Origin of the sequence: Antrihabitans stalactiti, assembly GCF_012932915.1 — a bacterium.
GTDB classification, from domain to species: Bacteria; Actinomycetota; Actinomycetes; order Mycobacteriales; family Mycobacteriaceae; genus Antrihabitans; species Antrihabitans stalactiti.
Genome location: NZ_VCQU01000005.1, coordinates 345,092 through 458,824, shown reverse-complemented (window position 1 = coordinate 458,824; position 113,733 = coordinate 345,092). Strand labels below are relative to the sequence as shown.

Below are 113,733 nucleotides of genomic sequence, written 5' to 3'. Positions count from 1 at the left end.
GCTCGTCGTCGTCCAGGCGCCGGTTTTCCGCGCTATCGCGATCGGCGTCTCGATCGCCGTCGCGTGCACCCTCGTGGTCGCGCTGACCCTGTTACCCGCGTTGCTTGCCGCGCTCGGTCCGGCGATCGACAAAGGCGCGTTGCCGAAGCGTTTCCAACCAGCGGAAACACGACCCACCAGCGTCGACGATGGCAGGTGGGCGCGCTGGGCCCGGACCGTCATGAAACGTCCGATCGCTTTCGGCGGCGCCGCCGCAGTGCTCCTCGTGCTTGCTGCACTGCCGCTCACCGGCATTCGCTACGGCATCGACCAGGGCATTCCGGCGCTGGCTGACACCCCGGTCGGGCATGGACTCGCTGTGATCGATCGTGAGTTCGTGCCCGGTCTGCTGTCGCCGATCGAGATATTTGTCAGCGGCCCCGGAGGTACCGCACTCGACGCCAACGCCTCCGCCGAAGCCGAACGATTCCGCGTGGAGCTGTCGCACAACGAGTTGGTGACGGCGGCAATTCCGCAACGCAACGACGGCCGAATATTGATCACGGCAGTCGCGAAGGTCTCCTACGACTCCACGGAGGCGACCGGACTCGTCGACGACATTCGACGGCAGGCCGGGGCAATCGCGGCACTCGGCGGACCGAACATCCAAGTCGGCGGCGCCACAGCAGAATTCGTCGACCTCTCGCACGAAATCACGGCGAAGTTCCCGATCGTTCTGGTGCTGGTTCTGTCCATCTCGTTGCTGTTTCTCATCGTGGTGTTTCGGAGTCTGCTGCTGCCGGTGAAAGCGATCGCGATGAACCTGCTTGCAACGGGAGCTGCGCTCGGTATCACGGTCGCGATCTTTCAGTGGGGCTACGGCGAGTCACTGCTGAACTTCCAGAGCGCCGGATTTCTGCAGGTCTTCCTACCGATCATGGTCTTCGCGGTACTGTTCGGTTTGTCCATGGACTACGAGGTTTTCCTCATCCGCAGGATGAAGGAAAGCTGGGATACGAGTCGCGACAACGAGGACGCCGTGGCAGATGGAATTGCACGAACCGCACGGCCGATCACGGCGGCCGCAGCGATCATGGTGGTGGTATTCGGGAGCTTTGCGACCGCGGACGTGCTGGAACTCAAAGAAATGGGCGTCGCATTGGCCGTCGCTATCGCCATCGACGCGGTCGTGATTCGGTTGATCATGGTGCCCGCGCTGATGCGGTTGTTCGGCCGATGGAACTGGTGGTTTCCGAGAACGGTGGAGTGATGCATTTCGAGCGGGCCCGCACCCGGATGCTCGAATCTCGGTTCGGCATGGCGTCGATCGCATTCGGCAGTGCGATCGCGGGTCTCGTCGTGGTTCTCGTCGAACTGACCCTGACCGGCGTATTCAGCAGGCTCGGCGACGCGGCGGTCACGATCATCATCATCACCACCGTGTACGCAATTCTGGCGTCGATCGTCGGAACCTCCACGATCATGGCGATGCACCGACGCACCCTCGGCTGGGTGTGCGAAGGCAGGCTGCCATACGAATCCGAAGCCAAGAAGGTCCTGCGCTTCCCGCTCGACTCGGCATTGCTCGGAGGCTCGCTGTGGCTGCCCGGTATCGTGCTCGAGGCCATGCTGTTTGCGGTTTTCCTGCCAGGGCGCGACAACGCAATCGCAGTCATCCTCGTCGCGCTCGGCGGCCTGTCGTCGGCAGGGTTCACGTACCTGGTGGTCGACAGCGTGATCCGGCCTGCGATCCCGATGGTCGCGAAAGTCGTCCGCCCGGTCGGCCATCCAAGCTCCTCGGTCCTCGTCCGCGTCGGCATCACCTGGGCGTTGGCGAGCGGACTCCCGATCGCCAGCGTTCTCCTCGTACTCGCCGACACCGGTTCTGGGCAGCACGAACGAATCCGCAGCGCCGTGTACTTCGCGATCTTCGGCTTGATCAGCGGTTATGCCGCTACCGCGTTCCTTGCGAAAAGTGTCGCCGAACCACTCGACACACTCCGACGGTCACTGCAGAAGATCGAACACGGCGACCTCGACGTCGTCGTCCCTGTGCGGACAACCAGCGAAATCGGTTTGGTCGAGGCAGCACTCAACGACATGGCCTCCGGTTTGCGGGAACGTGATCGACTGCGCGACGTGTTCGGCCAGCATGTCGGCACCCATGTGGCGCAACGCGCGATCGACCGCGGGATGGACCTGACCGGCGATATGCGCGAAGTCTCCGCGTTGTTCGTCGACGTCGTCGGCTCGACAGCGCTCGCCCACCAATTGGAGCCCCGCGAGTTCGTCGACAAGCTCAACCGCTTGCTCAGCATCGTGGTCGACGCAACGACCGTGAACGGCGGGCTCGTGAACAAATTCGAGGGCGACGCGGCGTTGTGCATCTTCGGCGCGCCGATCGAACTCGACGACGACGCGACCTGTGCACTGCGCGCGGCTCGACGGATACGCGACGAAGTACTCGCCGCCGAAGAACTCGACATCGGTCTCGGCGTCGCCCGCGGCATGGTGTTCGCCGGCGATGTCGGATCGAAAACGCGGCTGGAATACACCGTCATCGGCGACCCGGTGAACGAGGCAGCCCGACTGACCGAGGCCGCAAAGGCGGTCCGGCAGCGAATTCTCGTCAGTCAACCGGTGATCGAGGCCGCGCGATCGGACGAGCGCGACCTGTGGGTCCCACATGGCATTCTGCGGCTGCGCGGCCGGGAGGACGAGACCAAGAGCTGGACCGACAACCGCGGCTATCGCAACAGCAGAGAGCGCAGTTCGGCGGACGTAGACACCGGCATATCGCACACGGAACCTCGACAGACGTAGGCCGACGCAGAGCCGTCGACGAGCGGTCGGTCTGCGAGCAACGGCACCGAATCAGGCGCACCCGCAATCACCACGGTTCCGCCGGGCGCGGCACGACGAGCGGTGTCGAGAAGCTCGGTCCGGCCGTTCGACGTGGCAATCGCGACCTGCAACGGTCCGCGCAGATAGGCCTCCGCCACGGTGAGCCACTGGCCAGCCGACCGCGACGCACGGGCCAGGATCACGGCAGCCTTTTGCAGCGTCGCCGCGGCCGCCTCGCCGTATGCAGACGCCTTGTCCGGCGCGCTCGACGCTGCCGCGGTCAGCAGCGCCTCGGCCAGGCTGGACGCACCCGCAGGGGTGGCGCCGTCGATCGGATCGCGGGGCCGGGCGACCAGTACCTCGGCGTCGTCGGCGGTGTCGAACCAGCTGCCTGGTTCGTCAGGGACCGCGAAATGCGCCATGGCGCGATCGAGAATGTGCTGCGCTTCGGTGAGCCAGTCGAGTTGGCCGGTGGCTTGGTGCAAGGCGAGCAGTCCGGTCGCCAACCAGGCGTAATCCTCGAGGACGCCCGCTGCCTCGCCGACCACACCACCGAGTGATGCGCGGCGGACGCGTCCATCGACGACATGTGAATCAAGCAGGTAGCGAGCACACTTCGCGGCGGCGTCGATCCAGTCGGCGCGACCCGAACCCGCCCCGCCTTCGGCGAGTGCGGTGATCGCCATGCCGTTCCACGCCGTGACGACTTTGTCGTCGTGACCGGGTTGCGGCCGCGTCGCACGTACTGCTCGCATGGCCGCGGTGACCCGGTCGAATCGCTCCGGATCGGTGGGGTCCTTCGGTAGCTGCAGAACTGAGTTGCCATGTTCGAACGTGCCCGACTCGGTCACAGCGAACAGGTCCGTAGCCCACCGACCGTCGTCCGCACCCAGCGTCTCGACCAGCTGTGCAGGCGTCCAGACATACGTCGAACCCTCGACACCCTCGGTGTCGGCATCGAGCGCCGAGGCGAAACACCCCTCGTCGGTCGCGAGGTCGGTGAGGAGGAACCCCGCGGTCTCGGCCGCCACCCGAGTGGCCAAAGGCGAATCGGTCCGGCGGGCAAGGTGGGCGTAGGCACGAAGGAGCAGCGCGTTGTCGTAAAGCATCTTCTCGAAGTGCGGCACCACCCAGAACGCGTCGACCGAGTAGCGCGCGAAACCGCCAGCGAGCTGGTCGTAGATCCCACCACGAGCCATCGCCGCAGCCGTTCGGTCCACGGCGTCGAGGACACGTGAATTTTGGGTGCGTTCGTAGCTACGCAACAAGCCTTCGAGCAACGCCGACGGCGGGAATTTCGGTGCGCGACCAAATCCGCCGTGCTCGCGGTCCTCGTCACGCAACACCGCCGAGACCGCATGGTCCAGGAGCGCGGCACTGATCTCCAGCGATCCGGCCGGCAATCCGCCGTTGTTCTTGCGCAGCGCGTCGACGATGCCGGTTGCTACTTCGAACACTTCGGCTCGACGGTCGCGCCACGTCTCGGCAATCGCATTCAGCAACTGAGTGAACGACGGCATGCCATGCGCAGGCGTCTTCGGGTAATAGGTGCCGCAGTAGAACGGTTCCGCATCTGGGGTGAGGAAACAGGTCATCGGCCAGCCGCCTTGACCGGTCATGGCGACGGTCGCGTTCATGTAGACCGCATCGATGTCCGGTCGTTCCTCGCGGTCCACCTTGATGCAGACGAAGTACTCGTTCATCACCGCCGCAGTCGCGGGGTCTTCGAACGATTCGTGCGCCATCACGTGGCACCAATGGCAGGCGGAGTAGCCGATGGACAGCAGGATCGGGACGTCACGACGCTGGGCATCGGCGAGTGCTTCGGCACCCCACTGCCACCAGTGGACCGGGTTCTCAGCGTGTTGACGCAGGTACGGCGATGTCGCACTGCCCAATTGGTTCACACAGCCAGCCTCCCACACCTCGAGGCAAACAAGGTGGCCCGGCAGATGGTCTGCACATGATCCCGATGTCGGTCGTTGCGTTCAGCGGGTGGGACTGGCGGCGCGCGAGCGGTTCAGTGTCAGACCGCCGAGAACGAGGCCGATCAGCCCCAACACGACTGCTACGTATGCACCCACTATCCCGTTACCAGTGCCGGGACCACCGTCGGCCATGGCCGCGAACAGTCCACCGAGAGCCACGCTGATCAGCCCCGAGCCCAGCGCCACAATCGCCCCTCGCCGTGCATTGCCAGTGCCGATACGCCCGGCGCGGGCGAGGGTCAGGCTGCCGACTACTACGCCGATCAGTCCCACAAGCGCGGTAATGGTGGGCCCGACTCGCCCGGAGGTAATCCCACTGACTGCGGTCTGCTCGGCCGCGGCTGTGGCCGGCGCCGCCAGCGCGATAGCACCGAGCACAGCGGCTGCTACGACAGCGGGCAGATTACGGACGGACATGAGATGCTCCTTCGTCGAACGATTTCGAGTCCGTTGATCATGTCCCCAACCACCAACGCTGATCATCTTGCGAGCGTGGACAATTCGCTATGCCTCCAATGCCGTAGCCGACTGCTGCGGACGCTGTATAAGCCGCGGAAGTACTACGTCGGCAGTAGTCGATTGATCATCTGTAAGCAGGAGTTGCCCACCTAGTTTTCGAGCTAGGGTGCACGCATGAGTTGCCGTCTGCCAGTACGGCTCCGTATCGGAGACTCGGTGGTCGCCGGCGGAGTGGCGGTCATCCTGCTGGTCGCGGGACTGTCAGGGCAGCACTCCCCCACGAATCTCGACGTGCTGGGCTATTCGCTGTTGGTAGTCGGCGGGCTCGCGCTGGCTGCGGCCCGTTGGGCTCCGGTCACCGTGCTGGCCATGACCGGGCTGTGCGTATTGGGTTACCAGGCAATCGGTTTCGAGGTGCCCGCGGTCGCGTATCTCGTCGCGGTGTATGCAACGGTACGAGCGGGACACCGCCTCATCGCCGCAGCGGGTTCGGTGATCATGCTGGCAACCCTTCCGTTTGCGATGTTGGCTGCGCACGCCACCTGGTCCCTGGGTGAGGCGTTCACGCAGGCCCGGGGTGCCCTCCAATTGGCCTGGCTGATCGCGGCCGGCGCTGCCGGTGAAGCAGTGCGGCAAGCCGAGCGGCGGGCAGACGAAGCCGAGCGCACGCGCGACGAGACTGCGCGACGCCGCGCCGACGAGGAGCGACTACACATCGCGCGGGAGCTGCACGATTCTCTCACCCACCAAATTTCGGTCATCAAAGTGCAATCCGAGGCCGCAGTCCACGTGGCCCAGAAACGCGGCGAAGCCGTGCCGGAATCACTCCTGGCAATCCGGGAGGCCGGACGCGAGGCGGCCCGGGAACTCCGGGCGACACTGGAAGCGCTGCGCGATGACGGGGTCGCCACTCGACAAGGGCTCAGCCAAGTCCCGGAATTGGTGGAGCGCGCTCGGGCCACGGGTTTGAACACGACGTTGACGGTCGAAGGGCAACGCCAGGACCTCCCTGCCGCAGTGGATCGAACTGTCTACCGGATCGTGCAGGAGTCGCTGACCAATATTGCCCGGCACGCCGCCGCCGAGAGGGCAACGGTCCGTATCGACTACCGTCCAGACACCTTGGTCGTACGGGTCGACGACGACGGCAAAGCCAGGCCGGAAACTATGCCGGAGCATGGCGTCGGGCTGCTCGGGATGCGCGAACGAGTCACCGCCCTCGGTGGTCGCCTGCACGCCGCTCCACGCACCGAGGGCGGGTTCTCCGTCCTAGCCGAACTCCCCATGGATTTGCCATGATCCGGGTCCTGCTCGTCGACGACCAACCGCTGATTCGCAGCGGTTTCCGCGCTCTCCTCGACCTCGAGGACGATATGGAGGTCGTGGGTGAGGCTGCCGATGGGACCGAGGGCGTCGCGCTGGCCAGGCAGCACCTCCCCGATATAGCGCTCATCGACATTCAGATGCCGGTTGTCGACGGCATCGAGGCGACGCGGCGTATTGCGGCAGACCCGACCCTTGCCGGTGTGCACGTCGTCATTCTGACCAACTACGGCTTGGACGAATACGTCTTCGATGCGCTTCGCGCCGGCGCTGCCGGATTCCTTGTCAAAGACATTCGGCCGGAGGACTTCTTACATGCCATTCGCGTCGCCGCCCGCGGCGACGCGCTACTAGCACCCGCGATCACGCGCCGACTGATCAACCGGTACGTCTCGCAGCCCTTCAACCGCAGCACAGATACGAGGCTGAAAGAGCTGACCACGCGCGAAAGGGAGGCAGTGATCCTGGTCGCCGCGGGACTGTCGAACGCGGAGATCGCAGATCACATGGTCATCAGCCCGCTGACCGCGAAAACTCACGTAAACCGGGCCATGACCAAGCTCCATGCCCGTGATCGTGCCCAACTCGTCGTTCTCGCCTATGAAGCAGGCCTGGTCGCTCCGCGCAACTCTTGACGTCGCCACCGAGGGTAGCGAGTACTGCCGAGCCGATTCATCTATGCAGTCTGCTCGACCACGACACCGCGCCAGAAGGCGACCCTGTTCTCGATGTTGGCCGCGGCACTCTTCGGCTGTGGGTAATACCAAGCAGCATCCCGGTTTTGAGCACCATCGACGCTCACCGACAGGTAGGACGCCGTCCCTTTCCAAGGGCAGACAGTGTGTTTGCTGCTGTCGCTGAAGTACTCGGGTTTCAGGGATTCCCTCGGGAAATAGTGGTTGCCTTCGACCATCACGGTGTCGTCCGTCTCGGCGAGCACGACGCCGTTCCACGTTGCGCGAATCGTCATGATCTCGAAAGTACGCCGCTCATGCTCAGGACGTGGTGGTGGCAGCGCCCGGGTCGGTGCCGTCGTCGGCGGCTTGGTCGGGCTCGGGGCGCTGCGGGTCGAATGTGGCGGGCAGGCGCCTGATCCGCTTGTTCATCGATCTGATCAGGAGCACAAGTCCCACGAGCAGCAGCAACACGATGACAAGACCGATCGGCGACGCCTTGCCGAACTCCGGACCCTGGGGGTTGCTCGGCGCGGCAAGAACGGCGTAGGCCAGCAGCGACGTCACGATGAGCCCTCGTTGTCAGGTTTGATTCCCGTGAAGAGGTCGTCTTCGGGAATCGAGGTCCGTACCCGCGTCTTCGCGAGTTCGTACTCCTCGGTCGGCCAGATCCGCTGCTGCAACTCGAGCGGAATCGCGAAGAAGAGGCCGTTCGGATCGATCTGGGTCGCGTGTGCACGCAATGCGTCGTCGCGATTCGAGAAGTACTTGCCGCACTGGATTTGCGTCGTCACGCGGCACATCAGGTCGCCGTGTTCAGGACGCCATCGGTCGTACCACTCCTGGAGCGGGAACGGCGCACCACGCTGGTCGTACTCCTCTTTGAACAGTTCCAACCGGCGACGCAGGAAGCCGTGCGTGTAGTAGATCTTGCTCACCGTCCACGGTTCCCCTGCGTCGGGAAACTTGTCCGCCTGACCGGCTGCCTCGTAGGCTGCCATCGAAACCTGGTGGCAGCGAATGTGATCGGGGTGCGGATAGCCGCCGTTCTCGTCGTAGGTGATCATCACGTGCGGGCGAAATTCGCGAACGACCTTCACCAGCGCTTCGGTCGATTCCTCCAACGGGACGAGCGCGAACGACCCCTCCGGCAGCGGTGGCAACGGGTCGCCTTCCGGCAGACCGGAATCGACGAACCCGAGCCAGCGTTGCTGTACTCCAAGAATGCGGGCAGCCTCCGCCATTTCCTCGCGCCGGACCTCGTCCATCCGCTCGGCAATACCGGGAACGTCCATCGCCGGGTTCAGGATGTCGCCGCGTTCGCCGCCGGTGAGCGTCACAACAAGGACGTCGTTGCCTTCGTCGGCGTAGCGAGCCATGGTGGCGGCACCCTTGCTGGATTCGTCATCCGGGTGGGCATGCACTGCCATGAGCCGAAATCCGCTCACGTGTCGGTTCACCTCTCGCATCGGACTGTTCGACAAGCCGCAGCGGCGGTCCGTCGGTCACTCCCCTATAGTTCCACCCGATGGTTCCGACCTCTGCCATACCCCCTAGACCAGCGGACCGCTACGGACCTCCCCCACGTCACTCACGGTGGATTCCGATAGCGCTCGGCGTTGTTGTCGTCCTCATCGGCATCGGCATCGCCTATCTCGGATTCCTCCGATTCGGTCCGCAGGAACTGGCGAGCGAGGAGATTTCCTACGATGCCGTCAACTCGTCGACTCTGTCGATGAAGTTCACGGTGACTCGCAAGGATCCGTCCCGCGCCGTTGTCTGCATCATCCGCGCGCGGTCGCAGGACGGCACCGAGACCGGTAGGCGCGAGGTGTACGTCGGCCCGTCCGAGAATGGGACGGTCGAGGTGAATTCGACGGTCCGCACGTCGCAGCCTCCGGCAGCCGGCGACGTGTACGGGTGTAGCTTCGATCCGCCCGCATATTTGAAGGCAGACTGAGAGCAAACGGATCGTGATCGGTCCGCGACGGTTGTCTGAACAGCACCTCCATCATGCGTGCTAAAATATGTGGATACACGGTTCCGGGGTTCGGGGCCGTGTTTGCTGCATTGGTGGCCGGGCGATAGCCGTGGTTCGAGGGCCCAGCGGGTCGAAGAAGCATTCCAAGATTCGGTTGGCCGCCAAGCGTTGTCACGGTCACGCGGCAATACGACGTGGCAATACAAGGGATCCCGCCACGCGGGGGGACCAACTCAGAGGGAGTGACTTCGAGATGACCGAGACCACGGTGACCTGGCTGACTCAGGAATCACACGACAGGCTCAAGACAGAACTCGACCAGCTCATAGCCAACCGTCCGATCATCGCTGCCGAAATCAACGAACGGCGCGAAGAGGGCGACCTCAAAGAGAACGGCGGCTACCACGCGGCGCGCGAAGAGCAGGGCCAGCAGGAAGCCCGCATCCGCCAGCTGCAGGAACTGCTGAACAACGCGAAGGTCGGCGAAGCACCTACCCAGTCCGGCGTCGCGTTGCCTGGTTCTGTCGTGAAGGTCTACTACGACGGCGACGAGTCCGACACCGAAACCTTCCTGATCGCGACGCGCGAAGAGGGCCTCCGCGAGTCGAAGCTCGAGGTCTACTCCCCCAACTCACCGCTCGGTGGCGCACTCATCGACGCGAAGGTCGGCGACACCCGGCAGTACAACCTCCCCAACGGTGGCGTCATGAAGGTGACCCTCGTCAGCGCGGAGCCGTACCACAGCTGATCCACCTGCGATAGCCGCCGACACCGAGGGGTGTCGGCGGCTTTTTGCGCGCTACTCCTCGACCTTGACGGCGAAACCGGCGCGGACCAGCGCACCAAGGACCGCTTCCCGATGCGATGGACCGCGCGTCTCCATGGTCAGCGCCACTTCGACTTCGTCGAGGGCGAGGCGGCCTGCAGTCCGGGCGTGGACGACGTCGACGACGCTGGCGCCGTTGTCACTGACCACGTTGAGGAGTTTGCTGAGCCCACCCGGTCGGTCGGGGATCGTCAGCCGGACCGCGAGGAACCGGCCGGCAGCGCGGAGCCCGTGGGCGATGACGTGGGTCAGGACCAGTGGGTCGATGTTGCCGCCGGATAGGACCGCACACACTCGACCCTGCAGCGCGAGGTCGGCTGGGGAACGCGTCAGCAACGCCGCGACGGCAGCGGCACCAGCGGGTTCGACGATCAACTTCGCCCGTTCCATGCAGAGCAGCAGCGCGCGCGACAACGCGTCCTCGCTGACCGTCAACATGGCATCGACGAACTGCGACACGTGCTCGAACGGAACCGCGCCGGGCAGCCCGACCGCAATGCCGTCGGCCATCGTCGACATCGTCTTCACCCGGACCGGCTTGCCCGCCTCCAGCGACCCCGGCCATGCGGCGGCGTCGGCGGCCTGCACCCCGATGACCCGAACGTGGGGTGCCTGCAGCCGTACCGTCGCCGCGATGCCGGCAATCAAGCCACCACCACCGGTCGGTACGACGATCGTCCCCACATCCGGGACTTGCTCGAGAATCTCCAAGGCAACGGTGGCCTGGCCCGCGACGATGTCGAGGTGATCGAAGGGGTGAATCAGGATCGCGCCGGTGTCCGCAGCGAACGTGTGCGCTGCCACGAGGGCGTCGTCGATCGTTTCCCCGATGAGGTGGACGTTCGCGCCGTAAGCCTTGGTGGCGGCCAATTTCGGCAGTGGTGCGTTCACCGGCATGAAGACCGTCGAGACAATTCCCAATTGCCCGGCCGACCAGGCAACGCCTTGTGCATGGTTGCCTGCGCTCGCCGCGACGACCCCCTTGGCACGGTCGGCCTCTGGCAGGTTGGCGATCTGGTTATATGCGCCGCGAGGCTTGAACGACCCTGTGTGCTGCAGGTTTTCGCACTTCAGCCAGACGTCGTGACCGGTGTGCTCCGACAGCACGCGCGACGCCAATGCAGGTGTCCGTCGGATGACAGGCGCGAGCAGCCGAGCGGCTGCGTCGATATCGGCGCGCGTCAGCATGTCGCTGCTAGCTCAGGGCGTTTTCGACGTCGCCGAGCAGATCCTCGGGGTCTTCGATCCCGACCGAGAGACGCACGAGATTCGCGGGCACCTCGAGCTCCGACCCTTCGGTCGACGCATGCGTCATGGCAGCCGGATGCTCGATCAACGATTCGACACCACCGAGCGACTCGGCCAGGGTGAAAACCTCTGTGCGCGAGCAGAATTGCCGAGCGCCTTCGGCGCCGCCCTGAACGAGGACCGAGATCATCCCACCGAAGCGGCGCATCTGCCTCGCCGCGACCGCATGACCGGGGTGGCTCTCCAGCCCCGGATAGATGACTTGCTCGATCTTGGGATGTCCGACAAGAAGCTCGACGAGCTTCTCGGCGTTGTCGCTGTGCCGGTCCATCCGCAAGGCAAGGGTTTTGATGCCGCGCAGCGTGAGGTAGGCGTCGAACGGCCCCGGCACAGCCCCCGCGCCGTTCTGCAGAAATGCGAAGGCCGTATCGAGTTCGTCGTCGCTGGTAACCAGGGCGCCACCGACGACGTCGGAATGGCCACCGACGTACTTCGTGGTCGAGTGCAGGACGATATCCGCACCGAGCGTCAACGGTTGCTGCAGGTAGGGCGAGGCGAAAGTGTTGTCCACGACCAGCTTTGCGCCGGCCTTGTGCGAGACCTCGGCGAGCGCCTCGATATCACCGATATTCAGCAACGGGTTGGTCGGCGTCTCGACCCAGACCAGTTTGGTGTTGGGTCGAATCGCAGCACGGACCGCATCGACATCGGAGACCGGCGCAACGCTGTATTCGATTCCCCACTGCGTGAAGACCTTGTCGATCAACCGGAACGTGCCGCCGTACGCATCGTTGGGGATGACCAAGTGGTCACCTGGGCGCAATGCCGAGCGGAGCAGGCAGTCCGTCGCCGCCATCCCCGACGCGAACGCCCTGGCGTAGCTACCTGATTCGAGCGCCGCGAGGTTCGCCTCCAGCGCGGCCCGCGTCGGGTTTCCGGTGCGGGCGTATTCGAATCCGCCGCGAAGTCCGCCCACGCCGTCTTGCGCGAACGTCGAACTCGCGTAGATCGGCACGTTCACTGCACCGGTCAATGGGTCTGGATCGAACCCGGCATGGACCGCACGCGTCGTGAAGCCCTGCCAAGCCGTCCCGTCAAGCTTGCTTCGCTGCTCACTCATAGCGTCGACACTAGTTGGCGCCGCGCGGGTCGCGATCATCGCGGGCGTGGCGAACTTTTCCCGTTCCGTGACCTCGATCCAGACGATAGGGTTACCCGCCATGGCGACGACTTCGAATCCGCTTTCTGCGCCCTTCACCAGGCGAGACATCTTCCGAATCGCCGGCGTCGGCGCACTGGCTGCCACGCTCGGATCCGCGTGCGCGAGCGAGGAAAGCAATGCGCCGGTATCGACCGGCACAGCCCCGGAAGAGAAGTTCACCGAGCCGACGACCAAGTTGTCCGGCGACCTGAAGATTCTGCTCTGGAAGCACTTCGTTCCGAGCCACGACGACTGGTTCGACGGGTTCGCCGCCGCGTGGGGCGCGAAGGTGGGCGTCAACGTCATCATCGACCACATCGACCAGAAGGAGATACCGGCGCGGATCGCCGCTGAAATCCAGGCCAACAGCGGTCACGACCTGATCGAATACATCGCTCCGCTCGCGTCGTACGAGCCGTCGGTAATCGACATGAAAGACGTCACCGACGAAGCTACGAAGCGGTTCGGTCCGCAGCTGGAACTGTGCCGCAAGTCGAGCCTCAACCCCTTCACCAACAAGTTCTATGCGTATTCGCCTGGCTGGGTGCCCGACCCGGGGAACTATCGCAAGTCGTTGTGGGAGCCGGTCGGCTTCCCGAACGGACCGTCGACCTGGGACGAATTGCTCAGTGGTGCAACCGAGATCAAGAAGAGCCGCAACATTCCGCTCGGCCTTGGTATGTCGCAAGAGGTCGACTCGAACATGGTGCTCCGCTCGCTGATGTGGTCGTTCGGCGCATCCGAGCAGAACGCCGAGGGCAAGATCTCGATCAATTCGCCGGAGACGGTCGCCGCTCTCGACTACATGAAGAAGCTGTACGAGAACACGATGACGCCGGAGGTCTTCGGCTGGGACGCCGCCAGCAACAATCAGGGCTTGGTCGCAGGCCAGCTGTCCTACATCGTCAATTCGATTTCCGCATGGCGCACCGCGCAGGAGAAGAATCCCGAGATCGCCGACGACGTCTACTTCACGAAGGCGTTGCAGGGACCGAAGGCGGCACTCGCGGCACAGCACGTTCTCTACAACTGGATCGTGCCCAAGTTCTCCACCAAGGCGGACGCGGCAAAGGAGTTTTTGCTGCATTGCACGGAGAATTATGCGGCGGCGACGTACGCGTCCAAGCTGTACGACCTCACCGGCTACCCCAGTCGCGTTCCGGACCAGAACACGTGGCTGAGCGACGACCCGTTCGGGGCGAAGCCTGCGGACAAGCTGAAGGTTCTCGTCGATGCCGAGCCTTGGAGTGTCAACATCGGCTACCCCGGCGGCGCCAGCGCCGCGACTGGAGAAGTGTTCGGCACCTTCGTCATTCCGAACATGTTCGCCAAGGTCGCCAAGGGTGAACTGAGCGCAAAGGACGCGATCGCCGATGCCGAGCAGCAGATGGTTCGGATCTATGACAAGTGGCGCGCCAACGGACTGATCTCCTGACGGGGCGAGCGAAGCGACGGGGTATATAGGCAGTGGGAGCGGTAGAAGTCAGAAACCTGGTCAAGAAGTTCGACGGCAGCGACGGCAATGCGATCGACGGGATCGATCTGACGGCGAAGGACGGCGAATACCTGGTCCTGCTCGGTCCGTCGGGGTGCGGCAAAACGACGTTGTTGCGCAGCATCGCGGGTCTGGAAGAGCCCACGAGCGGCGAGATCCTGATCGACGGTGAGGTCGTCAACGGTTTACCGCCGCGAGCCCGGCAGATCGCGATGGTCTTCCAGAGCTACGCGTTGTACCCGCATAAATCGGTGCTCGGCAACATCGTCTTCCCGCTGAAAGCCGGGCGGATGTCGAAAGCCGAGCGCGAAACCAAGGCACGGGAAGCCGCCGCGATGTTCGAGATCGAGCACTTGCTCGACCGGAAGCCACGCCAGCTCTCGGGTGGCGAGCGGCAACGAGTTGCGTTGGCGCGCGCGCTGGTTCGCGAGCCGCACGTGTTCCTGCTCGACGAGCCGCTGTCGAACCTCGATGCCAAACTACGCACGAGCGCACGTGACGAACTGAAACATTTTCAACAGCGCATCGGGACGACGACGATTTACGTGACCCACGATCAGGTCGAAGCGATGGGTCTCGGCGACCGCATCGCCGTCCTCGCAGCAGGCAAGGTTCGCCAAATCGGCACACCCGCCGAGATCTACGACCACCCGACCGACACGTTCGTGGCGACGTTCATCGGTTCACCGCCGATGAACTTGGTGCCCCGCGACGGGCACCTCGTCGGCTTCCGACCTGAGCATCTGCTTCCGGTCGAGGTCGTCACCAGCGAGGATCGCGCGCGGATGGCGCTGGCGGTGGACCGCATCGAGTACCTTTCCGGTGACCGGCACATTCACGGCACGGTCGCGGGCGTCGGCGAGCCGACCAAGGTCATCGCGCGGCTACCGTCCACCGTCGAAACTCCGATTGCGGCAGGCGAGACGCACGACTTCGCGGTGCACCGTCGGCAGCTTCGATTCTTCGACGCAGAGTCGGGAAACAAGACCGAACCGATTGCGCTCGGCGCATGAGCAACCGCCGCAAGTTCGCCGACCGCGAAGGTGCGCTGGCGTGGTCGTTCATGTTGCCGAGCGTCGTCTACATCGTCGCGCTGGTCGGTTTCCCGTTCTGCCTCGCCGTGGGGTTTGCACTCTCCGACGTCACGTCCGGTGACCCCTCGTTCGACTTCGTGGGTCTGCAGAATTTCCGGCGAGCGTTCGCCGACCACGTCTTCTGGAAATCGCTCCAGAACACACTCGTGATCACTGTCGCTGTCGTCGTATTGGTCGTCATCCTCGGCAAGGTGCTCGCCAACATCCTGCTCGCCGACTTCCGCGGCAAATGGGTTGTCCGGTTTCTCATTCTGCTGCCATGGACGACGCCGGTCGCGTTGTCGTCGATCGATTGGCGGCTGATCCTCGACAACGTCTATTCGCCGATCAACTGGACGCTCAAGGAACTGGGCATCATCAAGGAGAACCTGTACTGGGTTGCCGATCCGCACCTTGCGATGGTGTCGGTGATCGGTGTGCAGGTCTGGCGGCTGGTCCCGCTCGGCGCGGTGATCACCCTCGCCGGGTTGATCGCCATTCCCAAGGACGTCGACGAAGCAGCGCGGGTCGACGGCGCCGGGTATTGGCGCCGAATGTTCGAGATCACGATCCCGTTGACCCTTCCTGTCCTCGGCGTTGCCGCACTGTTCGCGGCGATCTTCACGTTCACAGACATGGCGGTCGTGCGGATCGTCACCCGCGGCGATCCGAACAACGGCACCCAGGTGCTGGCGAGTTGGGCATATAACCGGGGCATCGAGGGCGGCGACATCGGACAAGGCGCGGCGATCGCGTTGTTCCTGTTTCCGCTCCTGCTGGCCGCTGCCGTGGGGATTCTGCGTGCGGTCCGTCGAATCGAGGTCCGATGACAGCCGCTCGTGACGCGGCCGTCTTGCGCCGCAAGTACGCACGTCGATATGTGGCCGGTCGAGTCGGTGTCTACGTCGCAGCGATAACCGCCGCGTTGCTGTGTGCCGGACCGTTCCTTTGGGCGGCGCTGAACTCGCTCAAACTCGACACCGACCTCATCAAACCCACCAACAATCCGTTCTGGTTCAACAAGCCGCCGACGCTCGATCACATCGCTTTCCTGTTCACCGACACCGGGTTTCCGACGTTCGTGTGGAACACCTTGTGGGTCGGACTCTTGGTCGTGGCCATCACGTTGGCGCTCGGCCTCCCTGCCGCATATGCCCTGGCCAGGCTCAACCGGCCCTGGGCAGGCTGGATGGGAATCGGCATCTTCCTCGTGTATCTGGTGCCGCCGAGTTTGCTGTTCCTCTCGCTGTCACGTGTGGTCGTTGCGTTGGGGTTGCAGGATTCGACGTGGTCGTTGGTGGTCATCTATCCGACGATCACGATCCCCGTCTCGATCTGGCTCTTGATGGGCTTCTTCAAAGGCGTGCCGCAGGACATCGAAGAACAAGCGATGGTCGATGGCTACAGCCGGCTCTCGGCCATCGTTCGGGCGGTCCTGCCGCTGGTGTTTCCTGGCATCGTCGCGGTCGTCGTCTTCGCGTTCACGTTGACTGCCAGCGAATTCATCTACGCCTTGGCGTTCATCGCGCCGACCGACCAGCAGACCGTGAGCACCGGAGTGCCTGCCGACTTGGTCCTCGGCGACGTGTTCTCGTGGCAGGAATTGCTCGGCGCCACGGTTCTCGTCGCGGTACCGATCGCCTTCGTGTTCAACCTCTTCCTCGACCGATTCGTCAGCGGCTTCACCGCGGGCGCGGTGAAGGGGTAGCTAGGAGCTCGCATCGGACGTGCGTCAGTTGCTACCACTTTCGGAAGGTATTCGGGCAAGATCATCGAATGCTTGCATTGGTCCGGGAGTGGTGGACTTCGCGAGCGGACTATCGGTGGGTGCTCGATTACTTCGAGCCTCGATCGATGGAGCAATCCATTCGCTGGCTGGTAACTCTCTGCGCGTTCGCTCTGGGCACCGTCGCGGTCGTCATGCTGTTCACACCTGCGGGTCCGCACGGGGTGATCGGCAAGACGATCGTCGGCGGGTCCGCGGTGACAGGCGGGGTTTTTGCGGCACGATGGGCGATCTACGGCTGGCCGTCGCGGCGGATGTCGATTCTGTTCGTGGCCTGCGCCGACGTCGGAATCACGACGGTGAGTTGGCAATACAGCGACCGATTCGTCGGGATGTACGGACTGAACTCGCTGGTCCTGATCTCGCTGTATGTCGTTTTCTTCCACGGTCCTCGGATGCTCGCGGCGCACTCCGTGTGGGTGCTCGCGTCGGCGACGCTCTTCGCGATCGCTGTCGGCACTGGACCTGACGGTGATCCCGCGTTGGCCATCGCGCAGACCATCGCATCGCTCGTGATCATCGTCGCCGCACCGCCCGCGTTGCAGATCGGCTTCTGGATGGTTCGGTCCGACGCCGACAATTCGCTGGTCGATTCGCTGACGGGCTTGCTCAACAGGCGAGGTCTGTACCTGCACGCAGGTGACCTGATTTTCCCCGAGGGGTCCGGCGGCGTCGATGTCGTCGTGATGGTGTTGGATCTGGACCGATTCAAAAACGTCAACGACGAGCACGGGCACGCGGTCGGCGACGAGGTCCTGATCCGATCGGCACGGCGAATCAAGTCCGTCATCCGTGGGGGCGCCGTACTCTCGCGTTTCGGTGGCGAGGAATTCGTCCTCGTCGACGTGTTGCCGCGAGCAAACGCGGAGGCGGTGGCCGAACGGATTCGCGCAGCACTCGCCGCACCCGTCGAGACCGCTCCAGTCACCGTCAGTATCGGAGTTTCCTGCATATCGGGCTCCGAGTTCGTCGCAAGCAGGCATCGACTACCCGCTCTCCTGGATGCGATGGTCGCGGCCGCGGACCGTGCGATGTATCAGGCGAAGCGCCTCGGTCGAGACTGCGTCGTCGCCGACCTATCGGGTGTCGACCTACCGTCCGACGACGGCCAGGTCCACCAGGTCGCGCTGTCACAGCTGCCGCAGGGTCACGGGTTTCGGCGCGATCGTCGCAGCGGTTTCGAACGACGCAGCGGCATCGAGCGCCGCACCGCGGCGGACCGACGCACACGATAGATTTCTTCTCATACGAGAGGGGATCGGCAAAATGACTTTCATCTACGTCGCGTTGGTTGTCGCGGCGCTCTATCTGGTCGTCTGCTATTCGATCGCGTTCAGCCGCAAGGGAAAGGTCGGCAAAACCACGATCGGCAACAGACGCATCGTCTTGCACTCCCCTATCCAGCCCGGCCAGACCGTCGCCGCGCTGACGCAGCAACCCCTGACGGGTTATCAGGTCCACGACGTAGGCCCGTTCGGGGCCGTCTTTGCGACGACGCCCTCGTTCTTCTCCTGGGGTTTCTTGTTTCCGGTCGACGTCACTTCGGTTCCGAACGGCAGTCGCATCGACGTCGGGATCCGTTCGCGGCTATTCCAGTACGGTCCGCTGGTTGGGCGAGCGCACAACAATTTCGTGGCGACCGTTGCAGCCCGGACGGGTGCTCAGATCACCCCGACCTAGGCTCGACACCGACTTGTATATTTCGGTGGTCTGTATCGGGCAGAAGTTGATCGAGGGGATTTGTTATGGGCACCATCGCAGTTCACGAGTTCATCTCACTGGACGGGGTGTTCGAAAACCCGTCCTGGACAGCCGAATACGGCTTCGACCCGAAGATGGGCGAAGCCATCGGCGCGTTCACGAGCACGTCCAAGGCGATCTTGCTCGGCCGTAAGACGTTCGAGATGTTCGCGCCCGCGTGGTCGACACGCACGCCAGAGGAGGATCCGGGCGCACCGTTCTTCAACGAGACCCAGAAGTACGTCGTCGGCTCGCAGGAACCGAATGTCGAGTGGGCCAACTCCACGCGACTCGGTGCGTACGACGCCGATGCGATCCGCAAGCTCAAGGACGAGACGGACGGCGGCATCTACATCAGTGGCAGCGGGACTCTCGTTCGCGCCTTGCTGCAGGAGGGTCTCGTCGACGACCTGCACCTGTTCGTCTACCCCGTCGCACTCGGCGAAGGTGCACGGCTGTTCGGAAGCGACGGTGTGAAGCTCGCTCTCAAGGACAGCGAGGTCTACGCCAACGGCGTGGCGCACCTGAACTACGGTCCCGCCTGACCCTCGTGAGTCTTTTAGGAGTCTCTGGACTCCTAAAAGACTCACGACCCTGGGTGGGTGTCAGCCGATCGCGCGCAGATCGGCTGCGGCGCCGACCGGCATGACCCGCTCGATGAATTCACCGATGTTGGCGACCGCGTGCGCGGCTTCGGGCATGATGCCTGCGCCTGCTTGGAAGACGTGCGCCTGGCCGTCCCAGGTCTGCAATTCCACCGGGACGCCCGCTTCCATCAACCGCTGTGCCATCAACATGGCATCGGGATACAACATCTCGGTGGTACTCGCCTGGATCAGCGTCGGCGGCAATGCGTGCAAGTCGCAATCGACCGGCGACGCGCTGCCGGTGCGACGCTTCGACCCGGACCGCGTCTCGATGGCCTGATACATCCCGTACAGAGCGGGGGCGGTGTGGCGAGGGAATATCGAGCACGTCTCGGAACTCGGCGCCCCGAGCTTGTCGGCCATCTCGAGATCGGTCAACGGTGAGAGCGCCACCAGGGCGGCGGGCGCCGGGAGTCCTTCTTCGATCGCGACAATCGCGGTCATGAACGTGAGATAGCCGCCAGCCGAATCGCCCGCAATGACGATGTCCTCCGGCGCGTGGCCTTCACTGAGCAGATGCCGGTACGCGTCGACGCAATCCTCGACCGACGTGCTGACAGCGTGTTTCGGCATCTGCCGATAATCGACGGCGAGCACCGACGAACGCGTGATATCGGCGATCCTCGAAATCAGCTGCCGATGGAGATGACGGCCACCGACGAGGAAGGCGCCGCCGTGCAGGTAGAGCATCGTCCGGACGGGCGCCTCTCCTGGAGGCGTGACGATCTCGGCGTTGCAGTTGCGGAGTCGAATCGAGCGCACAGTCGTGCCGCGGACTCGTGTGAGGGGGCGACCCAAGTAGTCGACGACGGCGTAGGGCCACGGCAGGTCGGGTGCCTTCGACCACACGGAGATCACCGGCTTCACCGTGCTTCGGAGTACGCGATCCACGATCTTGGACACCGGACTGCCACCACCGAAGTGGGTGGTCACGGGTTCGACCGACGCGCTGTTGCGCGTCGGACCAGCTGCATATCCGCGTCGTTGCGGCATGATGGCCCTTTCAGGATCCCGAACGAGCGTCCTGGACGCTTGTCCGATGTTGTCGCATCACGGTAGGGCACTCTCGCCCATTTCTCAACTATTGACGATTGGTCAACAGAGGCCTTGTCGTATCTTGCATATATGACAACGCAAACCGTCGATGAGTTGTTCGCAATCGACTCGCTTCTGTTACCGGAAGAGCGCGAGATCGCGCAGACGGTACGCAAGTTCGCCGCCGAACGCCTCCGTCCGCACGTCGCGGACTGGTTCGAATCGGGCACCTTCCCTGTCCGCGACCTGGCGCCGGAATTCGGCAAACTCGGCCTGTTCGGCATGCATTTGCACGGCTACGGCTGCGCAGGCACGTCGGCAACGGCGTACGGTATCGCCTGCTTGGAGATCGAGGCCGCCGATTCGGGCGCACGCAGCATGATCTCGGTCCAGGGATCACTCGCTATGAGCGCGATCTACAAGTACGGCACAGAGGAGCAGAAGCAGCGCTACCTGCCCGGCATGGCGGCAGGCGAGACGCTCGGCTGTTTCGGCCTGACCGAACCCGACTTCGGCTCCAACCCCGGCGGCATGCGTACTCGCGCTCGCCAGGATGGTTCGGACTGGGTACTCAACGGCTCGAAGATGTGGATCACCAACGGGACCGTCGCCGACATCGCGATCGTGTGGGCTCAGACCGACGACCGAATTCGGGGCTTCATCGTCCCCACCGATTCCCCGGGCTTCACCTCGCGCGAGATGCACAAGAAGCTCTCGTTGCGTGCGTCGATCACCGCCGAGCTGAGTTTCGACGACGTCCGACTCCCAGCAGAGGCTTTGCTGCCCGACGCCCGCGGTCTCGCCGGACCGCTCGGCTGCCTGTCAGAGGCCCGTTTCGGCATCATCTTCGGTTCGATGGGCGCCGCTCGTGACTGTCTCGAATCGGCCATCGAGTACTCCCAGACTCGCGACGTCTTCGAAAAGAAGCTTGCCGCATACCAGCTGACCCAAGCCAAGATCGCGGACATGGCGGTCGAATTGGGCAAGGGTCAGCTGCTTGCCCTGCACCTGGGTCGCCTGAAAGACAACGGAACCTTGCGTCCGGAACAGGTCAGCGTCGGCAAATTGAACAACACTCGCGAAGCAATCAAGATCGCTCGAGAATGCCGAACGATCTTGGGTGCGAACGGAATCACCCTCGAGTACCCGGTGCTCCGGCACGCGAACAACCTCGAATCGGTGCTCACATACGAAGGCACGGCCGAGGTCCATCAGCTGGTGATCGGTCAGGCGTTGACGGGGTCGAGCGCCTTCCGCTGAGGTCAGCCTTCCCCCGCCATGCGGTATTCGCCGGCTTCGAGGCGACCGACGAGGTCGTCGGTCCAAGCGGCGATCGCGGAAAACGACCCACTCCACAGCGTGAGCAGGTCGCGCGAGTGGGGAGCCTCGTAAGCGTCGGGGTACGTCGCCTTCATGTCGGTCAAACTGTCACGCGCTTCGACGCTGCGGCGACGCTGTTCCTGCAGCAACGTGATGACCTGCTGGCGAGGCAGCGTTTGCATGAACGCAATCCCTGCGCCGAGTTCCTCCATGTCGATGCTGACGAGCGCTGCTTCGAGCAATTCGACGAATTCGGACTCCCCCGCCTCGGTGACTTCGTACAGCGTTCGCCCCGGGCCCGTGGTGCTCGCTTCCGTGCCTGCTTCGCGCAACCTTCCTTCCTTGGTGAGCTGCTTCAGAGCGTGATAGACCGAACCCGGCTTCACGTTCGTCCATGTCTCGATGCGCCACGACGCCAGCTCGCGGTGCACGGCGTAACCATGCACCGGCTGATGCTGTCGGATCACTCCCAGGACGAGCAGCCGCACTGCTGACATGGAAGGAGTGTGTGTCACTCCCCCGTCGGTAGTCAAGTTTGACTTCCGGCAAAACTGGGAGCTAGCCTGTCTAATCAAACTTGATTACCAGGAGTCGATGTGAACGAAACTGCGATCCCCATGCTCCCCTGCGCAGACCTCGACGAAACTCTCGCCTTCTACAAAACCCTGGGGTTCGAGGTGACCTACGAGCAGACGAAGCCGTACCTCTACGGCGCCGTCCGGCGCGGGTCGTTCGACCTGCATTTCTATTCGCCGCCAAAGGATGTCGACGCCCGCGCACTGGCAAGCAGATGCCTGATCATGGTCGACGACGTCGCGACCTACCACCGTGAATTCACCGCGGCTTTGCGCAGTCACTACGGCAAGATTCCCGCCAAAGGAACACCCCGCATCACCCGATTTCGGGAAGGGCAAAGCAGGTTCACGATCGTCGATCCAACCGGAACGTCGGTGCTCTACGTCCAACGGGACGAGCCGACCGACCTCGAGTACGGCGGCTCGAAGGAGCTGACGGGGCTGGCCAAGGTCGTCGACAATGCCCGAATCCTGCGCGACTTCAAGAACGACGACAAAGCGGCGTCGAGAGTGTTGAAAGTCGGTCTCGCGCGGTTCGGCCCCGACGCTCCGGCGGTCGACAGGGTCCGTGCCCTAGCCGCGCTCGCCGAAATCGCCAGTGCCAAGAACGAACCCGAACGCTCTCGCGAGTACCTCACCGAACTGCAAAAAATCGAACTCTCGGACGAGGACCGTACGCTCGTCGCGAAAGACATCCAGTCGGTGGAAAACGTGCAGAAGTGGCAGTGACTGTTACGCGCCGCCGCTGAGGAAACCCAGCAGATCGTGCCGGGTGATCACGCCGACCGGCTTGCCGTCGTCGACAACCATCAAGGCGTCGGTCTCACCCAGCGATTTCGTCGCGACGCTCACCGGCTCGCCCGCGCCGATCAGCGGGAACGGGGCACTCATGTGCTTCGACACCGGATCGGCAAGTGCCGCACGACCTTCGAACACCGCCGAGAGCAGGTCGCGTTCGGAGACGCTGCCTGCCACCTCGCCCATCATGACGGGTGGTTCGGCACCGACCACCGGCATCTGCGATACGCCGTACTCGCGAAGGATCTCGATCGCGTCGCGCAAGGTCTCCGACGGGTGCGTGTGCACGAGGGCCGGCAGTTCGCCCGACTTGCCGCGCAACACGTCGCCGACCGTCGGCACGTCGGTCTTGCCGTCGAGTCGCGTGCGGAGGAAGCCGTAGGACGACATCCACTTGTCGTTGAAGATCTTCGACAAATAGCCGCGGCCACCGTCGGGCAGCAGCACGACGACCAGCGAATCCGGTCCTTCCCGTTCGGCAACTTCGATCGCCGCGACGACCGCCATGCCGCACGACCCGCCGACCAAGAGTCCTTCCTCGCGAGCCAGCCGCCTCGTCATGTCGAACGAATCGGCGTCGGATACGGCGATGATCTCGTCGGGAATGCTGGCGTCGTACGCCGATGGCCAGAAATCTTCGCCGACACCTTCGACGAGATACGGCCGACCTGTGCCGCCCGAGTACACCGAGCCTTCGGGGTCCACCCCGACGACTTTGACCTTGCCGCCGGATACCTCTTTCAGATACCGCCCTGCGCCAGTGATGGTGCCGCCGGTGCCGACTCCGGCGACGAAGTGCGTGACCTTACCGTCGGTGTCTCGCCAGATCTCCGGACCTGTCGTCTCGTAATGACTCTCCGGACCACCTGGGTTGGAGTACTGGTCCGGCTTCCAGGCGCCCTCGATCTCACGGACCAAGCGGTCGGAGACGTTGTAGTAGCTGTCCGGGTGCTCCGGTGCCACGGCGGTCGGGCAGACGACGACTTCGGCGCCGTAGGCCTTGAGGACGTTGCGCTTGTCCTCACCCACCTTGTCCGGGCACACGAAAACGCATTTGTAGCCGCGCTTCTGCGCGACGAGGGCAAGACCGATTCCCGTATTGCCGGACGTCGGCTCGACGATCGTTCCGCCCGGCTTCAACGCGCCCGACTTCTCGGCGGCGTCGACCATCTTCACCGCGATTCGATCTTTCGAGCTCCCGCCCGGATTCATGTACTCGATTTTCGCGGCTACGAGGCCTGCGTTGCTTCCGACTACCGAGGACAACTTGACCAGGGGTGTGTTGCCGATGAGATCGGTGATGTGATCTGCGATGCGCATGCCCCCATGTTCCCAGAGTGCGCGGGACCTCCGGGCGGAGGCGGTCGAAAGCGGTTAGATTTGTGTTGCCTGACCGATTTCGAAAGGTGCATCAGCAATGTCTGTCACGGGATGGCGAACCGCGGTAGCCACCGGAGCTGCAACCGTGGTTGCCGGCTCGAGCGCGGGGACGGTGTCGTGGGCCGCGTACAAACACTTGATGTCGCAGGCGAGCGCCGCGCGCGGAGTGATCGGCCGCAACACCGCGAAACCGCCTGAAGCGGACGGCATTTACGTCGCGGGCAGCGGCAAACCCGAACCATGGCGCATGGGCGCTCAGTACGACATCTACCTGATGATCTTCGGCGATTCGACGGCTGCGGGGCTCGGCTGCGTCGTCGCCGACGAAGTTCCTGGAGTGCGGATTGCGCGTGGTCTTGCCGAAGAAACTGGAAAACGAATCCGCCTGAGCACCAAGGCCATCTCGGGCGCGACGTCGAAAGGGCTGAAGGGCCAGGTCGACGCGATGTTCGTCGCGGGACGACCGCCGGATGCTGCGGTGATCTTCGTCGGCGCAAACGACGTCACCAAGAAGCACTCGATCGGACGCTCCGCCGAGCGCCTCGGCGACGCGGTGCGACGGCTGCGTCAAAGCGGTGCCGTCGTTGTGGTCGGCACGTGCCCGGACCTTGGAATCGTCACCGCCATCCCCCAGCCGCTCCGCACGGTGGTGCGGGAATGGGGCCTGCTACTTGCGCGTGCCCAATCCGCGGAGACAACAGCAGCAGGCGGGCATCCGGTCGCCATGGCCGACCTGCTCTCACCCGAGTTCCTCGCAGCACCGGACAGGATGTTCTCCTCGGACGGTTTCCACCCCTCCGCCGCCGGCTACGAACTGGCCGCGAAGCTCGTTCTGCCCGTCCTCGCGAGTGCACTCGGCGAGTGGCGCGGCGGCCCGCTTCCGACACTTCCCACCCTGTCCGAAGCCGCCGAAAGTCGGCGCCTGATCAGCCGTGCGACGGAGTCGGCGAACCGGTTCCTGCGGCGCCACGAGGGCAACGTAGATTCGGTTTCGAGACTTGCGCCCGCGAATTCAAGCGTCGGGCCCACACACAAATAGGAGCTCACATGCCTGAGGCCGTAATCGTCTCCATCGCACGCTCACCGATCGGCCGCGCAGGAAAGGGCTCACTCGTGGGCATGCGCGCCGACGACCTGACCGCGCAGATGGTGAAGGCCGCACTTGCCAAGGTGCCCGCGCTCGACCCCACCGAAATCGACGACTTGATTCTGGGCTGCGGTCTCCCCGGCGGCGAGCAGGGCTACAACCTCGGCCGCGTCGTCGCCGTCCAGCTCGGCTACGACCACCTCCCAGGAACCACGATCACCCGCTACTGTTCGTCGTCGCTGCAGACCACCCGCATGGCGATGCACGCAATCAGGGCAGGCGAGGGCGATGTCTTCATTTCCGCCGGCGTCGAGACCGTGTCGAGCTTCGGCAAGGGAAGCAGCGACGGCCTGCCCAACACCAAGAACCCGCTGTTCGCCGACGCCGAAGCCCGCACCGCGACAGCCGCACTCGGCGGCGTGACGTGGCACGATCCGCGCGAGGACGACCTGATCCCCGACGCCTACATCGCGATGGGCCAGACGGCCGAGAACGTCGTCCAGCTGACCGGCATCAGCCGTGAAGACCAGGATCACTGGGGTGTGCGGTCACAGAACAAGGCCGAGGAAGCCATCAACGCAGGCTTCTTCGAGCGTGAGATCACTCCGGTCACCCTGGCCGACGGAACTGTCGTGTCCAAGGACGACGGTCCGCGCGCGGGCACGACCTACGAAAAGGTTTCCCAGCTGAAGCCGGTCTTCCGTCCAGACGGAACCATCACCGCTGGCAACGCCTGCCCGCTGAACGACGGCGCAGCTGCAATCGTCATCATGAGCGACACGAAGGCAAAGGAACTCGGCCTCACTCCGCTGGCCCGCGTGGTGTCGACCGCGGTCACCGGCCTGTCCCCCGAGATCATGGGCCTGGGTCCCATCGAGGCGTCCAAGAAGGCGCTGGCGTTGGCGGGCAAGACGATCGGTGACATCGACTTGTTCGAGATCAACGAAGCCTTCGCGGTCCAGGTGCTCGGTTCGGCTCGCGAACTGAAGATCGACGAGGACAAGCTGAACGTCTCCGGCGGCGCCATCGCCCTCGGCCACCCGTTCGGCATGACCGGCGCTCGCATCACCGCCACGCTGCTCAACAACCTGCAGACCTACGACAAGACCTTCGGCCTCGAAACCATGTGCGTCGGTGGCGGCCAGGGCATGGCGATGGTTCTGGAGCGCCTCAGCTAAAAGTTCGTCGTCGAGGGGGCGGTTTTGCGCGTCGCGTCTCGGGCGGATTCAGGCGATGTTTGCAAATCCGCCCGCTCGGCGGTCTCAGAGAGGTAAGCAAAACGGCCCCGCTTTCGCGGGGCCGTTCTGTGTGTCAGGGACTGCTAGTCGCTGTTGAAGTAGCTCAGCAGGCGAAGGATCTCGACGTAGAGCCAGACCAAGGTGATGGTGAGGCCGAATGCCACGCCCCAGGCAGCCTTTTCGGGAGCGCCCTGGCGAATCATCTGGTCGGCAGCGTCGAAGTCCAGCAAGAAGCTGAATGCCGCGAGGCCGATGCAGACGAGGGAGAAGATGATTCCGATCGGTCCAGCCTCGCGGAGGCCGAAGCCACCGTCGGTGAAGAAGCTTGCGATCAAGTTACCGAGCATGAGCACGAAGACACCGATGATGCCGCCGATGATCATCCGAGTGAAGCGCGGCGTGACGCGGATGGCGCCCGTCTTGTAGACGATCAGCATGCCGCCGAAGACGCCGAACGTGCCCAGGACCGCTTGACCGATCATTCCCGGACCGCCGACGCTGACGTACTCGCTGAAGACGAGCGATACCGCGCCGAGGAAGAAACCTTCCGCGACGGCGTACGAGAGCACGAGAGCGGGGTTGTCCATCTTCCGGCCGAACGTGCCGATCAGCACGAGAACGAAGCCGATGAGACCGCCGCCGACCATGAACGGCACCGCGAGGCCCGAGTTGCCGTTGACGAGGAGGTACGAGACGAGCGCCGAGGTTGCGAGGACGGCGAGCGTGATGCCGGTCTTCGTGACGACGTCGTCGATGGTCATCGACCGCGAAGTCTGCGGACGCGCCCACTGATCCTGCGGAGCGTATTGCTGACCCTGGCCGAACTGCTGGGTGAATTGCCCGGCACCTGCCGCCGCAGAGCCGAAGTTGGCATATCCACCGCCCTGCTGTTGCGGCAGGTTGCGGAACACCGGGTTGCTGGAGGTGCGCACCTTACTCATCCCTTCTCGTAGCTCGATAGCAGCGATTCTTACTGATTGAACGATGCAACGCCCAGGCGAGTTCCCGTTGGGGGAAACGAACGGACAATTCGGACTCTACCGGTCGCGGCGGGACCTTGTGACGGTGAATTTCGGATTGCGACCGATGATGTCGGTTTGTCCGACAGATTGTTCCAACACTCCTCGATAGTTGAGGTGCGAGTTGAACACCGTCCACAGCTCTCCGCCGGGTCGCAACACACGGCCTGCGGCACGGAACATCCCCAACGCCGGACCGGTGTGCACCGCAGCGCCGACATGGAACGGCGGATTGCAGACGATGAGATCGACACTTCCGTCTGCCAGCGACGACATCGCATCGTCACGGACCGCGGTGACCCGGTCGGCCACGCCATTTCGTTCCGCGGTCGCCAAGGTCGAGGCAACCGCGGCAGCCGACGCGTCGACACCGACCACCCGCAGTGTCGGCCGTTGCCGTGCCAGTTGAACGGCGAGAACGCCTGTGCCGCAACCGAGATCGACCGCAGTTTCGGCGTAGCGCTTCATCTTCGGCAGGAAGTCGAGCAGAAAGCGCGTTCCCAGGTCGAGCTTGGTACCGGCGAAAACCGCTCCGTGCGCGACGATCTCCATGTCGATGTCGGCCTCGCGCGCGCTCACCGGAAACTCCGGCTCGCCGACTGGTCGCGGGGTCGCGGCGACGACAACGCGTGACTTCTGTCGACCACGGCTGGGCTGGACCACCTCGAACGACCGACCCAGGACCTCGTTCATCGCCGGCGTCAGATGCTTGTCACGACCGCCTGCGAATACCTTGACCTCGGGCGAGGCGAAGCGCGCGATCGCGTCGGCGGTTTCGGCGAGCTCGGCGAGACTGCGTGGCAACCGCATCAGCACGACGGTCGCGCCCGAGAGCAGGTCCTCGTTCAGGCCGCAATGCCGGAAAGCCCCGGTCAGCTCTGCATCGGCCGCGTTGGCGACGAGCGCTTGCTCACCGGTAACGAAGTCCTGGTGAACCCGAATTCCGGTGGACCCGAACCGCGCAGCAGCGCCCAGAGTGAGCGCACCGTAGCTGTCGCCGATCACCGCCAACGCGCCCGGAGCGGCTGCATCGACATCGTCGGCGGCGAGGTCGAGAATGAGGCGATCTGCCGCATCGACGGCGAACAGGTTCGCTGCTTCCACGTCGGGGCGACGCCGTAGTTGGCCGAACAGATCCTCGACATTTATCACTGCATCAGTGTGCGCTACCTCGGCAAAGCCTGTGACCACCGCGCGTGGCCTGGCCGCCGACCGTGCCCTGTGCCAGACTGGCCACAACCGTAGTCAACGACGACTACAGATATCACAACGAGGTGATAGCGCATGCGCAATAGGGCTATGGCTGATCGAGGCAAGGAGTTCGCACTCCCCCCAGGAGTCGGCGGACATGCTGATCCCAAGTTCGGATCCGTCGCGACGGCGTTTGCTCGCCACTTTGCCCGCGGTCGCGGCGGCGGCGCATTAGCGGTCTATCTCGACGGCGAGCAGGTCGTCGACATCTGGGCGGGAACCTCGGACCGAGCCGGAAAAACATTGTGGGACAGCAATACTGCCGCGATGCCGTACTCCGCGTCCAAGGGCATCGCGTCGACGGTCATCCACCGCCTGGCAGATCGTGGACTCATCGACTACGACGCCCCCGTCGCTGAGTACTGGCGCGAATTCGGTGCGAACGGTAAATCGCGAATCACGGTCCGCCAATTGATGAGCCACAGCGCCGGACTGTCGGAACTCAGTTCGCTCGCAGCCAATGCCGACGAACTGCTCGACCATCGCCTCATGGAGCAACGGCTCGCGGCGGCGAAACCGAGTGTGTTGCTGGGTCGGCCCGCCTACCACTCCCTCACCTACGGCTGGCTGATGTCCGGCCTGGCTCGGTCCGTCACCGACAAAGGGATGGCAGAACTCTTCCGCACCGAGATCGCACACCCGCTCGGAGTCGAGGGCATCTACCTCGGTACCCCGCCGGCTGGCGCACCGACCGTCGCATCCAGCTTCGCGGGATCGATGGGAGCTATGAACAGCCGGGCCGGTCGCAGATTCGCGCCGCGTACGGTCACCATCCCCGGACCGCTCGGCGCGTTCATGCGGACCGTCTTCGTCCCCGGCTTCGAGAGCCTGCTCGACGTCGACTCTCCGCGGATCCTCGACACGGAGATGCCTGCTGCAAACGCCATGGTGACCGCGAGCGCGCTCGGCGCGATCTACAGCGCGATCGCCTGCGACGGCCAGTCCCCCAACGGACGCTTCCTGTCCGCCGAACGCGTCCGGCAACTCGCGCACGTACAGACCCGGCAATTGGACCGGACCTTGTATCTCCCGTTTGCGTGGCGGCTCGGCTACCACTCGATCCCGGTACCTGGTGCGCAGCGCGGGTTCGGCCACGTCGGACTCGCCGGGTCGATGGGTTGGGCTGATCGAAACAGCCGTCTCGCAATCGGCTTCGTCCACAACCGGCTACCCGATCTCAGGTACCTGGCATCCGATCAGACGATCGGATTCCGGTTGGCGCCCTATGCGGTTCGCGCTGCTCGGGCGGCTAGGTCGCCCGGTACGGTCGTACCGTTCAGGCCACAGCGATCGGCCTAACGCGGGCGCAGCTTGGCCGCGCGTAGGGACAGGTAGCGCTGCTCGGGAATGCTCGCCGTCATTCGTGCTGCGCGTAAATACGACTCGCGCGCGGGCACGGGTTCGCCTGCGAGCTCGAGCAGGTGCGCGCGCACGGCTTCGAGCCGGTGGTTGTGTGCCATTCGGTCGTCGTCGTCGAGCGTGCCGAGCACCGCGAGACCCGCACGCGGACCATTGACCATCGCCACCGCGACCGCACGGTTCAGCGTGACCACCGGACTAGGCCATCGGCTGTCGATCACGTCGTACAACGCGAGAATCTGCGCCCAGTCCGTGTCTTTCGCGGTCCGGGCTTCGTCGTGCACGGCGGCAATCGCGGCCTGCATCTGATACGGACCGACCGGCCCTTTGCCCAGCGTCGCCGTGATGATTGCAACCCCCTCATCGATCTGATCCGAATTCCACAGCCCGCGATCTTGTTCGTCGAGCGGAACGAGAAATCCATCGGAATCACTGCGCGCCGCACGACGGGCGTCGGTGAGCAGCATCAGCGCAAGCAAACCCGCGACTTCGCCTTCGTCGGGCATCGCAGCCGCGGCAATCCGGACCAGTCGGATGGCCTCGGACGTGAGGTCGGTTCGGTGCGCAACCTCGCCCGAGCTGGTCGTGTAGCCCTCGTTGAACACCAGGTACAACACATGCAGGACGACCCGCAACCGCTCCGCTCGCTCAGCGTCCGGCGGCATGGCGAACTGCGCACCTGCCGTTTTGATCGTCTTCTTCGCCCGGCTGATCCGTTGCGCCATCGTCGCTTCCGGAACCAGGAACGCCTTCGCGATCTCACCGGTCGTCAGGCCACCGACCGCGCGCAGCGTCAAGGCCAACTGCGACGGCACCGACAGCGCGGGATGGCTACACAGGAACAGCAGCATGAGCGTGTCGTCCTCCTGCTGCGGCTGCGATTGCGTTGCCAGTTCCAGGTTTCCGGCTGTCTCTTCTCGCCGCCGTCTCGCGCTTTCACTGCGCCATTCGTCGACGAGACGGCGATTGGCTACCGCAATCAACCACGATTTCGGGCTGTCCGGGATGCCGTCGTCGACCCATTGCTGCGACGCCGCCAACAGTGCTTCTTGGACGGCGTCTTCACATGCGTCGAATTGTCCATGCCTGCGGATGAGCGTGCCGAGGACCTGCGGCGCGAGTTCGCGCAGCAGGTCGTCGATCGATCTGTCCGGGCTCAAATGACCGGTGGCTCTTCGCCGATCTGGCGGACTTCCAAAGGCTCCTTGGTGAAATCGACGATCCGCTTGCCGATTTCGAGCGCACGAGCTTCGTTTTCCACGTCGACGAGCCAGAATCCGATGAGCGACTCTTTCGCCTCGGCAAACGGTCCGTCGGTGGCGACGGCGATGCCGTCGGAGATGCGCACTGTCTTTGCCTGCGTCGAATCGACGAGCCCCTCGGCACCGGCAAGTTCGCCCGACGCGGCGAGATCCTCGTTGAGCGTCCGCATGAATGCGACCATGTCTCTGATCCACTCGGGCGACTTCTGCTCCATCATCGTGGCGGCATCGCCGAACATCATGATCATGTATTTCATCTGGTCACTCCCTCGATCGGCACCCTGATTGGGCGCGCTCACCATTGGGTCGGAGCGCGCGGGCGGTTCTCGACATCCCACCAGTCACCGTATGCGATCTAGCCGAACCGGAATGAGGATGAGCCGATTTCGGTTCCGCCGCAGCGACGTTCGAGTACCCGAACCACTCGGGCCACCTGCACCCCAATTCGGTTGGGACGGAGTGGTTTCGATAAGGCTGGCAAATGTGCACAGCGCGATTGGCCGCCGACTTCCGATCCATCCGGCGAACTTCCCGACCGACACTGCCATCTCGAGCCCATTGCCAGGTTCCTGCCAGCCCCGGGCCAGCGACAACGCGTTCGATAGAAATCGGTGCCACACGGTGCCGTGCTTGGAGAAACGGAAGGACCAAGATGAACGCGAAGTTGGGCGTCAAGGGGGCAGGCCGGCTCGCCGCCAAGGTTGCCATCACGGGAGCAATGGTCGCGATCCCCATGGCGGTACTCGCCGGACCTGCGCTGGCCGACACCACACCTGGTGTCACGAACGTGGATCGGGATCATCATGATCGCGACCACCACGACAACAATTGGCAGCAGCCGCAGTGGCAACAACCGCAATGGCAACAGCCGCAGTGGCAGCAACCGCAATGGCAGCCGCCGGTACAGCAGCCTCAGGGCTTCAGCCTTCCGGGCCTCCTGTCCAGCCTCGGACTCAGTCCCTTGGGCTTCGGCAGCGCCTAAGCGCCGAAAAACCCCGACTGTGCGCGAGTTTCACCCCTGCCAGGGCGAAACTCGCGCACAGTTTGCGATCTTGAGACCCAGATTCTCTAGCGGTCGGCGTAACTCGGTGCGATGCTGGACAAGTCGGACACCGGAAGGACGAATATGAATACGAAGCTAGGTCTCAAGGCCGCTGGGCAGCTCGTCGCCAAGGTTGCTATCACGGGAGCAATCGTCGCGATTCCCATAGCGACATTCGCCGGTCCCGCATTGGCTGACACCCCCGGGGTCGCCAATGTAGATCGCCCGTACTACCCCAACAACGAGCCGTGGCAGCCGTGGAACCCGTTCGATCCTTATCGTCCGTGGCAGCCGTGGAACCCGTTCAATCCGTTCAACCAACCGCAGCAACCGTGGCAACCTCCGTACCAGCCATACCAGCCATACCAGCCCTACCAGCCGTTGCAGCCGCTTGTGCCGCTCAACCCGCTCCAGAGCCTGCTTTCCGCACTCGGTAGCTAGCTGTGCCTGTGCGCGCGTCTCACCCCTAGCGGGGTAAAACTCGCGCACAGTTCAGGTCCGCGCTACGAGCTCGAATCGGCCGGCCATCGTGCGTAGATGGACGGCGAAGCCGGGGGCGTCGATGATGTCGAAGTCGACGTCCAGCAGACCGATGTACAGCGTCAGCATGTGCGGTGTGTCGGATCCGACCTCTAGCTTCTGCGCGGATCTCGGCTGAGGCGGCATCGGACCTGTCGCGGCCCGCTCGGTGTCCCACCCGACGAGTACCAACGCCGCCCCCAACTCACCTGTCGGTGCGGCTCGCCGACGTACGGACCTTCTTTCGTAAGCTCAGGGCATGACGGAGGTCGTCGCGCAGCGCGCGCTCGGTCGCGCGCTGCTCGAGCGCCAGCACCTATTGCGCCCCACAACAGCGTCGGCGTTCGACGTCATCGATCACCTCGTCGGCATGCAAGCCCAGGCACCGCTCGCCGCGTACGTCGGATTATGGACTCGGATAATCGATTTCGACCCCGAAGAACTGAGTCGCCTGACGGACGAACGGCGTGTCGCCCGGGCATTGATGATGCGCTGCACCGTTCATCTGATGACCGCCGCAGATTGCCTCGCCGTCCGACCACTCCTGGACGGACTGGCTCGACGCGAGTTGCAGGGCCACTTCAAGCGGCAACTCGACGGCATCGATGTCGACACGGTGGCACAGGCCGGCGCGGAACTCATTGCTGCGCAGCCAGGTACGCGAGTCGAGATCCGTGATGTGTTGACGCGGCGATGGCCAACGGCAGATGCGGACGCGCTCGCGTACGCCGTCAGCTACCTCGTACCGACCGTTCAGATCACGCCCCGTGGGATCTGGGGAACGAACGGTCCGGCGGCGATGACGACGATGGAGTCGTGGTTGGGCCGCCCGCCCGAGGCGAGACCCGTCGATTCGATCGTGCTGCGCTACCTCGCCGCATACGGACCCGCATCCGTGCTCGATGCACAGACCTGGTCCGGGCTGACGCGGTTGCGGGAAGTGCTCGAGCGGCTGCGACCAGGCTTGCGCGTGTTCCGAAGCGAGGACGGCGCAGAGCTGTTCGACATCCCCGACGGACCGCTGCCGGACCCCCAAACGCCTGCGCCCGTTCGGTTTCTACCGGAGTACGACAACGTCTTCCTGTCTCATGCCGATCGGACCCGCGTCAACCCGGACCGGCGGCGCATACCACTGCCACCCGGCAACGGGGCGTCGATGGGGACCGTGCTCATCGACGGTTGCTACCACGCGAATTGGCGGCTTCGACGCGAAGACGGCGCGGCGATCGTCCGGGTGGACCCGCTGCGCCCGTTCACCTCGAGCGAGCGCGACGAGGTCGACGAGGAGGGCCTGCGCCTGCTCGGCTTCATTGCCGCAGACGCCGAGGCCGCCAAGGTCGAGATCGCATGACTTGGTAACGTCGGCCCGCCGCACCTGAGAGGATCGCCAGATGACTGAAGGAAAGCGCCTCGCCGCGGAGAAGGCGATCGAATACGTCGAGGACGGGATGATCGTCGGCGTCGGAACCGGCTCGACCGTCGCGTACTTCATCGACGCCCTGGCCAGGATCAAAGACCGTATCGCGGGCACCGTGTCGAGTTCGGTGAAGAGCACAGAGCATCTGCAGTCGTACGGAATCGACGTCCTCGACCTCAACGAGACCGGCCCGCTCTCGATCTACATCGACGGCGCAGACGAATGCGACCCGAACAAATTCCTCATCAAAGGCGGCGGTGCCGCGCTGACTCGCGAAAAGATCCTCGCGGAGGCGAGCGAAAAGTTCGTCTGCATCATCGATCCCAGCAAGCGCGTCCCCGTGCTCGGCAAGTTCCCGTTGCCGATCGAAGTGATCCCCATGGCGCAAAGCCTTGTTGCACGGGCGATTACGAAAATCGGCGGCGACCCTCGACTACGCGAAGGCGTGGTCACCGACAACGGCAATGCGATCCTCGACGTGCACGGCTTGCAGATCACCGACCCCCTCGCCTTGGAGCAATCGCTCAATCAAATCCCTGGCATCGTGACAGTCGGCTTGTTCGCCCGTCGCCCTGCTGACATTGTGATCGAAGGGACCGAACCGCCGAAGGTGTGGTGAGCTCGCGGTGATCGCTATGGGAGAGACCCCCACGGTACTGACTCCAGACGGTCGTGACCTCGGGTACACCGAGGTCGGCAATCCTGACGGACCGCTCGTTCTGCACAATCACGGCGGACCGAGCAGTCGTCTCGAGGCACGGCTTTTCGCACGCTTCGCTGCGAAATACAAGTTGCGGTTCGTCGGCGTCGACCGACCAGGAATTGGTCGATCGAGTCCCCAGAAGGAACGCACATTCGCCGGCTGGGCCGACGACCTCACGATCGTCGCCGATGCGTTGGGATACCGCGAATTCGGTGTGACGGGATGGTCGGAAGGCGGCCCGTGGGCGTTGGCAGCAGCGGCATACATCGACCCCCGCCGATTGCGTCACGTCAGTAGTATTGCCGGCGCAAGCTACGGAACGTTCGGGGATAACTCTGCAGCGCAGTACCTTTCGAAGATCGATGCAATGGGCGGAACCCTGGCACTCCGCTTCACTCCCGGCTTCCGCCTCATGTACAAGTCACTCGGCCTCACCGCAAAACACTATCGCAAGACCTATTTCAGCCAGTTGGACAAAGCCGTCAACAGCTATGACCAGGAGATCGCGCGTCGGCCGGATGTCGAATCCGACTTCTACGAGGCGACCGTCGAATGCTTCGCGCAAGGATCCGACGGCTTGGTTCGCGACGCCATCCCGCTGTACCGGCGGTGGGCATTCGATGTGACGACCATCGAACGGAAAGTCCATCTGTGGCAAGGCTTGGACGACCTACTGGTGCCCGATCCGATCAACAAAGCCGTGGCGGATCGGATGCCCGGAGCTGTGTGGCATCCAGTCGACGGCGCTGGCCACTTCGTAGCGATCGGTGCCGGCGACGACATCTTCGCCATCGCCGCCGACGAACTGGGCGCGTAGTCAGCGGTAATTCGATTGCCCGCTCACACGGTCGCTGCTAGCGTTCGTGCCGATCGTGCACCATCGACAGGAGGTGAGACCCATGTACGCAGTATCCACAGTGGGCGCTCCCCTGCAGTCCACGATCGCGCGGCTGAGGTAGTCGCCATTGGGAGCGCCTGGCAACGCTATTCGCGAAAGGCGACTCCCATGAACACAACATCTTCTTCAACTCGAGCCTTGGTCCTCGGCGGCGGCGGATCGACCGGCAACGCCTGGCTCATCGGCGTCATCACGGGTCTCTTCGCAGCCGGACTGGACGTGACCACAGCAGACCTGACTATTGGAACGTCAGCTGGCTCGACGGCCGCCGCCCAGATTGCCGCCGCCAGCCCGACCGAACTGTTCGCCGTCACCGTTGCCGCTGTCCCGCAGCGGCAGCGACCGGCTCCGACCAGGCCGGTCGTGAACCACATGGAGCGGATCGGCAAGATCATCGCCGCTGCTGCGGATGCGGCCGACGTGCGCCGCAGATTGGGCGCGTCGGCGCTCGACCTCGACGCGGCTTCGGACGGATCCTGGCACACGCAGTGGCGTACCACCGTCGCCGCTCGGTTGCCCAGCCAGGAGTGGCCGCAACGAAAAGTCCTCATCACGGCAATCGATGCCTACACCGGCGAATCGGTTGTCTTCGACCGCCACAGTGGCGTCGACTTGGCGGATGCCGTTGCTGCCAGCTGTTCCAGCGGCCTTCCCTACCGGATCGGCGACGGTCGTTATCTCGACGGTGGCTTCAGGTCCAACGCCGAGAATGCCGATCTGGCGGCGGGATACGAACGCGTGCTCGTGCTGTCACCGTTCGGCGGACGGTCACTCTGGCCGCAGGAGTGGGGAACGCATCTGGCGACACAGGTCGACGAACTCCGCGCGGGCGGCAGCAAAGTCGAAACGATCTTCCCGGACAGCAAGTCCGAGCACATGTTCGGCACCAATGCCATGGATCTCTCGCTACGCCCGCCCGCTGCTCGTGCCGGGTACGACCAAGGCAGTGGCCTCGCCGAGCGCCTCAGCGAATTCTGGCGTTGACGTTCTCGACATCACGAAGCGCCGGTTTCGTGGCGCGGTAGAACGCGAGCCGTCCGATGAAACGTCGTTGCACCGATTCGACTTCGGTGCACTCGAAGCCAAGTGCGCGCAACTGGTTTGGAATGCCGTCTGGTTCGATGTTCGCGTGCGGAGCGTGCTTCGACCATTTCGGAAGGTGGGCATGCGGCCCGGCAGCGCCGACGACGTCGACGATGTGCAGAGTCCCGCCGGGACGAAGAACACGGAGTACTTCGGCAGCGGCAGCGGCCTTGATGTCGGGGGCGAGGTGATGCCACATCATCGACGACAGCACCCGATCGAACGCGTCATCCGGATAGGGAAGCTGCTGCACGTAGGCACGGTCGAAGCGAATCCCGTTCAGGCCGCGTGCCTTTCGCTCGGCGCGGGCTAATGCCCGTGGGTCGGGATCGGATCCGACGATCTCGACCCGCGGGCAACTCCGCTTCGCGCGCAGGGTCAAATTCCCTGTGCCACAGCCGATTTCCAGAATCGTCTGGCCGACGGTGAGGTCGGCCTGTGCGACGAGCGCCTCGTAGACCTTCGGCATGCCGAAGAGGCGCGTGATGAGGTCGTACGCCGGGAGCAACCCGTCTCGACCTGCGGCAGGAAGGTAATCGTGGGTGTTCCCCATCGACTGAATTACTGAATGTGGACGATGTTCGGTCATAAATCGATACTCGTCGATCTTTTGAACACGTAGTTGCGAGATCTACGGCGATAGTAGGACTATATTCGGCCGCATGCCTACGGCTCCCCGTGTGCTCCGGCACCGCGACGGCGTCCCGGTGTTCGGCTACCGCACAGATCCAGCGGTGCCGCCCGTATCGGTGGTCCGGATGGACGGTCATGCCACGCTCGATCGTCCGCACATCCACGCCTTCCCGGCATTGTTGTACGTTGCGAACACGGGCCTCGTCTACGTGGTCGCCGCCGACGAGGTTATCGATGCGTCGAATGTCGATGCACGAGGCGGGGTTGCCGTCTTTTTCAATCCGGCCGCGTTGGGCGGTAACGCGCAAGCATCGTCGCCTGCCTGGCGGTCGCACCCGCTGCTGTATCCCTTTGTTCACGGCCGGTCGGGCGCATTGCTCGAATTGGAAGTGCCACCTGAGCGCCGCCAGTTCTGGATCGGCACAATTGCCGCCCTGGATTCGGAACTGGCAGACGAACGCGACGGATTTCGCGATGCGGCACTCGCTTACCTCACCCTGCTTCTGATCGACCTCGCAAGGACTGCTGCAGACGTCGTCGGCGATCTTCGACGCAGCGGCGAACCGTTGCTGGCCGATGTCTTCGCCGTCATCGAGCGGCGATTCGCCGAGCCGCTGTCGTTGCGCGACGTCGCCCGCGAAGTGGGCCTGACTCCAGGGCATCTGACCACCGTCGTCGGTCGGCGCACCGGGCGAACTGTGCAGGAGTGGATCACCGAGCGCCGAATGACCGAGGCGCGCCGACTCCTCGCGCAGACCGATCTTCCAGTCGGCGATGTCGCTCGACGCGTCGGTTTCGGCGACGCCGGCTACTTCACGAGGTTGTTCGGCAAACAGCACGGCAGCTCACCGCGGCGCTGGCGAAATGCCAGGGCCGTCGCTAAACCCGACTGATGGGTGGCCCCGATTCGACACCGCTTTTACGAATCCAGCACAATCGTAAGCATGACGAATCGCGCAGTAATCGTTTCGGGTGCACGCACGCCCTTCATGCGGGCATTCACCGATCTGACCAGGATGGACAGCATCGCTCTCGCGGGCGCCGCAGTACGCGGTCTGCTCGACCGGACGGCGATCTCACCCGCCGAAATCCAGGCGATCGTCTGGGGCGGCGTGGTGTTGCCGAGTGCGGCGCCGAACATCGCGCGTGAGGTCGCGCTCGACCTGAAGCTCGACTTCGGCTGCGAGGGCTACACGGTCACGCGAGCGTGTGCGTCGGGCCTGCAGGCCGTGACCTCGGCCGCTGCGGCGATCGAGCGCGGCGAATACGACGTGATGATCGCCGGCGGCAGCGATTCGACCAGCAACGCCGAGATCAAGCTCCCGCAGAAGGTCGTGCACGCGATGGCACCCATCGCGCTCGGCAAGCCCAAACCGAAAGACTATTTCGCGGCCGCACGGCAACTGGCGCCGTTCGTCGATCTGTTGCCGCGCCAGCCGAAGATCGCCGAGCGCACGACCGGCGAAGTCATGGGCGAATCGGCCGAAAAGATGGCCAGAATCCACGGCGTCACGCGCGCAGAACAGGACGAATTCGCCGCTCGCTCGCACCACCGCGCGGCAGCGGCGATTGCGTCGGGCCGGTTCGACGACGAGGTGGTCCCGATCGTCACTCCCGACGGAAAGCGGATCGGCCGAGACGGATTGGTTCGCGCCGACACCAGCGTCGAGAAATTGGCCCGACTGAAGCCGGTGTTCGCCGCGGACGGCACAGTCACCGCGGGCAACGCCAGCCCACTGACCGACGGCGCATCGGCTGTCCTCCTGATGAGCGAGGAGAAGGCGCGGTCCCTCGGGTGCACGCCGCTCGCAGCGTTCCGCTCGTGGAGCTACGTCAGCGTCGATCCCGCCGACCAGGTGCTGATCGGTCCAGCGATCTCCATGCCGAGAGCTCTCGACAAGGCAGGCATGACGCTCGCCGACGTCGACCTGGTCGACATCCACGAAGCCTTTGCCGCACAGACTCTTTCGGTGCTGAAAGCGCTGGCGAGCCACGAGTGGGCGAAGACCCGCCTCGACCGCGACGAAGCGGTCGGCGAGGTCGACATCGACAAGCTCAACGTGCACGGCGGGTCTGTGTCGCTCGGTCATCCGTTCGGCGCGACCGGCGCCCGAATGGTCACGACCATGGCGAACGAGCTCGCACGGACCGGCAAGAACACCGCGTTGCTCGGGATCTGCGCGGCCGGCGGTATCGGAGCCTCCGCGGTCCTCGAGCGGGTCTGACTCTCACCCCTCGTGAGTCTTTTTGGAGTCCCTGGACTCCAAAAAGACTCACGAGGGTGGGGGCTACTGGCCTGCGGTGACGATCTGGCCGACCCAATAGAACGGTTCACCCGTACCGACACAACTGACCCACGCCGGGGTGCCCGGTGCGTACCTGAGGTAGATCGGCGTGGGACCCAGTTCGAAGATGTAGAAGTCGGGGACGACTTGGAGGAACGGCGGAGCGAGGCTGTAGCCCTCGCATTCCCACCATTCGCCGGCCCCGATATCGACTCGAATAAGTCCGCCTGGCTCGGGCGTCACGACCGGAGGCGTCGCCCCAGCGACGCCTCCGCCCAGCAACGACATAGCGGCGAGTGCACACGCTTGCAGAGTGATTCTTCTCATACCTCTGGTACGAACGGCCGTCAGGCTTCGGTTCAACCGCTGGTTCACAGCCTGATGACGGCAGTTTCGGCGCGAGTGCGCTCGTACTCGTCGCGGTCGGTGATCGGCCACATCGCCTGACCGATCGCCATGACACCGCGCGCGGGAAGCGGTACGCCGCCGAGCTCAGGGTTCTCGGGAAGGCGAGTCGGCTTGCCGAGGTCCGTGCCGTCGAGGATCGCCCGGGATTCGTTGACGTAGAACATGCGCTGCGGCATGAGAATCCCGAAGTGCCCGCTCGGCATCTCGCCCGCCAGCTCCAAGCGACCCATACCGAGACTGCGCGCGAGCGCTTCCCGCATCTTCAGCAGCCAACTCGGCCGCCACGTCCACAGCGGCATAGGTGCGGCCATCGCGTTGAGCGTCCGCAACGTCAACGACTGTGACGCGGTGACGGTCCATTCCAACTGCGGCTCGTCGACCGTGACCCGCAGCGTCGACGGACCCGTCCACGTCAGGGCGATCTTGGCATACCCGACGTGATCGCACGCCTTGCCGTAATAACGCGGGCACGCGATGTCGACGCGCGGACCGTCCACGTAGATGGACCACCGACCTGCGGGATCTCGGTGCCACACGGTCACGTAGGGCGCGAACGAGTTCTGCGGAAACACTCGAAGCGCAAGTACGTGTCCGGAGTCGAAAGGCAGACCGAACACTCCCCAGCCACGCACGTATTCATGACCGGCCCAAGGGGCTTCGCCTCGTTCTGGGGTGATCGAGGTCGTGCGGTCAGCGATAGTAGTCATGGGAAGAACGGTACGAATTGTCGCCTTCACAGTCGTCCGGTGAATTCCCTACAAATCGAGTGGGTCGAGCAGGCCGTTGCGTAGCGCGAACAGCGTCGCCGTGGACCGGGAGCAAGATCCGGTCTTCGTATAGATGCGCTCGATGTGGGTGCCGGCGGTCTTTTTCGAAATCCCGAGTGTTCGCGCGACGTCGACGGTCGATGCGCCTCGCGCGATCATTCGAAGCACTTCTGTTTCCCGGGGCGTGAGCCCTGCCGGTCCGGTGCGACGTTTGCCGCCTACGCCTGCAGCCGCGAGCACCGCGTCGGCTGCCTCTGCATCGAGGCGCCCGGCCCGGACCTCCTCGCGCACGACCTCCGACGCCTCCTTGACAGATCGCGCCGGCCGATGCGCGCGCGGTTCGATCAATGCGCGAAACATACACGCAGCGGCAAGGATTCGGCCTGCGACTGGAATAGCCGACCCACTTACACCGCGGTGATATCCGCTACCGTCCATCCGCTCGTGTGCGAGAGCCGCGGTCGCTCCGATGCGCGCGAGGGCGGGAGGCCGAGCGAGCACGCGTTCGGTGTAGTACGCGCTCAGCCGCACCCTTTCCCACTCTGTGGCGGCCAGCGGTCCGGGCTTGTCGAGGACCGTTCCGGGTAGGCCGTGCAAGCCGATGTCGTGGAGCAGACCGGCGCGACGAAGTTCCTGGACCCGGTCGGCGGGGAAGCGCAGCTTCGACGCTGCCGCGGCAGCAAGGTCGGCGACCCCACGAGAATGCCCCGCCCGGTGCAGGCTGCGCAGATCAGTGAAGTCTGCGACCGATTCGAGCGCCACGTCGAGTTCGGACTCCGTGAGGGGTCTGCGCAGCGCAAGATCGTCGGCAATGAGCTCGCGCAGTTCGGTGTGACTCTCGTTCTGCGGCAATACATCATGTGCGATATCGCAGAATGCGTCGACGATGCTCGGATCGAACTGGCTGCCCCGACGGGTCCTCGCGACCTTCACGGCTTCGTCGACACCACCGACTCGATGGTGCACTTCCACGACATCGGCGAGGTGGAACAGTCTGACCGGAAGCGCAATGTCGGTGCCGCCAATCCCCACCGGGACTCCACGGCCGTCCCAACGAGTGAAGAACTGACGCAGTCCCTCCCCCACCGGCTCTGCCAGTCCGAGTTGCTGCGCCATCGACGACACCGTCATGCAGTGCGATTGCATCCCGCGTACGACCTCGCGACCGTTCGTTGCCATGAGCGCGGCAGTCGCAAGAATTCGCCGCGACGCCGCCGCGCCTGCCGCAGCGTGACCCGCGAAGAATCGAAATGCGCTCGCTCCGGCCAGATCGTATGCATATCCGTCGGAACGGAATGCAATGTCGTCTCCGAAGAGCGCCCCCACCTCGGGGGCATCGGCTACGCATCCGACCCAGGACAGCATCGCAACGTAGAACAGCGCTTCCTGCTGTTCCCTCGGGAGACCGACATGCTCACCCGTGCGCGACGCTATCTGCCAGGCCCGAAGGACGTGCTCCATCGGCTGGCCCAATCCGAGGTCTGAGGCTAGCGAGAACGCAGCCAGCAACTCGGCCAGCGAGATGCCGGATTCCTTGTCCGCTGCGTCCATCTGCCAAGCCTACGAGCACGCATGTGCCGAACGTCGTCATCTTCAGCGCCTCGAAACCGAAAACACATTGCCGCGGCTCCGATAGCCTCGGATCCATGGTCGCGGAACCTGACGGGACGAGCGTGCCATTTCGCCGACTTCCCCACGTGCGCAGTCTCATCGTCACGGAGCTGACGTCCGCCGCCGGGTCAACGATGGCGGTCCTGGCGGTCGCGTATCTGTCTTTCAACGATTCGAAGTCCGTCATTCACACCGTGCTCGTGTCGGCTGCCTTCAGCTTGCCGACCGCGTTGCTCGGCACGTTCGCGGGCCGCGTCGCTGCGCGGTCCGGCCATCGCCGAATACTGTTCTTCTGCAATGCTTTCAAGCTCGTCTTGTACGTCGTCATGGCAGTGCTGGCCTTTGTCGACGCGCTGTCCATTCCGCTGTTGCTCGCAACCAGCGTGGTCCTCGGCGCCGTCGCCGCCTTCGACTACCCGGCGTGGATGCAGTTCGAACGCGACATCGTGCCGCCCGACCACCTGGACCAAGCGAACGGAACGCTGAGCGCGTACGCGAGTGCGTCGACCTTCGTCGGCGGGATCGTCGGCGGTGTGCTGCTCGGCGTCACCGGACCGTGGGTGTTGCTGCTGCTCAACGCCGTCAGTTACGGCGCCTTCCTCGCGATCCTCGTCAAAATGCGGCCCGTCGAGCGAGACACCACGCCGACGGACCGCGTCGGCTTCGCAGCGGTCTTGCGCTACGTCCGCGGGCAGCCGGCGATCGCCATCGCCTTCGTGCAGACCGCCCTGTTGGGCTTGTTCGTCGCACCGATCATGCAGCTCCTGCCAGCCATTGCCCATGGGCTCTCGGGTGGAACAAACCTCGGAATCGTCACCGGCGCAGTGGCCGTCGGTGCAATCGGTTTGGCCGCAGTCGTCGGCAAGTTACGAAAGCGCTTCAGCCGCTTGACAATTCTTTACGGAACCTTCGTAGTCTCGGGCCTTGTGCTGTTCTTCCTCGGCCTGTTCGGTGACGTGCTGGAAGGCGCGCCGCTCTGGATCCTGGTCCTGCTCGCGCTGGTCCCCTTCGGCTTGTTGTTCTCCCTCGCGCAAGCGGTACTCACCGCGATCGTCCAAACCCGAGTCGACCCGGCAATGGAGGGACCCGTCTTCGCGGTCTACGCCATCATCTACACGCTGTGCGCTCCGATCGGCGGAATCTTCCTCGGCCGCTTCGCCGACCACCACGACGTGTGGGGTTCGCTGAAAGTCGCGGGCGTCATGGTCATGACTGCAAGCGTCGTCATGTTCGTGGTGCGACAACGACGGACGGCGGTCGACGCCGTACGACCGCAAACCACACGGTCCGGTCAGTTCGACGGGCTACTGCGCGGCCACCTGCTCAACCTCAACTACGACCGAGACCGGACTACGTGAGTGGTGGCCGGTGTGCTCACGATGGGCGCATCCCGGCCAGCAGACCCGCAAGTCTGCGGGCAGTTCGCGGACAACCCCGCCCGCTCCCCCTAGTTCGGGTTAGAACGTGTTTCAAGTAGCGGCGATCCGGGAATTCAGCATATGTCGGCGTAGATCCTTCACACCCAAGGATGATTGAGCATACATGTGTACTCTAGATATTTTTTCTCATAAACGTATTGACCAGCTACTTTCATTCAGTCTTGCGCGTTCAGTGAACGATTGTGTACCGTAGATCACATGGCAGAGCGTGGAGCGCGGCCAAAAGTGCCGTTCATACGAAGACATTTCCTGCGCGCCGTCCGGCATCTTTTCAGTCCGCTGCAGCCCGACGACTATCTCGAAATGGTCAACCCGCTGTGGACGACGAGAGAGCTACGTGGGCGGGTCGAGCGGATCGAGCAGCAGGGTTCGGAAGCGGCGAGCGTCCTAATCCGCCCAGGCTTCGAGTGGGAAGGGCACAGTCCCGGGCAGTACGTTCGCCTCGGCGTCGTCATCGACGGCCGGTACCACTGGCGGGCGTATTCACTGACGTCTGATCCGAACCCTTCGGACGGGCTTATCAGCGTCACTCCGAAGCTCGTGGAGAACGGCGTCGTCTCGCCCTATCTGGTGCGCGACATCCGGCCGGGCGATGTCGTGCGACTCGGCGAGATCGAGGGCGTGTTCACGCTGCCCGATCCGGTGCCCGAGAAGTTGCTGTTCATCAGCGCAGGCAGCGGCATCACGCCGATCATCAGCATGCTGCGCGATCTCGACCACCGCAATCTGCTCGGTGATGCAACGGTGATCCACTCCTCTCGAACGCGGGAGCAGGCGATGTTCCTGTCCGAGTTGGAGAGTCTCGACAATCGCAACGACGGTGTGCGCCTCGATCTTCGGCTGACCGCCGACGACGGGCGGATCAAACCTAGCGATATGGACGAGCTGTGCCCGGATTGGCGTGAGCGCGAGGCGTTCTGCTCCGGCCCAGGCGACCTACTCGATGGCCTCATCGAGCACTGGGAAACGCAGGGCGAATCAGAGCGTCTGCACTTCGAGCGGTTTCAACCGAAGATCGGCGGCGACGGCACGGAAGGCGAGGGTGGCGAAATCACCTTCATCCGGAGCGATGTCACCACCCAATGCGACGGTGGCACACCAATTTTGGAGGCCGGCGAAGAAGCCGGTCTCGAGCTGAAGCACGGGTGCCGGATAGGCATCTGTCACACATGCATCGGCACCCTGAAGTCCGGCAAGCTGCGCGATCTCCGCACTGGGGAGGTTAGCGAGCCGACTGGACAAGACGTACGTATCTGTATCAACACCGCCGAAGGCGATGTAGCACTGGAACTTTGATCGAAAGGAGCCGCCATGAGCGCGTCCATTGACAGCCCGTTGGCGCATCTCGATGAACAGCAGATCGAGAAGCTAGCAAAAGAATTCGATGCCATTCACGACGAGGTATATGCCGACCTCGGTGAGCGGGATCGCGCATACATAAAAGCAGTAATCGCAGGGCAGCGGCAGCTTGCCGTCGCCGGCCGCGTGCTGCTGCTCGGCTCGAAGTCGAAGGCGTCATGGGTGGCGGGCACTGCGTGCCTGGGGATGGCGAAGATCCTCGAGAACATGGAGATCGGCCACAACGTTATGCACGGTCAATGGGACTGGATGAACGATCCCGACATCCACTCCTCCGTGTGGGACTGGGACACGGCGTCCACCGCGCAATCGTGGAAGCACTCGCACAACTACGTCCATCACACGTTCACCAACATTCGCGGTAAGGACAAGGATCTCGGCTACGAGATCATGCGAATCGATCCGAACCAAGAGTGGAAGCCTGCGTACCTACTCCAGCCGATATACAACGTGCTGCTCACGGTGCTGTTCGAATGGGGCGTCGCAGTCCACGACCTGGACATCGAAGCCATCCGGAAGCGCGAGAAAACACTTAAGGAAGCGGCCGTCGATCTCAAGGGCATTGCGTACAAGATGCGCCGCCAGGTCGTGAAGGACTACATCGGCTGGCCGCTCGTCAGCGCCGCCGCATTCGGCTTGGTGCAATTGGCGCTGCGCGGGCGAATCGAACAGCCGAAGGAATCGCGGATTGCGCGACGGCTGCGCAAGCGCTCGACCAAAGGCAAATGGGGCTCCACAGCAAACTTCTTGGACCGCCATCTACCCGGTGCCGAGCAGACGTTCTTGCGGACTCTCACTGCGGACGCACTCGCGAACGTCATCCGCAACGTCTGGGCGCACGCGATTATCTTCTGCGGGCATTTCCCCGATCAAGCCTATACATTCAGCGAGGAAGAGACCGAGGGCGAGTCGCGTGGCGCGTGGTACGTCCGCCAGCTGGTCGGCGCAGCGAACATCGACGGCACTCCCCTGTTCCACCTGGTCAGCGGCAATCTCAGCTTCCAGGTCGAGCACCACCTCTATCCCGATATGCCCAGCACCCGGTACTCCGAGATCGCGCCCAAGGTCAAGGACATCTGCGAGCGATACGAACTGCCGTACAACACCGGACCCTTCAGCCGGCAATGGGGGATGGTGCACCGCTCGATCTTCCGGCTCGCCTTCCCCGGCGGAAAGCCGCGACCGAAGCCAGGTCCGTACAAGCGCAGCGATGACGAATGGCGACGTCCGGACTCCGGACGGTCGAGCGAAGCCGAACGGTTCCGCGATCGCGTTCCTGCCGAAAGTTCTGTCGCAGGCCCCGAACACACGGGCGGCGGAGTCGAAGTGGACCCGCCCCCGCGCGACTAGCCGAGGAACGCGCGGATCAGCTCAGCGACGCGGTCGGGCGCTTCGATCATCGGCGTGTGCCCCACGTGCTCGAGGACTGTGGTCGTGATCGTTCGCACTGCCCGGTAACGGGCCAGTGCGGCATCCACGTCGTAGAAGCGGTCTTCTCCGCCGAAAATGACGAGCGCAGGCAGTGCGAGATTGTCCAGCCGTGCGTCCAGGCCGAGTCGTCTGGTCCACGCCTGCCGCCGCCTCATCGTTTGGGTGAAGGCGGGGTGATTCAGGCTGCGGGCGTCGTCGAGACCCTGACTGGGGTCGGTAAACGCTGTGGCCATATCGAAGCCCGGCGCGAACGCTCGCCGGACCACGCGGTCGGTGACGAACCCGGGACCATATTGCTGCAGGATCGGGCCGATCCACGGTGTGTGAATCACCCACTCGCCTGGTGGCAGCGTTCCGGTGCTCGTGTCGGGCCCTTCGCCCATCAGCACGAGCCGGGCGACGCGGGTGCTGTGCTCGGCGGTGGCTACGCCGAAGAGGCCGCCCATCGAGTGGCCGACGACCGTGACGTCGTCCAGGTCCAACTCGGCGAGCAGAGACGCATAGAGCCGACCTTGACTGTCGGGGTCGTAACCGGACGTGGGTCGTGCAGAACCGCCGTGGCCGAGGAGGTCGACCCGGATGATCCGGAATTCCGGTAGACGGGCAACGAGCTGGTCGAACCATGCTGTGGAGGCGCCGAAGCCGTGCAGCATCAGGAGTGCGGGGCCGTCGACCGGGCCGTCCGCTCGGACGTGCAGGTCGACGCCATCGACGCACATGACCGTTCCTGGGCCGCCTGTTGCCGGCTCGGCGCTGGTGCGACCGGTAAGGCTGCCGAGACGCGACCGCCTGAGTGACGACGTGTTCTTGGTGGTCACGAGCTTCGCCCCGGATTGGGCTGGAGACCCAGCAGGCGGACCAGGACGGTCCCGATCGTGTCGGCTGGAACACTCCCCGGGTCAGCGAGCTCTTCGATGGCGAGGCCATTGTTCAGCGCCAGCATGGTGAACATGAGAGTGCGCGAGGAGACAGCTGCGCCTGCGCCCCAGCCGGAGAGCGCATCGTCGGCCAATGCGGTCAGTTGCTGGTGGTAGTCACGCCGTTTCTCGACCCACCGTTCGCGTAGCTGGTCGTCGCGGGCGGCCCGAAGCCAGAACTCGGTGAACAGCAGCTGCCATTCGCGGTTCTGCTGCATCGCGGCGGTCATTTGCTCGCCGGCTGCGAGGGCGGTCGCCTCGTTGATGACTGTGATATCGGCCCGACCGAGGATTGCCCGTACTGCTGCGATGCGACCTGTCACCTCCCGGTCGAAGAGTTCGAAGAACAGGTCGTCCTTGCTCGCGAAGTTGGAGTAGAGCGCACCGGTGGTGAACCCGGCGGTGGCCGCGACCTGTTGCATGGTGGCTCCGGCGAAGCCGCGTTCGGCGAACACCGTGGAGGCCGCTTGTAAGAGCCGGTCGCGGACCTCGGCGCGCGGTGTCCGGCGAGTAATGGGGACAGGGGCTGAGATCACAACTGTGCCTTTCCGGCCCGAAGGAACGAACCGTATCTTCGCGTCGTGCCGAACCCGTCGGCAAAAGTGCCATAGCGGTAGACGACGTGGCCGCCCACGATGGTCGCGGCCACTGCGTCGTCGTTGCGGTTGACCATTCGGGAGACGCCCCCGAGCCCGTCGAGGACTTCTTCGCCATAGTCGGCCGAGGCCTCCGAAAGCCCGGCGGGATCGATGACGGCGATGTCGGCGCGGTCCCCCAGCCGGAGGGTGCCGGCGTCCAGTCCGTACCAGTCGCCGAGTTCGCCGGTGAGTCGGTGCACGGCGCGTTGGAGGCTGAGGAACTCGTGGCCGTCCTCGGCCGATTCTTTGACCCGCCTGAGCAGCCGAAGTCCGGCGTTGTAGAACGCCATGTTGCGCAGGTGCGCGCCGGAGTCGGCGAAACCCATCTGGATCTGAGAGTTGTCCGCGATCTTGTCGAGCACGTCGGAGCGGTGATTCGCGATTGTCGTACGCCAGCGCAAGGCAGCGCCATGGGCGACCACGAGGTCGAGGAAGGCGTCGGCCGGATGAACGCCCCGATCTTCGGCCACGCGGCCGAACGACTTGCCGATCACCTCGGCATCGGGGCAGCTGACGATGTCGGCGTCGAACAAGTCGCGGTGCCACAGCTTCGGACCGAACCGTTGCTCCAAGTCCTTACGGAACCGGCGGCGGTAAGGTTCTGTGTCCACGAGTTCGCCGCGCTCGACCACGTCGCGCACGTTGAGAGCCGCTGCACCCGAGCCGAACTCCTCGAAGACGACCAGGTCGATGCCATCGGCGTACACCTCGAACGGCACTGGCAGGTGCTGCCAGCGCAAGTCCGAGGCGATCACCCGGTTCAGCAATGCCGTCGCCTTGGTCATCAACCAGATCAACTTCGGGTCGGCCTTGAGATCTGCCGCGGTGAGCATCGTGGTCTTCAACGGAGCCCTGCCTCGACCGGCGCTCTGAGCGAAGAACTTGCCGATCTCGGTCTTGCGGGCAGCGTTGGGGGTGCACTGGTGCAGGCGCCCGCGGTCACGGAGCACGCGGTTCAGCGCCCGATACTCTCGCCAGGTCGCGTAGGTGGACGGAAGTTGGCGCGCTGGGTAGCGCACGCCGTCCAGCTTCGAGAACGAACTTCTGATGGTCGACAATCCCAGAAATCCGGCGTCGAGCGCATCGATCAGCATCGCGCGCATCCGGTCCAACTCCGCGGCGCTCGGCCGTTCGTTTGGATCGGTGGCTCGATCCAGACCCATCACCGCTGCACGGATGTCGGAGTGGCCGATGAGCGCCGCCACGTTGGGTCCCAGCGGGCGAGACTCGAGTGCCTCCACGTAGCGGTGTGGATCTGTCCATATCTGGTGTTGCTTGACCGCTGCGTGGACTGCTTCCCAGGGCAGGGCTTCGACGCGCGAGAACAGGTCCGCACAATCGTCGGGGGACGCGTACACCGTGGAAAGCGAGCAGTTCCCGAAAATCACGGTCGTGACGCCGTGGCGCACCGATTCCGAGAGCCCGGGGGCAACCAACACCTCAGCGTCGTAGTGCGTATGGACGTCGATGAGGCCCGGCGTCACCCACAGCCCCTCAGCGTCGACGACCACCGCTCCCCCCGTCTCCAATGGTTCGGGGCTGATCGCCACCACCCGTCCCGCGCGTACTCCTACGTCGCGAATCGCGGGTCGAGCACCGGTTCCGTCGAAGAAGTATCCGCCCCGGATCACCAGATCGAAACCGTCCACAACGGCACCTCCTCACCTTAGATAATCGCCATTATTCAATAATGGACGTTATCGAATGGCGTTGTGGGCGTCAAGGCTGGCCTGCCCGAACGATGGATCCATCCACATGGCACCTCGGCGCGAAGGTCAGGGAAGACCGGCAAGCGCATCGCGCTGCTCGGTCATGATCACTCGAATCGAGTGCACTACCGCGGCGACCTCGGGCCTACGCAGGGTTTCGGTTCGCGCAACGAGCCAGTAGCTCAGTTGGACTGCGACGGCTTCCGGAAGCACGCGAACGAGGTCGTCGTGTCGATCTGCCATGAAACACGGCAGCAAACCGATGCCCGCTGCTGCTCTTGTCGCCTCGACGTGGACGAATACGTTCGTCGACGTCACGGCCCGCCGCATCGAGGGCGCAAAACTGGGTGCCAGATCCAGATCGTCGACTTGCAACATCGAATCGATGAAGTACACGAGCGGATGCTGGTTCAGTTCCTCGACGCTCATTGGTGCTGCGTTGCGGTACAGATAGTCACGCGCGGCGTACAGACCGAGGCGATAGTCGCCCAGTCGGTGCGCCTCGGCTCGGTGTACCTGCGGCTCGCCGACCACAATCTCCAGATCGAGTCCGGATCGGTGCTGCGACGCGCGGCGCGTTGTGGCGACAACTTCGACTGTGACGTTGGGATGCGCGCGTTGCACTCGCGCTGCGGCCGGTGCTGCGATGTACGCGCTGAAGCCGTCTGTCGCCGAAATTCTGACGACGCCTTCGAGTTCGTTGGCTGCGCCGCCGGAGACGAGTGCGCGCACTGCTGATTCGACATTCTCCGCTGCGGTCAATGCATCGCGGCCGAGCGCTGTGAGCTCCCACCCGCCGGCGCTCCGCGCGAGTACGCGGTCGCCGAGGACGCGTTCCAACGCCGCGATCCGCCGGGCAACAGTGGTGTGGTTGATCCCGAGTGCATCGGCGGCGGCGCTGAATCTGCCGGACCGTCCGACTGCGAGCAGGACCAGTAGATCGTCGGCGCTCGGCGTTCGTCCATCTGCCACATCTGCATTTTTGCAGACCGTTGGTGCGCGATTGGTCATTGTTGTCGGGATTATGTGCATCAATACTCGGGAACACTCAGGTGTGCGCCAGACCACAATCGCGTTCGGCGCCGAGCACCGTCACAGAGGAGAAGTCCGATGACTGTAGAAGCGCCCGCCAAAGATGATGGCCGGGGATCGGACCGCGTGCCCGAGGGTCTGCGGAAGGTGGTTGCCGCGTCGATGGCAGGCACGGTCGTCGAGTGGTACGAATTCTTCCTGTACGGAACGGCCGCGACCCTCGTCTTCAGCAAGGTGTTCTTCTCACCCGACACAAGCGACCTCGACGCGATCCTCGCGGCCTTCGTCACGTACGCCGTCGGATTCGCTGCGCGGCCGATCGGCGGAATCGTCTTCGGCCACTTCGGCGACAAGTTCGGACGGAAGAAGCTGCTGCAGCTCAGCCTGATCCTCGTCGGGAGTGCCACATTCTTGATGGGCTGTCTACCGACGTTCAACCAGATCGGGTACTGGGCACCAGCATTGCTGGTCACCCTCCGATTCATTCAAGGCTTCGCGGTCGGTGGGGAATGGGGTGGCGCGGTCCTCCTCGTCGCCGAGCACAGCCCGAACAAGAGCCGGGGATTCTGGGCGAGTTGGCCGCAGGCAGGCGTCCCGGCAGGCAACCTTCTGGCCACTGTCGTGCTGCTGGTGCTGACGTCCACGCTTTCCGACGCAGCTTTCCTCAGCTGGGGCTGGCGTGTGGCCTTCTGGCTGTCGGCAGTGATCGTGTTCGTCGGCTACTACATCCGGACCAAGGTCACCGATGCGCCGATCTTTCTCGAGGCACAGCAACAAGTCGAACAGATCAAGTCGGCGTCCTACGGTGTCGTCGAGGTGCTCAAGCGGTACCCACGTGGAGTGTTCACCGCGATGGGCCTGCGCTTCGGTGAGAACGTCATGTACTACCTGGTCGTGACGTTCACGATCACGTACCTGAAGGTCGAGGTCGGTACTGACACCAAAACGATTCTCTGGTGGATGCTTGCCGCGCATGCCGTGCACTTCGCGGTCATCCCGATGGTCGGGCGGTTGTCGGATCGGGTCGGGCGGCGGCCGGTCTACCTCGTCGGCGCTGTGACGGCGGGAACATGGGGCTTCTTCGCCTTCCCCATGATGAACAGTGGCCACAACGCGATAATCATGTTGGCGATCATCATCGGTTTGGTGTTCCACGCATTCATGTACGCGACGCAGCCGGCGATCATGGCCGAAATGTTCCCGACGCGGATGCGGTACTCCGGTGTCTCCCTCGGCTATCAGGTCACCTCGATCGTCGCCGGTTCCCTAGCTCCCATCATCGCGGTCCGACTGCTCGACCGATACAACTCATCTGTGCCGATTGCGTGGTATCTCGCCGCAGCATCAGCGATAACCGTTGTCGCCGTTGTAGTCGCGCGCGAAACCAAGGGACTGGCACTAGAGACGATCGACATTGCCGACGCGAAAGCGATTGCCACCGAAGCCGAGTTGGCGAAGGTCGGTCTGCGATGACCGACCTGGCCGGTCGCACGGCATTGGTGACCGGTGGGGCGAGCGGTATCGGCGCAGAATGTGCGAGAAAACTTGCCGCGCAAGGTGCTTACGTACGAGTTGCCGACGTCGACGAGGCCGGCGCCAAGTCCCTTGCCGACGAAATCGGCGGCGAGGCGTGGGCGGTCGATCTGCTGAATGTCGAGGATCTCGAGCACCTCCGCTTCGACGTCGATATCCTGGTCAACAATGCGGGCATCCAAACTGTCGCTCCGATAACCGAATTCGACCCGATACGGTTTCGGGAAATCATCATGTTGATGGTGGAAGCGCCGTTTCTGTTGATCCGGGCTGCCCTCCCGGCGATGTTCGAGCGGGAGTTCGGACGAATCATCAACATCTCATCTGTGCACGGTCTGCGGGCGTCGGAGTTCAAGGTCGCCTACGTGACGGCGAAGCACGCGCTCGAAGGGTTGTCGAAAGTGACTTCGCTCGAAGGCGGCCCGCACGGCGTGACAAGCAACTGTGTCAATCCGGGCTATGTTCGAACACCATTGGTGGAGAACCAGATTGCCGATCAGGCACGGATTCACAACATCACCGAAGACGAGGTCCTCGAGCGAGTTCTGTTGACCGAGAGCGCAATCAAACGGCTCGTTGAACCGGCAGAGGTCGCCTCGTTGGTCGGCTGGTTGTCAGGCGCAGATGCTGCGATGGTCACCGGCGCTTCCTACACGATGGACGGCGGCTGGTCGGCGCGCTGAGCCTGACACACCTATACGGTGCCCCCAGTCGGACTCGAACCGACACTGTGCGGATTTTAAGACCGCATTTCTCGACGTTTGTAACGTTTGCTGTCGTTGACAGTTTTTGAACATTCAAGGCAGACAAGCATTTTGATGTTTGTGACGTTTGCTGCGAACGGTCGTTGTCGATCGCGCTGCGGACGTACTGCGGACCAGACACCGCGGCGGAGGGGGTCTACCCCGGCCACTTGCGCCAGGGTGTTGCCTCTCGCCTGCACACATGCATCCTCTTCGACTCTCTAATGCTACGACCGGCCTATTGAGAGACATTGCGGTGTGTGGAGGCATAGCAAGCGCAGTGCAAATCGAGCACTGCGGCGCGCTGTCGTCGCGACCACCCAATCGGAACACCCCAACAGCCTTTCAACTTGTCGGCGCGCGGACGATCGACCCGCTGAATCCTTTGATCGATGAGACGGACCGCGCTAGGTTCGCGGATCAGGTCGATCGTAAATTCAGCGATCGACCGAATATCGCGATGGTTCCGTCCGCACCGTGTCGATCACCTCGGTCCAGCAAACTGAAGCAAATTCCCCTTGCCGGCGAGGCAATCGCCCGTCTGCAACAGTTGCGGCAAGAACCGCCTCGCACTCGGGCCGCGGCGCTGGGAACGCCCCCTTTCGAATCGGCGGCCCAATCCGCGGTCGACAGACTTGCGGAGAAATGATATTCGAAAGCCCTTGTGTCGCAACCACTTTACTGTGCCGGTAATCTAGATTACGTAAAGTAGTCGATTGGTTGTTCGCATCTCGCATCGCCGCACTGCTGTTACTGTTTCGGCATCCCCGTCCGAAAGATCTCCGAACTGACCCTCGACGACATCATCACAACCCCCACCGTGACCACAATTCGGATCGGTGAACTGCCCGCACCGCTGCTCCCCTTCTTCCAGCAGTATCTGACGAACCGCGGAAACCAGAAGACGATGAACTACCGCTCTCGCTGGCTGTTTCCTGGCACACCCGCCGGACACCACATCACCGCACAAACCCTGATGCACCAATTCCGCGCTGCCGGAATCGATATCCAGGCCATCCGCAACGCCGCCTTGCACGACCTCGTCAAAGAAATCGACGCTGCCAGCCTCGCCGACCTGCTCGGCTACACCTCGCAAACCATAAACATCCACGCGGCGCGCGGCGGTCCCAATGGCCACCTAACCTTGGCGACAATTGGGCACACATATGCACCGTGGGTGAGCATCGCATCGATCCACTCGACACCCTCGGCATCGTGCCGACCCTGCCGCTCCCTTACTGGGGATGGGGCGAAATACCGGACCAATACGGCCGACGCTGGGACAGCGACGACGCAGAATCACCGATCCCACCCGACCCAGGTCTCACCGACCTGCCTTCCCTACAACCGGGTTGGGGATCCGCACAGTCATCGTGATGCCTCATCGCGTGACGTGCATCTGTTCGGTCAGTGATCTTCGAGGCTATTGGCTAGTCGGGCCGAATACGGCAGAACTTGATAAGTCTCTTATCCAGTCGACCCTAGATGGACGCATAAAAATGTTGCATTACAGCGTATTTCAGATCTTCACACCTCTGGTTGGCCGGTGGATTCGGTTCAGACTTCGGACTTACTCAACATGCCAACACATTTGAGGTGAGCAGCGGGAACAATATCAGCGGGGCGTTCTTACGATTGAGCGCCGCACGAGGTCCTCGATGTACTCGAGCAGAAAGCCATCGCTCGGATCCTGGTCAGGCAAAAACTGGGATCCGACGAGGAGGGTCAAGATCACGACGGTCAGTCGTCTCGCCGTCGCATCGTCGGACACCGCTGTGCGAATCGCACGCGTCAAGATCGTCGATCGCCGCTCATCAATTCGACGCTGGACCTCTGCGACGAGTGGATCTCCGGTGGCCCAGGCGCGAAAAGCCGTGCCTGATTTGTTAGACAGATGCGCCGCAATTGTCCGCAATCCGCACAGGTCGGTGGCCGGGCCGCTACGTCCGCTGTCCATCACTTTTTCCATCAGGAGCAGTTGTTCTCGTTCCCAGTGCGACAACAGTTGGTTGACGAACTCGCCCCAACTGTCGAAGTAGTTATAGAACGATCCGGTCGTGACACCCAGGGCCTTGCACACGGTCGTCATCTTCAGCGCGTGATGGCCCTTGGCGACAAGGATGGCTGTCGCCGTCGAGAAGTAGTCAGCGGGCGTCGTGGGCGAACGGACGTCGCGGCGGCGTCCGTGAAGCTCTTCGATCCACGACGCGGGTCGGCGTTGGGTATTGGAAAGCATTGCGTCACAACTCCTCTGTGTCGTGCGGTTGCCATGCTTGCTGGCGCAACGATGGTCGAGTGATTGGCTTTCGGGTCGCACCGTTCAGCGGCTTTTTGATTCGCCGGTCGAATTCCGGCCGGTTGATTTCGTAAGTCATGTACGCAACGACCGCTTCGGCATATTCCCGGTTCGGTGCGCGCCCGATCAAGGCGTGCCCTGCGAGGACCTGATCGAGCACGCGGGCTTGCTCGGTGGTGAGCCGAGCCCAGATCTCCGGCCACTTCTCCCTGTAAAGGCCGCCGACCATGTGCGATCTTCAGTTGCCGGGACGAGCGAGCTGCCGAGTTTCTGCCGCGGCACAGAATCCGCCGTCGACGTCGAGAAGAACCCCGTTTACGTACCTGGCGAGGTCGCTTGCAAGAAAGACGATGACATCGGCTTGATCCTCCGGTGTTGCCGATCGACCTGCCACGCTGGACATCTGGTCGAGAACGCCCGCGGCGCTGACCTTCTCGAAATCTGCAGACATCGCCGTTGTCGTGTTGCCCGGACAAATTGCATTGATCCGTATTCCCGCGGCAGCGACCTGCGGCGCGCGGTTCAAGGTGTAGAGGTTCACTGCCATCTTCGATGCGACATAGGGATCGCCCAGATCCGGATGAGCGTCGATCCAGTCCAGCGCTTCGTCCATGCCCTCCGTCGCGAGGAGCGGCGAGAGTGCATCACGGAACTTACGCCATTGTCGGCCGGCGATCGAGCTTACGTTCACGACAGACGACCCCGCTGGCATCGTGGGGATCAACGATTCGGTCAGATGGCGCAGCCCTGCAATGTTGCACGCCAAAACATCCCGGTATGGAAATGTCTGGGGCATTCCTGCGCAGTTGATCAATGTGTCGGTCGGCTCGTCCAGCGACCCCACGACGTCGTCGATCGAGGCACGACTTCGAAGATCGACTTGCCGGTACTCAACCGTCGACGACGTCGGGGGCTTGACGTCGAGAACGGTCACCGCTGCACCGAGTCCGACCAACGCCTCCGCAGCGGCCGCTCCCATGCCGGAGGCGCCGCCGGTGACGACCGCGCGACGTCCGTCGAATCTTGCTTTGACGCTCCACATATTTCAGATCCCTTCCACAAAGATGGGTGACAAACGACAGTATGTGTCGTATGTTAGCAAGAACACACCCCGTTGGGAACGGTCTTAGAAAAGAAGGGAAATCGCTATGCGGGTCCACGACTTCTTGACGTACTGGTCGATCAACACGCCGGATCGAGTCTGCGTCGAGGACGGTTCCACGTCGTTCACCTACCGCGAAGTCGAGCAGCGCTCTACTCGATTCGCCGCAGCACTGGCCGGGCTCGGACTGCGCTCCGGCGATCGAATCGCGTTGCTGTCCAAGAACGCCGCCGAGTGGGCGACGCTGTACTACGGCGCGTTCAAGGCCGGCGTGGTTCCGGTACCGCTCAACTTCCGGCTCCACCCGCGGGAGTGGAGCTACCAGCTGCAGGACTCCGGGGCGCGCGCGATCTTCGTCGGGCCGGAGTTCGTCGGCGGAATCGACTCCATTCGAGACGAGGTCCCGATTGAGCGGTTCGTCTCGATCATCGGGCAGCCCGATCGATGGCTGTCGTTGCAGACGCTGCTCGACGGGGCCGGCGACCGAACGGTCGCGGCAGCGGTGGACGAGGACGACGATCTCTACCAGATGTACACCAGTGGCACCACGGGACGGCCGAAAGGCGCGGTCATCACCCACAAGGCGGCACTGGCGAACCTGACCCAGATCAGAACATTTCTTCCGCTGTACCAGGGAGAGGGCACGCTTCTGGTGGCACCGCTGTTCCACGCTGCCGCGGCCGTGTCGCTGTACTGGTACATCGCGTGTGGAGCCACGGTTCACGTCCAGCCTGACTTCGATCCGGAGAAATGCCTGCGGCTGCTCGCCGACGGAAGCATCGCCTCCGCCACCTTCGTCCCCGCAATGGTGCAGATCATCGTCGGGTTGCCGAGTGCCGAGCAGCACACCTATCCGCAGCTGCGGAACATCATCTACGGCGCCTCGCCGATCGGTGAGAAGACGCTACGTAAGGCCCTCGATGTCTTCGACTGCGACTTCATCCAGGGCTACGGACAGACCGAATGCTGCTCGACGTTGACCTTCCTCGGCCCCGACGAGCATCGTCGCGCGCTGGCCGGCGAGGACCGGCTTCTCCTCTCGTGCGGGCGGCCCGTGGTTGGAACGGACGTTCGAATCACCGATTCCTTGGGCATCGACCTCCCGCAGGGGCAGGTGGGAGAGATTCTGGCCCGCGGCCCGCAGGTCATGCGCGGCTACTGGAATCTCCCCGACGCGACCGAGGCGACTCTGGCCGATGGCTGGCTCCACACCGGGGACGCCGGCTACCAGGACGAGGAAGGCTATCTCTACATCTCCGACCGCGTGAAGGACCTCATCGTCTCCGGCGCGGAGAACATCTATCCACGAGAGATCGAGGAAGTGATCGCAAAACTGCCCCAGGTGATCGATGTCGCCGTGATCGGCGTACCGCACGAGAAATGGGGCGAGACCGTCAAAGCCATCGTCGTGCAGAGCGGCGAGGCCCAGCTCGTGGCCGACGATGTAATCGACTACTGCCGAACACAATTGGCGAGCTTCAAGGTGCCACGCTCGGTGGACTTCATCGATGCGTTGCCGCGCAACGCCACCGGCAAGGTCCTCAAGACCACATTGCGAGAGCCGTTCTGGCAGGACCACACCCGCCGCGTGGGCGGATGACCTAGGGGGATCGACCTCCGTTGCACCCCGGTGTCGAGCTCCTGGGGTGCAACGGAATACCAACGGAGCCAGCGCCTGTCGCCACGCGCCCGAGCCACCGGAAGCCAAACCAACAGAAAAGTTCTAGTTCAAGACCCACCCGCGGTGGTCGGAGCCACCGCGTCGACACGAGATGTGCGGAGTGATCATCATGCGACCGACAACACCAGGGCTCGCCTGTGGAATCGTTGCAGCGGTACTAGCCACTGGGGCGGCAGGCAGTGGCTGGCCCACCGATCCGCACATCCACAGTGTAGCAAGCGATTCGGCATCCAGCGATGTGACTGGCACTGCAGTCCAAAGCATCGCAGAACGAGGCGGTCGAGTCGGCCTCGTTCACACCAGACGCGAGTTTCCCCACCTTCGCGCCGTCACACCGGGGCTTCGATCCGACCCCGCTGCGATCGCCCGTCCGACCGCGGGGCTCCCCGACAACGGTCTGTCCGCCAACACACTGGGCATTCCGGAGATCGCGTTGGCCGCTTACCGCAACGCGGAACTGGCCATGGCGGCAACGACTCCCGGCTGCGGTGTGACCTGGCATCTGCTGGCGGGCATCGGACGAATAGAATCCGGGCACGCCAATGGCGGCAGCACCGACAGCGCCGGAACGACTATCACACCGATCCTCGGCCCAGCACTCGACGGCACGTTACCTGGCAACGAGATCATCGCGGCAGGCGACAATGCGTTTGTGCGCGCTGTCGGGCCGATGCAGTTCCTGCCCAGCACCTGGACCCACTACGCCGCCGACGGCAACGGCGATGGGATCGCGGACCCGAACAACGTCTTCGATGCCGCACTCGGTGCGGCGCAATACCTCTGCTCGGGAAACCTTGACTTGCGAGACGCAGCGGCCGAACTGCGCGCGGTGCTGCGGTACAACAACTCGATGTCCTACGCCTCTGACGTGCTGAGCTGGTCGGCAACCTATGCGGGCGGTGTGCACCAGTCCGGTCCTGCCACTCTTCCGGGGTTCACACCCGAGGTCGCCGACGTGGCTCCGACTCAACCGGTACCGACGGAGACGACGAGCGAGCCGGTGCAACCAACCGCACCCTCCACGATCGAACCGCTGACTCCGTCTCCCGAACCACCGACGATCACGATTCCCGGACTGCCGCCCATTCCGTGCGGGATCTTCTGTCCGCCACCTGTTTCAGCGCCGTGACGCCGATCGACGGCCGCTGGTGCGGGTCGGTATCCCACGATTCACGTCGATGCTCACGGACGGCGCGCGGTGAACGACACGTCGCGGCGCGGCATCCCCCGTCCCGCCACCCACAGGAATCGCCGGAAAGAGCTGTGTTCTCGGTGCCGGGGGTCGCATTGATCGAGGCGCCCGGTAGCCGGAGCTGATCCTCCGATCGATCGGGTGGCGGCGCATCTGTCGCAGTTCAAGCCAGAACAAGCCCACAAAGAACACTATTCCGGCGACAAAGTAGACCGGGACGACCGCGACGACCAACCACAGGCCGTTCACAGTCGCCGAACCTTTCTGAGCGTCCGAAACCGCCACCGCCCTCGTTCGGACATGTGTTGCACTGTCGAGCATTCGGCCGTCATCGACCGGTGTATACACCTGGGCGGCGCTCCTGGAACGCGGTCATTGCTTCGCGGGAGTCCGCAGTCGAGGTTGCGACCGCTTGATGGGATGCGATGAGATCTAGAGCGGTGCGCAGGTCTTGTCGCTCACCGAGGCGCACGGCACGCTTGATGAGCTGTACCGCGACCGGAGGCTGGCCTGCGAGCAGTGCCGCGAAATCGGTGATTCGCTGTTCGAGCGCGTCATCGGGGCACACTTCGCTGACCAGTCCCATTGCCAGCGCATCCTGCGCGCCGACGAACTCTCCGGTCCACAGCAGACGCAGCGCGGTGGCGGTGCCTACCACCCGGGGCAGGAAGAAGCATCCGCCGTCACCGGGTACGAGGCCGACGCGAATGTAGCCCTCCGAGAATCGGGCAGACGCTGCTGCGATTCGAATGTCGGCCATCAGTGCCATGTCCATGCCGGCGCCGACCGCGACTCCGTTGACGGCGGCGAGATAGGGCTTGGACAGCGCTTCGGCGGCGTAGGCGACTTGGTGCACCTTCTTTGTCAGCAGCTCCCTCTCCGCGAGAGGCGTGCGTTCCCGGTCGGCGAGCTTGGACAGGTCGACGCCGGCGCAGAAGGCATCACCGGTCCCTGTGAGGACGACAACCCGGACCTCCGGATCGGCTTCCGCCGATCGGAGCGCCTCCGCCCACTGATCGACCATGTCCAGGGTGAAGGCGTTCTTACGCTCCGGGCGATTGAGCCTGATGGTCGCGACGTGGTCGCTGACGTGATATTCGAAGTCAGCCATCGGATTTCCCGTTCGCCGCTGATTTCCCGTTCGTCGCTGATGTCTCGGTGGTCGTGCTGCGGAACTGCTCCATCGCGATCTTGAAATCCTCGCTGGCGATATTGATCGCCTGCGCCCGAGCCTCGTTTTCCAGTGCCTGTTCGAGCGTGAGCGACAGCCCCTCGTCGAGCAGCCGTTTTGTCTGGGCAAGGGCCAAGCGCGACTTCGCGGTGAGCCGTGCAGCCAGGTCGTCGACGGTGGAGGTCAGGCTTTCCGGTGCCACGATGTAGGTCACCAGCCCCAGGTCCTGCGCCTCGGCGGCCGGGATCATGTCCCCGAGCAGACACAGTGCCTTGGCTCGGTGGAGACCGACGAGTCTGGGCAACAGCCAGCTGCCGCCGCCGTCCACCGACAGGGCACGCTTGATGAAGATCTCGGAGAAGCGTGCGCGGTCGGTTGCAACCACGAAGTCGCAGGCGAGGGCGATGTTCATTCCGATACCGATCGCGAGTCCGTCCACACGAGCGATCGTCGGAATGCGCAGGGCGTGGATCGACAGGACGATGTCGTTGAACCACTGCATCCGCTCGAGTTGGGTGCGGTGGCGTCGACTGTCCTCGCCGCCACCGAGGTCGGCACCGGCAGAGAAGTTGCCGCCCGCCCCGGTGAGGACCAGAACTCGGATGTCGTCGTCCTCGGCGACCGCATGGACTGCCTCCTGCAGCTGCACCCATGCGGCCGTATCGATCGCGTTCTTTCGTTCCGGACGATTCAGGACGATCGTGGCCACCGGTCCCGAACGGCAGAGTTGCACGCTTTCGACTCCGCTCGCCGTTGTCGGGGTGCTGGTCACAGGCGTTCGATCAGAGTCGCATTGGCCATACCGCCTGCTTCGCACATCGACTGCAGTCCGTATCGGCCCCCGGTGTCCTCGAGCATATGAAGCATCGTGGTCATCAATCGCGCGCCGGACGCTCCCAACGGGTGGCCCAGAGCTATCGCGCCGCCGGCGGGGTTGAGCTTGGCTGGATCGGCGTCGAAATCTGCCTGCCACGCCAGTGGGACCGGGGCGAACGCCTCGTTGATCTCGTAGTGGTCGATGTCGCCCACACCGAGGCCTGCCTTGTCGAGCAACTTCCTCGTCGCCGGGATCGGGCCGGTCAGCATGAGGACCGGGTTGTCGGCGACCACGGCGAAGGAGTGGAACCTGGCCCGCGGACGCAGGCCGAGACGCTCGGCACGGTCGGCGCTCATCACAAGCATCGCGCTCGCTCCGTCGGTGATCTGCGAAGAGTTCCCGGCGGTCACCGACCAGGAGATCTCAGGAAACCGCTCGGCGAACGACGCCTTCTCAAACGCGGGCTTCAGCGTCGCCAGTTTCTCGACGGTAGTCGTCGGTCGAATGGTCTCGTCGACATCGACGACGCGCGACTGCCCGTTCTCGTCGGTCACGGTGATCGGCACGATCTCTCGGGCGAAGCCACCCGCGGCCGCTCGTGCTGCTGCCCTGGCGTGTGATTGGACTGCGTAGGCGTCCTGCTGATCACGCGACAGTTTCCACCGCGCGGCAATCAGCTCCGCGGATATTCCTTGCGGGACCAGCCCGGGCGCGTACCGCGCGGCGACCGACGGCCCATGCGGGTTCATCCCGATGGTGCTCGACCCCATGGGAATTCGGCTCATCGATTCGATACCGGCGACCACCGCGATGTCATAGGCACCCGACATGATTCCCTGCGCCGCGAAGTGGGCGGCCTGCTGGCTGGAACCGCATTTTCGTTCCACGGTCACCGCGGGCACGTGCTCGGGCAATCCTGCTGCAAGCCAAGCCATTCGGCCGATGTTTCCGGCTTGTTCGCCGACTTGGCTGACACACCCGGTGAGCACATCGTCGACCTCGCCCGGATCGATGTCGTTCCTCGTGAAGAGGTGGCCGAGTGTTTGGGCCAAGAGTTCGACTGCGTGCAGACCCGACAGCGCTCCTCCGGGCTTGCCCTTCGTCAAGGGCGATCGGACCGCGTCGACGATGACTGCGTCAACCATGAAATGTCTCCTTCGTATCGAATTTTCAGGGACCACCGGGCAGTTGGGGGCGACCTGTGCGTTCCCGGACGTACTGCGCGGATGGTGTGTGTTCTTCGTCCGAGTGGTGATACCTGGCTGTGGCGGACCCGGCAGGCAGCTATCGACCAGCTGGTGACAGATTACACGTTTTGTCGCCTCAAGCCAAGGCGCTGCGTACCCGTCCGATGAGTTGGCAGAGATGTCGGGTCGGGTGGCGTGCCTACGTCGTCGTAGCTCTACAACACCCAGCCATACTCAGACGTAAGCCGCCGTCGCATGCACCCCCGGACAATCGACACCGTGCGCAGGGTTCGACTTCTGCGGAAGTTGTGCGCCCCAGCCGGGGGTCTATGCGTCCTGGGGCGACCGAACGATTCCCGCGACGATGTAGTGCTCGACGTAGTCGTCGAGCTCTTGTTCGTTCTTGGCGAGAACGTCCGGGTGCGTGACCAGCCAGAATTGCTGATAGGTGATCCACCGTACGATCGAGGCTCGGTCCCGGCCGGGCTGAAGAAGGCCAGCCTCGTCATATTTGTCGAGTATCGGCGCCCAGACTTGCCCCAGGGTTTCCAGGACGGCATCGACACCGAAGATCAGTTCCGCCATCCGTGGACCGACGGACGGGTCGAGAACCGGATCGACGAGAGCGAACGACATTCCGACGTTCAGCTGGTCGAGGAACAGCTCGGCGAAACGTTGCGCGGTGGGCTTGCGCCGCAGATACTTGCTCATCAGCGGTGCATGCTTGGCCCGTAGCTCCTGCACGATCAGCTCGGCGATCAGCTCGTCCTTGTTCCGAAAATGCTTGTAGACGGTTTGTCGCGCGATACCGGTGGTCCGTGCGATGTCTTCCATCGTGACCTTGGCGAGAGTGAACCGAGGAATCAACTCGGTGGCGGCGGCGATGATCCGCTCCCGTGTCTCGGTGGCTTGGGCGGGCGCGCTCGTCTTGGCCATCGGTCTACCTCTCACCCCGGTCGAACGCCCCATGCCGGAGTGCTGTCGCGAAAGTGCTGCGCAGCGCGGCGGAGACGGTCGATTCGCGTCTTCTGGTGACAAGTATCGTCTCCTTGTCACCTGCGTGACCCATTCAACCATGCAGCGAGTTCCCGCGCGCGCAACCCGAGGTCCGCGATCAGGTGTCGCGACGAGACAAGGGTGTTATCGGACGGCCCGGCTGCTTCGCAGGTCGGCGACCGCCGCGGGGTCGAGTCCCAACTCGGACAGGATCTCGTCGGTGTGATCGCCGGCGTGGGGTGCGGGGCGTTGGATCGCTCCCGGGGTCCGGCTCAGCCGTGGAGCGGGTGCGGGCTGCATGACCCCGGCGTGCTCTGTGTAAGTCCCGCGTTCCCTGAGGTGTGGATGTCGGGCGGCCTCGTCCCAGTCCAGCACCGGCGCAAGACAGGCGTTGGATTCCGCTGCGAGGGCGGCCCATTCGTCGCGGGTCCGCGTGCGGAACAGGGCGGCCCATCGCTGTTTGGCGTCCGGCCAACCATCCCGGTTCATCCGCTCCGCCAGGCTCGGCGCGTCGTCGAACCGTGTCAGCCGGACCAACTCGGCGTAGAACTGCGGTTCGATGGCGCCGACGGCGACGTATTTGCCGTCGGCGCACTCGTAGACTTCGTAGAACGGCGCGCCGGTGTCGAGCAGGTTCTCCCCCGGCGGAGCGCTCCACATCCCCCTGTTCCTGAGACCGTGAACAGCGGTGGCGAGCACGCTAGCACCGTCGATCATTGCAGCATCGACAATCTGGCCCTGTCCCGACAGTCGTGCCTCCAGCGCGGCCGACACGATGCCGAACGCGAGCATCAGACCACCGCCACCGAAGTCGCCGACCAGGTTCATCGGCGGGACCGGTGGTTGCCCGACGCGACGAATTGCATGCAGGGTGCCGCTCAGCGCGATGTAGTTGATGTCGTGACCGGCGTAGTCGGCCATCGGGCCTGACTGTCCCCATCCGGTCATTCGCCCGTAGACGAGTCGCGGATTGCGGGTCAAGCATTCTTGTGGGCCGATGCCGAGTCGCTCGGTGACGCCGGGGCGGAAGCCCTCGATCAGGATGTCAGATTTCTCGACCAACGCCATGACTGTGTCTCGCCCGTTCGCGGACTTCAAATCGACCGCGATGGAACGGCGGCCTCGCAACAGGACGTCGGGGTGGGGTTGGTCGACGAAACGCTGCTCGGGGACCGTGTCGGTTCGGTCCACGCGGATGACCTCGGCGCCCATGTCGGCCAACAACATCGCTGCGAACGGGGCCGGGCCGATCCCGGCCAATTCGACCACCCGCAGCGACGTGAGCGGGCCGGACGGCGTGGCAACGCCACGAGGATAAGTCATTCTGGGGTGCCCCTAGTCCTGAAAATGGTTCCAGCTGAAGGGAACCCGTTGATCATCATGCGGCTTGACGGCGACTGCCCGAGGCGTGTGGTTCGACGTCCCCCTATCAGCGGTACACGACCGTAGACATCGCGTCAATAGACAGCTATTGTCGTTTGTCATCCACGTGCAACGTTCGACCGATCAACGACGAGAGGTGGTCAGCGTGACCGACCGCATTGACGCGCAGGGTTTGGAAACCTTCCGCATCCGAGCCAGGCGCTGGCTCGAAGAAACCGCACCCGCCCATGGGTGGCTGCGCGAACCGGGAGCGGCGCGCCGCCGGATCGCCGAGGGCGACGACGACACAGTGGCCCGCAACCGGGAATGTCAGGGATTGCTGTTCGACGCCGGCTTTGCCGGACTGAGCTGGCCTACCGAGTACGGCGGGCAGGGCCTGGGCCTGCGTGAGCAGATCGCGTTCAACGAGGAAGCACGGGTCTTCGACCTGCCGCTGGTCGCCTTCATCATCGGCCTCGGCATGTGCGGTCCCACCATTCTCGCGGCCGGCACGGACGAACAGAAGCGCCGCTACATCGAACCAATGCTGCGGGGCGAGGAGATCTGGTGTCAGCTCTTCAGCGAGCCCGGCGCCGGGTCCGATGTCGCGGGCCTGCGCACTCGCGCGATACGCGACGGTGACGAGTGGGTGCTCAATGGTCAGAAGGTGTGGACGTCGGGCGCCCACCATTCCGAGTTCGGAATTGTTCTTGCTCGCACCGACCGCGACGTACCCAAGCACAAGGGCCTGACGATGTTCATCATCGATCTGCGCACCCCCGGTGTGACGATGCGCCCGATCCGTCAGATCGACGGCGGTGAACACTTCAACGAAGTGTTCTTCGACGACGTCCGGATCCCGCACGACAACATCCTGGGCGGGGAAGGAAAAGGCTGGCAGACCGCCACCACCACCCTGATGAACGAACGAGTCTCACTGGGTGCGGTTCGGACGCTCGACGACGTGCACTCCTCGGCCGCACTGACCGAACTTGCCAGGCAGCGGGGTCTGCTCGCCGACGAATCGGTCCGCAGCGACTTGGTCGACCTGTGGATGAAGGAGACCATCGTGGGACTGCTCGCCGAGCGCGTCACCGCCGGCATCATGCGCGGCCAGTCTCCCGGCCCTGAAGGATCGATCACCAAACTGGTCCGGACCGAGTACTCGACCGCCTCGGCCGAACTCGGCTTCCATCTCGCCGGCCCGGAAGCAGCGGCGTGGCCCTCCGGCTCCGACAACGGTGACACCTGGGCCAACACCCTGCTGTTCGTGCCCTCACTCACCGTCGCGGGAGGTACCGACGAGATTCTCAAGAACATCATCGGTGAACGAGTACTCGGCCTGGACAAGGAGCCCCAGGTCGACCGCGACGTACCCTTCCGTGAATTGGCAGGAAAGTAGTCATGACAATCGTGTTCAACGAAGAGCAGCTCGCCTTGCGCGACGCTGTCCGCAAGTTTGTCGGCGACCACTTCTCGAGCGAACGAAACCGCGCGACAGTGGATTTTGCAGACGGTCACGACGTGACCGCGTGGAAGCTGATGGCCCAGCAGCTCGGCCTGCAGGGTTTGACGATTCCCGACGAGCTCGGCGGCAGCGACGCATCGGTGATCGAGTTGGCTATCGCGCTCGAAGAGATGGGCCGCGCGGTGACTTGCTCACCGTTCCTGAGTACGGTTCTGGCGACCGAAGTCCTTCGTGCGTGTGGTGACGACGAGGTGCTCGGCGACCTGCTCCCTGGCATCGCCGAGGGCACCACGATCGCGACACTCGCCCTCTCGGTCGGTGAAGGATCCGGGCGCGGCCTCACCGCCACCACGAACTCCGGCGGCACCCAGCTGGACGGGGTGCTGAACTTCGTGCCCGACGGTCAGATCGCCGACCTCGTCCTCGTTCCCGCGTCCGAGGTGGGCGGGAACAGTCTGTTCGCGGTCGAGACGTCGACCGCGGTGACCCGCACGCCACTCGTCACCCTCGACCACACACGCAAGCAGGCGCAACTCTCCTTCGATACCGCCGTCGGCCGGCGGATCACCCCGGAGCACGGCGAGGGCGGTGAGCGCTTGGCACGCGCGCTCGACGTCGTCCGGACGCTGATCGCGGCCGAACAGTTGGGTGGTGCCCAGCAGTGCCTGACTATGAGTGTCGAGTACGCGAAGACCCGGTCCCAGTTCGGTCGGCGCATCGGCAGCTTCCAGGCGGTCAAACACCGGTGTGCCGATATGCTCGTCGCGGTCGAGTCGGCTCGCTCCGCTGTCCTGTACGCGGTCGAAGCGGCTGCGCAAGGCTCGGACGCGTTGCGGCTTGCTGCGCCGCTGGCGCTGACCACCGTCACCGATGCCTACCAGTACTGCGCTCGACAGAACATCCAGCTCCACGGTGGCATCGGCTGTACGTGGGAACACGATGCGCATCTGCACTATCGCCGCGCGCATGCCGCGACGGCGTTGATCGGTGACGGTCGGCATCACCGGGCTCTGCTGGCGACCCGGCTCGGTATGTGAGCGATGGTCACCACTCCCCGACACACCTGGCCTTCTCCCCTGCCGCGCTCGCTGGCCTATCCAGCGGTACCGGCGGGCCTGCTCCTGCGCGGAGCTGCTCGTCGCTACACCAATCGAATCGCACTGCGGCACGGAGACACTCAGCTCAGCTACATCGAACTGTGGCGCCGAGCATGTGCGTTCGGACATGCGTTGCAGCAACGCGGAGTCGGGGCCGGCGACACCGTCGCCTTGCACATGCCCAACTGCGCCGAGTTCGCCGTCGCCTACTACGGGACGTTGCTCGCCGGGGCGACCTTCTCTCCCACCAACCCGCTGCTCCCCACCGAGCAGCTGCGCACCCAACTCGACGACTGCGCAGCGAAAGTGGTCGTCACCCACGAGCTCGGCGCCGACACGCTCGCGTCATTGGGCGATGCGGCCGCGCAGCGTGTGGTGGTGCATGTCGGCGCCGACCCGCGTGCCCACGCGATACCGTTCCCCGACTTCCAGGGTGACCCAGTCGACGCGCCACCGATCGTGGCCCTCGACCTCGACACGGCGCTGGCCCACATCTCCTACACCGGCGGTACCACCGGCCGGTCCAAAGGTGTTCGACTCCGCCACGCCAACGTGGTCGCCAATGTGTTGCAGTTCGCCTGCTGGAACCACGGCGCAGTACCCGTCGTCGACGATGCCGGTGACGTCGTACTCGACCAGATCGGCGGCGCGGAGGATTGGCCGATCCGACTGGGGACCGGGGTGGTGATCAATCTGACACCGTGGTTTCACGCGATGGGCTGTGTCGGCTCGCTGACCGTCCCACTGCTGGCCGGTGTGACGATCGTCCTGCACGATCGATTCCGTGCGGACACCTATCTCGCCGACGCCGACCGCCACCGGGTCACCTCCATCAGCGGCGCCCCGGCGCTGTTCGCAGCGTTGCTAGAGTCCCCGGAACTGCACCGACGCGACCTGTCCTCGGTCTGGTCGTTGAGTTCGGGAGCCGGGCCGTTACCCCCGCAGCACATCGAGGCGCTCACGCGCCGCTTTCCCCACGCCACACTGTGTGAGGGGTACGGTCTTACCGAAGCAACGATGGGCGTCACACTCAACCCGACCGCACGCTCGAGCGTGCGCAAACCCGGCACAGTCGGGCTCCCCTGCTTCGACACCGAGATCAAACTTGTCGATCCGGACACCGGAACACTTTGTGCGCCTGGGCAACCAGGTGAGGTCTGGGTCCGTGGACCGCAAGTGATGGCCGGTTATCACAAACGGGACGACGAGACTCGAGAGACGCTGCGCGAGGGCTGGCTGCGCACAGGTGACATCGGCACTGTGGATCCCGAGGGCTATCTGGCCATCGTCGATCGCGTGAAAGACATGCTGATCTACAAGGGTTACAACGTCTATCCTCGCGAACTGGAGGAACTGCTCCTGGCGCAGAGCGGGGTCCGGGCTGCCGCGGTCATCGGTCGTCCCGACGCCACGGTCGGTGAGGTGCCGGTTGCTCTCGTCGTTCCGGCAGGTCCTGCACTCGACACCGAGACCGTGCTACGCGAAGTCAATGCTCAACTTTTGCCGTACAAACGCCTCCGCGAAATCCATCTGATCGACCACATTCCCGTTTCTGCGGCGGGGAAAATCCTCAAACGCGAACTCAGACAACATCTTCTGACGTTGTAGCCCGATCCCGAGGACGACCCGCCCTGTCGGCTCGGATGTACACGGTCGCATGCACATCCGAGCCGACAGTGTCGGGGGAAAGTCGACCATCCGAGGAACGCGAGGACTGGTCTGTCGCTGTGCCCCGATCAGTCGAGTCGCGAGGCCGACAGGCGGCGGTGGACGCGGCTTCGTTCGGTGTTCGCGACGGTGCACTCGGTGCAGCGACAGCCGGCCTCATAGGAAATCGAGCTCCCGTGGACTCCCAGCAAGCGACCCTGAGCCCGGACTCGTGCGATGTAGAGCCGATGCTGCAATCGGTTGGCTTCACGGCACGCCGAGCACCGGCACGCCAAGTTGAGGTAGGCGTTGATGGTGCCGTGGCGAGGGTCGGCCGGGTCCAATTCATCTGATGACGTGGCGCGCCGTGCCCTACCGGTCACGGGTTGTCGGTGCCGTGAAGTGGCCCCGGGTCTGCGGGTCGGTCCGTTGGGTTCGTCGGCGCGGGCGGTGCCAGTACCGACAGGTGTGTCCGCGCCCGCAGATCGCACAGAATGTCGGCCACCCGGGCGGGAGCCTGTTGCTGGGGAGTGTGCCCGACCCCCCGAAGCGGGATGTAGCGGGCATCGGGAATGGCTGTGAGCAGGATCTTCGCTCCGGAGTTCAACGCCATCCGGTCGCGGGTGCCCCAGACGAGGGTCACCGGAGCCGTGATCCGCGACAAGTTGTAGGGGTCGACTGCCTCGGTCGCGAGACCGTCGGCGAGAGTCCGGAGCCGTTTGTGGTTGGTCGCCCGCAGTACATGCGACAGATAGGTCGGAATGGCCGACGGCGCCATCTTCGCCGCGAATGCGGTGGCAAGGTAGGGCGGCAGCTGCAGAATGCGGGGAGTGATCCGCATGATCGCGTTCGAGACCGGTTGCAGCGAGAACCGCAGCCAGATCGGGTGTGCGAAGGCTGCAGGACCGATAGGGACCACCGCGCCGAGTGATCCTTGCCGTTCGGCGACGAGCAGTGCCACCGTTCCGCCCAGCGAGTTGCCCACGACGATGGTGCCGGGCCCGAGATCGTCGGCGGCCGCAGCGGCGCAATCCACCAGCTGTTCCAGACCCGGCCGGTCGGACGATACTGAGTCCGCGTGGCCGTGGCTGGGCATGTCGATCGCGACCGCCGCTCGCCCGCGCCGCGCCAGCTCCAGCAGCAGAAGACGCCAGGCATCGGCCGAATCGGTGTATCCGTGCAGAAGCAGGAACGGTGGTCCGGTCCCGTCGACGACCAGACACCGCGTCGAGTACCCGGCGTAGGTGCGGCGTTCCCGCCGGATTCTGGCCCGCATGTCACATCTCCATGGCTTCGGCGAGTCCGATCGCTGCCACGGCGCCGCGCGTCGATTCGACGAAGTGGGCCAAGACCAACAGGTCGTGGGTATCTCCGCTGTCGTCGCGGACGTGGCCGCGCAGCAGCGCCTCGGGTTCGAATGCAAGAGTGACGAACATGCTTGTCGTCGCCTCGTCCTCCGCGGCGACCTGCACCACCAACTTGTCCAGATCGAGTTCGAGCCCCGCGATCAGCGCCCGACGGGCCAGCGCTCGGCCGATCCCGCGCCGCCGGAAACCTTGTGCGACAACGATACGGATCTCCCCTACGTGCCGGCCCCATTCGACGCCGGGCTCGAGCACCAACAACCCGGCCACTTCGCCTTCCACCAACGCGACGTGGTACGCGCCGGTGGTTCGGGCGAGCCAGGAATCGACCACGCCGTTGGCCAGCACGTCGTCGCGGAAGTAGGTGCGATCCCCAGCCGAACTCTGCGCGAGAAAGAGGCGCAGACCGTCGACGTGTGCTGGCTCCAGACGAGTGATACTCACCGTGTTCATCGTGTCTCCATTTGCTTTTCGATCCATTCGGTGATGGCGGGCAAGCACTTCTTCTGCGCGCTGCGGCCGAGGAAGACGCCGACGTGCCCGGCCGGCAACACCAGCTCGGTGCTGTCTTCGCTACCCACCATGTCCGCCACGCCCTCGGTTGCCGCGCGCGGGACGAGATGGTCGCGCTCGGCGATGATCCCGAGAAACGGCACACATATGTCACGCAACGTGACCTCGCGCCCGCCGAGCACGACCCGGCCGTTGGCGATCTCGTCGGACTGGATCATTCGAGCCAGCTCGATCACCAGACCCCCCGCGAGCGGAATATGGTCGGTGCCCCATCGCGTCATGATCTGGTACCCGGCCACGAATTCGTCGTTCCACAGGTGCTGCCACAGGTCGGCGTACCCGGTGATCTCCACCGAGGGCTGCATCATCCGAAACGAGTCACGGACCGCGTCCGACGGCACGTTCCCGGTGTGATCGAGCAGTGATTGCGGCGAGACTCTGCCGCCGTGCAACATCTTCCCGATCACGCCCATGTGGCGAAAATTGACCGGAGTGGCCATGACCGCGAGCGCGCGGATCGGGTCGCCGACGTTGGCCGCCGCATAGAGCAGACTGAGCAGTCCACCCAGGCAGTAGCCCAGTATGACCACTTCGTCGTCGTCGGACGCATCGACTGTCGCACGGACGATCTCCGGAATGAACTGGCCGCAGTAGGTGCCGAAGTCGTAGTGCGCGGCGCGTTCGTCGGGTGTGCCCCAGTCGACGAGATAGACATCGAAGCCGCGGTCGAGCATGTACTCGACGAAACTGTTGCCCGGACTGAGATCGAACACATAGCTCCTGGTGACCAGGCTGTGCACGATCAGCAGCGGGGTGCGATGGGTGCGGCGATCGCTGCGGTAACGCCACAGCTGGATGTCACCGAACGACCAGATCGTGTCCTTGGGCGACGTGCCGGACGGTGGACCGCTTCCCGCGATCACCTTCAGTGCGTTCTTCGCCCGCAGTCGCGACCTGTTGACGTCATGTTTGATGGAGCGCAGTAGATCTTCCGGCAGCGCGGCAATCTCGACCATCGCCCATCACTCGTTTCGCAACCGGGAGAGATCGGCACTTAGCTGACGAACTTCGGTGTGCAGCCGCCCGATCTCGGCGAGGATTCGGGTCACGTCACTGCCCGCCGGCAGATTGAAGCGGTGCAGAATCTCGCGCGATGTGCTCTCTGCAAGCTTGTGCAGCTCGCGACGAGTCTGCGTGACGCGCCCCAACGCCGCATGAAAGTCGTCGCTCTCGAACAGTTCCTCGAGCCAGGGCGTAGCCGTGCGCTCGGCACTGTCGAATGCTTTGCGCCACAACGGACGCCTGTCCTGTATGGAAATCACCTTTTCGGCCATGGCTCATCCTATGTTGCATGCGACAGACGACATAATTGGTAATATGTCACCTTTGTTGCGGTCGGTGTCAAGGGGATGACACCGTCGGTGCGCGGTCGGGAGCGCGGCGGGGCTCGGTGCGGGCGGAATCACAGTTGGGCGAACGCGTCGTCGGCGAGGATGGCTGCCTGGGCACGCGCGGGAAGGCTGGGAAGGATCGTTCGCACACGTTCTTGGCGGCGCCGGACCGCCTGGCGGAACGGCATTCCCGGTGTGGCTTGCAGTTGGGGGACGATTCCTTCGATGTTGTCGACCCCACCGGCATGATGGCCGGCGTCGGCCAGAGCCTGTTCGTGGGCCATCTGGGCCTCGTCCTTCTCCTCGCTCATCCCGATCGGGCCGATCATCCGGCCGTTGAGGAACTGCTCGACGACAGGTTCCTCGCTGGTGAGCAGGACCTCGCGCGGCCCGAACATGGTCAACTCGCGGCGGAACAGCATCCCGATGTTGTCGGGCACCGTTCGCGCCAGGTTGATGTTGTGCGTCACGATCAGGAAGGTGGCATCGATCTGCGCGTTGATGTCGAGAAAGAGTTGACTGATGTAGGTGGTGCGGACCGGGTCCAGGCCGGAGTCGGGCTCGTCGACCAGGATGATCTGCGGGTCGAGCACCAGCGCGCGCGCCAGTCCAGCGCGTTTGCGCATGCCACCCGAGATCTCGCCGGGAAGCTTGCCGTCGGCCCCCTGCAGGCCGACCAGCTCCAACTTCTCCATGACGATGCGGCGAATCTCGGCCTCGGACTTCTTCGTGTGCTCACGCAACGGGAAGGCGACGTTGTCGTAGAGATCCATCGAGCCGAACAGGGCGCCGTCCTGGAACAGCACCCCGAACATCTTGCGGATCTCGTAGAGCTCTTTGGGGGTGCAGGTCATGATGTCGGTTCCGTCGATCCAGATCGATCCACGCTCCGGCCGTAGCAGTCCGATGAGGGCTTTGAGGAAGACGGACTTGCCGGTGCCGGACGGACCGAGCAATGCGCTGACCTCTCCGGCGGGCAGGGTCAAACTGACATTTCGCCAGATATTCTGTGATCCAAACGATTTCGACAGATTCTCGACGACTACCTCGATGCCCATGAGCATTCCTCTTCGTGTCGGGTCGTAGCAGCAGAACGGGCAACAGTCGCGGCGCGGCGTCCCGGACACCCGGCGACGTGCACCGAGCACGTGGACGGGTCGATGGTGTAGGTCATGATGTGGTGGTTTCGGCGTCTCATCGTCCGGTCCAGACAGGTTCACGTTTTTCCGCGAACGCTCGGGGGCCTTCCTGTGCGTCCGCAGAGGAACGGACCACGGCGCGTTCCCGGGCGGACAGTTCCCAGCTCGCGCTTTCGGCGGTGATCGTTCCGTCGACGATGTGCTTGGCGATCCGCTTGCTGGCCTGCACAGCCAGTGGTGCGTTGGCGGCGATGGTGCGGGCGAGTGCCAGCGCTTCGTCCAGGACACGGTCCGGTGCGGTCACGCGGTTGATCAGGCCGAGGGTGAGCGCGCGCTGGGCCGAGATCGGTTCTCCGGTGAACATGAGTTCGAGAGCGATCTTGGGTGGGATCTGTTGCGGCAGACGGAATACCCCACCCGCGCCGGCGATGATTCCGCGCTTGACTTCGGGGAGTCCGAACAGCGCGTCGGCGGATGCGACAGCGATGTCGCTGGCGAGGACCAGCTCGGTTCCACCGCCGAGCGCGACCCCGTTCACGGCCGCGATGGCCGGCTTCGAGATCCGGTGCGAGACGTAGCCGGCGAAACCCCACGCGGCGCGCGGGCCGTCTGTCGGAACGATCGCTTCACCGCGTGCGATGGCTTTGAGATCTGCTCCCGCACAGAAGGATTTCTCGCCGGCGCCGGTGAGCACGACGGCACGGATGTCACGGTCGTTCTCGGCGGCTTCGAGTGCGTCACCGATCGCGACGGTGACCGCGCGATCGATCGCGTTGCGTGCGGCCGGGCGGTTGATCGTGATCACCAGCGTATGCGCATCGCGGGTGAGCACGACCGGTTCGGTGGGGTCGTCGGTCATTTCCGCATTCTTCCTATCTCCGTCGAATTGGCATACAGTGCAGCGGATCTCATCGTCGCGCGACATGAGTGGTGTGCAGCTCGGTGAATCCGTCCAGACCCCACGGGCCGTTCTCAACGCCCAGACCGCTGTCTTTCACGCCGCTGAAGGGAGCGCGTAACGACGGTGCCGCGTGGGTGTTGACCCACACGATTCCGGCTTCGAGGCGGTCGGCGACCGCGCGTGCCTGATCCTGGTCGCCGCCCCAGACCGATCCGGCCAGCCCGAACCGAGTGTCGTTCGCCCGAGCGACGGCGTCGTCGACCGTTGTGTACGGAAGTACCGGCAGGGCAGGCCCGAACTGTTCCTCCGCCGCAATGGGGGCTGAATCAGGAACATCGGCGAGGATGGTGGGCCGGTAGAAATGGCCGGGACGGTCCAGGGCGATGCCCCCGGTTGCGATCCGCGCGCCCCGTGTGCGTGCGTCCTCGACCAAGCCGGCGACGCGCTCGAACTGGGGTCGATTGTTGATCGGACCCAAGGTCGTGTCAGGCTCGATTCCGGCGCCCGATTGCTGCGCCTCCGCGACCGCCGCGAGGGCGTCGACGAATTTTCCGTACGACGACTGCGGTACGTAGAGCCGCTTGATCGCGACGCATGCCTGTCCGTTGTTGATGAATGCAGACCAGAACAGTTTCTCGGCGATAGCGCCGGGATCGACGTCGTCGAGGACGATCGCTGCATCGTTTCCGCCCAGCTCCAGTGTCACCCGCTTGAGTGTTGCCGCGGCTGCCGTTGCGACCTTGATGCCGGTGGGGGTCGATCCGGTGAAGCTGATCTTGCGTGGTATTGGATGCGTTGTGACCAGGTTGCCGAGCTGATTGCCGCCGGTGACGACATTCAGTGCCCCGGCGGGCAGCTCGTCGGCGAGGAGCTTGCCGATGAGCAATGCGGTCAGCGGGGTGAACGGCGACGGTTTGAGAACGACGGTGTTGCCCGCCCGCAGGGCGGGTGCCACTTTCCACGACGAGAGCATGACCGGAAAGTTCCACGGTGTGATGGCCGCGACCACGCCCAGCGGTCGGCGATCCACCGAGATATGTGCCCTGGCGTCGTCCTGGACGATCTCGCTGCGCCGATCGAGGTTGGCGTAGTAGTCGAACCAGGCTGCGGCCGCCGCAGTCTCGCGCCGAGATTCCGTGATCGGCTTGCCCTGTTCGGCGGTGAGGACCTGCGCGATGGCTTCGTTGTTGGCGTTCAGCGTGGCCGCGCACCGACGCAGCGCTTCCTGCCGAGCCGGCTCGTCGGCGGCCCACGTGATCTGAGCGCGAGCGGCGGAAGCCATCGCGGCATCGAGCTGCTCCGGGGTGCACTGTGGTGCCCGCGCGAACACGGTACCGGTGGATGGATCCTCGACCGGGATCCATTCGTTCGACGCCACCTGCTCGCTGTCGATGGTCATCGTGAAGTCTGACATCGCCCGCCTTTCGGACTGATCTGGGACGTTCTGGGGCCGTGTCGGGGATTGCGCGGTCAGAAGAACCACCGCAGAACGCGCTGCTTGAGATCGGTGACCGGCGGATAGAGCAAGATCGGATCCGGACGTGTGCGTTTGGTGACGATGGCCTTGCGGTGCGAGAACGTTTCGAATCCCCAATGACCGTGATAGGCACCCATTCCCGAGTTGCCGACCCCGCCGAACGGAAGTGCCGATGCCATGCAGTGCAGGCCGATGTGGTTGACCACCACTCCCCCCGAACTGGTTCTCGCGATGACCTTGTCTGCGGTCTTCGAGCTGCTGCTGAACAGGTAAATAGCCAGCGGCTTGGGTCGGGCGCGGACGAATTGGATCGCGTCGTCCAGCCCGTCGACGGCGACCACCGGCAACAGCGGACCGAAGATCTCGTCCTGCATGAGCGCCGAGTCGGGGTCGGGCGAGACGACGATGGCCGGTTCGATCGTGAGAAGCTCGGGGTCGGTAACCCCGCCAGCGGCGATGTCGCCGCCGTGTCCGACCAGCAGATTCGACAACCGATCGAACTGCCGCCGATTGACGATCGGGAGTGCGGACGTGCCGGAATCCTTCTGGAACCGAGCCAAGGTGGTCGTCAACGCAAGGACCACCTTGGGTAAGACATCGCGGGAGACGAGCAGATAGTCCGGCGTGATGCAGGTCTGCCCCGAATTGACCAGCTTGGCCCAGATGATGCGGCGGGCCGCGACGTCGATGTCGGCGTCACTGGTGACGATCACCGGGCTCTTGCCACCGAGTTCGAGGGTCACCGGTGTCAGGTGCGGCGCGGCACCGGCCATGATCTTCTTGCCGACCTCGGGACTGCCGGTGAAAAACGCGTGATCGAACCCTTGCGCCAGCAGCGCGGTGGTAGTCGCCGCGCCGCCCTCGACCACCGCGACCGCATCCGAATCCAGATACCGGGGAACGAGTTCGGCGATCAGGCGCGCGGATTCCGGGGCCAGTTCCGACGGTTTGATCACCGCGCAGTTGCCCGCCGCCAGCACGCCGACCAGAGGTCCGAGGGTGAGGTAGAACGGATAGTTCCACGGTCCGATCACCAGCACGACGCCCAGCGGTTCACGGTGCACTCGCCCCGACCCCGGTTGCTGTACAAGCGGAAGAACGGCGCGGGTGTCACGCATCCAGCTCTTCAGCCGGCGCAGCACATACTTGAGCTCCAATTGAATCGCGCCGATGTCGGCCAGCCAAGCATCAGCGGCCGGCCGGCCGAGATCGAGTGCCAGTGCCTCGACGATTTCCGACTCGTTGTCGTCGAGCAGTCGCGACAGCGCCTGCAGTTGCCTGCGCCGCCACTGCAGTGAATGCGTGCGACCGGTATCGAATGTTCGACGTCGCTCGGCGACCACGGCAGCGACGACGTCGGAGGGGGTGTCCCCCGGCAGGGTCGCGATCGGCGAAGGCGCGTCGGAAGTATTGGCTGCCGAAGTCATTTAGGTCTCCAGTCAAATCGTTCACGATCGTGGTGACAATCAACATATGTTGTCATCTGTCCTGTGGTCAAGACCACGCCAGGAATCAACCACAGATTCCGATCGAAGGTGACGTTTTCTGTAACCTTCGCAACCCCCTAAGGCAGCTCGAGACCGTCGGACCGATCGCGGTCGCATTCATGCCAGGAGCGCGTGAACGACGAACTCCCGAATGTAGGTCGACCGATTTTCGTGGCCGCCAGTGAGGACTGTCGGGTGGGTGAGCAGCCAGAACTCCTGGTAGGTGATCCAGCGCACGGCGGCCGCGAAGTCGAGATTCGACCGCACGATCCCAGCGTCGACATACCTCTGCAGGATCGGAAACCAGGTCCGATTCCGCTCGTCGAACATCGCCTGCGATCCGAACACGAGTTCGGCCATCCGCGGAGCGACATTCGGGTCGAGCATCGAATCGAAGAACTGGAACTTCATCGCTTCATCCAATTCGGCCTCGAACAACCGGACGAGATTGCCCGCCGTCGGTTCGTTCGCGGCGACGCGCGTGAGCCCGCGTCGCATCTCGACGAGTTGCTCGACGAAGATCGCAACCAGCAGATCGTCGCGCCCGGTGAAGTGCTTGTAGATCGTCTGCCGAGCGACGCCCGCCGCTCGCGCCACGTCCTCCATCGAGAACTTCGTCACCGTGAACCGGTCCACGACTGGGCGCGCGGCGGTCAGTATCCGTGCGCGCGTTACCGGCGATGCTGTCATGATAGGCATATTACGCATTTTGTCGCTCTGTCGTTCTCCTCAAACATCTGCCGGTTGCCCGAATTGGCCAGTGGTGGGTATTGGCGGCAGACGACATATATTGTAATCTGTCGTCTGTGACGTGCAACACCGCGTGCCACGGACCCGGGAGGAAACGATGACGGTGACAGAAACCGCGGCTTTCGTCGGAGCAGATGTGCCGGCCGATCAAACCGAAGGTCGGCAGTTGGGTCGCACCGTGAACTACGAGCATGCCGTGGGGATCTACGGCCGACCGGAACTCGAGTTCATCACCAGTCACTACAACATCGGCGACGAACCCGGCTATCTCGCCTACCGAGCGCTCAAACCCCTCAAAGGCCGCGGCAAAGCCATGTTCGACCAGGCCATCGCCCATGGCATCGACACGGTCGTCGACCCGCCGGCCGAGCTGGTCGCACTGTTCGCCGAGGCCGACAACGTGCCGGACTGGGTCGATTGGGATCAGTTGCATCGCGGCAGCGTCGCCTACTGGCGGGCGGGGAAGCTCGTGGTGATGACGCTGGCCTACGCGGCGATCGGCGCGGGCTTTCGCACATACGGCGGATCGCGCCCACTGGTTCTGAGCCGGCGCCTGATCGAGCGGGACCAGGTGGGTCGACGCCTCATCGAGACCCTGCGCTGGGCCGCCAACGCCTCCAAGCCGGGTGGGATGCAGCGCAACGGCGACGGATTCCGGATGACCATGAACGTGCGGTGGATCCACGGTGCCGTGCGCTATCACCTGTCGCGGGACAAGAGCTGGAACTGGCAGGACTGGGGCCTGGTTGTCAGCAATGTCGACTCGATCTACACCATGGGCTGCCTGTTCTGCGAGGCCGTGATCGACGCGCTCGAAAAGGCCGGGATCAAGGTCACGCAGCAGGAGAAGGAGGACATCACCGCGCTGTGGCGCTACATCGGCCACGTCATGGGGATCCCGGAAGACATCAATTTCACCGACTGGGCCGACCTGAAACGCAAGTCTGCGATCGTCAAACTCCTCGAACATCCCGCCGACGAGGGTTGCCGCGCCCTGATGTCCTCGCTTACCGATTACATGTGCGAGGAAGAGATCGAGGGCTACGAAGTCATCCCCGCGATGATCGACAAGCGCCTCGGTGTTGCCCAGCGCAAGAAACTCACTTACGGCTTGATGCGCGCCTGGGCAGGGGACGAGATCTGCGATCAACTCGGCGTTCCCGACAACAAGCTTCGCTATCTGCTTCCCGCTGCGCGGCCGTTCATCGCCGCCTACGACCGGATCGGTCGACGGCTGCCGCACGACGACGAGGCACGTGCCTTGCGTGCGATCGAAGCGTTCGGTGTCGCAACCACGGTGCATGAAGGTGAGACCGAAGTCGCCGACGCCGACGACGTCGTGCACGGTTTCACCCGTTTCGCCGAGCGCGCAAACGAGATCCTCCGACGCAAGTCGGCCTGATTCGCTCCACCACAAACATGGCGGCCCCCGACCTTGGGTTCCGCCTCCCCCAATCCCTACATCCCAAGGAACCGCGTGAACATCGAGAATGCAACAGTGGTCGTGACCGGCGGTGCATCCGGTCTCGGACTGGCCACCGCCGAACGGTTGGGCAAGGCCGGCGCGTCGGTGCTCATCATCGATCTACCCTTCTCGCAGGGTACCGAGGTCGCCGAGCGAATCGGAGCCCGCTTCGTCGCCGCCGACGTGACCGACGAGACAGCCGTGAACGCGGCACTCGATGTCGCCGAGTCGCTCGGCCGGCCGATTCGGGCCGTCGTGCACTGTGCGGGCAGCGGGCACACGCTCCGAGTGCTGGACAAGGAAGGAAACCCCGCGCCGCTGCAGCACTTCGAGAAGGTCATCAAGATCAACCTGATCGGGTCGTTCAATGTGCTCCGCCTTGCGGCCGCTCGTCTGGCGCGCAACGACAGTGTCGACGGGGAGCGGGGAGTCATCGTCTTGACCGCGTCGGTCGCTGCCTACGAAGGCCAGATCGGTCAGATCCCGTACGCGTCCTCGAAAGCCGGAGTCGTCGGGATGACGATCGTCGCAGCCCGGGATCTGGCTGGCAAGGAGATTCGGGTGGCGACCATCGCGCCCGGAATCTTCGAAACCCCGTTGCTGGGCAGGCTTTCTCAAGAGGTTCGGGACTCGCTCGGCAAGTCCGTGCCACACCCCAAGAGGCTCGGAACCCCCGGCGAGTACGCGATGTTGGCGGCCCACATCGTCGAAAACCCGATGATCAACGGCGAGACGATCCGTCTCGACGGCGCAATCCGGATGGCGCCTCGATGAGTCAGCGCAAACGGCGATCGACGCAGTCTCGCAGCGCCTGGAGGTGGTGAGGCAATGACGGCGACCGCGGAGAACGACGCGGACCTGCTTCGTCGTGAGGTTCGCGACGTCACGTCCCGCTGGCAGACCGAGGGGCGATACACCCCTCGGTGCGACAACTGGCTGCGGGGGTTCGACCTGAAGTTCAGCAAGGAACTGGCCAACCGGTGGCTCATCGGGGTGAGTTGGCCGACCGAATTCGGCGGTCGCGGCTTGACTGCGACCGCACGGCTCGTGGTCGCCGAAGAACTGCTGCGGGCGGGCGCGCCGGTAGCGGCGCACTGGGTCGGTGATCGTCAGATCGGCCCCGCGATTCTGCGGCACGGCACCGCCGAACTCAAACACGAGATCCTGCCGGGAATTGTGCGGGCGGACAACATCTTCTGTCTCGGCATGAGTGAGCCGAACGCCGGATCCGACCTGGCGGCGGTCGCAACGACCGCCACCCGGGTCGACGGCGGCTGGCGCATCCGCGGACGGAAGACCTGGACCAGCGGCGCGCACCAAGCAACGCACATGTATCTCCTGGCCCGCACCGACCGATCCACGAACCGACACGACGGCCTCAGCGAGTTCGTCCTCGACATGAACGCCGACGGCGTCGAGGTGACCGCCATCGTCGACCTCACCGGCGAACACCACTTCAACGAGGTCCTGCTCGACGACGTCTTCGTTCCCGACCATCGTGTGTTGGGCACCGTCGGCAACGGCTGGAAACAAGTCGTCGAGCAACTGTCCTTCGAACGCGGTGGGCCCGAACGCTTTCTGTCGTCCTATCCCCTGCTGGCACAGCTGATCGACGAGGACCGCATCGGCGCGGCCACATACGGAGTCGTCGGTGAATTGATAGCCCGACTCACCGTCTTGCGCAGGATGGCATACGACGTCGCTCGCAGCATCGACGCCGGACACGCACCCATACAGCAATCCGCCACCTTGAAGTACCTCGGCAACATCTTCGAGATCGATGTGATCGAAGCTGCTCGCACCGTACTCGGCCCCGCAATGAACAACCCCACCAGCACCTTCGGGCACGCCGTGCTGTCCGCACCCGGCTTCTCGATCCGTGGCGGCGCCGCCGAAGTACTTCTCGGACTGATCGCCCGCCAGGAGAGACAATGAGCAGTCACGATTCCGCCCTCCTCGACCTCGTCGAAGATCTCACCAAGGACGTCGCGCAGCCGCCGGCGGGCGCGCTGCCGGCTCTGTGGCCGACTCTCGAAAAACTGCACCTGACGGGCGTCGGAACCAGCGAAGCTCTTGGTGGATCCGGTGGAACCGTCGCCGATCTGGTCACACTGTGTCGTGCGCTGGCTGCCCGATCGGTGAGTTCTCCCCTGGCCGAGGCCGCCAGCGCCAACTGGATGTTGGGCAGCGCCGACCGCTCGCTTACGGGCCTGTCCACCGTCGCTCTGCGTGCGGAAGCCTCGCCCGGCTCTGAGCTTCTGCGCGCCCAAGCCGTCCCGTGGGCCCGGCATGCCGACCACCTGATCGTGGTTTACGGTGCGGCGACCGGGCACGTCGATCTGCGCGCCCCTTCGGTCACGGTCACGCCTGGAGTCAATCTTGCCGGTGACCCTCGAGACGAGGTCACTTTCCCCGAATCCGAGCTCACATATCTTCCGACTCCCGGGCCCGGGAGTCTCGCCCACAGACTGTTCCTACTGAAGGCCGCCGAACTGACCGGCGCAATCGCCGGGGCCTATGAGCTGACCCGCAGCCACGTCAGCACCCGCGAACAGTTCGGCAAACCACTCATCGCGCTCACCGCGGTCGCGAACGGACTCGCGGAGATGAAAGTAGCTCTGCTGCAATCCACCTGCGCACTCGAGCGTGCCACCTGCATCGAAGACACCGGCCACATCGATCCCGCGATCCCCGACCCGGCGGTGGTGATCGCTCGGATTGTCGCCGCACGAGCGGCCACCACCGTAGCCCGCCGAGCCCATCAATTACACGGCGCGATCGGTATCACCCACGAATACCCGCTACACACCTTCACCACGCGCCTGTGGGCCTGGCGAGACGAACTGGGGTCCGAGCACGAACTCGCCTCTCACCTGGGCAGACTCGCGCTCGCGTCGGGCGAGCACGCCGTCTGGGACGTCCTCACTGCCTGACACATCACTGTTTCGCACATCTAGGAGTATTCGTGAAAGCGCTCTATGCGGCACGCGTTGATCATCAGAACCCGTTGTCCTGCTTGGAATTCGGCGACCGACCCGAACCGGAGCCGGCAGCGGGGTGGACGACGCTCCAGCTGGTCGCAGCATCACTCAATCACCACGACATCTGGTCGCTGCGCGGCGTAGGACTCAGCACCGACCGGGTACCGATGATATTGGGGTGCGACGCAGTCGGACGCGACGTGGCTGGCGACTTGTTCCTCGTCCACCCCGTGATACATCGGCCCCCTGCCCCGTCGGTGCTCTCGGAGCGAGTTCAGGGCACATTCGCCGAGCAACTGAGCGTGCCGACAGAGAACCTCATCGCACTACCCGCCGGACTGTCCGCCGAGCATGCCGCGTGCCTCCCGACCGCGTGGTTGACCGCTTACCGCATGCTGTTCACGAGAGCTCAGCTCACCGCCGGTCAGACCGTGCTCGTCCAAGGCGCCAGTGGAGGACTCGCCACGGCGCTGATCATGCTGGCCAAGAACGCCGGTGTCCGGGTCTGGGTGACCGGGCGCACCGCAGAATCTCGCGCCTTTGCGACCACGCTCGGTGCCGACGACGTATTTCCCGTCGGCACCCGCCTGCCCGAGCTAGTGGATGCCGTGATGGATTCGGTCGGCGCAGTCACATGGCAGCATTCGCTCAAATGCCTCAAACCAGGTGGCATCATGGTCGTTTCCGGTGGCACCAGCGGGTACGACGTCAACATCAACATCGCCGTCGTCTTCGCCCGACAACTGCGCATCGAGGGTTCCTCGATGGGGACGGTCGACGAATTGCAGGCGCTCGCAACACTCTGCGCCACCGAGAAGATCTCCCCACCGATCGAGGCAATCCTGCCCCTCTCGGAGGGTCGTGGCGGCTTCGCAGCAATGCACGACGGGACAGCCCGCGGCAAAATCGTGTTCGTTCCCTAAATCGGGTCGAATCTCGTCATCGACACCGGGGACTCGCCAATCGGCCCCGGACTCAAGGGCTTTCGCGCACCGAGCCCGAGTAAGGACGACTTTCCTTACTCGGGCTCAGTGCGTCCGATTTCCGATTTCCGACTTCGCGTACGAGAGCAATCTGGCCGCGCTCGCGACCGAACACGATGGGCGAGTCGAATCTCGCCGCACGGCACTTCGATTCACGCTTGCAGTCAGGTGACAAAATATGTAATGTGACACCCAACGGATGTGGCCCAGGTCTCATTGAAGTCACGTACGGGATGTTGCACACACAACTGAGCCGTGGCGAAGCATCGCCCGGCCCGAACAAGGCCATCTGGGTGACGGCGAAGAACGTCACTGCGGCCAGGTAGGTGCGGAAATGACCACGATCACCCATGGGCGGGCTGCTCTATCTCCGAGAACGAGACTGCCCAAGAAGCAACCACGACCTCAGGGTTCCGGACGTGTTTCCACATATCTGAGAGAAACACCGAAAAAGTCGATCTGCACTCTCGGTCGGTCCGCTCAACTCACCACCGATGTCATCCGGTATGCGCTCCTCGGTGTCGTCAAACTGCGCTTACCTGCTTACGAGATCGCGGATCAGATGTGGTCGCTGCTGAAGGTGACCACGCTGCCGGCCCTCCTGATGGCAGTTCCTATCGGCGCAGAAGTCTCGGTGCAGGTCGGCGGCCTTATGAATCAGGTCGGCGCCAATTCTCTCGCGGGTGCCGCAAGCGGGCTCGGCGTCGTGGGCCAGGGAGCGCCGATGGCGGCAGGCTTGCTGATGAGCGGTGCAGCGGCGTCGGCGATCGCCTCCGATCTGGGCGCCAGAGCAATTCGCGAAGAAATCGACGCGATGCGAGTCATGGGTGTGGACCCGGTGGAGCGACTGGTCATGCCGCGGTTCATTGCGATGATCGCCATCGCCCCGATGCTGTGCATCGTCATCATCGCCGCCGGTGTCGCGGCCGGCCTCGTCATCTCGGCACGCGTCAACGACGTGGTGCCCGGCAGCTTCTGGCAATCGTTCGGAGCGTTCGCGACACCTACCGATCTGGCGTTCTCGGTGTTGAAGTCCTTGCTGTTCGCCGGGATCGTCGTCCTGATCGCGAGTCTGCGAGGACTGGAAGCCAAAGGCGGACCCAAAGGCGTCGCGAACGCGGTCAATGCCTCGGTCGTCCTGAGTGTCTTCTGCATCTTCCTCACGAACCTGCTGGTCAGCCAGCTCCAAATGATGTTCTTCCCGGCACGATTGGCATAGGCATGACTATTTCGTCAAACACTCCGAAGCCCCGACCGCCGATCATCGCCCGGCCTGTCGACTCGATCGCCCGCACTGTGTCCGGCGCGCTGGGACACATCGGCCAGGTCACGGTATTCACGTTCAAAACCATTGTCCTACTGCCGAAGACCGTTCGGCTCTACCGTCACCAGACGACGAAAACGATGAACAGCATGGCGTGGGGCAGCGGTTCGTTGGTCGTGGACGGTGGCGTGATCAGTCTGATGTTCTTCCTCGGTATCGCGGTCGGTGCCGTGGTCGCCATCTCGGCGTTCATGGCCTTGGACTTGCTCGGATTCGGTCCACTCACCGGAATTATCGGATCGTTCGGCAACATCCGAGTCATCGCACCAATCATCACCGGCATCGGATTCGCCGCCCAGGCAGGTTGCCGCATGACCGCGGAAATCGGCGCCATGCGGATCTCCGAAGAGATCGACGCGACGGAAGCGATGGGTCTGCAAGCGATTCCGTTCGTCGTCGGCACCCGCCTGATCGGTGGCATGATCGTCGTCCTGCCGGGATATCTGATGGCGCTGGTGATCAGTTTCATCACCGGCGGACTGATCGTGAAAGTCTTCCACGATCAACCAGACGGAACCTACGACCACTATTTCGCTCAGTTCCTGAGCATCCCCGACCTCGGTGCATCGGTGCTCAAAGCTGTCGTCTTCTGCGCCGTGGTCACACTCATCCACTGCTACTACGGCTACTTCGCCAGTGGCGGGCCGGCCGGGGTCGGCGACGCTTGCGGCAAAGCGATTCGCGCAAGTCTGGTCGCCATCGTCGTACTGAACTTCACTATGACAGTTGCCATCTGGGGATTGAGCCCATTGTTGGAATTCAAGGGATAGGCACATGAGCAAAGCCAGAAATCAAGACTTCCTCCGCGGCACCGATGCCCAACAAGCCCGCATCGTCAATATCACCGCGGCAGCGTTCGTCGCCGTCCTCGCCGTAGTGGCGATCGCCGTGTTCTGGGTCTACCCACACGTCAAGCCGGAGGAAGGGTTGCACCTGAGCGTGGACGTTCCATCGGTCGCGCCCGGCGTCCGGGTCGGCAGCAAAGTCATTCTCCACGGCGCCGAAATCGGCGAGGTCACCTCGCTCGAGAAGGCGGCCAGCGGTGTGCGACTTGCCTTGGCGTTGGAGCCCGGCGATGTGCAAGGACTCACCGATACCTTCGACGTCGACTTCAGACCGGCAAACTACTTCGGAATCACAGCTGTCAATGTCGTCAGCAAGCCCGGCGGATCCGCGCTATCACGCGGAGAAGTTCTGAACAAACTTCCTACCGGCGATTTCACGATGTCGACGATGCTCGAGAAAGGTTCACTCGTCGTCAGCGGCACGTTGACCGACTCGATGATCTCGACGCTGGACAAGATGATCCGATACGCCAACGGCCTCACCCCGATGATCCAGACCGGCATCGTCGTCGGCGATCGGGTCGCGGCCACCCAGCAGGCCGTGCCCAGCCAATTGATGGCAGACCTGAACGCGACCCTCGACGTGATGCCGGCATTCAGCAGTCAAGCCCTCGACACGCTGTACAACCTCTTCGTCGGCACCACCAACCGGTTGCCGGACGGCTCGCTCGGAGTCGACGACGCGTTCATGACCGAGACGAATCAAGCGATGGTGCTCGCATCGGGGGACCTGTTCGGCGCGGCGGGCACGCTGCTCGCCTCTCACGGCGCGGAACTGACACCCGTCACGGGCATCGTCCAAGCCATGACGGACGTGGTGCCGGGCCTGCTCGGCGGTACGGACGGGATCAGCACACTGACCGCTCTCGTCGATCGTTATCAACGAGCCTTCACAGTCACCCCCGACGGCGCCACCGCCAACCTACGAATAATCGTCGACGAGATGCCCGGCGGGCACCGCCCTCCCGGAGAGGAGATGCCACGATGAAGTACCGCGTGATCTTCGTCAAGACTGTTGTCAAACTTGTTGTTGCCGCCACGGTTTCTGCCCTGCTTTTCGTGATCGTGATCAATGCGATCAAGAACCCGGTCGAGAACGCTGCCCGCACCTACACCGCCGAGTTCACCGACGTATCGGGTCTGCACGTCAACGGTGACGTCCGCGCCAAGGGTGTGCTCATCGGGAAAGTGCGGTCGATCGACCTACATTCGCAGGGCGAACGCACTCTCGCCGACGTCACCTTTTCACTGCAAGATCCCTACGAATTGACCGACAAGACCCAACTGGCCATCAAGTATCAGAATCTCACCGGAATCCGGTTCCTCGATTTCGACCAGACCGACACCACTGGCCATCAGGTCGAACGGCTCTCCTCCGATGTAACCAAGCCATCCTTCGACATCACGCAGCTCTTCAACGGCCTACAGCCGGTACTGACGACGATGAGCACCGACGAGATCAACAAGTTCACGCAGAACGCAATCGCACTGATTCAGGGCGATGGTGGGGGCCTGGCGCCGATGCTCGACAGCGTCCAAAGACTCTCGGACTACGCTCACGATCGCGAACAGGTGATTTCGACACTGACCGCGAACATGCAGCGCATCTCCGACACTCTCGGAGGCAAGTCGACTGCGCTGCTCGACTTCATGCAATCGATGAGCATCCCGATCGGTCAGGCCATGACGGTGCTCGACCAGTTCGGCAAGACCGCCTTCTTCGGTCCACAGTTCCTCACCCCAATCGCCAACATCATGAGGAAGATCGGGCTGTCACCCGAACTCGACATAGATCAGCTGCTCACCAGCGCGTTCACTTCCGCCACGAGCGCCGCGGAATCCCTGCGGCTGCTTCCCGGCGCACTCGCCGGACTCCAGCTACCCCAGTTGCAGTCTGCGCCCGCGGCGATGCACTGCAGCAACGGAATCGCCCAACTCCCGACCGAAGTCACAGTCCTTCTCAACGGTAGCGAGGTCGTCGTATGCAACGCACATTGAACCGACGCGAGCGTGCCCTCGCATGGACCAAGAAGGTCCATGACAACGAGTTCCTGCTCGGTTCGATATTGGTGACCGTGGCGGTGTTGGCACTGGTCGCGACGACCGTGTTGTACCTCAAACCGGTGAATACGCAGAAGGTTTCGTTCGAAACCACGGATGCATCCGCGATCGCCAACGGCGCCGGAGTGCGTGTCGCGGGAGTCACGGTCGGAAAGGTCACCGGACTCACCATCGGACGATCGACGGTGCGCGTGGATGCAGAGATCGAAGACAATGTCTTCGTTGGTTCCGAATCACGCGTGGAAGTTCGGATGCTGACTCCCGTCGGTGGATATGCGGTCACGCTCATTCCGCTGGGCGGCAAACCGTTGTCCGCAGAAGCCATCCCCACCGACCACGTTTCCGTGCCGTACTCGATCGGCGACGTCCTGCAAGCCGCGCCACACGTGACCGATCACATCGACGGAACCGACATAAACGCCAATATCGCGCAGGTGGCCGAAGGGCTGGAGCAACACCCAACCTCGGTCGGTAGCGTGATCGCCGGTCTGAAAAGCATTGCGACCGTGATGGACCGCCAACGCGACCAGATTCACCAGATCGCCGATATGGCGGCGGAGTATCTCGACACGTTCAACGGAAGCCGCGAGTTCGTGTTCGAGCTGCTGCGACAAGTGGAAATCGTTGCCTCCACGTACAACAACTCACACGCCGGGTTCGACGAGGCCTACCAGTTGCTCGGCGAAATTCTGCACAGGGTGGAGCCTTTCGAACGGTTCTACCTCAATCACAAGGACGAGGTCCGAGCCGCATTCGAGCAGGCCCGCACCGCTATCGGTGACTTTCAAGCAAGCCTTGGACCCGCACTCGATCAGTTGCAGAACCTGCGTTCTCGGCTGGAGGCCTGGTTGGGACCGGACGGTCTCGCAACTGTCGGTGGAGGAACTATTTTGGCGTCGGGAATCTGCGTTCCCATCGCAGGGCGGACGTGCTGAGATGACCAAGAACAACAGGGTGAAGCTAGTAGTCGCATCGGCTGGAGCCCTCTGCCTTGTCGGAGCGGCCAGCGTGGTACTGGTCGGCCTCGACTCCACCGAACGACAGACCGGGTTCTGCGCTGAAATGCCGGACGCGGTGGGATTGTACGAAGGAAATCCCGTGACTCAGATGGGATTCGAAGTCGGCCGCGTAGACCACATCGAGGACAAGGGCGACCACGTAGAAGTGACATTCGCCCTCGGAACCGATCGCTCGTATCCCGCAGACGTCAAAGCCGTCACCCGATCCAAGTCGATTCTTGCCGACCGCAGCCTCGAACTGGTCGGAAACTACGACGGAGGGGGTCCCGAGCTCGTACGCGATAACTGCATTTCGCTCGGGAATTCCTTCACCCCCAAGAGCATCTCCGAAATCGCCGGATCGGCAGCCGATTTCCTCGACGCGATGTCGCCGAATAACGGCGGCCAGGCACTGCAAACCGCGATCGCTGGCTTCGACGACGCGATGAAGAACAACGGCGCCCCGGCCAACGACCTCATGCATCACGCCGCGGCCGCGATGTCGAACCCGGACAAGTTCATGGCCGACATCGCCTCTTCGATCAAGAACATGGGTCCGTTGACCGAAGAAACGCTCCAAAAGTGGGCCGAGATTCGATCGATCCTCGATCAGGCTCCCGAAATTGTCAGTTCGGTTGCATATGACTTGATGCCAGGCGTCGAGAAAGTCTGCTACGGGATCGGCTGGCTGGTCGCCACTCTCTACGACATTCAACAAAGCTACGGCGACACATTGTGGCCGTTCGTACACGGCGGCGTCACCGATGTCATCCACTTGGCGGCAACACGGTCCAAAGACATTCGAGAGCTGTTGACAACCATCCCGGTCATCGCGGCGTTCATGCGGCAGCAAGCAACCCCCACCGGTGAGATCACGATGACGTTCCAGCAACCACAAGTGAATGTCGGCGTACATGGAGTCCCGGACATGCCGCTGTTGAACCTTCTCACTGGAGGAATTCGATGACAACGAAACAGACACTGCGCCTTGGGATCGGAGCAATCGCCCTGTGCTGCAGCGTATTCACGGCATCGGGCTGCGGCATCGGCCCGAAGGATCTGCCCTCGCCCCAAGCCGGCGTCGGAGACGCCTACGAGGTCACGCTCCAGTTCGCGAGCGCCATGAATCTACCCACCGGCGCGTACGTCATGATGAACGGCCTACGGGTAGGCGAAGTCCGCAACGTGGCCGTCGTCGATCAACGGGTCGACGTCACCGTCGGTCTGAAATCCGAAGCGCAAGTGCCCTCCGACGTGCGAGCGGTCATCCGCCAGGACACACTCCTGGGCGATACGTATATCGCCTTCGATCACGACCCGGTGAAGCCCACCAGCACTTTTCTCGCAGCGGGCGATGCCGTACCGGTCGATCGCACGACATCACCGCCCCAACTCGAGGACACGATGGCCGTACTGGCGTACTTCATCAACGGCGGGAGTATCCAGAAATCGGAAGACACGATCGCACGACTCAACAACGTGATGCCGTCCGCAGCGGACGTCAGCAGGCTCGCGAACATCGCCGCAGTCGACCTGAGAGATCTTGCAGGCAACACCACCGAAATCGACCGCACCCTAGCGGGACTCGATGCCACCTCGGTCGCGATCTCGGACAAGAAGTCGATTCTCGACCTGACGATGACGGACGAGGGCTTGAAGTTCTGGAGACTATCGGCCAAATCGATCCTCGCCCACATCAGCATTCTGCTGCCCTCCATCGGCAGCATTTTCGAGGGGGGAATGTGGATGGTGCCGATGCTGGATTCACTGTCAGCAACCGCGACCACAGGACGCAACATCTTCGACGAGGCTCCCACTGCCGCCGAGAAGATCTCGACCTTCATACGCACGACGCTCCTCCCGTTCGCCAAGAACCCGTCGGTCAATATCCGCTCCATCGAAACCCCCGCAGGCGAGCAACTTGCCACCGAGGTGGAGAACCTGTTGCGAATGCTGGGAGCCGTGAGATGAACATCAACCGAACCGCACTGTCCGTTGCCGGCATGGTCACGATCGCCGCAGCATCGTTTGCCTACATGACCCAAATCGGCCTCGAAATCGGCGCCTTGGAAGACACCCGAACCGCCACCATGTCGATACCTGACACGAACGGCCTCCTCGTCGGGTCCAGGGTGCTGTTGCGCGGTATCGCTATCGGACATGTCACCGCAATCGCACCAAAAGTCGATCACATCGACGTCGACTGGGACTACGACACGAACTACGACATCCCGGTCGACAGCCACTATCGCGTCGACAACCTCTCCGCGCTCGGAGAAACCTATCTGGCCGTCTCACCCGCCACCAGCCAAGGGCCATACCTTGCCGACGGGGCGAGCATCGACACTGCAAACATCGTTGTACCAACAACTTTCAAAGAACTCTCCGAACGCCTCACCCGAATGCTCGAACAGGTCGACCCACACCGGGTATCGGACATCTTTCACGAACTCGACGTGGCACTTCCCGACGGTCCGGACGTACTCTCCAACCTGTCTCGTGCAGGCGACCTCCTCGCCGCTGCAGTCGTGGACAACACCACCGAACTCACCAAAATACTCAGCACTGTGCAACCGCTGCTGCTCGACAGCGATTGGCTGTCAACCGACCTCGCCGGCGCCACCCCGAACATGGCCCCGATGGGAACCAACATCACCAAGATGCTCGACGGCATGGCATGGACGGTCAAGAACGGACCCTTGCGTGACGGAATCCGTTACGGCGTAGGCCCGTTCATCGGAGAGCTGCAGAAGTTCCTGGACAACACATCGGCCGACCTGAATACCCTCGGCGTCGACCTGCTACCGCCCGTACGCGCCGGCGCCGCTGCAATGCAGACAGTGAATGTCAGCCAGCTACTCGACAACGCACTGGCAGCAACCGAATCCGGCGATGCGATCACCATTCACGTCCAACCACCAGGAAGGTGAGCGATCTGGAAAAGAAGGTGCAACGACCACCCCCAACATCCCGCAGAAAGAACGAAGACATGAGCAAACAAGCGCTACTCCACGACAACAACACCGATACCGACACCGACAACGACGTCGAAAACGGCACGACCATCGACAAAAACACCCGACGAAGCCGCCCAAATGGCAGCTCCTATGTCAAACTACGCACAGTTCTAACCTCAGCCCTCGCCATCCTCGGCATCGCCGCACTGGCCATCATCGGCTGGCAGTGGCGGACAACCTCGAACGAGCTGGACAGTGTTCGCTCCTCCGCGGCGGACAGCACACACGCAGAACAGGTCGCCCTGGACTATGCAGCGGGCGCCGCCCAGATGGACTTCAAGGACCTCGGCCCCTGGAAGACCCGATTGACCCAAGGAACCACACCCGAGCTGTCCAACCGACTGACGCAGGCCGCCTCGTCGATGGAACAGATCATCACGCCCCTTCAATGGGTGTCGACTGCAAGCCCCATAGCAGCCAAAGTCAGATCAGAATCAAACGGAGCGTACGCCGTAGACTGCTTCGTCAGCGTGCTCACCAAAAGCACCCAAACACCCGACGGTGTCCAGTCCACTGCGACCTACCAACTAACAATCGACAGCGCAAACGGCTGGGCGATTACCGAGATTCGTGGGATCGACTCTGCACTCGGCACCGAAAAGGGAGCCAAGTAGGAAACTGATTACACAGTGCAGTAACCGATTTCGGAGCATGGACACAGTCACGTGAATAAGATCGAGCGCCGAGCGGTTCGGCCCCACACCCTCGACAACGCGACACGAACGCGTATCGACGACCGTCCCAGAAAACCATACCGGGCTCGTCGAACCGCCCTCACTGTCGAACTATCCGACAACGTTGCGACCGTCACATTGATCGGTCCCGGCAAGGGCAACGCGATGGGCCCAGCGTTCTGGGAAGAACTGCCCGAAGTCTTCTCCCAACTCGACGCTGATCACGAAGTTGCGGCGATCGTGCTTGTGGGGTCCGGAAAGCACTTCTCCGTCGGCCTCGATCTCGCAGCGATGAGTCTGTCGGCTCCCGTACTCGCCGACTCGACTTCCGCGGAACGCCGTATGACGCTGCTCAACGAGATTCGTCGGCTGCAAGCAGCGGTGACGTCAGTAGCCGAATGCCGCAAACCGGTGATCGCGGCCGTCCACGGCTGGTGTATCGGCGGCGGCCTCGACCTGATCGCCGCAGTCGACATCCGCTACGCCAGCGCCGACGCCAAATTCAGCCTCCGCGAGGCGAAGGTGGCGATCGTGGCCGACATCGGCTCATTGCAGCGGCTGCCCGCCATAATCGGCGACGGCCATCTACGGGAGCTGGCATTCACTGGCAAAGACATCGACGCGGAGCGGGCCCAGCAGATCGGGCTGGTCAACGCTGTCTTCGACGACGCCGCAACAACTCTGGCCAACGCGCACGAAACCGCTCGCGCGATCGCGGCTAACCCGTCACCGGTAGGACTCAAAGACGTACTCGGACGCGAGCGCGTCGCTGTTATCGCCGACGGATTGAAGTACGTATCGGCGTGGAACGCCGCGTTCCTACCCTCCGAGGACCTCACGGAAGCGATCCGAGGCGTCCTCGAGAAGCGAGCACCGCAATTCAAGGGCAGGTGACTACAAACCAAAACAGATTCATCAAATAGGACTGCGACCGTGCCGCGCATCCCATGCGTTGATCCCGATTCTGTCTCGCCCGGAACGGCTCGTGTTCTCGAAGCCATGCCAGACTCAGGGCGGCGAAACGGGTTGCGCGACAACGGGACGTCCTTGTCGGGGACCGCCGAGGTCGTCGGTGTGGGGTCGTACAGCGCTTTAGCGCTTCGGTACAAAAGGAGAGCCGGCGGAAGCCATTAAAGGCTCGGATCACGAGGCCACCCAGCGCAAGTAGCCAAGTTCCCATAGCGTCGCAAACGACGGGACGAACGACGTCGCCGCGATGCAGGTCGTGATAGCCGCGACCGCCGCGCGTGTCCATCGGAGCGTCGAGTTGCCGTACGCATGGATAGCCGTCTCCCCGCCGTAATCGGCCTCCCTTGCGGTCCGCGGTTCGCAGATCTATGACGGCAACGGGCGGGCTCGAAGGGTCAGCCTTTAGTAGGGAATCAATGTTGTTGTTCAACGTGATTGGCGAATCTCCGCTCCAGCGTCGATGCCACAAACGGGTTTAGGCGGGTCGCCCGCATGAGGACGTTGTGTTGCTCGACCGGCCGCTCCTGGACCTCAGAACTTCCAGCGCCGGTGGCCAGTCAGCCCACCGCGATATAGCCCATACCGGACGGATGAAGCGCCGAGTCGGCTTGCGACATCTCGCCAACCCGGAAGACGGCGACGTACCTCAAATGCGATGCACCATCGGTCGTCAGCCCGACCACGACCGCTGGAGCGAGTCGCACCGTGCGGATCCAATGCAAGATCACGGCTTTCGTCGTACACGCCGCCGTTCCCGGCGAGCCAAGAGATCAAAGAACCAGAGCCTTTCGCACCGGCCGGCGCCAGATCTACTGCGGACCCACTGCGGACCGTGACGCGCAAAGTCGATCCAACTTGAGCTGCACGACCTGTGACCTGCGATTTCATTCTGGTTCGTGGTACCGCGAGCCAGAACTGGGCGGATTTGACGGATTTCGACTCCGTTGGACCGGTGGGTCCCAAAAGCCTCTGAACTGCAGTTTTGTGCCCCCAGTCGGACTCGAACCGACACTGTGCGGATTTTAAGTCCGCTGCCTCTGCCAATTGGGCTATGGGGGCGCAGGCCCCAAACCTTATCGCGACGTTCTTGCGACGCGGAACCGCATTGACCTCCGTTTTCGGACAAATGTGAGAAATGTTGCAAGCGAACACAATTGCGACATAGTCATAAGTCGCGTCTGTTTCCACCCAATCGCTTCGCCGCCCTACTACATGACTTCTGGGCTACGGTGTTGACGATGATCGGACCCATTCAGACGACGGAGTAACAATGACTGAGAGCGGTTCGGTCGGGGGCGCCGGGCTACGGATCTTGATCGAAAACAGCGAGTATTGGCTTCGGAACAACGGTGATCTCGCGATGTTCGAGGTGACGATCAGAAGGTTGCGAGAGCGGTGGCCGAATGCACGGATCGGCGTCCTGACCGACTCTCCATCCCTGGTCCGGGCATATTTCCCCGCAGCCGAGGCAATGACAGTCTGGGACGATGATCCCTGGGACGAACCGACACGGCTCGAAGAATTCGCTGCAAAGGTAGGACCAACGATCGTCGGGCCGATTGCGATCAGCCGGCTACAAACAAAAGGCTGGATTCCCGACCGCGCACGCAGGGCCCGGCGGAAATTGCTGCGCATGGCGGGTGCCCGCGTCTCCGACGACGGAGCACGTCCACCACGTCCGCACACAGGTTCGGCTCGCGCCGCACGCGAGGCATCGTTGGTGCTCGCGCTGGGCGGCGGGTATCTCACGGACTCGGACAAGGGCCAAGCGAACCGCGTGATGAATCTGTTCGAGCAAGCGTTCTCGCGTGATGTGCCGGTCGCGATGGTCGGCCAAGGCCTGGGTCCGATGGAGGACCCGATCTTGCTGGAGAGGCTCGCCGACGTGCTGCCGAAGGTCGAGGTCATCGCCCTCCGGGAGAAGCGGCGCGGACCGGGCCTCCTCGGCACGATCGGGTTTCCAGCCGACCGGGTGCTTGTGACCGGCGACGATGCGATCGAACTGTCTTACGAGGTTCGCCGAGACGACTTCGGGACCGACCTCGGGGTGTGCCTGCGTGTAGCGGAGTACTCACCGGTATCGAAGGCCGCGCAAGAGACTGTCGGCAACGTGGTGCGCAACCTCGCAGCCGAATTCGACGCCGGTCTTGTCCCACTGATCATCGCCGAGTACCGCCGTCAGGACAGGAAGTCGACGCTGCCGCTTGTTCGTGGGGCGGACAAAGTCACAGCGCCGCTCGGCAAGTTCGTCGCGCCGCAAGAGATCGCAAAGCAGGTGTCACAGTGCCGCGTCCTCGTCACGGGCGCCTATCACCTCGCAGTCTTTGCGCTATCGCAGGGCATTCCCGTCATTGCGTTGACCTCGTCGCAGTACTACGACGAGAAGTTTCTCGGGCTGGGCGACATGTTCGGCCTCGGCCTGGAAGTGGTCCACCTCGACGAAGTCGGTCTGTCGAAGCGACTGACCGACGCGGTCCGCGCTGCGTGGGCAAGTGCGTCCGACGTGCGTGAGCCTTTGCGTGCACGAGCACTGGAGCAGATCGAGGCCAGCAAAGCGGGCTTCGCCCGAATCTTCGACATCGTCGAGCGAACGGCCGCCGAGAAAGCCTGACGACGCGAGCTAACTCGCCCGGCGCGCGGATTCCAACGCCCGAACCGAGGCGGCGACCGCCTTGGGGTGGTCGATCTGATCGAGGGCGACGATCTCGCGACGGAAGAAGGCGGCCAACGTCCAGTCGGCGATGATGCGAACCTTGCGGGAGAAGGTCGGCATCTTCGCGACGTGGTAGCCGCGGTGCATCATCCACGCAGGCCAGCCGCGGATCTTCATGCCGTATACGTCGGCGACGCCGCGGTGCAGACCAAGCGAGGCAACCGAACCCGCGTACTTGTGACTGTATTGCTTCAAGTCTTTGCCGCGAACCAATGCAACGACGTTGTCCGCCAACACCTTCGCCTGCCGGACCGCGTGTTGCGCCGACGGGCTGCAGGTGGCGGAGGGGTCGTCGTCGATCTTCGACAGATCAGGAACCGCCGAGATATCGCCGGCACCAAAAGCATTCGTCACGCCCACGACCTCCAGGGTCGCGCTGCAGTGCAGGCGTCCGCGGGAATCGACGGGGAGGTCGGTGTGCGACAGCATCGGATTGGCCTTCACGCCCGCAGTCCAGACGATGGTGTCGGAACCGAACTTCGTGCCGTCCGACAACTCGACGTTGCCGTCTACCAGCGACTCGGCGCGAGTGTTCAGGTGCACTTTGATGCCGCGCTTGGTCAGCCGCTCGATCGTGTAACGGCCCATCTTCGGGCTCACCTCGGGCATGATCCGGTCGGTTGCCTCGACGAGCACCCAGTTCATGTCTGCTGCCGTGATTTTCGGGTAGTAGCGGATCGCGAAGCGAGCCATGTCCTGCAGTTCGGCCAACGCCTCGATGCCCGCATACCCGCCGCCGATCACCACGAAAGTCAGGAGACGCTGACGCAACGCGGCATCGTCGGTGGTCGATGCATGGTCGAGGCGCGACAGCACGTGATCACGCAAGTACGCCGCCTCGGTGACGGTCTTGAACATGATGCCCTGGTCGGCGAGGCCTGGCACGGGCAGCGTGCGGGCCACCGAACCTGCGGTCATGACGAGAATGTCGTAGTCCACCCACAGCGTGGCGCCATCGGGTGTGGTGATCTGAGCCCGCCGCGAGGAGTGCTCGACCTTCGATACATTTCCGGTGATCACAGTGCATTTCCGCAGGACCGTCCGCAACGGAACCACAATGTGGCGTGGGTCGATGGACCCGGCGGAAACCTCGGGAAGGAACGGCAGATAAGTCATGTGCGGCAACGGATCGACGACCGTAATAGTCGCCTCACCTGCGCGAAGCTTCTTCTGCAGCCGAATGGCTGTGGACATGCCGACTGTTCCGCCGCCGACGATCAATATGTGCTTGCTCTTGGTATGCATGCGCCGCCCCTCACGTTGGGATCACCAACTGATAAGTCCACGGTAGGACGCACTATTCCAACAAACACCATGAAATGACTGACATCACACGATCGACAGAGCGATCCCGTCGAGAATGTCGTGCTCACTGACGACGAGTTCCGTAATCCCCGCTCTACGTGCAAGTTCGTCCGCGAGCACTCTGAGAATGACTCCCCCACCACCGATTACATCCACGCGCCCGGGATGGATTACCGGAACTGCCGACCGCTCCGCACGATTCATTCCGACGAGCCGGTCGGACACAGCATGGACCTCGTCCAGCGACAACCGCGACAGGTGAACTTTCGTAGCGTCGTAGGCGGGCAGATCGAGCGAGACAGCGGCAATCGTCGTCATCGTCCCCGCTACACCCACCCAGGTATTCGCATGCTCGACGGGTACGTGAGCAAACGCATCGGCCAAACGTTGCGCGGCGAATTCGCGTGCAGCAGCGACCTCTTCCGCTGTCGGCGGATCTCCATGCAGATGGCGCTCAGTAATGCGCACGCAGCCGATATCAGCGGAAAATGCTGCCTCCACACCGTTTTCGTCACCGAGGACAAGCTCGGTCGAGCCACCGCCCAGGTCGACGACGACGAAAGGTCCATCGGCCGAACTCAATTCGCCGACAGCACCGGTGAACGACAACCGCGCTTCTTCGTCGCCGCTGATGACCTCGGCCTCCGCGCCGGGGATGACGGCGCCGAGTTCGTCGCGAGTCATCGCAAAGAAATCTTCGCGGTTAGAGGCATCGCGTGTAGCCGACGTCGCGACCATCCGGACCGCGGTAACGTCGTTGTCGCGCATCAACTTCGCGTAATCGTGCAGGGCGACGCGCGTGCGCTCGATCGCTTCTGGCACGAACGCACCGGTCGCGTCGACCCCCTGCCCAAGGCGGACGATCCGCATCTCCCGATGCACGTCGGTCAATGTGCCGGACTCGTCCAGGTCCGCGATCAGCAAGCGAATCGAGTTGGTGCCACAGTCGACTGCGGCGACCCTACGAGTGGTCATTACTCCCCTTCGTCGATGCCCGGCCAATCGGCCGGAATGGCTGTGCCGCGCAGACTTCCGCGTCCGGCCAGCGCGACCGACTCGTCGCCGAGCGGGTTGACGCCCGGACCTTTCGCGAGCGAATGCGCCATCAGCACGTGCAAGCATTTGACCCGGCTCGGCATTCCGCCACCGCTGAAATCGGTTCCGAGCGACTCGATCTCGTCACGCTCGGCAAGATAGCTATCGTGTGCGCGTTGGTATGCCGCGGCGAGTTCGGGGTCGGTACCTAGCCGCTCCGTCATCTCACGCATCACACCAGCCGATTCCTGCCGACTCGCCTCGGCGGTGAGCCGCGGATCGGTCAAATAGAACAACGTCGGAAACGGTGTGCCGTCGGGCAACCGCGGCGCTGTCTTCACCACACCGGGCTTACCGTCGGGAGTGCGGTAGGCGATAGCCACAACGCCACGAGGTTCCCGACCTAGTTGTGCTGCAACTACTTCCAGGTCGGCCTGCGACGGACCACCGGTCACCGAACCGGCCCGGGCGCTGGCGGCGGCGGGGTCGCGGGACTCGCAGTCTGCTGTGGCTTCGAGATCTGCTCGAACAAGTTCTTGTACCAAGGGCCTGCGGCAGGCTTCGGCTTTGCGCGCTTGGCTTGCTCGGCTTCGTACGCTCCGGGCAGCTGTACCTGGTACGGCGTATCCCCAGGCATCACGAGCCGCAAGCGGTCGCGCGCTTCCGCCGCGATGTACGCCGGATCGTCTTGTTGCGCCCTCTTCGTGCGCAACTCGTCGAGATCGTGTTCGAGGCGAGTGCGTTCCGCCTCGATCTGCGCGGCCTCGGTCCGTTGCGTGAAGTACGTCCGCAACGGGACCGCAAGGGTCAGCGCCAATGCACACACCACAACCGCCAAGATGACGGCGCGACTGGTCGACAAGCCGAGGATCGTCCGCTCCACCTTGGGCTCGGCCGACCGCCTGCGATGGACGACGCGCGCCGGACGGTCGCGCTCGGATACCTCTGGCGTCGGCTTGCCCTCAGGAGCGCGTTGCGAGCGCTCGCCGTGCCGAACTCGCTCCGAACGCGCGGACCTGCGGGTGCGGGCATCTCGGCCACCAGGACTGGTGCCCGAACGCTTCTTCCCCCGTTGGTCCATGGTCAGCTGGCGCCCTCGAAGTTGAATCGCGGAAACGCGATGTCACCGGCGTAGCCCGCGGCATCGCCGAGCGACTCTTCGATCCGCAGCAGCTGGTTGTACTTGGCGACGCGCTCGCTACGAGCCGGGGCACCCGTCTTGATCTGACCGCTACCGACCGCGACCGCGAGGTCCGCGATCGTCGTGTCTTCGGTCTCGCCGCTGCGGTGGCTCATCATCGTCTTGTAGTCGTTGCGATGCGCCAACTCGACGGCATCCAACGTCTCGGTCAGTGTGCCGATCTGGTTGACCTTCACCAGCAGCGCATTGGCCGCACCCTTGGCGATGCCGAGCTCGAGCCGCTCCGGGTTCGTCACGAACAGGTCGTCGCCGACGATCTGGACCTTGTCACCGATCTGGTCGGTCAGCGCGACCCAGCCGTCCCAGTCGTCTTCTGAGAGCGGGTCTTCGATGGAGACCAGCGGGTAGGAGTCGAGCAGTTCGGCGTAGAACGCACCGAGCTCGGCAGCAGTGCGGACCGAGCCTTCGAACTTGTAACCGGTTCCCTCGGTGTAGAACTCGGTCGCCGCCACATCGAGCGCGAGGGCGACGTCGGCGCCGACCTTGAGCCCGGTCTTCTCGATGGCCGTGCTGATCAGGTCCAGCGCCTCGCGCGTGCCTGCAATGTTCGGAGCGAAGCCGCCCTCGTCACCCAGCCCGGTTGCAAGGCCCTTTTCCTTGAGCACGGACTTGAGCGAGTGATAGACCTCGGCACCCCAGCGCAGCGCTTCCTTGAAGGTCGGCGCGCCGATCGGGGCAACCATGAATTCCTGAACGTCGACACCGGAATCGGCGTGCGCGCCGCCGTTGATGATGTTCATCATCGGCACCGGCAAGACGTGGGCGTTCGGGCCGCCGATGTAGCGGAACAGATCCAGACCCGACGATTCTGCGGCTGCGCGCGCGACGGCGAGCGACGCGCCGAGCATGGCGTTGGCGCCGAGCCGTGACTTGTCGGGAGTGCCGTCGAGGTCCAGCAACGTCTGGTCGACGATGCGCTGCTCGATCGCGTCGAGACCGATGAGCGCGGGACCGATTTCGTCGAGCACGGCGTTGACGGCCTTCTCGACGCCCTTGCCGCCGTAGCGCTTGCCACCGTCGCGCAATTCGACCGCTTCGTGCTCGCCGGTCGAGGCACCGGAAGGAACTGCGGCGCGGGTCAAAGTGCCGTCGTCGAGCGCGACCTCGACCTCGACGGTCGGGTTCCCGCGGGAATCAAGAATCTCGCGAGCGCCGATCTGCTCAATGATTGACACCGAATATCTCCTTCGAATACGCGCACAATGCGGGTCCGAGCCTAGCCTCCGCGCGTCAATTGCTGGCGCGGGCACACCGAAAATTCACGCGACGGTTGTACCGACCGAGTATGCGGAAGCGCGAGCGAGCGCTAGGCGAAGGTACGAGCCTGCCCCGTTGTAGGAGTGAATCGCCTTCTTCCACCCCTCGGCCGTCGTCATGTCACCACTCTTGATGCAGAGATAACGAGCAGCAGTCAGCGCTGCGTCGTCGATGTTGTCCGGATCGATCTTGCCGTCACCGTTTGCGTCGACGCCGTAATCGCGCCAGGTCTCCGGGATGAACTGAAACGGCCCTTTCGCGCGCGGCGGGTCACGCGGCGGCTCGGCAGCAGAAGCGTCGGTGAGGTGATAGTCGTCCGGCAGCGCAGCCCCACGGATCGGCGGGACCGCGTCACCGTTCGGTTCGATATGCGTGCCCGGCGGGAAGGTGCCGTGTTGGCTCTCGATGCTTCCGATCGCAGCGATGGTGGTCCATTTGATCCCGCATTTGGGCCTGGTCTCGGCCATGACCGCTGCGGCATAGCCGTATGCCTCTAGCGCGTAGACGGAGATTTTGACGTAGCTCGCCTGCTTCGCTGCCCAGTCGTGGAGTAGGTCCGCGGTGCGACCGGGGGCATTGATATCGATCGCCGGCAGGGGGATACCTGCGCCGGGTGGCATCGAATCGGGGATGACTGTTCCATCGAAGCTTCGACCGAGCACGAGTCCGGCGGCGAGCATGCCCGCAACACCCAAACCCGCCATCCGATTGAACTTCACCGCCCCATAATCCAGCAACCGAAGCGTGACGCCAAAAGAGCCCCTGTTTCGAGGCTCTCCGGTCGCGCTCGGCTCGCACCAGCTACCAGAGTTCGACAGATGGTCAGATGATCAATTTTCCGATCGGCCACCCAGACGATCGGGCATAATCGTGGCGCGGGGGGTAATCGTTGCCTACCCTCGGTAGCCGAACAATGACTGTCGGGTATGCCGGAATCAACTCCGAGGAAGTTCGTGTGGCCTGTCGACTCTGTAATTCCGAACGTCTGCGAAGTGTCCTCGACCTCGGTGCCACACCGCCTTGCGAAAAGTTCTTGAGCGCGGACGAACTGGATCTTCCGGAGCCAACCTTTCCGCTGCATTTGCGCCTGTGTGAAGACTGCCTCCTCCTGCAGATACCCGCGCTGATCACTCCCGAAGACACTTTTACCGAATACGCGTATTTCTCGTCCTTCTCCGACAGCTGGGTTGCGCACGCGAAGGATTTCGTCGAACAGGCCGCTGATCGGCTCGAGCTCGGACCAGAAAGCTTCGTCGTCGAGGTCGCCAGCAACGACGGATATTTGCTCCAGCACGTCGTGTCGCGGGGCATCCCGTGTCTCGGGATCGAGCCGTCGGTCAATGTCGGGCAAGCCGCCCGTGAGCGCGGCGTGCCGACGGAAACCGCCTTCCTCGACGAGACCCTTGGTGCGAAAGTGACCGCCGAGCACGGCCCGGCCGACCTAGTCGTCGCGAACAACGTGTACGCCCACATTCCCGATCTGCTCGGGTTCACGCGCTCGCTGCGCGCGTTGCTGGCCGACGACGGATGGCTCAGCATCGAGGTGCATCACGCGCAGAATCTGGTCGAACTCGCACAGTTCGACACGATCTATCACGAGCATTTCCAGTACTACACCGTGCTTTCGGCGAGTCGCGCGCTCGCCACAGCGGGACTGAAGGTCGTAGACGTCGAGTTGATTCCGACCCACGGCGGTTCGATCCGCGTCTGGGCGCGGCCCGAACTCGTTGCAGGCGAACCGACATCGCGCGTCCACGAAATACTTGCGATCGAGGAAGCCGCTGGGCTGCACAACGTCGACGGGTATCTGGAGCTGGCGCCGCGCACCCAGAAGGTCCGGCAGGATCTCCTGCGGTTCCTGCTCGACTGCGCAGCCGCAGGCAAGCGCGTCGTCGGCTATGGCGCACCAGGCAAAGGCAACACACTGCTGAACTACTGCGGCATCCGGACCGACCTGCTCGAGTACACCGTCGACCGCAACCCGTACAAACATGGCAGGTTCACTCCGGGGACGCGCATTCCGATTTTCCCGGCCGAACAGATCGACAAGGACCGACCGGACGTCGTCCTGGTGCTCCCGTGGAACCTCGAGACCGAGCTCAACGCTCAGCTTCGCCACATCGACGAGTGGGGCGGCGAACTCGTCTACCCGCTCCCCCACCTCCACAGCGCGGACTTGAAAGGCGGACTCGAGGGATGAAGGTAGTTCTGTTCTGCGGTGGCTACGGCATGCGGATGCGCAACGGTTCCGACGACGCGATTCCGAAGCCGATGCAGATGGTCGGTCCGCGGCCCCTCATTTGGCACGTCATGCGCTACTACGCTCACTACGGCCACAAGGACTTCATTCTCTGCTTGGGCTACGGCGCTTCGCATATCAAGGATTTCTTCCTGAACTACGAGGAAGCGGAATCGAACGATTTCGTGATGCGCGGCGACAAAATCGAACTCCTGCAAACCGATATCTCCGACTGGTCGATTTCGTTCGTCGATACGGGCGTCGAATCGGCAATCGGCGAACGGCTACGTCGTGTGCGCGACCACCTCGACGGGGATGAATATTTCCTCGCCAACTATGCCGACGTCCTGACCGACGCCCCGATGGACGAGGTGGTCGAGAAGTTCCACGCGTCGGGTGCTGCCGCCTCGATGATGATCGTGCCGCCACAGTCGTCTTTTCATTGCGTCGATATCGCAGAATCGGGAGCGGTCACGCAGATCACGCCAGTCAGTCGTTTGCCGATCTGGGAGAACGGTGGCTTCTTCGTACTGAGCCAGGAAGTATTCGATTTGCTCCCGCCCGGCGGCGATCTGGTCGAAGACGCTTGTGGTGCTCTGGCGAAACAGGGTCGGCTTTTCGGCTACAAACATGCCGGATTCTGGAAGCCCGCTGACACCTTCAAGGAACGGGCCGAACTCGACGCCAGCTACTACAAGGGCATTCGCCCGTGGATGGTCTGGGAGCACGGCGACAAGGGCGCAGAAACCGGATGATCGGTCTCGGCACCGGGCCGATCCGTGAGATCGCGGTCCTGGGCGCACACTGCGACGACATTGCGATCGGAATGGGTGGAACGCTCCTCACGATGGCACGGAGCAACCCTGGCCTGCGCGTGCGCGCCCTGGTGCTCTCCGGCGGCGGAACTCCCAGGGAGTCGGAGGAGCGAGCCGCACTCGCAGCATTCTGCCCAGGGTGCGATTTGCATGTGACGATTCTGGACTTCCCGGATGGCCGCGCCCCTGCCCACTGGAACGCCGTGAAAGATGCGTTGGCACAATTCAGCCGCGAGTCCGCACCCGATGTCGTCTTCGGACCGCAACGCGAAGATATGCACCAGGATCACCGCTTGCTCGCAAAACTGATTCCCACCGAATTTCGTGACCACCTCGTCCTCGGCTACGAAATTCTGAAATGGGAAACGGACACGCCGCGACCGACGATGTTCCAGCGGATCGAAAGCGCAGTGGCGAGGGAGAAGTCGGATTTACTGCATCGCCACTACCCCTCACAGGTGAAGCACGACTGGTTCGACGAGGAATCGTTCTTGGGCCTGTCACGCTTGCGAGGAGTGCAATGCCGAAGCACCCATGCAGAGGCGTTCGTCCTCGAAAAAGCCATTCTCAATATCGGAACGAAGTGAACGGAGAGCTCTGACATGCGCGTTTTGGTCACCGGCCACCAGGGCTACCTCGGCACCGTCATGGTGCCGATACTTCAGGCCGAGGGCCACGACGTCGTCGGGCTCGATTCCGGATTGTTCGCCGATTGCGTGCTCGGGCCGGTACCCGACGATCCGCCCACGTTGGGCGCCACTGCCGACCGGCCGTTCGGAACAGACCTGCGCGATGTCACCGTCGACCAGCTCGCGGGCCTGGATGCGGTGATCCACCTGGCCGCCCTGTCCAATGATCCGTTGGGCGCGTTGGCACCCGAGATCACGTACGACATCAACCACCATGCCTCGGTACGCCTGGCTCGCCTGGCGAAGGAAGCGGGCGTCGCGCGCTTCTTGTATGCCTCCACCTGCTCGGTCTACGGCTCTGCCGGTGAAGATCTGGTCACCGAGAGTGCACCACTGCGGCCGTTGACGCCGTATGCGGAGAGCAAGGTACGGGTTGAAGACGACACCGCCGCGATGGCCGACTCGAGCTTCACGCCGGTATTTCTGCGCAACGCAACAGCTTTCGGCTTCTCTCCGCGGCTGCGGGCCGACATTGTGCTGAACAACCTGGTGGGTCATGCGGTCCTCACCGGCGACGTCCGGGTTCTCTCCGACGGCACGCCCTGGCGACCGCTGGTGCACGCACAAGACATTGCGCGGGCGTTCGCGATCTGCCTGACCGCTCCGGTCGAGAAGATCAACTGTGCAGCGTTCAACGTCGGCACCGAAAAGAACAATCTCACAGTCGCCGACATCGCCCACGCTGTCGTGGATGCAGTTCCCGACTCGAAGCTGCTCATCACCGGCGAGAGCGGTCCGGACCCTCGCTCCTACCGCGTGGACTTCTCGGCCATGCGCAATGCCCTCGGCTTCGAAGCGCAGTGGTCCATTCCGGACGGCGCTGTCGAGCTGTACAAGGCCTACACAGCGAATGGACTCACGAGTGACGACTTCTTCGCTCGTTTCACTCGGCTTGCGCACCTCGAAAAGCTGCGTAGCGCAGACGTTCTCGACGACACGATGCGGCGGGTCTAGAGCGACTCGAGCAAATGCTTCCAACTCGCTGCCGCCGCGTCACGCGCCGAGACCGCAGTGACGGGCTCCGGCCATGCGATCGCCAAATCAGCATCGTCGAAGGCGACGCCGATGTCTTCCGAGGGATCGTGTGGTCGGTCGATTCGGTAGCAGACGTCAGCCGTATCGGTCAGCGCCTGAAATCCGTGCAAGAAACCAGGAGGGACGTACAAGTGCCGAAACTCTTTGTCGTCCAATCGAAACGCCTGCTTCTGACCGAAGGTCGGCGATTGCCTGCGGATATCGACCAATACGTCGAAAACCGCGCCGTTCGGGCAGCGGACGAGTTTCGCCTCGCCGCGCCCGGACCGGCCATGCATACCCCGGACGACGCCGCGGGCAGAACGCGACTGCGAATCCTGCAAAAACGATGCGGCACTGCCTTTTCTCCCGATGGCGTCTTCGAAGATGTCGACGTCGAACGTTCTGGTGAAGAAACCGCGTTCGTCGTGAAATGGGCTCGGTACGAAGACGAGCACATCAGCCAGCTCAGCAGTTTCAACGCGCACGAAGCGATCATGCCATGAGCGATTGCAGAGGATGCGGCAGTAATGCGGTGGTGCGCGTGCTCGACGTCGGGAAGGTCCCTGCCGCAGACCATTTCCCGCTCTCGACCGACCCGGTCGGCGACGACACCCTTCACGACCTCGCGATGGACTTGTGCACCGTGTGCGGGCTCGCTCAGCTCGCCGACGACGACACAGTCACCGACGAACCCCGTGGCGTCGAGCCGCAAGCCCTCGTGGACCAAGCAGCCGCAGCGATCGAGTTGGTGGGCCGCGCCGGTTGGCTACGAGGAAGCACCGTCCGCGAATTCGGCAGTCCGCACGGCGGCACCTGGGTGCCGTTGCTGACCGCACGTGGTTTCGCCGAGACGATTTCGGAACGTCCTGCGGATGTCGTTCTGGACTGCTTCGGAATCATGCACGAGCCCGATCAACGCGCAGCGTTTCGGACCCGGGCTGCCGCAACTGCCGAAGAAGGCGTACTCCTGCTGCAGTTCCATTCGCTGGAAACGATCGTCGAACAGCATCAGTGGAATGCGCTGCGCCACGGCCACTTCGGCTATTACTCGCTCACCACGTTGCAACGCCTTCTCGGCGACGCAGGGATGAGTGCTGTTGCCGCGTGGGAATTCGACCTCTACGGAGGAACCGTCTTGATCGCCGCGGTACACGGGCACCGCGAACCAGAGCCTTCGGTTGTGACGATTCTCGACCGCGAGCGCGACAAGGCCATTGCCGATCCGACGACGGTCGGCACCTTGCAAATCGCGGCTGACCGCCATGTGGGACGCCTGCGAGCATTCCTCGAATCGGAACGGAAGGCCGGTCGGCGAACCTACGCCTACGGTGCCGCTTCCCGGGCCGTCGCACTCTTCGCCATTGCAGGCCTCGATTCGGCCGTGCTAGCAGGTATCGCCGACGCCTCGCCTGCGAAGCAGGGGCGTCGGATGCCGGCCACCGACATACCGATCATCACGCCTGCGGCCCTCGTTTCGGCCGATCCGGACCGGGTCGTCCTCATGCTGCCGGACCTCCTCACCGAGGTGAGCGCACAATTCCCCGACTTGGCTGGTCGTTGGGTCGTGGATTTGGCATGAACGCTCAGTCCAGCAGCCTGCCGTAGAACGCCAGTAGCGCCTTCCGCGAGTTGTCCCATGACAGGTGCTTCTCGACGCGTTCACGACCGATCGCACCCATCCGGCTTCGTCGGTCGGGGTCGTCGAGCAGTTCGTTGATGCCGCGCGCAAACGCCGCTACGTCGTTGGACTCGACATAGATTGCGGCGTCGCCAGCCGATACCCGCGCCTCGACGAGTTCGAACGACACCAACGGCCGACCCATCGCCATGTATTCGACGACCTTGTTCATCGTGGAAACATCGTTCAGCGGGTTGAGTGGGTCCGGCGACAGGCAGACGTCTGCGGTCGACAGGCACGTCTGCACATACTCGTCGGGCACCCGACCGGTGAACTCCACGACATCGGCGATACCGAGTTCTTTGGACAGTTCGACCATTTCGTCGAACGCGTCGCCCGAACCCATGAAGATGTACTGGATGTCATCGCGACCGATCTCGTTGCGCAGATGCGCAATCGCCCGCAGTGCGTAGTCGACGCCGTCCTGTGGACCCATTACACCGAGGTACGCAGCAAGAAACGGCTTCCCGCCCCGAAGCGAAGGATCAGGTTCGCGCTGCAGAAAGCGGCTCAAATCGGGTGCGCTGCGCACGACGGTCACTTTGTCGGGCGCCACTTTTCCGCGCTTGATCGCGACCTGTCGATAACTCTCGTTCGTCGAAATCACCGCTGTGGCTGTCGCATAGGTCAGGCGTTCGACGATGCGCGTCAACCAGAACAGAACGCTGCCGCCGCGGGTGAACCGCGACTTGAAAAGCTCGGGAACCAGATCGTGCTGGTCGAAGACGAATCGAGCGCCGGCGAGCCGAAGCACAAGTCCGACAAGGAACAGGAGGTCCGGCGGATTGCAGGCGTGAACGATGTCGATGCGACCCTCGCGCCGCAGCTTGATCGCAAGCCTTGTGGTGTGCCACAAGGCGAGTCCGTATTCGCGTACGTAACCGGCGGGGCCGCCGCTCGCCGCGCGGAGCGGATATCGCAGAATCCGAACGCCGTCGATGGTCACTTCCGGTTCGGTGTCGCGCTTTGTGCCCGTCGGACAGATAACCGATACCTTGTACCCGGCTTCCGTCAGCGCCAAGCTCTCCTGCCATACCCTGCGGTCGAACGGAACCGACAGATTCTCCACAAGGATGAGCACGTGCTTCGTCATGGGAGTTCGCACTTCCTGTTAGTTCGATACAACGGATTCGACACGCATCGACGCGTAGGACGGCTTTGTAAGGTCAATTGGGACAATACAATCTCGCGCATGCCGTCAGCAGCCAGGCTCAACGGCGGCTCTGATATAGCCCGCAGTTTGGTAGACGTATGCCCAGACCCAGCCGAGCGGTGAAACTCGGTCCGGGCTTGCGGCCATGATGAGATCGCCGTCCCAGCAGCGCTGCAGAATGAATCGGGCCCGGGATACGTGCGGCGTGTAGGTAATCGCGATGATGGTGTGCCAACCTCGCTCGGCCGCAAGGTCGCGCAGCTTGCGGCCCTCACCTTTTGTCGTGGGTGGATCGGGCACGAAGCACTCGATCTTGATGCCGTCGTTGCGCGGGGCTGCGCACTTCGCCGTCAGCCACCCGTCGTCGTCGCCGGAGGGATTGGAGAACACGACGTTTTTCGCGTAGCCGGATTTGGCGAGTTCCACTCCATACGGATAACGCTCGTAACCTGTGCCGCCGAGGACGAAGATCGCGTCGGCTTGCCGAAGCGGATCGATCTGTGGGCGCACATAGATCGGCCAACCCACCGCCGCACAACCCACGAGCACGGTCAGAACAATGGCGATCGTGCGAACGATTCTGCGCCGCCGCGCCTTCGGCGCGGTCACTCGCCTTTCGTCCGCATCACCCGCTGAACGACATGCGTAAACGCTGCAGTCACCCGTTGCTTGATGGGATGGACGCGGCGCAGCAGACCAGGGCTCACCCGCACCATCGCGAGAATCGACGCAGCCCGGACCGTGCGTTTCAAGGCGAACGCCCGAGTTGCGGCCTCACGCGCCATCTCGGTCTCGCCAAGCAATAGTGCCGACCGTGCCTGACGAATCGACCGCAGGTAGCGAGCAGTCCGCAGCGTCGCTTCGACTGCCTCTCGCTCCTTCGTCGTTTCCACCGGCTCGGACTCGAACGCGGACTCGACGCGATCGTCGAACGACTCGACCTTCGACGCATCTCGGGAAAGCGAATCCATTCGCAATCGGTACCGGGCCAACCGATCAGGAAGTATTCGGACATCGAACTTCTGCACAAGCCGAAGCCAGATAACGACCGATTCATCGACCTCCGGCGGGTGGTCGTAGCCACCGACCGCGTCCCAAGCCTCGCGTCGAATCGCGGCCGTGTAGTACGGAATGAAACCTGCGAGTGCATCCATCTTCGTCAGACGACGCCGCGGATCAGGGCGCGATCTGACGCCGATCGATCGCAGATAGCCCATCGGCAAATTCGGTCCGTCGTCGTAGAACCGATGCGCGTCGATGCCGACCACGTCGACCTTGCTGTCCTCGCGGAGAACTCTTCCGACCCGCTCACAAAAGGTCGGGAGCAGTTGATCGTCACTGTCGAGCACACACACGAAATGCCCGGTCGCATTCTCCGAGGCAGCGTGGACACCACCCGCGTAGCCCTTGTTCTCCTGCCGTACCAGGACTATCCGGTCGTCGCGATACGACGTGACAATCTCTGCAATGTCGTCCGAGTTGCCGTTGTCGACGACGACCAATTGCCAATCGGGATCGGTTTGCGCGAGTACAGATTCGATCGTCGCCGGTAGGTACGCTTCAGTTCGGTAGGCGGTCATGAGAAAGCTGAAGGTCGGGCGACGATCGCTCATGTCGGCTACCAGCCGATGCCTTGATAGTTCTCATGCAACCGGCGCTCTTCCGCACCGGGCAGACGCACGAGGTCGACAATCGGGCGATCCTCGCCGATACGGTCGACAGCCTCGATGACGAGTTTGTCCTTACTGCCGACGACGAAGGTCTCACCGTGCGCAAGTACGTCCTCGATATCACCGGACAAGAGCTCACCGATGTGCGGTAGGTGCTCTTCGATGTAGGCGCGGTTGGCCCCCATCAGCCGCGACAGCGCAACGTTCGCGTCGTAGATTCGTACGTCGTATCCCTTACCGATGAGTCGCTCGGCAAGTTCGACCATGGGACTCTCCCGCAAATCGTCGGTTCCTGCCTTGAAGGACAAACCGAACATACCGACTCTGCGACGCCCGAGCGAGATGATCATGTCGACCGTGCGGCGGATCTGTGCCTCGTTCGACGCCAGCACGTTTGCCAGCACCGGAATCTCCAGGTCGTTCTGGCGTGCGGTGTGGTTGAGGGCACGAACGTCTTTCGGCAAGCACGATCCGCCGAATGCAAAGCCCGGGCGAAGGTAGGCGGCGCTGACATTCAGCTTCGTGTCTGCGAGAAAGATATCCATGACCGCGTGCGAATCCAGACCGAGTTTTGCGCACAGTGCGCCGACCTCGTTCCCGAACGTGACTTTGAGTGCGTGATAGCTGTTGTCCACGTATTTCGTCATTTCGGCCACCGAAATCGGCACCTGAAAACGGGGACCGCTCAATCCTTCGTACAGGCTCATGACCATTTCACCGCTGCGCGCATCGCTCTCGCCGACGACTGTTTTCGGCGGTTCCCAGAAGTCTTTGACGCTGGTTCCTTCACGCAGAAATTCCGGGTTCACGCAGACCCCGAAATCGGCTCCTGCTCGTTTACCGGACGTTCGCTCCAGTGCCGGGATGAGGATGCTTTCACACGTGCCGGGCACCATCGTGCTGCGATATACGACGACGTGCCAGCCGTCCTTGTTCGCCAGTGCCGTGCCAATCTCCTCGCTTGCACGCTCGAGGTAAACGGTCGACAACCCGCCGCCTGGCGCAGACGGAGTACCGACACAGACGATCGAAATATCGGTCGCCAGCACCGCACTCGCTGCATCGTCGCTCACGGTGAGCTGGCCGGACTCCACGACCTCAGCGGTCAATTCACCGATCCGCTCCTCGACGACGGGGGCCTTTCCCTGCCGAAGAAACTCGACCTTCTGTGCATTGACGTCGACGCCGACGACTTGATGCCCGCGAGAAGCGAAGCACGCGGCGGAAACGCAGCCGACATAGCCGAGGCCAAACACGCTCAGGGAATACTGATTACTCACCGGTAGCTCAATCTCCTCTAGTTATCATTCGTCGACTGTGACATCGGCCGACTCTTTATCCGGCATCTTCATCGACCCGACATTTACGGCCCCAGCGGCCGACGGATCGATTGTTGCCAGCCAATGTTGCCCATCGATCGACCACGTCACATCGACGCCACCCTTGCCGTGGGTGACAACCAGCCCGGTCACCCGATTCGCGTTGTTCTCCAGCGAATTCAATACCGTTGCAATTACGTACGGCACCCCACCGACGAACGTCGCACCAACCAGCCACGCGGGTTCGCGTGATTCTAACGTGCGCGACGACCAGCCAAGCTGTGTTTCGGTGTCGCCACGATCCCGCTCGGGCAACTGCGGCGACAAGCCGGCCTGGGCAATCTGCAGTACGGGAATGCCGTCACGGTCCACGATGTGCTCGTCGCCGTCCGGCGTCACATTCAGTGCGGGATCGATCGGCCACGACGTGGTGATCTCGTGCGAACCGGACCCGGTAACCAGGTCCACGACCAGCACCACCTGCTGATCCGGCGGCGCGATCAACCATCGGCGATGCGTCACCGGTTCGTCGAGACGCGTATATCCGTCGTGCTCGGCGTCCACGACGCCTGCGTCCAGGTCGACAGCGACGACCGAGGTCCGCGCATGGGTCACCCACAGAAACGGGCCCCCGATCACGGACTGATCGACTCGATCGATGCACACCGTGCCGTGCGCACGCGTGCTGCGGTGCGGATCCCGCCATTCCGGGTGACCGTAGTAGCTGCCAGAGCCAGAATCCCCGATCAGCTGTTGGCCCTGCGAAGACAGAGTGATCGACAGCGCGTCGGCGTGCCCGTGCGCGGCGATGGACAGGTAGCCGAGAGGGCCGACGTCCATCGTGATCCGTCGTGAACCCGATCTGAGGACGACGACTCCGCCGTCCGCTGCGTAGAAACTGCCACCGGGTTCAGCCGTAGCGGTGCTACCCGAGCGCTCGCGCAGCGTTGCATACCAACGCGCGTCCAGATTCACCACGGCGACGCAGTTGTCGACACCCAAGTACGCGGCCGTGATCGCGAGGTGTTCACGGATGCCCCGCTTGGCTGTGGCGCCGAGCTTCAGCGAGAAACCGTCGTCGTCGTCACCGTAGTTTGGGTCGGGATCGCTGCGACCGACCAGAGCGGTGAGATAGCGCGACCCTCGCTCGATGGCATCGGTCAATTCACCCGGGGCCACACCGTCGCGCTCGCGCAGCAACGCGGCGACGAGAACCAGCAGCTCGGTCGTCGAGATCTGGTAGCGGACCGACTGTTCGGCGCCTACACCGTCGGGAAGGATCTGGTGCCCGGCTTCGCGACACAATGCGGCAACGGCACGCTTTTCCCAGCGGGCCGCAGAAGGAAGCTCAGGGAACAGAATCGCGACGACAGCAAGCCCGGCCATCTCCCCGACGAGGTGATTGTTCGCCGAACTGAAGAGCGACCGTTGTGCCCAACAACGCCGACCGCATTCGGCGAGCAGGCCCACGATGGCGCGGAACCGGTCTTGGGTAAGCGCCGCGGAATCTCGAATTCCCTGTAGCGCGATCG

111 protein-coding genes and 1 tRNA gene (2 of these 112 only partly in view) are annotated in these 113,733 nt (G+C 63.4%); 58 read left to right on the top strand and 54 right to left on the bottom strand.

Annotated features, from left to right (window positions below):
- Together FGL95_RS17275 and FGL95_RS17270 are read left to right on the top strand one after the other, a co-directional pair.
- Positions 1-1,249: the 3' portion of an MMPL family transporter gene (locus tag FGL95_RS17275; RefSeq protein WP_169589003.1), read on the top strand. The gene continues 959 nt to the left of window position 1, outside the view; the window shows 1,249 of its 2,208 coding nt (coding positions 960-2,208); the start codon falls outside the window, past its left edge; its stop codon occupies positions 1,247-1,249.
- On the top strand, positions 1,216-2,802 hold the full coding sequence (locus FGL95_RS17270) for an adenylate/guanylate cyclase domain-containing protein (protein ID WP_169589001.1): 1,587 nt from the start codon (positions 1,216-1,218) through the stop codon (positions 2,800-2,802). The genes FGL95_RS17275 and FGL95_RS17270 overlap by 34 nt, the downstream gene beginning before the upstream one ends.
- Here FGL95_RS17270 and FGL95_RS17265 read toward each other — a convergent pair.
- Positions 2,727-4,730 (bottom strand): thioredoxin domain-containing protein, encoded by a 2,004-nt coding sequence (locus FGL95_RS17265; protein ID WP_338079898.1) that lies wholly within the window; start codon positions 4,728-4,730, stop codon positions 2,727-2,729. The two genes, FGL95_RS17270 and FGL95_RS17265, sit on opposite strands and share 76 nt — an antisense overlap.
- A gap of 81 nt (positions 4,731-4,811) precedes the next feature.
- A complete protein-coding gene (locus FGL95_RS17260) occupies positions 4,812-5,228 on the bottom strand; it encodes a DUF6223 family protein (RefSeq protein WP_169588997.1) in 417 nt (138 codons plus the stop codon).
- 216 nt (positions 5,229-5,444) lie between these two features.
- Here FGL95_RS17260 and FGL95_RS17255 point away from each other — a divergent pair, with 216 nt between their 5' ends.
- Positions 5,445-6,569: a sensor histidine kinase gene (locus FGL95_RS17255; protein ID WP_169588995.1), complete on the top strand. Its 1,125-nt coding sequence runs from the start codon at positions 5,445-5,447 to the stop codon at positions 6,567-6,569.
- Entirely contained in the window at positions 6,566-7,228 is a 663-nt protein-coding gene (locus tag FGL95_RS17250) for a response regulator (protein ID WP_169588993.1), read from the top strand. Before FGL95_RS17255 ends, FGL95_RS17250 begins: the two co-directional genes overlap by 4 nt.
- A gap of 41 nt (positions 7,229-7,269) precedes the next feature.
- Here the strand turns inward: FGL95_RS17250 and FGL95_RS17245 are convergent, their stop codons facing one another.
- Genes FGL95_RS17245 through mca form a run of 3 tightly spaced genes read right to left on the bottom strand, consistent with a single transcriptional unit; the run spans position 7,270 to position 8,715 of the window.
- Complete coding sequence (locus tag FGL95_RS17245; protein WP_206071957.1) at positions 7,270-7,563, bottom strand: DUF427 domain-containing protein; 294 nt, start codon at positions 7,561-7,563, stop codon at positions 7,270-7,272.
- Positions 7,564-7,588: 25 nt separating this feature from the next.
- Complete coding sequence (locus tag FGL95_RS17240) at positions 7,589-7,822, bottom strand: hypothetical protein (RefSeq protein ID WP_240963113.1); 234 nt, start codon at positions 7,820-7,822, stop codon at positions 7,589-7,591.
- 8 nt (positions 7,823-7,830) lie between these two features.
- Entirely contained in the window at positions 7,831-8,715 is an 885-nt protein-coding gene (gene mca, locus FGL95_RS17235) for a mycothiol conjugate amidase Mca (protein WP_169588991.1), read from the bottom strand.
- A gap of 80 nt (positions 8,716-8,795) precedes the next feature.
- Between mca and FGL95_RS17230 the strand changes: the two genes are divergently transcribed.
- Both FGL95_RS17230 and greA read left to right on the top strand, forming a co-directional pair.
- Positions 8,796-9,227, top strand: a complete 432-nt coding sequence (locus FGL95_RS17230; protein WP_169588989.1) for a DUF4307 domain-containing protein — start codon at positions 8,796-8,798, stop codon at positions 9,225-9,227.
- 274 nt (positions 9,228-9,501) lie between these two features.
- A complete protein-coding gene (gene greA, locus FGL95_RS17225) occupies positions 9,502-9,996 on the top strand; it encodes a transcription elongation factor GreA (protein WP_169588987.1) in 495 nt (164 codons plus the stop codon).
- 51 nt (positions 9,997-10,047) lie between these two features.
- Here the strand turns inward: greA and ilvA are convergent, their stop codons facing one another.
- Together ilvA and FGL95_RS17215 are read right to left on the bottom strand one after the other, a co-directional pair.
- On the bottom strand, positions 10,048-11,262 hold the full coding sequence (gene ilvA / locus FGL95_RS17220) for a threonine ammonia-lyase (protein ID WP_169588985.1): 1,215 nt from the start codon (positions 11,260-11,262) through the stop codon (positions 10,048-10,050).
- A 7-nt stretch (positions 11,263-11,269) separates the two neighbouring features.
- Positions 11,270-12,442, bottom strand: coding sequence for a cystathionine gamma-synthase (locus FGL95_RS17215; RefSeq protein ID WP_169588984.1), 1,173 nt, complete (start codon positions 12,440-12,442; stop codon positions 11,270-11,272).
- Positions 12,443-12,542: 100 nt separating this feature from the next.
- Between FGL95_RS17215 and FGL95_RS17210 the strand changes: the two genes are divergently transcribed.
- The 7 genes from FGL95_RS17210 to FGL95_RS17180 all read left to right on the top strand — a co-directional run bounded on the left by FGL95_RS17210 (position 12,543) and on the right by FGL95_RS17180 (position 19,162).
- Positions 12,543-13,958, top strand: a complete 1,416-nt coding sequence (locus FGL95_RS17210) for an ABC transporter substrate-binding protein (protein WP_206071955.1) — start codon at positions 12,543-12,545, stop codon at positions 13,956-13,958.
- A gap of 32 nt (positions 13,959-13,990) precedes the next feature.
- Positions 13,991-15,031 carry an ATP-binding cassette domain-containing protein gene (locus tag FGL95_RS17205; protein ID WP_169588982.1) on the top strand — a complete coding sequence of 347 codons (1,041 nt, stop codon included), beginning with the start codon at positions 13,991-13,993 and terminating at the stop codon, positions 15,029-15,031.
- Positions 15,028-15,921: a carbohydrate ABC transporter permease gene (locus tag FGL95_RS17200; protein ID WP_169588973.1), complete on the top strand. Its 894-nt coding sequence runs from the start codon at positions 15,028-15,030 to the stop codon at positions 15,919-15,921. Before FGL95_RS17205 ends, FGL95_RS17200 begins: the two co-directional genes overlap by 4 nt.
- A complete protein-coding gene (locus tag FGL95_RS17195; RefSeq protein ID WP_169588971.1) occupies positions 15,918-16,799 on the top strand; it encodes a carbohydrate ABC transporter permease in 882 nt (293 codons plus the stop codon). Before FGL95_RS17200 ends, FGL95_RS17195 begins: the two co-directional genes overlap by 4 nt.
- Positions 16,800-16,867: 68 nt before the next feature.
- Positions 16,868-18,112, top strand: coding sequence for a GGDEF domain-containing protein (locus FGL95_RS17190; protein WP_169588969.1), 1,245 nt, complete (start codon positions 16,868-16,870; stop codon positions 18,110-18,112).
- Between the two features lie 31 nt (positions 18,113-18,143).
- Entirely contained in the window at positions 18,144-18,557 is a 414-nt protein-coding gene (locus FGL95_RS17185; protein WP_169588967.1) for a hypothetical protein, read from the top strand.
- Positions 18,558-18,622: 65 nt separating this feature from the next.
- Positions 18,623-19,162: a dihydrofolate reductase family protein gene (locus tag FGL95_RS17180; protein ID WP_169588965.1), complete on the top strand. Its 540-nt coding sequence runs from the start codon at positions 18,623-18,625 to the stop codon at positions 19,160-19,162.
- A gap of 60 nt (positions 19,163-19,222) precedes the next feature.
- On the opposite strand, the gene FGL95_RS17175 is transcribed toward FGL95_RS17180, so the two are convergent.
- On the bottom strand, positions 19,223-20,257 hold the full coding sequence (locus tag FGL95_RS17175) for an alpha/beta hydrolase (RefSeq protein WP_169588963.1): 1,035 nt from the start codon (positions 20,255-20,257) through the stop codon (positions 19,223-19,225).
- 132 nt (positions 20,258-20,389) lie between these two features.
- Between FGL95_RS17175 and FGL95_RS17170 the strand changes: the two genes are divergently transcribed.
- Positions 20,390-21,559 carry an acyl-CoA dehydrogenase family protein gene (locus tag FGL95_RS17170; protein ID WP_169588961.1) on the top strand — a complete coding sequence of 390 codons (1,170 nt, stop codon included), beginning with the start codon at positions 20,390-20,392 and terminating at the stop codon, positions 21,557-21,559.
- A 2-nt stretch (positions 21,560-21,561) separates the two neighbouring features.
- Here FGL95_RS17170 and FGL95_RS17165 read toward each other — a convergent pair whose 3' ends face one another.
- Complete coding sequence (locus FGL95_RS17165) at positions 21,562-22,116, bottom strand: PadR family transcriptional regulator (protein WP_169588959.1); 555 nt, start codon at positions 22,114-22,116, stop codon at positions 21,562-21,564.
- A 99-nt stretch (positions 22,117-22,215) separates the two neighbouring features.
- Here FGL95_RS17165 and FGL95_RS17160 point away from each other — a divergent pair, with 99 nt between their 5' ends.
- Complete coding sequence (locus FGL95_RS17160; RefSeq protein WP_338079896.1) at positions 22,216-22,923, top strand: VOC family protein; 708 nt, start codon at positions 22,216-22,218, stop codon at positions 22,921-22,923.
- A gap of 3 nt (positions 22,924-22,926) precedes the next feature.
- Here FGL95_RS17160 and FGL95_RS17155 read toward each other — a convergent pair whose 3' ends face one another.
- On the bottom strand, positions 22,927-24,312 hold the full coding sequence (locus FGL95_RS17155; protein WP_169588957.1) for a cystathionine beta-synthase: 1,386 nt from the start codon (positions 24,310-24,312) through the stop codon (positions 22,927-22,929).
- A gap of 97 nt (positions 24,313-24,409) precedes the next feature.
- Between FGL95_RS17155 and FGL95_RS17150 the strand changes: the two genes are divergently transcribed.
- Positions 24,410-25,411 (top strand): SGNH/GDSL hydrolase family protein, encoded by a 1,002-nt coding sequence (locus tag FGL95_RS17150; RefSeq protein ID WP_169588955.1) that lies wholly within the window; start codon positions 24,410-24,412, stop codon positions 25,409-25,411.
- A gap of 8 nt (positions 25,412-25,419) precedes the next feature.
- Complete coding sequence (locus tag FGL95_RS17145) at positions 25,420-26,637, top strand: acetyl-CoA C-acetyltransferase (protein WP_169588953.1); 1,218 nt, start codon at positions 25,420-25,422, stop codon at positions 26,635-26,637.
- A gap of 143 nt (positions 26,638-26,780) precedes the next feature.
- Here FGL95_RS17145 and FGL95_RS17140 read toward each other — a convergent pair whose 3' ends face one another.
- The gene (locus tag FGL95_RS17140; protein ID WP_338079902.1) at positions 26,781-27,629 is read right to left on the bottom strand and encodes a Bax inhibitor-1/YccA family protein; all 849 of its coding nucleotides are present in this window, start codon (positions 27,627-27,629) and stop codon (positions 26,781-26,783) included.
- A gap of 105 nt (positions 27,630-27,734) precedes the next feature.
- Entirely contained in the window at positions 27,735-28,868 is a 1,134-nt protein-coding gene (locus FGL95_RS17135) for a methyltransferase (RefSeq protein WP_169588950.1), read from the bottom strand.
- A 132-nt stretch (positions 28,869-29,000) separates the two neighbouring features.
- On the opposite strand from FGL95_RS17135, the gene FGL95_RS17130 reads away from it, so the two are divergent.
- The gene (locus FGL95_RS17130) at positions 29,001-30,266 is read left to right on the top strand and encodes a serine hydrolase domain-containing protein (protein WP_240963067.1); all 1,266 of its coding nucleotides are present in this window, start codon (positions 29,001-29,003) and stop codon (positions 30,264-30,266) included.
- Here FGL95_RS17130 and FGL95_RS17125 read toward each other — a convergent pair.
- Both FGL95_RS17125 and FGL95_RS17120 read right to left on the bottom strand, forming a co-directional pair.
- On the bottom strand, positions 30,263-31,486 hold the full coding sequence (locus tag FGL95_RS17125) for an RNA polymerase sigma factor (protein ID WP_169588948.1): 1,224 nt from the start codon (positions 31,484-31,486) through the stop codon (positions 30,263-30,265). The genes FGL95_RS17130 and FGL95_RS17125 overlap by 4 nt on opposite strands.
- Entirely contained in the window at positions 31,483-31,845 is a 363-nt protein-coding gene (locus FGL95_RS17120) for a YciI family protein (protein ID WP_169588946.1), read from the bottom strand. The genes FGL95_RS17125 and FGL95_RS17120 overlap by 4 nt, the downstream gene beginning before the upstream one ends.
- Positions 31,846-32,240: 395 nt before the next feature.
- On the opposite strand from FGL95_RS17120, the gene FGL95_RS32020 reads away from it, so the two are divergent.
- Both FGL95_RS32020 and FGL95_RS17110 read left to right on the top strand, forming a co-directional pair.
- On the top strand, positions 32,241-32,570 hold the full coding sequence (locus FGL95_RS32020) for a hypothetical protein (protein WP_206071953.1): 330 nt from the start codon (positions 32,241-32,243) through the stop codon (positions 32,568-32,570).
- 144 nt (positions 32,571-32,714) lie between these two features.
- Positions 32,715-33,071 carry a hypothetical protein gene (locus FGL95_RS17110; RefSeq protein ID WP_169588944.1) on the top strand — a complete coding sequence of 119 codons (357 nt, stop codon included), beginning with the start codon at positions 32,715-32,717 and terminating at the stop codon, positions 33,069-33,071.
- Positions 33,072-33,122: 51 nt separating this feature from the next.
- Here the strand turns inward: FGL95_RS17110 and FGL95_RS17105 are convergent, their stop codons facing one another.
- Positions 33,123-33,353, bottom strand: coding sequence for a hypothetical protein (locus FGL95_RS17105; protein ID WP_169588942.1), 231 nt, complete (start codon positions 33,351-33,353; stop codon positions 33,123-33,125).
- A gap of 55 nt (positions 33,354-33,408) precedes the next feature.
- Between FGL95_RS17105 and FGL95_RS17100 the strand changes: the two genes are divergently transcribed.
- From FGL95_RS17100 to FGL95_RS17085, 4 genes are all read left to right on the top strand, one after another.
- Complete coding sequence (locus FGL95_RS17100) at positions 33,409-34,500, top strand: winged helix DNA-binding domain-containing protein (RefSeq protein ID WP_169588940.1); 1,092 nt, start codon at positions 33,409-33,411, stop codon at positions 34,498-34,500.
- A 40-nt stretch (positions 34,501-34,540) separates the two neighbouring features.
- Positions 34,541-35,185 carry a ribose-5-phosphate isomerase RpiA gene (rpiA, locus tag FGL95_RS17095; RefSeq protein ID WP_169588939.1) on the top strand — a complete coding sequence of 215 codons (645 nt, stop codon included), beginning with the start codon at positions 34,541-34,543 and terminating at the stop codon, positions 35,183-35,185.
- A 16-nt stretch (positions 35,186-35,201) separates the two neighbouring features.
- Positions 35,202-36,086 carry an alpha/beta fold hydrolase gene (locus FGL95_RS17090; RefSeq protein WP_169588937.1) on the top strand — a complete coding sequence of 295 codons (885 nt, stop codon included), beginning with the start codon at positions 35,202-35,204 and terminating at the stop codon, positions 36,084-36,086.
- Positions 36,087-36,275: 189 nt separating this feature from the next.
- Positions 36,276-37,151 (top strand): patatin-like phospholipase family protein, encoded by an 876-nt coding sequence (locus FGL95_RS17085; protein WP_169588935.1) that lies wholly within the window; start codon positions 36,276-36,278, stop codon positions 37,149-37,151.
- Here FGL95_RS17085 and FGL95_RS17080 read toward each other — a convergent pair.
- The gene (locus FGL95_RS17080; protein WP_169588933.1) at positions 37,132-37,839 is read right to left on the bottom strand and encodes a class I SAM-dependent methyltransferase; all 708 of its coding nucleotides are present in this window, start codon (positions 37,837-37,839) and stop codon (positions 37,132-37,134) included. The two genes, FGL95_RS17085 and FGL95_RS17080, sit on opposite strands and share 20 nt — an antisense overlap.
- Before the next feature lie 73 nt (positions 37,840-37,912).
- Here FGL95_RS17080 and FGL95_RS17075 point away from each other — a divergent pair, with 73 nt between their 5' ends.
- Positions 37,913-38,776: a helix-turn-helix transcriptional regulator gene (locus FGL95_RS17075; RefSeq protein ID WP_169588932.1), complete on the top strand. Its 864-nt coding sequence runs from the start codon at positions 37,913-37,915 to the stop codon at positions 38,774-38,776.
- Positions 38,777-38,827: 51 nt separating this feature from the next.
- The gene (locus tag FGL95_RS17070) at positions 38,828-40,108 is read left to right on the top strand and encodes an acetyl-CoA C-acyltransferase (protein WP_169588930.1); all 1,281 of its coding nucleotides are present in this window, start codon (positions 38,828-38,830) and stop codon (positions 40,106-40,108) included.
- 63 nt (positions 40,109-40,171) lie between these two features.
- Here the strand turns inward: FGL95_RS17070 and FGL95_RS17065 are convergent, their stop codons facing one another.
- The 3 genes from FGL95_RS17065 to FGL95_RS17055 are packed head-to-tail and all read right to left on the bottom strand — an operon-like array spanning position 40,172 to position 42,894.
- On the bottom strand, positions 40,172-40,495 hold the full coding sequence (locus tag FGL95_RS17065) for a hypothetical protein (RefSeq protein WP_169588928.1): 324 nt from the start codon (positions 40,493-40,495) through the stop codon (positions 40,172-40,174).
- Between the two features lie 44 nt (positions 40,496-40,539).
- Positions 40,540-41,283: a hypothetical protein gene (locus FGL95_RS17060; protein WP_206071952.1), complete on the bottom strand. Its 744-nt coding sequence runs from the start codon at positions 41,281-41,283 to the stop codon at positions 40,540-40,542.
- A 48-nt stretch (positions 41,284-41,331) separates the two neighbouring features.
- The gene (locus FGL95_RS17055) at positions 41,332-42,894 is read right to left on the bottom strand and encodes an HD domain-containing phosphohydrolase (RefSeq protein WP_206071951.1); all 1,563 of its coding nucleotides are present in this window, start codon (positions 42,892-42,894) and stop codon (positions 41,332-41,334) included.
- Positions 42,895-42,989: 95 nt separating this feature from the next.
- Between FGL95_RS17055 and FGL95_RS17050 the strand changes: the two genes are divergently transcribed.
- The 3 genes from FGL95_RS17050 (at position 42,990) to FGL95_RS17040 (ending at position 47,102) form a co-directional block, all read left to right on the top strand.
- Complete coding sequence (locus tag FGL95_RS17050) at positions 42,990-44,312, top strand: MFS transporter (RefSeq protein WP_169588926.1); 1,323 nt, start codon at positions 42,990-42,992, stop codon at positions 44,310-44,312.
- 279 nt (positions 44,313-44,591) lie between these two features.
- A complete protein-coding gene (locus tag FGL95_RS17045; protein ID WP_169588924.1) occupies positions 44,592-45,689 on the top strand; it encodes a ferredoxin reductase in 1,098 nt (365 codons plus the stop codon).
- 15 nt (positions 45,690-45,704) lie between these two features.
- Positions 45,705-47,102: a fatty acid desaturase family protein gene (locus FGL95_RS17040; RefSeq protein WP_169588922.1), complete on the top strand. Its 1,398-nt coding sequence runs from the start codon at positions 45,705-45,707 to the stop codon at positions 47,100-47,102.
- Here the strand turns inward: FGL95_RS17040 and FGL95_RS17035 are convergent.
- The 4 genes from FGL95_RS17035 to FGL95_RS17020 form a co-directional block, all read right to left on the bottom strand.
- On the bottom strand, positions 47,099-48,001 hold the full coding sequence (locus tag FGL95_RS17035; protein WP_338079893.1) for an alpha/beta fold hydrolase: 903 nt from the start codon (positions 47,999-48,001) through the stop codon (positions 47,099-47,101). The two genes, FGL95_RS17040 and FGL95_RS17035, sit on opposite strands and share 4 nt — an antisense overlap.
- Positions 47,998-48,636, bottom strand: a complete 639-nt coding sequence (locus tag FGL95_RS17030; RefSeq protein ID WP_169588920.1) for a TetR family transcriptional regulator — start codon at positions 48,634-48,636, stop codon at positions 47,998-48,000. Before FGL95_RS17030 ends, FGL95_RS17035 begins: the two co-directional genes overlap by 4 nt.
- The gene (locus tag FGL95_RS17025) at positions 48,633-50,387 is read right to left on the bottom strand and encodes an amidohydrolase family protein (RefSeq protein ID WP_169588918.1); all 1,755 of its coding nucleotides are present in this window, start codon (positions 50,385-50,387) and stop codon (positions 48,633-48,635) included. The genes FGL95_RS17030 and FGL95_RS17025 overlap by 4 nt, the downstream gene beginning before the upstream one ends.
- Before the next feature lie 126 nt (positions 50,388-50,513).
- The gene (locus FGL95_RS17020; RefSeq protein ID WP_169588916.1) at positions 50,514-51,458 is read right to left on the bottom strand and encodes a LysR family transcriptional regulator; all 945 of its coding nucleotides are present in this window, start codon (positions 51,456-51,458) and stop codon (positions 50,514-50,516) included.
- A 99-nt stretch (positions 51,459-51,557) separates the two neighbouring features.
- On the opposite strand from FGL95_RS17020, the gene FGL95_RS17015 reads away from it, so the two are divergent.
- From FGL95_RS17015 to FGL95_RS17005, 3 genes are all read left to right on the top strand, one after another.
- Positions 51,558-52,952, top strand: a complete 1,395-nt coding sequence (locus tag FGL95_RS17015) for an MFS transporter (RefSeq protein WP_169588914.1) — start codon at positions 51,558-51,560, stop codon at positions 52,950-52,952.
- Positions 52,949-53,695, top strand: coding sequence for a 3-hydroxybutyrate dehydrogenase (locus FGL95_RS17010; RefSeq protein WP_169588912.1), 747 nt, complete (start codon positions 52,949-52,951; stop codon positions 53,693-53,695). The genes FGL95_RS17015 and FGL95_RS17010 overlap by 4 nt, the downstream gene beginning before the upstream one ends.
- Positions 53,696-54,575: 880 nt before the next feature.
- A complete protein-coding gene (locus tag FGL95_RS17005) occupies positions 54,576-55,169 on the top strand; it encodes a hypothetical protein (RefSeq protein WP_169588910.1) in 594 nt (197 codons plus the stop codon).
- 201 nt (positions 55,170-55,370) lie between these two features.
- On the opposite strand, the gene FGL95_RS17000 is transcribed toward FGL95_RS17005, so the two are convergent.
- From FGL95_RS17000 to FGL95_RS16990, 3 genes are read right to left on the bottom strand one after another with little or no spacing between them, the layout of a single operon-like run.
- Positions 55,371-55,991: a TetR/AcrR family transcriptional regulator gene (locus tag FGL95_RS17000; protein ID WP_169588908.1), complete on the bottom strand. Its 621-nt coding sequence runs from the start codon at positions 55,989-55,991 to the stop codon at positions 55,371-55,373.
- Between the two features lie 4 nt (positions 55,992-55,995).
- Positions 55,996-56,280, bottom strand: a complete 285-nt coding sequence (locus FGL95_RS16995; protein ID WP_169588906.1) for a hypothetical protein — start codon at positions 56,278-56,280, stop codon at positions 55,996-55,998.
- A 9-nt stretch (positions 56,281-56,289) separates the two neighbouring features.
- Positions 56,290-57,093: a coniferyl-alcohol dehydrogenase gene (locus FGL95_RS16990; protein ID WP_169588904.1), complete on the bottom strand. Its 804-nt coding sequence runs from the start codon at positions 57,091-57,093 to the stop codon at positions 56,290-56,292.
- Positions 57,094-57,199: 106 nt separating this feature from the next.
- Between FGL95_RS16990 and FGL95_RS16985 the strand changes: the two genes are divergently transcribed.
- Both FGL95_RS16985 and FGL95_RS16980 read left to right on the top strand, forming a co-directional pair.
- Positions 57,200-58,753, top strand: a complete 1,554-nt coding sequence (locus FGL95_RS16985) for a long-chain-fatty-acid--CoA ligase (RefSeq protein WP_169588902.1) — start codon at positions 57,200-57,202, stop codon at positions 58,751-58,753.
- 190 nt (positions 58,754-58,943) lie between these two features.
- Positions 58,944-59,963: a lytic transglycosylase domain-containing protein gene (locus FGL95_RS16980; RefSeq protein WP_169588900.1), complete on the top strand. Its 1,020-nt coding sequence runs from the start codon at positions 58,944-58,946 to the stop codon at positions 59,961-59,963.
- Between the two features lie 391 nt (positions 59,964-60,354).
- Here FGL95_RS16980 and FGL95_RS16975 read toward each other — a convergent pair whose 3' ends face one another.
- The 5 genes from FGL95_RS16975 to FGL95_RS16955 form a co-directional block, all read right to left on the bottom strand.
- A complete protein-coding gene (locus FGL95_RS16975) occupies positions 60,355-61,137 on the bottom strand; it encodes an enoyl-CoA hydratase/isomerase family protein (RefSeq protein WP_169588898.1) in 783 nt (260 codons plus the stop codon).
- Positions 61,130-61,969 (bottom strand): enoyl-CoA hydratase-related protein, encoded by an 840-nt coding sequence (locus tag FGL95_RS16970; RefSeq protein ID WP_169588896.1) that lies wholly within the window; start codon positions 61,967-61,969, stop codon positions 61,130-61,132. The genes FGL95_RS16975 and FGL95_RS16970 overlap by 8 nt, the downstream gene beginning before the upstream one ends.
- Positions 61,966-63,159, bottom strand: coding sequence for a thiolase family protein (locus FGL95_RS16965; RefSeq protein WP_169588894.1), 1,194 nt, complete (start codon positions 63,157-63,159; stop codon positions 61,966-61,968). Before FGL95_RS16965 ends, FGL95_RS16970 begins: the two co-directional genes overlap by 4 nt.
- A 369-nt stretch (positions 63,160-63,528) precedes the next feature.
- Positions 63,529-64,137 (bottom strand): TetR/AcrR family transcriptional regulator, encoded by a 609-nt coding sequence (locus tag FGL95_RS16960; RefSeq protein ID WP_169588892.1) that lies wholly within the window; start codon positions 64,135-64,137, stop codon positions 63,529-63,531.
- Positions 64,138-64,341: 204 nt separating this feature from the next.
- Positions 64,342-65,520, bottom strand: coding sequence for a CaiB/BaiF CoA transferase family protein (locus tag FGL95_RS16955; RefSeq protein WP_169588890.1), 1,179 nt, complete (start codon positions 65,518-65,520; stop codon positions 64,342-64,344).
- Between the two features lie 205 nt (positions 65,521-65,725).
- Between FGL95_RS16955 and FGL95_RS16950 the strand changes: the two genes are divergently transcribed.
- Genes FGL95_RS16950 through FGL95_RS16940 form a run of 3 tightly spaced genes read left to right on the top strand, consistent with a single transcriptional unit; the run spans position 65,726 to position 69,732 of the window.
- On the top strand, positions 65,726-66,961 hold the full coding sequence (locus FGL95_RS16950) for an acyl-CoA dehydrogenase family protein (RefSeq protein WP_169588888.1): 1,236 nt from the start codon (positions 65,726-65,728) through the stop codon (positions 66,959-66,961).
- A gap of 2 nt (positions 66,962-66,963) precedes the next feature.
- Positions 66,964-68,064, top strand: coding sequence for an acyl-CoA dehydrogenase family protein (locus FGL95_RS16945; protein ID WP_169588885.1), 1,101 nt, complete (start codon positions 66,964-66,966; stop codon positions 68,062-68,064).
- A gap of 3 nt (positions 68,065-68,067) precedes the next feature.
- Entirely contained in the window at positions 68,068-69,732 is a 1,665-nt protein-coding gene (locus FGL95_RS16940) for a class I adenylate-forming enzyme family protein (RefSeq protein WP_169588883.1), read from the top strand.
- 418 nt (positions 69,733-70,150) lie between these two features.
- On the opposite strand, the gene FGL95_RS16935 is transcribed toward FGL95_RS16940, so the two are convergent.
- The 9 genes from FGL95_RS16935 to FGL95_RS16895 all read right to left on the bottom strand — a co-directional run bounded on the left by FGL95_RS16935 (position 70,151) and on the right by FGL95_RS16895 (position 78,733).
- Positions 70,151-71,047 carry an alpha/beta fold hydrolase gene (locus FGL95_RS16935; RefSeq protein WP_169588882.1) on the bottom strand — a complete coding sequence of 299 codons (897 nt, stop codon included), beginning with the start codon at positions 71,045-71,047 and terminating at the stop codon, positions 70,151-70,153.
- A gap of 1 nt (position 71,048) precedes the next feature.
- Positions 71,049-71,588, bottom strand: coding sequence for a GNAT family N-acetyltransferase (locus FGL95_RS16930; RefSeq protein WP_169588880.1), 540 nt, complete (start codon positions 71,586-71,588; stop codon positions 71,049-71,051).
- Positions 71,585-72,664, bottom strand: a complete 1,080-nt coding sequence (locus FGL95_RS16925) for an alpha/beta fold hydrolase (RefSeq protein WP_169588879.1) — start codon at positions 72,662-72,664, stop codon at positions 71,585-71,587. Before FGL95_RS16925 ends, FGL95_RS16930 begins: the two co-directional genes overlap by 4 nt.
- 6 nt (positions 72,665-72,670) lie before the next feature.
- A complete protein-coding gene (locus tag FGL95_RS16920) occupies positions 72,671-72,982 on the bottom strand; it encodes a hypothetical protein (RefSeq protein WP_169588877.1) in 312 nt (103 codons plus the stop codon).
- 128 nt (positions 72,983-73,110) lie between these two features.
- Positions 73,111-74,097 carry an ABC transporter ATP-binding protein gene (locus FGL95_RS16915; protein ID WP_169588875.1) on the bottom strand — a complete coding sequence of 329 codons (987 nt, stop codon included), beginning with the start codon at positions 74,095-74,097 and terminating at the stop codon, positions 73,111-73,113.
- Between the two features lie 136 nt (positions 74,098-74,233).
- Positions 74,234-75,037, bottom strand: coding sequence for a crotonase/enoyl-CoA hydratase family protein (locus tag FGL95_RS16910; protein WP_169588873.1), 804 nt, complete (start codon positions 75,035-75,037; stop codon positions 74,234-74,236).
- Positions 75,038-75,086: 49 nt separating this feature from the next.
- A complete protein-coding gene (locus tag FGL95_RS16905; protein ID WP_169588872.1) occupies positions 75,087-76,493 on the bottom strand; it encodes an aldehyde dehydrogenase family protein in 1,407 nt (468 codons plus the stop codon).
- A gap of 56 nt (positions 76,494-76,549) precedes the next feature.
- Positions 76,550-77,983 (bottom strand): aldehyde dehydrogenase family protein, encoded by a 1,434-nt coding sequence (locus FGL95_RS16900; protein WP_169588870.1) that lies wholly within the window; start codon positions 77,981-77,983, stop codon positions 76,550-76,552.
- Between the two features lie 177 nt (positions 77,984-78,160).
- Complete coding sequence (locus FGL95_RS16895; protein WP_169588867.1) at positions 78,161-78,733, bottom strand: TetR/AcrR family transcriptional regulator; 573 nt, start codon at positions 78,731-78,733, stop codon at positions 78,161-78,163.
- 157 nt (positions 78,734-78,890) lie between these two features.
- On the opposite strand from FGL95_RS16895, the gene FGL95_RS16890 reads away from it, so the two are divergent.
- The 15 genes from FGL95_RS16890 to FGL95_RS16820 all read left to right on the top strand — a co-directional run bounded on the left by FGL95_RS16890 (position 78,891) and on the right by FGL95_RS16820 (position 94,035).
- Positions 78,891-80,195: an oxygenase MpaB family protein gene (locus FGL95_RS16890; RefSeq protein ID WP_169588851.1), complete on the top strand. Its 1,305-nt coding sequence runs from the start codon at positions 78,891-78,893 to the stop codon at positions 80,193-80,195.
- A gap of 75 nt (positions 80,196-80,270) precedes the next feature.
- Positions 80,271-81,032: an SDR family NAD(P)-dependent oxidoreductase gene (locus FGL95_RS16885; RefSeq protein WP_169588849.1), complete on the top strand. Its 762-nt coding sequence runs from the start codon at positions 80,271-80,273 to the stop codon at positions 81,030-81,032.
- 54 nt (positions 81,033-81,086) lie between these two features.
- The gene (locus FGL95_RS16880) at positions 81,087-82,193 is read left to right on the top strand and encodes an acyl-CoA dehydrogenase family protein (protein WP_169588847.1); all 1,107 of its coding nucleotides are present in this window, start codon (positions 81,087-81,089) and stop codon (positions 82,191-82,193) included.
- The gene (locus FGL95_RS16875; protein WP_169588845.1) at positions 82,190-83,191 is read left to right on the top strand and encodes an acyl-CoA dehydrogenase family protein; all 1,002 of its coding nucleotides are present in this window, start codon (positions 82,190-82,192) and stop codon (positions 83,189-83,191) included. The genes FGL95_RS16880 and FGL95_RS16875 overlap by 4 nt, the downstream gene beginning before the upstream one ends.
- Positions 83,192-83,223: 32 nt before the next feature.
- Entirely contained in the window at positions 83,224-84,162 is a 939-nt protein-coding gene (locus FGL95_RS32965) for a zinc-binding dehydrogenase (RefSeq protein WP_169588843.1), read from the top strand.
- Between the two features lie 394 nt (positions 84,163-84,556).
- Positions 84,557-85,441, top strand: a complete 885-nt coding sequence (locus tag FGL95_RS16865) for an ABC transporter permease (protein WP_240963066.1) — start codon at positions 84,557-84,559, stop codon at positions 85,439-85,441.
- Positions 85,442-85,443: 2 nt separating this feature from the next.
- Positions 85,444-86,316: an MlaE family ABC transporter permease gene (locus tag FGL95_RS16860; RefSeq protein ID WP_169588841.1), complete on the top strand. Its 873-nt coding sequence runs from the start codon at positions 85,444-85,446 to the stop codon at positions 86,314-86,316.
- 4 nt (positions 86,317-86,320) lie between these two features.
- Positions 86,321-87,379 (top strand): MlaD family protein, encoded by a 1,059-nt coding sequence (locus tag FGL95_RS16855; protein WP_169588839.1) that lies wholly within the window; start codon positions 86,321-86,323, stop codon positions 87,377-87,379.
- Complete coding sequence (locus tag FGL95_RS16850) at positions 87,376-88,389, top strand: MlaD family protein (protein ID WP_169588837.1); 1,014 nt, start codon at positions 87,376-87,378, stop codon at positions 88,387-88,389. Before FGL95_RS16855 ends, FGL95_RS16850 begins: the two co-directional genes overlap by 4 nt.
- Positions 88,374-89,387: an MlaD family protein gene (locus tag FGL95_RS16845; protein WP_169588835.1), complete on the top strand. Its 1,014-nt coding sequence runs from the start codon at positions 88,374-88,376 to the stop codon at positions 89,385-89,387. The genes FGL95_RS16850 and FGL95_RS16845 overlap by 16 nt, the downstream gene beginning before the upstream one ends.
- A gap of 1 nt (position 89,388) precedes the next feature.
- Complete coding sequence (locus FGL95_RS16840) at positions 89,389-90,417, top strand: MlaD family protein (protein ID WP_169588833.1); 1,029 nt, start codon at positions 89,389-89,391, stop codon at positions 90,415-90,417.
- On the top strand, positions 90,414-91,421 hold the full coding sequence (locus tag FGL95_RS16835; RefSeq protein ID WP_169588831.1) for an MlaD family protein: 1,008 nt from the start codon (positions 90,414-90,416) through the stop codon (positions 91,419-91,421). Before FGL95_RS16840 ends, FGL95_RS16835 begins: the two co-directional genes overlap by 4 nt.
- Positions 91,418-92,380, top strand: coding sequence for an MlaD family protein (locus tag FGL95_RS16830; protein WP_169588829.1), 963 nt, complete (start codon positions 91,418-91,420; stop codon positions 92,378-92,380). The genes FGL95_RS16835 and FGL95_RS16830 overlap by 4 nt, the downstream gene beginning before the upstream one ends.
- Before the next feature lie 59 nt (positions 92,381-92,439).
- A complete protein-coding gene (locus FGL95_RS16825) occupies positions 92,440-93,081 on the top strand; it encodes a hypothetical protein (protein ID WP_206071949.1) in 642 nt (213 codons plus the stop codon).
- 114 nt (positions 93,082-93,195) lie between these two features.
- Entirely contained in the window at positions 93,196-94,035 is an 840-nt protein-coding gene (locus FGL95_RS16820) for a crotonase/enoyl-CoA hydratase family protein (RefSeq protein ID WP_169589121.1), read from the top strand.
- 632 nt (positions 94,036-94,667) lie between these two features.
- Here the strand turns inward: FGL95_RS16820 and FGL95_RS16815 are convergent.
- The gene (locus FGL95_RS16815; RefSeq protein WP_169588827.1) at positions 94,668-94,838 is read right to left on the bottom strand and encodes a hypothetical protein; all 171 of its coding nucleotides are present in this window, start codon (positions 94,836-94,838) and stop codon (positions 94,668-94,670) included.
- A 257-nt stretch (positions 94,839-95,095) separates the two neighbouring features.
- Positions 95,096-95,169, bottom strand: a tRNA-Leu gene (locus FGL95_RS16810).
- 211 nt (positions 95,170-95,380) lie between these two features.
- On the opposite strand from FGL95_RS16810, the gene FGL95_RS16805 reads away from it, so the two are divergent.
- The gene (locus FGL95_RS16805; protein WP_169588825.1) at positions 95,381-96,721 is read left to right on the top strand and encodes a polysaccharide pyruvyl transferase family protein; all 1,341 of its coding nucleotides are present in this window, start codon (positions 95,381-95,383) and stop codon (positions 96,719-96,721) included.
- 9 nt (positions 96,722-96,730) lie between these two features.
- Here the strand turns inward: FGL95_RS16805 and FGL95_RS16800 are convergent, their stop codons facing one another.
- From FGL95_RS16800 to FGL95_RS16775, 6 genes are all read right to left on the bottom strand, one after another.
- Complete coding sequence (locus FGL95_RS16800) at positions 96,731-98,068, bottom strand: NAD(P)/FAD-dependent oxidoreductase (protein WP_169588823.1); 1,338 nt, start codon at positions 98,066-98,068, stop codon at positions 96,731-96,733.
- Positions 98,069-98,152: 84 nt separating this feature from the next.
- Positions 98,153-99,103, bottom strand: a complete 951-nt coding sequence (locus FGL95_RS16795; RefSeq protein WP_169588821.1) for a Ppx/GppA phosphatase family protein — start codon at positions 99,101-99,103, stop codon at positions 98,153-98,155.
- Positions 99,103-99,618 carry a DUF501 domain-containing protein gene (locus FGL95_RS16790; protein WP_169588819.1) on the bottom strand — a complete coding sequence of 172 codons (516 nt, stop codon included), beginning with the start codon at positions 99,616-99,618 and terminating at the stop codon, positions 99,103-99,105. The genes FGL95_RS16795 and FGL95_RS16790 overlap by 1 nt, the downstream gene beginning before the upstream one ends.
- A complete protein-coding gene (locus FGL95_RS16785) occupies positions 99,615-100,244 on the bottom strand; it encodes an FtsB family cell division protein (protein WP_169588817.1) in 630 nt (209 codons plus the stop codon). Before FGL95_RS16785 ends, FGL95_RS16790 begins: the two co-directional genes overlap by 4 nt.
- A gap of 2 nt (positions 100,245-100,246) precedes the next feature.
- On the bottom strand, positions 100,247-101,539 hold the full coding sequence (gene eno, locus FGL95_RS16780) for a phosphopyruvate hydratase (protein ID WP_169588815.1): 1,293 nt from the start codon (positions 101,537-101,539) through the stop codon (positions 100,247-100,249).
- Between the two features lie 84 nt (positions 101,540-101,623).
- The gene (locus FGL95_RS16775; protein WP_338079892.1) at positions 101,624-102,340 is read right to left on the bottom strand and encodes a lytic transglycosylase domain-containing protein; all 717 of its coding nucleotides are present in this window, start codon (positions 102,338-102,340) and stop codon (positions 101,624-101,626) included.
- Between the two features lie 236 nt (positions 102,341-102,576).
- Between FGL95_RS16775 and FGL95_RS16770 the strand changes: the two genes are divergently transcribed.
- From FGL95_RS16770 to FGL95_RS16755, 4 genes are read left to right on the top strand one after another with little or no spacing between them, the layout of a single operon-like run.
- Positions 102,577-103,821 carry a methyltransferase domain-containing protein gene (locus tag FGL95_RS16770; protein ID WP_169589119.1) on the top strand — a complete coding sequence of 415 codons (1,245 nt, stop codon included), beginning with the start codon at positions 102,577-102,579 and terminating at the stop codon, positions 103,819-103,821.
- Positions 103,818-104,615, top strand: coding sequence for a sugar phosphate nucleotidyltransferase (locus FGL95_RS16765; protein WP_169588812.1), 798 nt, complete (start codon positions 103,818-103,820; stop codon positions 104,613-104,615). Before FGL95_RS16770 ends, FGL95_RS16765 begins: the two co-directional genes overlap by 4 nt.
- Entirely contained in the window at positions 104,612-105,262 is a 651-nt protein-coding gene (locus tag FGL95_RS16760) for a PIG-L deacetylase family protein (RefSeq protein ID WP_169588810.1), read from the top strand. Before FGL95_RS16765 ends, FGL95_RS16760 begins: the two co-directional genes overlap by 4 nt.
- Before the next feature lie 15 nt (positions 105,263-105,277).
- Positions 105,278-106,318 (top strand): NAD-dependent epimerase/dehydratase family protein, encoded by a 1,041-nt coding sequence (locus tag FGL95_RS16755; protein ID WP_169588808.1) that lies wholly within the window; start codon positions 105,278-105,280, stop codon positions 106,316-106,318.
- Here FGL95_RS16755 and rfbC read toward each other — a convergent pair.
- Positions 106,315-106,866: a dTDP-4-dehydrorhamnose 3,5-epimerase gene (gene rfbC, locus FGL95_RS16750; RefSeq protein WP_169588806.1), complete on the bottom strand. Its 552-nt coding sequence runs from the start codon at positions 106,864-106,866 to the stop codon at positions 106,315-106,317. The two genes, FGL95_RS16755 and rfbC, sit on opposite strands and share 4 nt — an antisense overlap.
- 14 nt (positions 106,867-106,880) lie before the next feature.
- Between rfbC and FGL95_RS16745 the strand changes: the two genes are divergently transcribed.
- Positions 106,881-107,960, top strand: a complete 1,080-nt coding sequence (locus tag FGL95_RS16745) for a transferase (protein WP_169588804.1) — start codon at positions 106,881-106,883, stop codon at positions 107,958-107,960.
- Between the two features lie 4 nt (positions 107,961-107,964).
- On the opposite strand, the gene FGL95_RS16740 is transcribed toward FGL95_RS16745, so the two are convergent.
- The 5 genes from FGL95_RS16740 to FGL95_RS16720 form a co-directional block, all read right to left on the bottom strand.
- Positions 107,965-109,152: a glycosyltransferase family 4 protein gene (locus FGL95_RS16740; RefSeq protein ID WP_169588802.1), complete on the bottom strand. Its 1,188-nt coding sequence runs from the start codon at positions 109,150-109,152 to the stop codon at positions 107,965-107,967.
- A 105-nt stretch (positions 109,153-109,257) separates the two neighbouring features.
- Positions 109,258-109,821, bottom strand: a complete 564-nt coding sequence (locus tag FGL95_RS16735; protein WP_338079891.1) for a YdcF family protein — start codon at positions 109,819-109,821, stop codon at positions 109,258-109,260.
- Positions 109,818-110,825 (bottom strand): glycosyltransferase family 2 protein, encoded by a 1,008-nt coding sequence (locus FGL95_RS16730; RefSeq protein ID WP_169588800.1) that lies wholly within the window; start codon positions 110,823-110,825, stop codon positions 109,818-109,820. Before FGL95_RS16730 ends, FGL95_RS16735 begins: the two co-directional genes overlap by 4 nt.
- A gap of 5 nt (positions 110,826-110,830) precedes the next feature.
- Positions 110,831-112,162, bottom strand: coding sequence for a nucleotide sugar dehydrogenase (locus FGL95_RS16725; RefSeq protein ID WP_338079890.1), 1,332 nt, complete (start codon positions 112,160-112,162; stop codon positions 110,831-110,833).
- A 24-nt stretch (positions 112,163-112,186) separates the two neighbouring features.
- Positions 112,187-113,733 carry the 3' portion of a heparinase II/III family protein gene (locus FGL95_RS16720; RefSeq protein ID WP_240963065.1) on the bottom strand. 613 nt of this gene lie beyond the right edge of the window, so the window shows 1,547 of its 2,160 coding nt (coding positions 614-2,160); its start codon lies beyond the right edge, outside the window — the gene reads right to left on this strand; its stop codon occupies positions 112,187-112,189.

Bases quoted from the DNA above. Each gene is read 5' to 3' on its own strand.
- FGL95_RS17270 (WP_169589001.1), top strand. From the start codon at position 1,216: ATGGAACTGGTGGTTTCCGAGAACGGTGGAGTGATGCATTTCGAGCGG.
- FGL95_RS17260 (WP_169588997.1), bottom strand. From the start codon at position 5,228: ATGTCCGTCCGTAATCTGCCCGCTGTCGTAGCAGCCGCTGTGCTCGGT.
- FGL95_RS17255 (WP_169588995.1), top strand. From the start codon at position 5,445: ATGAGTTGCCGTCTGCCAGTACGGCTCCGTATCGGAGACTCGGTGGTC.
- FGL95_RS17250 (WP_169588993.1), top strand. From the start codon at position 6,566: ATGATCCGGGTCCTGCTCGTCGACGACCAACCGCTGATTCGCAGCGGT.
- FGL95_RS17245 (WP_206071957.1), bottom strand. From the start codon at position 7,563: ATGACGATTCGCGCAACGTGGAACGGCGTCGTGCTCGCCGAGACGGAC.
- FGL95_RS17230 (WP_169588989.1), top strand. From the start codon at position 8,796: ATGGTTCCGACCTCTGCCATACCCCCTAGACCAGCGGACCGCTACGGA.
- greA (WP_169588987.1), top strand. From the start codon at position 9,502: ATGACCGAGACCACGGTGACCTGGCTGACTCAGGAATCACACGACAGG.
- ilvA (WP_169588985.1), bottom strand. From the start codon at position 11,262: ATGCTGACGCGCGCCGATATCGACGCAGCCGCTCGGCTGCTCGCGCCT.
- FGL95_RS17215 (WP_169588984.1), bottom strand. From the start codon at position 12,442: ATGAGTGAGCAGCGAAGCAAGCTTGACGGGACGGCTTGGCAGGGCTTC.
- FGL95_RS17210 (WP_206071955.1), top strand. From the start codon at position 12,543: ATGGCGACGACTTCGAATCCGCTTTCTGCGCCCTTCACCAGGCGAGAC.
- FGL95_RS17200 (WP_169588973.1), top strand. From the start codon at position 15,028: ATGAGCAACCGCCGCAAGTTCGCCGACCGCGAAGGTGCGCTGGCGTGG.
- FGL95_RS17195 (WP_169588971.1), top strand. From the start codon at position 15,918: ATGACAGCCGCTCGTGACGCGGCCGTCTTGCGCCGCAAGTACGCACGT.
- FGL95_RS17190 (WP_169588969.1), top strand. From the start codon at position 16,868: ATGCTTGCATTGGTCCGGGAGTGGTGGACTTCGCGAGCGGACTATCGG.
- FGL95_RS17185 (WP_169588967.1), top strand. From the start codon at position 18,144: ATGACTTTCATCTACGTCGCGTTGGTTGTCGCGGCGCTCTATCTGGTC.
- FGL95_RS17180 (WP_169588965.1), top strand. From the start codon at position 18,623: ATGGGCACCATCGCAGTTCACGAGTTCATCTCACTGGACGGGGTGTTC.
- FGL95_RS17175 (WP_169588963.1), bottom strand. From the start codon at position 20,257: ATGCCGCAACGACGCGGATATGCAGCTGGTCCGACGCGCAACAGCGCG.
- FGL95_RS17170 (WP_169588961.1), top strand. From the start codon at position 20,390: ATGACAACGCAAACCGTCGATGAGTTGTTCGCAATCGACTCGCTTCTG.
- FGL95_RS17165 (WP_169588959.1), bottom strand. From the start codon at position 22,116: ATGTCAGCAGTGCGGCTGCTCGTCCTGGGAGTGATCCGACAGCATCAG.
- FGL95_RS17155 (WP_169588957.1), bottom strand. From the start codon at position 24,312: ATGCGCATCGCAGATCACATCACCGATCTCATCGGCAACACACCCCTG.
- FGL95_RS17150 (WP_169588955.1), top strand. From the start codon at position 24,410: ATGTCTGTCACGGGATGGCGAACCGCGGTAGCCACCGGAGCTGCAACC.
- FGL95_RS17145 (WP_169588953.1), top strand. From the start codon at position 25,420: ATGCCTGAGGCCGTAATCGTCTCCATCGCACGCTCACCGATCGGCCGC.
- FGL95_RS17130 (WP_240963067.1), top strand. From the start codon at position 29,001: ATGCGCAATAGGGCTATGGCTGATCGAGGCAAGGAGTTCGCACTCCCC.
- FGL95_RS17120 (WP_169588946.1), bottom strand. From the start codon at position 31,845: ATGAAATACATGATCATGATGTTCGGCGATGCCGCCACGATGATGGAG.
- FGL95_RS32020 (WP_206071953.1), top strand. From the start codon at position 32,241: ATGAACGCGAAGTTGGGCGTCAAGGGGGCAGGCCGGCTCGCCGCCAAG.
- FGL95_RS17110 (WP_169588944.1), top strand. From the start codon at position 32,715: ATGAATACGAAGCTAGGTCTCAAGGCCGCTGGGCAGCTCGTCGCCAAG.
- FGL95_RS17100 (WP_169588940.1), top strand. From the start codon at position 33,409: ATGACGGAGGTCGTCGCGCAGCGCGCGCTCGGTCGCGCGCTGCTCGAG.
- rpiA (WP_169588939.1), top strand. From the start codon at position 34,541: ATGACTGAAGGAAAGCGCCTCGCCGCGGAGAAGGCGATCGAATACGTC.
- FGL95_RS17090 (WP_169588937.1), top strand. From the start codon at position 35,202: ATGGGAGAGACCCCCACGGTACTGACTCCAGACGGTCGTGACCTCGGG.
- FGL95_RS17085 (WP_169588935.1), top strand. From the start codon at position 36,276: ATGAACACAACATCTTCTTCAACTCGAGCCTTGGTCCTCGGCGGCGGC.
- FGL95_RS17080 (WP_169588933.1), bottom strand. From the start codon at position 37,839: ATGACCGAACATCGTCCACATTCAGTAATTCAGTCGATGGGGAACACC.
- FGL95_RS17075 (WP_169588932.1), top strand. From the start codon at position 37,913: ATGCCTACGGCTCCCCGTGTGCTCCGGCACCGCGACGGCGTCCCGGTG.
- FGL95_RS17070 (WP_169588930.1), top strand. From the start codon at position 38,828: ATGACGAATCGCGCAGTAATCGTTTCGGGTGCACGCACGCCCTTCATG.
- FGL95_RS17065 (WP_169588928.1), bottom strand. From the start codon at position 40,495: ATGAGAAGAATCACTCTGCAAGCGTGTGCACTCGCCGCTATGTCGTTG.
- FGL95_RS17060 (WP_206071952.1), bottom strand. From the start codon at position 41,283: ATGACTACTATCGCTGACCGCACGACCTCGATCACCCCAGAACGAGGC.
- FGL95_RS17055 (WP_206071951.1), bottom strand. From the start codon at position 42,894: ATGGACGCAGCGGACAAGGAATCCGGCATCTCGCTGGCCGAGTTGCTG.
- FGL95_RS17050 (WP_169588926.1), top strand. From the start codon at position 42,990: ATGGTCGCGGAACCTGACGGGACGAGCGTGCCATTTCGCCGACTTCCC.
- FGL95_RS17045 (WP_169588924.1), top strand. From the start codon at position 44,592: ATGGCAGAGCGTGGAGCGCGGCCAAAAGTGCCGTTCATACGAAGACAT.
- FGL95_RS17040 (WP_169588922.1), top strand. From the start codon at position 45,705: ATGAGCGCGTCCATTGACAGCCCGTTGGCGCATCTCGATGAACAGCAG.
- FGL95_RS17020 (WP_169588916.1), bottom strand. From the start codon at position 51,458: ATGACCAATCGCGCACCAACGGTCTGCAAAAATGCAGATGTGGCAGAT.
- FGL95_RS17015 (WP_169588914.1), top strand. From the start codon at position 51,558: ATGACTGTAGAAGCGCCCGCCAAAGATGATGGCCGGGGATCGGACCGC.
- FGL95_RS17010 (WP_169588912.1), top strand. From the start codon at position 52,949: ATGACCGACCTGGCCGGTCGCACGGCATTGGTGACCGGTGGGGCGAGC.
- FGL95_RS17000 (WP_169588908.1), bottom strand. From the start codon at position 55,991: ATGCTTTCCAATACCCAACGCCGACCCGCGTCGTGGATCGAAGAGCTT.
- FGL95_RS16995 (WP_169588906.1), bottom strand. From the start codon at position 56,280: ATGGTCGGCGGCCTTTACAGGGAGAAGTGGCCGGAGATCTGGGCTCGG.
- FGL95_RS16990 (WP_169588904.1), bottom strand. From the start codon at position 57,093: ATGTGGAGCGTCAAAGCAAGATTCGACGGACGTCGCGCGGTCGTCACC.
- FGL95_RS16985 (WP_169588902.1), top strand. From the start codon at position 57,200: ATGCGGGTCCACGACTTCTTGACGTACTGGTCGATCAACACGCCGGAT.
- FGL95_RS16980 (WP_169588900.1), top strand. From the start codon at position 58,944: ATGCGACCGACAACACCAGGGCTCGCCTGTGGAATCGTTGCAGCGGTA.
- FGL95_RS16975 (WP_169588898.1), bottom strand. From the start codon at position 61,137: ATGGCTGACTTCGAATATCACGTCAGCGACCACGTCGCGACCATCAGG.
- FGL95_RS16965 (WP_169588894.1), bottom strand. From the start codon at position 63,159: ATGGTTGACGCAGTCATCGTCGACGCGGTCCGATCGCCCTTGACGAAG.
- FGL95_RS16960 (WP_169588892.1), bottom strand. From the start codon at position 64,137: ATGGCCAAGACGAGCGCGCCCGCCCAAGCCACCGAGACACGGGAGCGG.
- FGL95_RS16955 (WP_169588890.1), bottom strand. From the start codon at position 65,520: ATGACTTATCCTCGTGGCGTTGCCACGCCGTCCGGCCCGCTCACGTCG.
- FGL95_RS16945 (WP_169588885.1), top strand. From the start codon at position 66,964: ATGACAATCGTGTTCAACGAAGAGCAGCTCGCCTTGCGCGACGCTGTC.
- FGL95_RS16940 (WP_169588883.1), top strand. From the start codon at position 68,068: ATGGTCACCACTCCCCGACACACCTGGCCTTCTCCCCTGCCGCGCTCG.
- FGL95_RS16935 (WP_169588882.1), bottom strand. From the start codon at position 71,047: ATGCGGGCCAGAATCCGGCGGGAACGCCGCACCTACGCCGGGTACTCG.
- FGL95_RS16930 (WP_169588880.1), bottom strand. From the start codon at position 71,588: ATGAACACGGTGAGTATCACTCGTCTGGAGCCAGCACACGTCGACGGT.
- FGL95_RS16925 (WP_169588879.1), bottom strand. From the start codon at position 72,664: ATGGTCGAGATTGCCGCGCTGCCGGAAGATCTACTGCGCTCCATCAAA.
- FGL95_RS16920 (WP_169588877.1), bottom strand. From the start codon at position 72,982: ATGGCCGAAAAGGTGATTTCCATACAGGACAGGCGTCCGTTGTGGCGC.
- FGL95_RS16915 (WP_169588875.1), bottom strand. From the start codon at position 74,097: ATGGGCATCGAGGTAGTCGTCGAGAATCTGTCGAAATCGTTTGGATCA.
- FGL95_RS16910 (WP_169588873.1), bottom strand. From the start codon at position 75,037: ATGACCGACGACCCCACCGAACCGGTCGTGCTCACCCGCGATGCGCAT.
- FGL95_RS16905 (WP_169588872.1), bottom strand. From the start codon at position 76,493: ATGTCAGACTTCACGATGACCATCGACAGCGAGCAGGTGGCGTCGAAC.
- FGL95_RS16900 (WP_169588870.1), bottom strand. From the start codon at position 77,983: ATGACTTCGGCAGCCAATACTTCCGACGCGCCTTCGCCGATCGCGACC.
- FGL95_RS16895 (WP_169588867.1), bottom strand. From the start codon at position 78,733: ATGACAGCATCGCCGGTAACGCGCGCACGGATACTGACCGCCGCGCGC.
- FGL95_RS16890 (WP_169588851.1), top strand. From the start codon at position 78,891: ATGACGGTGACAGAAACCGCGGCTTTCGTCGGAGCAGATGTGCCGGCC.
- FGL95_RS16880 (WP_169588847.1), top strand. From the start codon at position 81,087: ATGACGGCGACCGCGGAGAACGACGCGGACCTGCTTCGTCGTGAGGTT.
- FGL95_RS16875 (WP_169588845.1), top strand. From the start codon at position 82,190: ATGAGCAGTCACGATTCCGCCCTCCTCGACCTCGTCGAAGATCTCACC.
- FGL95_RS16865 (WP_240963066.1), top strand. From the start codon at position 84,557: ATGACCACGATCACCCATGGGCGGGCTGCTCTATCTCCGAGAACGAGA.
- FGL95_RS16860 (WP_169588841.1), top strand. From the start codon at position 85,444: ATGACTATTTCGTCAAACACTCCGAAGCCCCGACCGCCGATCATCGCC.
- FGL95_RS16855 (WP_169588839.1), top strand. From the start codon at position 86,321: ATGAGCAAAGCCAGAAATCAAGACTTCCTCCGCGGCACCGATGCCCAA.
- FGL95_RS16850 (WP_169588837.1), top strand. From the start codon at position 87,376: ATGAAGTACCGCGTGATCTTCGTCAAGACTGTTGTCAAACTTGTTGTT.
- FGL95_RS16845 (WP_169588835.1), top strand. From the start codon at position 88,374: ATGCAACGCACATTGAACCGACGCGAGCGTGCCCTCGCATGGACCAAG.
- FGL95_RS16840 (WP_169588833.1), top strand. From the start codon at position 89,389: ATGACCAAGAACAACAGGGTGAAGCTAGTAGTCGCATCGGCTGGAGCC.
- FGL95_RS16835 (WP_169588831.1), top strand. From the start codon at position 90,414: ATGACAACGAAACAGACACTGCGCCTTGGGATCGGAGCAATCGCCCTG.
- FGL95_RS16830 (WP_169588829.1), top strand. From the start codon at position 91,418: ATGAACATCAACCGAACCGCACTGTCCGTTGCCGGCATGGTCACGATC.
- FGL95_RS16825 (WP_206071949.1), top strand. From the start codon at position 92,440: ATGAGCAAACAAGCGCTACTCCACGACAACAACACCGATACCGACACC.
- FGL95_RS16805 (WP_169588825.1), top strand. From the start codon at position 95,381: ATGACTGAGAGCGGTTCGGTCGGGGGCGCCGGGCTACGGATCTTGATC.
- FGL95_RS16800 (WP_169588823.1), bottom strand. From the start codon at position 98,068: ATGCATACCAAGAGCAAGCACATATTGATCGTCGGCGGCGGAACAGTC.
- FGL95_RS16795 (WP_169588821.1), bottom strand. From the start codon at position 99,103: ATGACCACTCGTAGGGTCGCCGCAGTCGACTGTGGCACCAACTCGATT.
- FGL95_RS16785 (WP_169588817.1), bottom strand. From the start codon at position 100,244: ATGGACCAACGGGGGAAGAAGCGTTCGGGCACCAGTCCTGGTGGCCGA.
- FGL95_RS16765 (WP_169588812.1), top strand. From the start codon at position 103,818: ATGAAGGTAGTTCTGTTCTGCGGTGGCTACGGCATGCGGATGCGCAAC.
- FGL95_RS16760 (WP_169588810.1), top strand. From the start codon at position 104,612: ATGATCGGTCTCGGCACCGGGCCGATCCGTGAGATCGCGGTCCTGGGC.
- FGL95_RS16755 (WP_169588808.1), top strand. From the start codon at position 105,278: ATGCGCGTTTTGGTCACCGGCCACCAGGGCTACCTCGGCACCGTCATG.
- FGL95_RS16745 (WP_169588804.1), top strand. From the start codon at position 106,881: ATGAGCGATTGCAGAGGATGCGGCAGTAATGCGGTGGTGCGCGTGCTC.
- FGL95_RS16740 (WP_169588802.1), bottom strand. From the start codon at position 109,152: ATGACGAAGCACGTGCTCATCCTTGTGGAGAATCTGTCGGTTCCGTTC.
- FGL95_RS16730 (WP_169588800.1), bottom strand. From the start codon at position 110,825: ATGAGCGATCGTCGCCCGACCTTCAGCTTTCTCATGACCGCCTACCGA.